The sequence below is a fragment of the Pedobacter panaciterrae genome (assembly GCF_013204795.1).
GTDB classification, from domain to species: domain Bacteria; phylum Bacteroidota; class Bacteroidia; order Sphingobacteriales; family Sphingobacteriaceae; genus Pedobacter; species Pedobacter panaciterrae.
In genome coordinates this window covers 346,029-461,371 of sequence record NZ_JABMKW010000008.1, presented here as the reverse complement: position 1 = coordinate 461,371, position 115,343 = coordinate 346,029, and the positions used below count along the sequence as shown (strand labels likewise).

Annotated in this window: 110 protein-coding genes, 1 tRNA gene and 1 other RNA gene (2 of these 112 cut by a window edge); 51 read left to right on the top strand and 61 right to left on the bottom strand. The window is 38.2% G+C overall.

The genetic code is table 11. The annotated features are described in order from the left end of the window. Nucleotides 1-2,344 carry the 5' portion of a SusC/RagA family TonB-linked outer membrane protein gene (locus tag HQN86_RS04155; protein WP_172659760.1) on the bottom strand. 707 nt of this gene lie to the left of the window's left edge, so 2,344 of the gene's 3,051 nt are visible here — the first part of the coding sequence; its start codon is at nt 2,342-2,344; its stop codon lies beyond the left edge, outside the window. A 171-nt stretch (nt 2,345-2,515) separates the two neighbouring features. Between HQN86_RS04155 and HQN86_RS04150 the strand changes: the two genes are divergently transcribed. Further along, nucleotides 2,516-3,829, top strand: a complete 1,314-nt coding sequence (locus HQN86_RS04150) for a hypothetical protein (RefSeq protein ID WP_172659759.1) — start codon at nt 2,516-2,518, stop codon at nt 3,827-3,829. A 2-nt stretch (nt 3,830-3,831) separates the two neighbouring features. Here HQN86_RS04150 and HQN86_RS04145 read toward each other — a convergent pair whose 3' ends face one another. Next, the gene (locus HQN86_RS04145) at nt 3,832-5,493 is read right to left on the bottom strand and encodes a glycoside hydrolase family protein (RefSeq protein ID WP_172659758.1); all 1,662 of its coding nucleotides are present in this window, start codon (nt 5,491-5,493) and stop codon (nt 3,832-3,834) included. Between the two features lie 218 nt (nt 5,494-5,711). On the opposite strand from HQN86_RS04145, the gene HQN86_RS04140 reads away from it, so the two are divergent. Continuing rightward, complete coding sequence (locus HQN86_RS04140; protein ID WP_172659757.1) at nt 5,712-8,234, top strand: beta-L-arabinofuranosidase domain-containing protein; 2,523 nt, start codon at nt 5,712-5,714, stop codon at nt 8,232-8,234. A 54-nt stretch (nt 8,235-8,288) separates the two neighbouring features. Here the strand turns inward: HQN86_RS04140 and HQN86_RS04135 are convergent, their stop codons facing one another. The 4 genes from HQN86_RS04135 to HQN86_RS04120 form a co-directional block, all read right to left on the bottom strand. Then, a complete protein-coding gene (locus HQN86_RS04135) occupies nt 8,289-8,513 on the bottom strand; it encodes a CDGSH iron-sulfur domain-containing protein (protein ID WP_172659756.1) in 225 nt (74 codons plus the stop codon). Between the two features lie 133 nt (nt 8,514-8,646). Then, nucleotides 8,647-9,615, bottom strand: a complete 969-nt coding sequence (locus HQN86_RS04130; RefSeq protein ID WP_172659755.1) for a glycosyltransferase family A protein — start codon at nt 9,613-9,615, stop codon at nt 8,647-8,649. 182 nt (nt 9,616-9,797) lie between these two features. Further along, nucleotides 9,798-10,574: a type 1 glutamine amidotransferase domain-containing protein gene (locus tag HQN86_RS04125; protein ID WP_246269421.1), complete on the bottom strand. Its 777-nt coding sequence runs from the start codon at nt 10,572-10,574 to the stop codon at nt 9,798-9,800. 94 nt (nt 10,575-10,668) lie between these two features. Beyond that, nucleotides 10,669-11,235: a Crp/Fnr family transcriptional regulator gene (locus HQN86_RS04120; RefSeq protein WP_172659754.1), complete on the bottom strand. Its 567-nt coding sequence runs from the start codon at nt 11,233-11,235 to the stop codon at nt 10,669-10,671. 102 nt (nt 11,236-11,337) lie between these two features. Here HQN86_RS04120 and HQN86_RS04115 point away from each other — a divergent pair, with 102 nt between their 5' ends. The 4 genes from HQN86_RS04115 to HQN86_RS04100 all read left to right on the top strand — a co-directional run bounded on the left by HQN86_RS04115 (nt 11,338) and on the right by HQN86_RS04100 (nt 14,405). Beyond that, nucleotides 11,338-11,889 carry a hypothetical protein gene (locus tag HQN86_RS04115; RefSeq protein ID WP_172659753.1) on the top strand — a complete coding sequence of 184 codons (552 nt, stop codon included), beginning with the start codon at nt 11,338-11,340 and terminating at the stop codon, nt 11,887-11,889. A gap of 84 nt (nt 11,890-11,973) precedes the next feature. Beyond that, the gene (locus tag HQN86_RS04110; protein ID WP_172659752.1) at nt 11,974-12,867 is read left to right on the top strand and encodes an NAD(P)H-binding protein; all 894 of its coding nucleotides are present in this window, start codon (nt 11,974-11,976) and stop codon (nt 12,865-12,867) included. 17 nt (nt 12,868-12,884) lie between these two features. Continuing rightward, the gene (locus HQN86_RS04105; RefSeq protein WP_172659751.1) at nt 12,885-13,805 is read left to right on the top strand and encodes a helix-turn-helix domain-containing protein; all 921 of its coding nucleotides are present in this window, start codon (nt 12,885-12,887) and stop codon (nt 13,803-13,805) included. Nucleotides 13,806-13,946: 141 nt separating this feature from the next. Beyond that, nucleotides 13,947-14,405 (top strand): MaoC family dehydratase, encoded by a 459-nt coding sequence (locus HQN86_RS04100; protein WP_172659750.1) that lies wholly within the window; start codon nt 13,947-13,949, stop codon nt 14,403-14,405. 5 nt (nt 14,406-14,410) lie between these two features. Here HQN86_RS04100 and HQN86_RS04095 read toward each other — a convergent pair whose 3' ends face one another. The 4 genes from HQN86_RS04095 to HQN86_RS04080 form a co-directional block, all read right to left on the bottom strand. Next, nucleotides 14,411-15,406, bottom strand: coding sequence for an ABC transporter permease (locus tag HQN86_RS04095; RefSeq protein ID WP_172659749.1), 996 nt, complete (start codon nt 15,404-15,406; stop codon nt 14,411-14,413). A gap of 5 nt (nt 15,407-15,411) precedes the next feature. Continuing rightward, a complete protein-coding gene (locus HQN86_RS04090; RefSeq protein ID WP_172659748.1) occupies nt 15,412-16,359 on the bottom strand; it encodes an ABC transporter ATP-binding protein in 948 nt (315 codons plus the stop codon). A 5-nt stretch (nt 16,360-16,364) separates the two neighbouring features. Beyond that, nucleotides 16,365-17,222: a COG1470 family protein gene (locus HQN86_RS04085; RefSeq protein ID WP_172659747.1), complete on the bottom strand. Its 858-nt coding sequence runs from the start codon at nt 17,220-17,222 to the stop codon at nt 16,365-16,367. A gap of 287 nt (nt 17,223-17,509) precedes the next feature. Next, a tRNA-Ile gene (locus tag HQN86_RS04080) sits at nt 17,510-17,583 on the bottom strand. 53 nt (nt 17,584-17,636) lie between these two features. Between HQN86_RS04080 and HQN86_RS04075 the strand changes: the two genes are divergently transcribed. Both HQN86_RS04075 and HQN86_RS04070 read left to right on the top strand, forming a co-directional pair. Further along, the gene (locus HQN86_RS04075) at nt 17,637-18,290 is read left to right on the top strand and encodes an HAD family hydrolase (RefSeq protein WP_172659746.1); all 654 of its coding nucleotides are present in this window, start codon (nt 17,637-17,639) and stop codon (nt 18,288-18,290) included. Nucleotides 18,291-18,303: 13 nt separating this feature from the next. Beyond that, complete coding sequence (locus tag HQN86_RS04070; RefSeq protein WP_172659745.1) at nt 18,304-18,624, top strand: DUF962 domain-containing protein; 321 nt, start codon at nt 18,304-18,306, stop codon at nt 18,622-18,624. Between the two features lie 87 nt (nt 18,625-18,711). Here HQN86_RS04070 and HQN86_RS04065 read toward each other — a convergent pair whose 3' ends face one another. Next, the gene (locus HQN86_RS04065; RefSeq protein ID WP_172659744.1) at nt 18,712-19,896 is read right to left on the bottom strand and encodes a proline dehydrogenase family protein; all 1,185 of its coding nucleotides are present in this window, start codon (nt 19,894-19,896) and stop codon (nt 18,712-18,714) included. Between the two features lie 122 nt (nt 19,897-20,018). Here HQN86_RS04065 and HQN86_RS04060 point away from each other — a divergent pair, with 122 nt between their 5' ends. From HQN86_RS04060 to aroC, 6 genes are all read left to right on the top strand, one after another. Continuing rightward, nucleotides 20,019-20,225 carry an RNA-binding S4 domain-containing protein gene (locus tag HQN86_RS04060; RefSeq protein ID WP_048906717.1) on the top strand — a complete coding sequence of 69 codons (207 nt, stop codon included), beginning with the start codon at nt 20,019-20,021 and terminating at the stop codon, nt 20,223-20,225. Beyond that, complete coding sequence (aroB, locus tag HQN86_RS04055; protein ID WP_172659743.1) at nt 20,225-21,304, top strand: 3-dehydroquinate synthase; 1,080 nt, start codon at nt 20,225-20,227, stop codon at nt 21,302-21,304. The genes HQN86_RS04060 and aroB overlap by 1 nt, the downstream gene beginning before the upstream one ends. 297 nt (nt 21,305-21,601) lie before the next feature. Continuing rightward, a complete protein-coding gene (locus HQN86_RS04050) occupies nt 21,602-22,435 on the top strand; it encodes a prephenate dehydratase (protein ID WP_172659742.1) in 834 nt (277 codons plus the stop codon). A 54-nt stretch (nt 22,436-22,489) separates the two neighbouring features. Beyond that, nucleotides 22,490-23,629, top strand: coding sequence for a chorismate mutase (locus tag HQN86_RS04045; protein WP_172659741.1), 1,140 nt, complete (start codon nt 22,490-22,492; stop codon nt 23,627-23,629). A gap of 2 nt (nt 23,630-23,631) precedes the next feature. Beyond that, nucleotides 23,632-24,885 carry a 3-phosphoshikimate 1-carboxyvinyltransferase gene (gene aroA, locus HQN86_RS04040; RefSeq protein WP_172659740.1) on the top strand — a complete coding sequence of 418 codons (1,254 nt, stop codon included), beginning with the start codon at nt 23,632-23,634 and terminating at the stop codon, nt 24,883-24,885. 24 nt (nt 24,886-24,909) lie between these two features. Continuing rightward, nucleotides 24,910-26,001, top strand: a complete 1,092-nt coding sequence (aroC, locus tag HQN86_RS04035) for a chorismate synthase (protein ID WP_172659739.1) — start codon at nt 24,910-24,912, stop codon at nt 25,999-26,001. 98 nt (nt 26,002-26,099) lie between these two features. Here aroC and HQN86_RS04030 read toward each other — a convergent pair whose 3' ends face one another. Next, the gene (locus tag HQN86_RS04030) at nt 26,100-28,523 is read right to left on the bottom strand and encodes an alpha-ketoacid dehydrogenase subunit alpha/beta (RefSeq protein WP_172659738.1); all 2,424 of its coding nucleotides are present in this window, start codon (nt 28,521-28,523) and stop codon (nt 26,100-26,102) included. A 131-nt stretch (nt 28,524-28,654) separates the two neighbouring features. Here HQN86_RS04030 and HQN86_RS04025 point away from each other — a divergent pair, with 131 nt between their 5' ends. From HQN86_RS04025 to HQN86_RS04005, 5 genes are all read left to right on the top strand, one after another. Continuing rightward, nucleotides 28,655-29,044, top strand: a complete 390-nt coding sequence (locus tag HQN86_RS04025) for a DUF1573 domain-containing protein (RefSeq protein ID WP_068891054.1) — start codon at nt 28,655-28,657, stop codon at nt 29,042-29,044. A gap of 64 nt (nt 29,045-29,108) precedes the next feature. Then, nucleotides 29,109-30,311 carry a pyridoxal phosphate-dependent aminotransferase gene (locus tag HQN86_RS04020; RefSeq protein ID WP_172659737.1) on the top strand — a complete coding sequence of 401 codons (1,203 nt, stop codon included), beginning with the start codon at nt 29,109-29,111 and terminating at the stop codon, nt 30,309-30,311. A gap of 71 nt (nt 30,312-30,382) precedes the next feature. Continuing rightward, nucleotides 30,383-30,749, top strand: a transfer-messenger RNA (tmRNA) gene (gene ssrA / locus HQN86_RS04015). Between the two features lie 299 nt (nt 30,750-31,048). Beyond that, nucleotides 31,049-31,960 carry an AraC family transcriptional regulator gene (locus HQN86_RS04010; RefSeq protein WP_172659736.1) on the top strand — a complete coding sequence of 304 codons (912 nt, stop codon included), beginning with the start codon at nt 31,049-31,051 and terminating at the stop codon, nt 31,958-31,960. A 116-nt stretch (nt 31,961-32,076) separates the two neighbouring features. Further along, nucleotides 32,077-32,808, top strand: a complete 732-nt coding sequence (locus HQN86_RS04005) for an SDR family oxidoreductase (protein WP_172659735.1) — start codon at nt 32,077-32,079, stop codon at nt 32,806-32,808. Between the two features lie 182 nt (nt 32,809-32,990). Here HQN86_RS04005 and HQN86_RS04000 read toward each other — a convergent pair whose 3' ends face one another. Further along, nucleotides 32,991-33,335 carry a winged helix-turn-helix transcriptional regulator gene (locus HQN86_RS04000; RefSeq protein ID WP_172659734.1) on the bottom strand — a complete coding sequence of 115 codons (345 nt, stop codon included), beginning with the start codon at nt 33,333-33,335 and terminating at the stop codon, nt 32,991-32,993. A gap of 128 nt (nt 33,336-33,463) precedes the next feature. Here HQN86_RS04000 and HQN86_RS03995 point away from each other — a divergent pair, with 128 nt between their 5' ends. Then, nucleotides 33,464-34,255 (top strand): SDR family oxidoreductase, encoded by a 792-nt coding sequence (locus tag HQN86_RS03995; protein ID WP_172659733.1) that lies wholly within the window; start codon nt 33,464-33,466, stop codon nt 34,253-34,255. Between the two features lie 23 nt (nt 34,256-34,278). Beyond that, nucleotides 34,279-34,602, top strand: a complete 324-nt coding sequence (locus tag HQN86_RS03990; protein ID WP_172659732.1) for a nuclear transport factor 2 family protein — start codon at nt 34,279-34,281, stop codon at nt 34,600-34,602. 106 nt (nt 34,603-34,708) lie between these two features. Here the strand turns inward: HQN86_RS03990 and HQN86_RS03985 are convergent, their stop codons facing one another. From HQN86_RS03985 to HQN86_RS03975, 3 genes are read right to left on the bottom strand one after another with little or no spacing between them, the layout of a single operon-like run. Then, nucleotides 34,709-38,497 carry a glycosyltransferase family 2 protein gene (locus tag HQN86_RS03985; RefSeq protein ID WP_172659731.1) on the bottom strand — a complete coding sequence of 1,263 codons (3,789 nt, stop codon included), beginning with the start codon at nt 38,495-38,497 and terminating at the stop codon, nt 34,709-34,711. Then, nucleotides 38,472-39,803: a glycoside hydrolase family 2 TIM barrel-domain containing protein gene (locus HQN86_RS03980; protein ID WP_172659730.1), complete on the bottom strand. Its 1,332-nt coding sequence runs from the start codon at nt 39,801-39,803 to the stop codon at nt 38,472-38,474. The genes HQN86_RS03985 and HQN86_RS03980 overlap by 26 nt, the downstream gene beginning before the upstream one ends. A 55-nt stretch (nt 39,804-39,858) precedes the next feature. Beyond that, nucleotides 39,859-41,568 carry a glycoside hydrolase family 26 protein gene (locus tag HQN86_RS03975; protein ID WP_172659729.1) on the bottom strand — a complete coding sequence of 570 codons (1,710 nt, stop codon included), beginning with the start codon at nt 41,566-41,568 and terminating at the stop codon, nt 39,859-39,861. A 135-nt stretch (nt 41,569-41,703) separates the two neighbouring features. On the opposite strand from HQN86_RS03975, the gene HQN86_RS03970 reads away from it, so the two are divergent. After that, nucleotides 41,704-42,105 (top strand): c-type cytochrome, encoded by a 402-nt coding sequence (locus HQN86_RS03970; protein WP_048906729.1) that lies wholly within the window; start codon nt 41,704-41,706, stop codon nt 42,103-42,105. Between the two features lie 29 nt (nt 42,106-42,134). Here HQN86_RS03970 and HQN86_RS03965 read toward each other — a convergent pair whose 3' ends face one another. From HQN86_RS03965 to HQN86_RS03930, 8 genes are read right to left on the bottom strand one after another with little or no spacing between them, the layout of a single operon-like run. Beyond that, entirely contained in the window at nt 42,135-42,908 is a 774-nt protein-coding gene (locus HQN86_RS03965) for a tetratricopeptide repeat protein (RefSeq protein WP_172659728.1), read from the bottom strand. Next, nucleotides 42,901-44,727 carry a BatD family protein gene (locus HQN86_RS03960; protein ID WP_246269419.1) on the bottom strand — a complete coding sequence of 609 codons (1,827 nt, stop codon included), beginning with the start codon at nt 44,725-44,727 and terminating at the stop codon, nt 42,901-42,903. Before HQN86_RS03960 ends, HQN86_RS03965 begins: the two co-directional genes overlap by 8 nt. A gap of 27 nt (nt 44,728-44,754) precedes the next feature. Further along, the gene (locus tag HQN86_RS03955; RefSeq protein ID WP_172659726.1) at nt 44,755-45,495 is read right to left on the bottom strand and encodes a tetratricopeptide repeat protein; all 741 of its coding nucleotides are present in this window, start codon (nt 45,493-45,495) and stop codon (nt 44,755-44,757) included. Further along, nucleotides 45,495-46,532, bottom strand: a complete 1,038-nt coding sequence (locus tag HQN86_RS03950; protein WP_172659725.1) for a vWA domain-containing protein — start codon at nt 46,530-46,532, stop codon at nt 45,495-45,497. The genes HQN86_RS03955 and HQN86_RS03950 overlap by 1 nt, the downstream gene beginning before the upstream one ends. 3 nt (nt 46,533-46,535) lie before the next feature. Beyond that, complete coding sequence (locus tag HQN86_RS03945; protein ID WP_200869908.1) at nt 46,536-47,540, bottom strand: vWA domain-containing protein; 1,005 nt, start codon at nt 47,538-47,540, stop codon at nt 46,536-46,538. Continuing rightward, nucleotides 47,527-48,498: a hypothetical protein gene (locus HQN86_RS03940; RefSeq protein WP_172659724.1), complete on the bottom strand. Its 972-nt coding sequence runs from the start codon at nt 48,496-48,498 to the stop codon at nt 47,527-47,529. The genes HQN86_RS03945 and HQN86_RS03940 overlap by 14 nt, the downstream gene beginning before the upstream one ends. A 5-nt stretch (nt 48,499-48,503) precedes the next feature. Further along, nucleotides 48,504-49,379 (bottom strand): DUF58 domain-containing protein, encoded by an 876-nt coding sequence (locus HQN86_RS03935; protein WP_172659723.1) that lies wholly within the window; start codon nt 49,377-49,379, stop codon nt 48,504-48,506. Nucleotides 49,380-49,382: 3 nt separating this feature from the next. After that, entirely contained in the window at nt 49,383-50,411 is a 1,029-nt protein-coding gene (locus HQN86_RS03930) for an AAA family ATPase (protein ID WP_172659722.1), read from the bottom strand. Between the two features lie 240 nt (nt 50,412-50,651). On the opposite strand from HQN86_RS03930, the gene HQN86_RS03925 reads away from it, so the two are divergent. After that, entirely contained in the window at nt 50,652-50,948 is a 297-nt protein-coding gene (locus HQN86_RS03925; RefSeq protein WP_172659721.1) for a Dabb family protein, read from the top strand. 128 nt (nt 50,949-51,076) lie between these two features. Here HQN86_RS03925 and HQN86_RS03920 read toward each other — a convergent pair whose 3' ends face one another. From HQN86_RS03920 to HQN86_RS03905, 4 genes are all read right to left on the bottom strand, one after another. After that, nucleotides 51,077-52,783, bottom strand: coding sequence for an ArnT family glycosyltransferase (locus tag HQN86_RS03920; protein ID WP_172659720.1), 1,707 nt, complete (start codon nt 52,781-52,783; stop codon nt 51,077-51,079). 12 nt (nt 52,784-52,795) lie between these two features. Further along, entirely contained in the window at nt 52,796-53,206 is a 411-nt protein-coding gene (locus HQN86_RS03915; protein ID WP_172659719.1) for a GtrA family protein, read from the bottom strand. Between the two features lie 61 nt (nt 53,207-53,267). Further along, entirely contained in the window at nt 53,268-53,927 is a 660-nt protein-coding gene (locus tag HQN86_RS03910; RefSeq protein ID WP_246269417.1) for an MCP four helix bundle domain-containing protein, read from the bottom strand. Between the two features lie 52 nt (nt 53,928-53,979). After that, a complete protein-coding gene (locus HQN86_RS03905) occupies nt 53,980-55,416 on the bottom strand; it encodes an ATP-dependent DNA helicase (RefSeq protein ID WP_172659717.1) in 1,437 nt (478 codons plus the stop codon). A gap of 52 nt (nt 55,417-55,468) precedes the next feature. Between HQN86_RS03905 and HQN86_RS03900 the strand changes: the two genes are divergently transcribed. From HQN86_RS03900 to coaD, 3 genes are read left to right on the top strand one after another with little or no spacing between them, the layout of a single operon-like run. Continuing rightward, on the top strand, nt 55,469-56,299 hold the full coding sequence (locus tag HQN86_RS03900; protein ID WP_172659716.1) for a DUF3822 family protein: 831 nt from the start codon (nt 55,469-55,471) through the stop codon (nt 56,297-56,299). Next, the gene (locus HQN86_RS03895) at nt 56,290-56,832 is read left to right on the top strand and encodes an RsmD family RNA methyltransferase (RefSeq protein ID WP_172659715.1); all 543 of its coding nucleotides are present in this window, start codon (nt 56,290-56,292) and stop codon (nt 56,830-56,832) included. The genes HQN86_RS03900 and HQN86_RS03895 overlap by 10 nt, the downstream gene beginning before the upstream one ends. 11 nt (nt 56,833-56,843) lie before the next feature. Next, nucleotides 56,844-57,305, top strand: a complete 462-nt coding sequence (gene coaD, locus HQN86_RS03890) for a pantetheine-phosphate adenylyltransferase (protein ID WP_172659714.1) — start codon at nt 56,844-56,846, stop codon at nt 57,303-57,305. Here the strand turns inward: coaD and HQN86_RS03885 are convergent. Continuing rightward, entirely contained in the window at nt 57,289-57,945 is a 657-nt protein-coding gene (locus tag HQN86_RS03885; RefSeq protein WP_172659713.1) for an NUDIX hydrolase, read from the bottom strand. The two genes, coaD and HQN86_RS03885, sit on opposite strands and share 17 nt — an antisense overlap. A 336-nt stretch (nt 57,946-58,281) precedes the next feature. Here HQN86_RS03885 and pyrE point away from each other — a divergent pair, with 336 nt between their 5' ends. The 4 genes from pyrE (at nt 58,282) to HQN86_RS03865 (ending at nt 60,810) form a co-directional block, all read left to right on the top strand. Then, nucleotides 58,282-58,941: an orotate phosphoribosyltransferase gene (gene pyrE, locus HQN86_RS03880; RefSeq protein ID WP_048906744.1), complete on the top strand. Its 660-nt coding sequence runs from the start codon at nt 58,282-58,284 to the stop codon at nt 58,939-58,941. A gap of 7 nt (nt 58,942-58,948) precedes the next feature. After that, the gene (locus HQN86_RS03875) at nt 58,949-59,347 is read left to right on the top strand and encodes an SRPBCC family protein (RefSeq protein WP_172659712.1); all 399 of its coding nucleotides are present in this window, start codon (nt 58,949-58,951) and stop codon (nt 59,345-59,347) included. Nucleotides 59,348-59,527: 180 nt separating this feature from the next. After that, nucleotides 59,528-59,965 carry a MarR family winged helix-turn-helix transcriptional regulator gene (locus HQN86_RS03870; protein WP_172659711.1) on the top strand — a complete coding sequence of 146 codons (438 nt, stop codon included), beginning with the start codon at nt 59,528-59,530 and terminating at the stop codon, nt 59,963-59,965. A gap of 11 nt (nt 59,966-59,976) precedes the next feature. Further along, entirely contained in the window at nt 59,977-60,810 is an 834-nt protein-coding gene (locus HQN86_RS03865; protein ID WP_172659710.1) for a universal stress protein, read from the top strand. A gap of 171 nt (nt 60,811-60,981) precedes the next feature. Here the strand turns inward: HQN86_RS03865 and HQN86_RS03860 are convergent, their stop codons facing one another. The 4 genes from HQN86_RS03860 to HQN86_RS03845 are packed head-to-tail and all read right to left on the bottom strand — an operon-like array spanning nt 60,982 to nt 64,022. Beyond that, entirely contained in the window at nt 60,982-62,082 is a 1,101-nt protein-coding gene (locus tag HQN86_RS03860; RefSeq protein ID WP_172659709.1) for an NADH:flavin oxidoreductase, read from the bottom strand. 21 nt (nt 62,083-62,103) lie between these two features. Further along, the gene (locus HQN86_RS03855) at nt 62,104-62,406 is read right to left on the bottom strand and encodes an ArsR/SmtB family transcription factor (protein ID WP_048906747.1); all 303 of its coding nucleotides are present in this window, start codon (nt 62,404-62,406) and stop codon (nt 62,104-62,106) included. A 56-nt stretch (nt 62,407-62,462) separates the two neighbouring features. Beyond that, nucleotides 62,463-63,677, bottom strand: coding sequence for an MFS transporter (locus HQN86_RS03850; RefSeq protein WP_172659708.1), 1,215 nt, complete (start codon nt 63,675-63,677; stop codon nt 62,463-62,465). Next, nucleotides 63,678-64,022, bottom strand: a complete 345-nt coding sequence (locus HQN86_RS03845; RefSeq protein ID WP_172659707.1) for a DUF1801 domain-containing protein — start codon at nt 64,020-64,022, stop codon at nt 63,678-63,680. Between the two features lie 182 nt (nt 64,023-64,204). Between HQN86_RS03845 and clpB the strand changes: the two genes are divergently transcribed. The 3 genes from clpB (at nt 64,205) to HQN86_RS03830 (ending at nt 70,338) form a co-directional block, all read left to right on the top strand. Next, on the top strand, nt 64,205-66,799 hold the full coding sequence (gene clpB / locus HQN86_RS03840; RefSeq protein WP_172659706.1) for an ATP-dependent chaperone ClpB: 2,595 nt from the start codon (nt 64,205-64,207) through the stop codon (nt 66,797-66,799). Nucleotides 66,800-67,050: 251 nt separating this feature from the next. Continuing rightward, nucleotides 67,051-69,333 (top strand): glycosyltransferase family 4 protein, encoded by a 2,283-nt coding sequence (locus HQN86_RS03835; RefSeq protein ID WP_172659705.1) that lies wholly within the window; start codon nt 67,051-67,053, stop codon nt 69,331-69,333. Nucleotides 69,334-69,336: 3 nt separating this feature from the next. After that, a complete protein-coding gene (locus HQN86_RS03830; protein WP_172659704.1) occupies nt 69,337-70,338 on the top strand; it encodes a glycosyltransferase family 4 protein in 1,002 nt (333 codons plus the stop codon). A 10-nt stretch (nt 70,339-70,348) separates the two neighbouring features. Here HQN86_RS03830 and HQN86_RS03825 read toward each other — a convergent pair whose 3' ends face one another. Next, nucleotides 70,349-71,812, bottom strand: coding sequence for a glycoside hydrolase family 130 protein (locus HQN86_RS03825; RefSeq protein WP_172659703.1), 1,464 nt, complete (start codon nt 71,810-71,812; stop codon nt 70,349-70,351). A gap of 385 nt (nt 71,813-72,197) precedes the next feature. Here HQN86_RS03825 and HQN86_RS03820 point away from each other — a divergent pair, with 385 nt between their 5' ends. From HQN86_RS03820 to HQN86_RS03810, 3 genes are all read left to right on the top strand, one after another. Further along, nucleotides 72,198-72,806 (top strand): outer membrane beta-barrel protein, encoded by a 609-nt coding sequence (locus tag HQN86_RS03820; RefSeq protein ID WP_172659702.1) that lies wholly within the window; start codon nt 72,198-72,200, stop codon nt 72,804-72,806. 118 nt (nt 72,807-72,924) lie between these two features. Beyond that, on the top strand, nt 72,925-74,031 hold the full coding sequence (locus tag HQN86_RS03815) for a C1 family peptidase (protein WP_172659701.1): 1,107 nt from the start codon (nt 72,925-72,927) through the stop codon (nt 74,029-74,031). Nucleotides 74,032-74,437: 406 nt separating this feature from the next. Beyond that, a complete protein-coding gene (locus HQN86_RS03810) occupies nt 74,438-75,424 on the top strand; it encodes an IS4 family transposase (RefSeq protein WP_246269462.1) in 987 nt (328 codons plus the stop codon). Nucleotides 75,425-75,477: 53 nt separating this feature from the next. Here HQN86_RS03810 and HQN86_RS03805 read toward each other — a convergent pair whose 3' ends face one another. Then, nucleotides 75,478-77,982: a S9 family peptidase gene (locus HQN86_RS03805; protein ID WP_172659700.1), complete on the bottom strand. Its 2,505-nt coding sequence runs from the start codon at nt 77,980-77,982 to the stop codon at nt 75,478-75,480. A 132-nt stretch (nt 77,983-78,114) separates the two neighbouring features. On the opposite strand from HQN86_RS03805, the gene HQN86_RS03800 reads away from it, so the two are divergent. Further along, a complete protein-coding gene (locus HQN86_RS03800; protein ID WP_172659699.1) occupies nt 78,115-78,999 on the top strand; it encodes a polysaccharide deacetylase family protein in 885 nt (294 codons plus the stop codon). Then, nucleotides 78,999-79,844, top strand: a complete 846-nt coding sequence (locus tag HQN86_RS03795) for a polysaccharide deacetylase family protein (RefSeq protein WP_172659698.1) — start codon at nt 78,999-79,001, stop codon at nt 79,842-79,844. Before HQN86_RS03800 ends, HQN86_RS03795 begins: the two co-directional genes overlap by 1 nt. Before the next feature lies 1 nt (nt 79,845). On the opposite strand, the gene HQN86_RS03790 is transcribed toward HQN86_RS03795, so the two are convergent. The 3 genes from HQN86_RS03790 to HQN86_RS03780 all read right to left on the bottom strand — a co-directional run bounded on the left by HQN86_RS03790 (nt 79,846) and on the right by HQN86_RS03780 (nt 81,559). Then, nucleotides 79,846-80,298, bottom strand: coding sequence for a 3-oxoacyl-ACP synthase (locus HQN86_RS03790; protein WP_048906833.1), 453 nt, complete (start codon nt 80,296-80,298; stop codon nt 79,846-79,848). A gap of 3 nt (nt 80,299-80,301) precedes the next feature. Further along, entirely contained in the window at nt 80,302-80,880 is a 579-nt protein-coding gene (locus tag HQN86_RS03785) for a nitroreductase family protein (protein ID WP_172659697.1), read from the bottom strand. A gap of 109 nt (nt 80,881-80,989) precedes the next feature. Then, complete coding sequence (locus HQN86_RS03780; RefSeq protein ID WP_172659696.1) at nt 80,990-81,559, bottom strand: hypothetical protein; 570 nt, start codon at nt 81,557-81,559, stop codon at nt 80,990-80,992. Nucleotides 81,560-81,707: 148 nt separating this feature from the next. Between HQN86_RS03780 and HQN86_RS03775 the strand changes: the two genes are divergently transcribed. The 4 genes from HQN86_RS03775 (at nt 81,708) to HQN86_RS03760 (ending at nt 84,934) form a co-directional block, all read left to right on the top strand. Beyond that, entirely contained in the window at nt 81,708-83,336 is a 1,629-nt protein-coding gene (locus HQN86_RS03775; RefSeq protein WP_172659695.1) for an ABC-F family ATP-binding cassette domain-containing protein, read from the top strand. A 99-nt stretch (nt 83,337-83,435) separates the two neighbouring features. After that, entirely contained in the window at nt 83,436-84,017 is a 582-nt protein-coding gene (locus tag HQN86_RS03770; protein WP_172659694.1) for a PhnA domain-containing protein, read from the top strand. A 39-nt stretch (nt 84,018-84,056) separates the two neighbouring features. After that, nucleotides 84,057-84,377 (top strand): hypothetical protein, encoded by a 321-nt coding sequence (locus tag HQN86_RS03765; protein ID WP_216854314.1) that lies wholly within the window; start codon nt 84,057-84,059, stop codon nt 84,375-84,377. A 53-nt stretch (nt 84,378-84,430) separates the two neighbouring features. After that, the gene (locus HQN86_RS03760) at nt 84,431-84,934 is read left to right on the top strand and encodes a DUF6265 family protein (protein ID WP_172659693.1); all 504 of its coding nucleotides are present in this window, start codon (nt 84,431-84,433) and stop codon (nt 84,932-84,934) included. Here the strand turns inward: HQN86_RS03760 and abc-f are convergent. The 6 genes from abc-f to HQN86_RS03730 form a co-directional block, all read right to left on the bottom strand. Continuing rightward, nucleotides 84,931-86,520, bottom strand: a complete 1,590-nt coding sequence (gene abc-f / locus HQN86_RS03755) for a ribosomal protection-like ABC-F family protein (RefSeq protein WP_172659692.1) — start codon at nt 86,518-86,520, stop codon at nt 84,931-84,933. The two genes, HQN86_RS03760 and abc-f, sit on opposite strands and share 4 nt — an antisense overlap. 270 nt (nt 86,521-86,790) lie before the next feature. Then, nucleotides 86,791-86,988 (bottom strand): hypothetical protein, encoded by a 198-nt coding sequence (locus HQN86_RS03750; protein ID WP_172659691.1) that lies wholly within the window; start codon nt 86,986-86,988, stop codon nt 86,791-86,793. Between the two features lie 57 nt (nt 86,989-87,045). Next, nucleotides 87,046-87,678 (bottom strand): alpha/beta hydrolase, encoded by a 633-nt coding sequence (locus tag HQN86_RS03745; protein ID WP_172659690.1) that lies wholly within the window; start codon nt 87,676-87,678, stop codon nt 87,046-87,048. A 19-nt stretch (nt 87,679-87,697) separates the two neighbouring features. Beyond that, nucleotides 87,698-88,171, bottom strand: coding sequence for a hypothetical protein (locus tag HQN86_RS26805; protein ID WP_246269415.1), 474 nt, complete (start codon nt 88,169-88,171; stop codon nt 87,698-87,700). A 264-nt stretch (nt 88,172-88,435) separates the two neighbouring features. Next, nucleotides 88,436-88,693, bottom strand: coding sequence for a 4a-hydroxytetrahydrobiopterin dehydratase (locus HQN86_RS03735; protein ID WP_172659689.1), 258 nt, complete (start codon nt 88,691-88,693; stop codon nt 88,436-88,438). Nucleotides 88,694-88,764: 71 nt separating this feature from the next. Next, nucleotides 88,765-89,667: a hypothetical protein gene (locus HQN86_RS03730; protein WP_172659688.1), complete on the bottom strand. Its 903-nt coding sequence runs from the start codon at nt 89,665-89,667 to the stop codon at nt 88,765-88,767. Between the two features lie 145 nt (nt 89,668-89,812). On the opposite strand from HQN86_RS03730, the gene HQN86_RS03725 reads away from it, so the two are divergent. From HQN86_RS03725 to HQN86_RS03715, 3 genes are all read left to right on the top strand, one after another. Next, on the top strand, nt 89,813-91,723 hold the full coding sequence (locus HQN86_RS03725) for an SPFH domain-containing protein (protein WP_172659687.1): 1,911 nt from the start codon (nt 89,813-89,815) through the stop codon (nt 91,721-91,723). A 22-nt stretch (nt 91,724-91,745) separates the two neighbouring features. Further along, nucleotides 91,746-92,375, top strand: a complete 630-nt coding sequence (locus tag HQN86_RS03720) for a carbonic anhydrase (RefSeq protein WP_172659686.1) — start codon at nt 91,746-91,748, stop codon at nt 92,373-92,375. Nucleotides 92,376-92,442: 67 nt separating this feature from the next. Next, nucleotides 92,443-93,087 (top strand): TetR/AcrR family transcriptional regulator, encoded by a 645-nt coding sequence (locus HQN86_RS03715; protein WP_172659685.1) that lies wholly within the window; start codon nt 92,443-92,445, stop codon nt 93,085-93,087. A gap of 18 nt (nt 93,088-93,105) precedes the next feature. Here the strand turns inward: HQN86_RS03715 and HQN86_RS03710 are convergent, their stop codons facing one another. The 3 genes from HQN86_RS03710 to HQN86_RS03700 all read right to left on the bottom strand — a co-directional run bounded on the left by HQN86_RS03710 (nt 93,106) and on the right by HQN86_RS03700 (nt 95,048). Next, a complete protein-coding gene (locus tag HQN86_RS03710) occupies nt 93,106-93,801 on the bottom strand; it encodes an outer membrane beta-barrel protein (protein ID WP_172659684.1) in 696 nt (231 codons plus the stop codon). Nucleotides 93,802-93,899: 98 nt separating this feature from the next. After that, nucleotides 93,900-94,640: a transient-receptor-potential channel family protein gene (locus tag HQN86_RS03705; protein ID WP_172659683.1), complete on the bottom strand. Its 741-nt coding sequence runs from the start codon at nt 94,638-94,640 to the stop codon at nt 93,900-93,902. A gap of 24 nt (nt 94,641-94,664) precedes the next feature. Next, nucleotides 94,665-95,048, bottom strand: a complete 384-nt coding sequence (locus HQN86_RS03700; protein WP_172659682.1) for an RNA recognition motif domain-containing protein — start codon at nt 95,046-95,048, stop codon at nt 94,665-94,667. A gap of 125 nt (nt 95,049-95,173) precedes the next feature. Between HQN86_RS03700 and HQN86_RS03695 the strand changes: the two genes are divergently transcribed. Together HQN86_RS03695 and HQN86_RS03690 are read left to right on the top strand one after the other, a co-directional pair. After that, on the top strand, nt 95,174-97,162 hold the full coding sequence (locus tag HQN86_RS03695) for a sensor histidine kinase (RefSeq protein ID WP_172659681.1): 1,989 nt from the start codon (nt 95,174-95,176) through the stop codon (nt 97,160-97,162). Further along, nucleotides 97,149-97,784, top strand: a complete 636-nt coding sequence (locus HQN86_RS03690; protein ID WP_172659680.1) for a response regulator — start codon at nt 97,149-97,151, stop codon at nt 97,782-97,784. The genes HQN86_RS03695 and HQN86_RS03690 overlap by 14 nt, the downstream gene beginning before the upstream one ends. 3 nt (nt 97,785-97,787) lie before the next feature. On the opposite strand, the gene HQN86_RS03685 is transcribed toward HQN86_RS03690, so the two are convergent. Then, nucleotides 97,788-98,852, bottom strand: a complete 1,065-nt coding sequence (locus HQN86_RS03685; protein WP_172659679.1) for an SDR family oxidoreductase — start codon at nt 98,850-98,852, stop codon at nt 97,788-97,790. Between the two features lie 104 nt (nt 98,853-98,956). On the opposite strand from HQN86_RS03685, the gene HQN86_RS03680 reads away from it, so the two are divergent. Then, nucleotides 98,957-99,745 (top strand): AraC family transcriptional regulator, encoded by a 789-nt coding sequence (locus HQN86_RS03680; protein WP_172659678.1) that lies wholly within the window; start codon nt 98,957-98,959, stop codon nt 99,743-99,745. A 27-nt stretch (nt 99,746-99,772) separates the two neighbouring features. Here the strand turns inward: HQN86_RS03680 and HQN86_RS03675 are convergent, their stop codons facing one another. The 6 genes from HQN86_RS03675 to HQN86_RS03650 all read right to left on the bottom strand — a co-directional run bounded on the left by HQN86_RS03675 (nt 99,773) and on the right by HQN86_RS03650 (nt 106,321). Next, the gene (locus HQN86_RS03675; RefSeq protein WP_172659677.1) at nt 99,773-100,726 is read right to left on the bottom strand and encodes a bifunctional helix-turn-helix transcriptional regulator/GNAT family N-acetyltransferase; all 954 of its coding nucleotides are present in this window, start codon (nt 100,724-100,726) and stop codon (nt 99,773-99,775) included. Between the two features lie 82 nt (nt 100,727-100,808). After that, nucleotides 100,809-101,177: a VOC family protein gene (locus tag HQN86_RS03670; protein WP_172659676.1), complete on the bottom strand. Its 369-nt coding sequence runs from the start codon at nt 101,175-101,177 to the stop codon at nt 100,809-100,811. A gap of 58 nt (nt 101,178-101,235) precedes the next feature. Continuing rightward, nucleotides 101,236-102,579: a hypothetical protein gene (locus HQN86_RS03665; protein WP_172659675.1), complete on the bottom strand. Its 1,344-nt coding sequence runs from the start codon at nt 102,577-102,579 to the stop codon at nt 101,236-101,238. Then, nucleotides 102,560-104,389, bottom strand: a complete 1,830-nt coding sequence (locus tag HQN86_RS03660; RefSeq protein WP_172659674.1) for a hypothetical protein — start codon at nt 104,387-104,389, stop codon at nt 102,560-102,562. The genes HQN86_RS03665 and HQN86_RS03660 overlap by 20 nt, the downstream gene beginning before the upstream one ends. 11 nt (nt 104,390-104,400) lie before the next feature. Next, a complete protein-coding gene (locus HQN86_RS03655; protein ID WP_246269413.1) occupies nt 104,401-104,976 on the bottom strand; it encodes a hypothetical protein in 576 nt (191 codons plus the stop codon). Between the two features lie 169 nt (nt 104,977-105,145). Beyond that, on the bottom strand, nt 105,146-106,321 hold the full coding sequence (locus HQN86_RS03650) for an MFS transporter (RefSeq protein ID WP_172659672.1): 1,176 nt from the start codon (nt 106,319-106,321) through the stop codon (nt 105,146-105,148). A gap of 91 nt (nt 106,322-106,412) precedes the next feature. Between HQN86_RS03650 and HQN86_RS03645 the strand changes: the two genes are divergently transcribed. Continuing rightward, nucleotides 106,413-106,778: a winged helix-turn-helix transcriptional regulator gene (locus tag HQN86_RS03645; protein WP_172659671.1), complete on the top strand. Its 366-nt coding sequence runs from the start codon at nt 106,413-106,415 to the stop codon at nt 106,776-106,778. On the opposite strand, the gene msrA is transcribed toward HQN86_RS03645, so the two are convergent. Both msrA and HQN86_RS03635 read right to left on the bottom strand, forming a co-directional pair. Next, nucleotides 106,770-107,261, bottom strand: coding sequence for a peptide-methionine (S)-S-oxide reductase MsrA (gene msrA, locus HQN86_RS03640; RefSeq protein WP_172659670.1), 492 nt, complete (start codon nt 107,259-107,261; stop codon nt 106,770-106,772). The genes HQN86_RS03645 and msrA overlap by 9 nt on opposite strands. Before the next feature lie 35 nt (nt 107,262-107,296). Further along, the gene (locus HQN86_RS03635; protein ID WP_172659669.1) at nt 107,297-107,557 is read right to left on the bottom strand and encodes a hypothetical protein; all 261 of its coding nucleotides are present in this window, start codon (nt 107,555-107,557) and stop codon (nt 107,297-107,299) included. A gap of 74 nt (nt 107,558-107,631) precedes the next feature. Between HQN86_RS03635 and HQN86_RS03630 the strand changes: the two genes are divergently transcribed. Beyond that, nucleotides 107,632-108,183 carry a TetR/AcrR family transcriptional regulator gene (locus HQN86_RS03630; protein ID WP_172659668.1) on the top strand — a complete coding sequence of 184 codons (552 nt, stop codon included), beginning with the start codon at nt 107,632-107,634 and terminating at the stop codon, nt 108,181-108,183. A 4-nt stretch (nt 108,184-108,187) separates the two neighbouring features. Beyond that, nucleotides 108,188-108,784, top strand: a complete 597-nt coding sequence (locus tag HQN86_RS03625; RefSeq protein WP_172659667.1) for a pentapeptide repeat-containing protein — start codon at nt 108,188-108,190, stop codon at nt 108,782-108,784. Between the two features lie 11 nt (nt 108,785-108,795). Here the strand turns inward: HQN86_RS03625 and HQN86_RS03620 are convergent, their stop codons facing one another. The 5 genes in view from HQN86_RS03620 to HQN86_RS03600 are tightly spaced (at most 38 nt apart) and all read right to left on the bottom strand, a layout consistent with a single transcriptional unit that may run on beyond the window. Next, nucleotides 108,796-110,343: a DUF4832 domain-containing protein gene (locus tag HQN86_RS03620; RefSeq protein WP_172659666.1), complete on the bottom strand. Its 1,548-nt coding sequence runs from the start codon at nt 110,341-110,343 to the stop codon at nt 108,796-108,798. Nucleotides 110,344-110,369: 26 nt separating this feature from the next. Continuing rightward, nucleotides 110,370-111,491 (bottom strand): acyltransferase family protein, encoded by a 1,122-nt coding sequence (locus tag HQN86_RS03615; RefSeq protein WP_172659665.1) that lies wholly within the window; start codon nt 111,489-111,491, stop codon nt 110,370-110,372. A gap of 18 nt (nt 111,492-111,509) precedes the next feature. Beyond that, nucleotides 111,510-112,373 carry a PKD domain-containing protein gene (locus HQN86_RS03610; RefSeq protein ID WP_172659664.1) on the bottom strand — a complete coding sequence of 288 codons (864 nt, stop codon included), beginning with the start codon at nt 112,371-112,373 and terminating at the stop codon, nt 111,510-111,512. Between the two features lie 38 nt (nt 112,374-112,411). Beyond that, nucleotides 112,412-113,929 carry a RagB/SusD family nutrient uptake outer membrane protein gene (locus HQN86_RS03605; protein WP_172659663.1) on the bottom strand — a complete coding sequence of 506 codons (1,518 nt, stop codon included), beginning with the start codon at nt 113,927-113,929 and terminating at the stop codon, nt 112,412-112,414. Nucleotides 113,930-113,933: 4 nt separating this feature from the next. After that, a protein-coding gene (locus HQN86_RS03600; protein WP_172659662.1) for a SusC/RagA family TonB-linked outer membrane protein crosses the window boundary here: on the bottom strand, nt 113,934-115,343 show its end. The gene runs 1,836 nt beyond the window's last position; 1,410 of the gene's 3,246 nt are visible here — the last part of the coding sequence; the start codon falls outside the window, past its right edge — the gene reads right to left on this strand; the stop codon is at nt 113,934-113,936.

Sequence of the window (115,343 nt, the reverse complement as noted above, 5' to 3'; positions counted from 1 at the left end):
GATCTCCGATTTTTGATTTGGCGTCTGAAACGTTCGCTGCAACAGCGTAATTCACGTTCCCGATCTTATCTTTCCAGCCCATTTCCAGTTCCCATCCCTTCACATTTAATACCCCCGCATTTTGGTTAGGCTTGTCATATCCTAAGTAAAGCGGAATATCAAGCGGCAAAAGGATATCGTAAGTTTTCTTTTTATAGTAATCAGCAGAAACGGTTAACCTGTTATCAAGAAAAGCTGCATCTAATCCCACATCGGTGGTCTGACTGGTTTCCCAGCTGATATTCTCTACTGCATATACCTGTTGTCCGCCTCCTGTTAACGGGGTAACAACTCCATTCTGATAGAACAGTGCATTTGTAAAATCTATGGTTGCCTGGTAAGGATAGTAAGCGGGGTTATTGTTCCTGTCTAACAATCGTTCATTACCAGCACGGCCCCATGATCCTCTTAATTTAAGGAAAGAAAGCCAGTTCATACTTTTCATAAAGCTTTCTTCGGTAACTGTCCAGCCTGCCGAAACCGATGGGTATACCGCATTTCTGAATTTATCAGCAAATCGGGAAGATCTGTCTGAACGGATATTTCCCTGGATGTAATACTTGTTTTTATAATTGTACTGCAAGCGACTGAACAGGGAATGTAATCCTGATTCGTTTGCACTGCCCGAGTTGTCTCTCAGTTCTGTACTTCCGGCATTTAAGTAAGGAAAATCAACAAGGGCAAAACCGGTTCTGGAAGCACCCAAAGATTCAAGTGACCTGTAATTTTCTTCATAACCCACAAGCACATCAATGGTATGGTCTTTTGCAATCTCTCTGGTATAGTTAGCAAGCAACTGCCCGTTAATGCTAAAAGCCTCATTTCTGCCTTCGCTCAGGATAGTTTTAGGCTGGTTCACAATGGTACTTACACTGCCATCGGCATTGGTAAACTTTATTTGTTTAGAGAAATACTTGTCCTTATCCAGATCAAAAGTTGGTGCTACCTGCATGATCAGCGTAAGTCCCTGAATGGGTTTGTAATTAAACATAATGCGACCGCTGATTTGATTTGCAAGGGTTTTACTAAATCCTCCCTCATTGATCTGGGCAATTGGGTTTCTGCCATCCTTTCCAAAAGCCAAAAGCCCGTTGGAATAGAAATCATCATAAATTGGAGGCATAATACGCGCCTCATAAATGGGATTGTAGTTGTTACTTAATTCATTTGCATTGCCTTTGTTGGTTGTTCTTTTATAGGCAACATCTAAGTTGATATTCATTTTGCTGTTCAGCTGCAGGTCGTTGTTGATACGAAACAGGTACCTGTTGTAAGATCTGTTGTCGTAAAATGCTCCGGCATCTGAATAGCCCAGCGAAGCCTTGGTTTTTATTTTATCAGTTCCCATGGTAAACACCAGATCATGGCGTTGGCGTGGGGCCGATTTATTGGTCATAACGGTTTCCTGCCAATTGGTATTTGGATACTTATCCGGATCTGCCAGGTTGTTTTCCAGGTACTTGTCGATACTTGATTGTGGAAAAGGGCCGGTAGAAGCACCATCATTAGTAGCCTGCTCATTAAAGTAGCGCATATAATCCTGTACGCCTGCATATTCAGGTAATGCGGTTGCTCTTTGCACGCCATACTCGTAGTTATATTCCAGACTGCTCTGCCCCTGTTTAGCTCTTTTAGTAGTTACTAAAATTACGCCTGCCGCCCCTCTTGATCCGTAAATTGCAGCCGAGGCAGCGTCTTTTAGTACCGTAATGTTTTCAACATCATTTGGGTTTACATTATCAATATTGCTTACAGGCACCCCGTCCAGAATAATTAGCGGGCTGTTTGTTCCAATGGTAGTAATCCCCCTGATAGAGATGTTGGATCCGGAGCCGGGAGCACTGCTGGTACGGGTTACAGAAACACCGCCAACACTGCCTTGCAGGGCTTCAGAAACCTGAAGTGTTTGCCGCCCTCCTACATCCTTTGATCCTATTGAAGTTACTGCGCCGGTAAGGTCCTTTTTTCTTTGCGTACCATAACCAACTACTACAACCTCGTTGAGGTCCTTATTATCGACCAGCAGACCAATTTGAAGTGGTTTACCCGTAAGTTCAACAACTTGGTCCTGGTAGCCAACAAATGTTAACAGAATGGTTTTTGCTTCGGAAGGGGCATTTAAGGTAAACGCGCCTTCCACATTTGTACTTGTTCCCTGCCTGGTGTCTGTAACAGTAATACTAACACCCGCCAGAGGTTGTTTTGTGGTGGCATCGATAACTTTACCCGATACTTTTTTGGTTTGCGCGACGGCTGCATATTGCAGGCCTAAAAACATCGCCAGAAGTAATAATTTTCTTTTCATTTATATTTGGTTAAGTTTTAAAAAAGATTGTTATTTGTCAATCTGATTTAGTTTTGATTGGTTTAGTAAATTTATATCCCGTTTTACAGAATGAACCGCCAACACCATATCCAAAATATTGGTCAATATTTTAGACAACCTAACAAACTATAAAACAACCACTTACACCAGATGAATAGGTATTCTGAACAAGCTGAAAATTCAATATTTTTTCAACAGCTGGACATATGCTGTCAGAAGGTAGCTGAGCAGATCGGTGAAAAACCAATTTCTGATTGGACGAACAGCGACTATGTAAGGTTAAGTGGTTTATTGTCACGTAAAACATCCATTCATTTAAGCGAAAGCACCCTTAAAAGAATCTTTGGAAAATCTAAAACATCTACCCGGTATTATCCACAAAAGGCAACACGCGATGCCCTTGCGAAATTTATAGGCTACAGAGACTGGTACGAATTTGAGTTTAAGAATCCCATTATAGATGTAAAAACCGGATTAGTACAGAAGGCACCTGCAAAAACCCCTGAAACGCATAAGCAGGAAAGCAATAAGAAAATGTTATACTTTATTGCTTTTATAGTACTGGTTACGTTTATTGCGATAGTACTATTAAGAAAACCAGATACAGGCACGGATCTTTTTGCCCAGAACGTAAAGCTGAAGTGCATAAACCCCGAAGGACTTACTCCACATTCGGCTATATTTAAACTGGACGCAGCAGGACCATTGCCTGATTCATCTTCTAATTTCTCTGTTGATTTTGGTGATGGTAAGATAAAGAAGGTTAACCTCTCAGACAGCCTTTTTAATCATTATTACGAAATCCCGGGAAGGTACTACCCTATGCTGTTGTATAAGAAAAGACCCATCGATACCGGATATGTTTATCTGCAAAGTAAAACCTGGAGTGCCATTACTTCTGTGATGCAGGATACCACAAGAGTATACCCGGTTTTAGTAAAAGATTTAGGCCTTAGAACGCCAATTACGGTATCAGCAAGAGAAGTTTACAGTGCCGGTGTGGATACCAACCGCACGTTCTTTGTTCATTTTTCACACGTAAGACCTACCAATATCAACGGAGATAATTTTGAACTGACGGTGCACGTTGCCTCTTCCGAAAACAGGGCCGGTGTAAGATGCTCACAAGCAGATCTGTTTATTTACGGAGAAAAGGATAAGCATGTGTTTGGCATCATTAAACCCGAATGTGTGGCCTGGGCACATTATCAGTTTTCTGAAGATGTTAAAGATGGCGCAAAATATGACCTTAGGGCGCTTGGACATGACCTGAGTACCGGCGCTGATTTAAAGCTTCGAATTGAAAACAAACAGGTTAAACTATACATCAACTCTAAAGAAGCTTTTAAAACACAGTACAACAAATCAATTGGTAAGATAATGGGAGTTAAACTGACAATAGCAGGAATAGGCTATTTCGAAAACTTACATATCTCAGACCTGAAGACAAAAGAAACATTCTGATCTTATTTAACAGGAACCGCTTTAAACTCGAATAAGGAAACTTTTGTGTTATTGGTACTCACCGTTACAGAAAACGCATACTCCTTCCCTTTTTCAAATACCTGATCTGTAAGCAAACTAACTTCTGTTTTACCGTATGGCTGTAGTACCGGAACCGCTGCTATGCCTAAAGTTTTCTTCTCGTTACCAACAAGACAGGTAACCTCTAAAACGCTTTTTTTAGACACTACCTGGCCAAAATTTTCTACCTCTATTTTTAGTTTGGTTTTATTATTCTCTGAGCTAAATACCGGTTTACGGGCTGAAAGAATGGCCTCATTATAGTTTAACCATGGCACACGGGTGTATCCGTAAAGCAGCTTACCTGCGGTAGATTTCCCGATCAGCTTTGGTGCAAATTCCTCTTTTGTGATGCCACTGCCTTTGGCATCAAAATTTACAATCAGATCTTTGTTTGATTTTACCACACTTAACACCTTGCTGCCCCTGCCAAAGTTAACTTCTGTTGACGCCCCAAAACGAAGGGATTTAACATCTACATCTATTTGCGGGTTAAAGCCTTTTTCGGCTGCAATTTTAACGCTGATCACTTTGGTTTTAGCTGTCGGCATTTCCTTGTTCAGCATGGTCAGCAAAACCCCCGGGTTCAACGGTACGCTGATGTTTTTGGAACTATGGCGGTCGCTGGCTTTATCATCTGCCTTAGAAGTATCTATTACTGCAAAGTTCGCCTGAATAGCTCTTCCATAATTATCCTGAAGCACTTTAATACGTTCAAATTTATACCAGTCTTCCACCTGTCCGTCTTCATGTTTAGCTACTCCAATGGTATATGCCTCTCCGGGATCTGTAACCCAGTTAACCCCATCTTTTGAGCGTTGGTAAAAGGCGATTCTGCCTAACCAGTCGTTCACAATTAAATGGTATTGAACATTGTCGCGCCACACCACCGGATCCTCAAACTCGCCCTTTACATTGGGGTATACCCTTCTGTCGGTAATTTGATTGTAAGCAGAAATTCCTGTTTTACTGATCCATACACCACCACCTCTGCACACCATAAGGTAAGAGCCGTCTTCTCTTTGCGCAAAGGTTAAATTAGACAGGCCCTCGATAATCGGGCGATCTCTTTTCTCAAAATCAAAATGCTTTAATTCCCATGGCCCGTTTAAACTATTTGAAATGTAATATCCGTCAATAATATAAATCACATATCTGCCGTCTTTGATCCGGAAAACTTCAGGATTATGCCCTTTGCCTATAGTGTCTTTTACCACAAAAGGGCCAATTGAGTTATCGCTTACCGTATGGTAAACAATTGAATTTGGCCACTCGGCATGACCTTTCGCCGAACTTTCGAGCCAGCCGGCTACATAAAGGTGATAGAGTTTATCCGATCCTAAAATTATTTTCCCTCCCCAATAAGATCTGATGCGGTCTTCAATACCATTATCTACGTACCTTGGCAATACACCTTTGGCACCCCAGGTATCACTGCTGAGCTTGCCTTTTGGCATAGGTAACAAACGATCTTTAAACCGCCCGCCTTCTACCAGCTGATCCCATTCAACAGGTCTTGGCCTTTCCGTGATTTGGGCAATAAGCATGCAGGGTGTTAAAAATAAAACACAAAGGATGAGGGGAATAAACAGGTACTTTTTCATTTCATGAGATCAACTAAATTCGGTAACAAATAAAGCACATTCTGAAACCCGTAATTTTGATTTCTTATCCATTCATTAAGTAATATTAACATTCAGTGATAATACTCGCCCATACGTTTCAAAAATTCTTCAGATTGTATCAATTTACAGATAAGAGCTGAAACACTAAATATTTTATAATAAACTTGTTCTTTAAACACACAAAGCCATTTATAAACATGAACGTTAAGAAATCACTCATCTTGGCATTTGCTTCGATCCCGTCATTGCTCTTTGCGCAAAACAGCCCTGGAAAGCAATATGTATACAACCGTGCGCCGTTAACCGCCGACACGTACATACAGCTTCCCCTTGGCAGTATAAAAGCCAAAGGCTGGTTATTGAAACAATTGGAATTTCAAAAAGATGGCGCAACCGGACATGCCGAAGAACTTTATCCGGAGGCATCTAACCTTGGCCCTGAATCTGATTGGCTGGGTGGCAATGGCGAAGGTTGGGAACGTGTTCCTTATTACGTAAAAGGACTTATAGCACTGGCTTATACATTGGATAATCCTGAATTAAAAGCAAAATCGCAGAAATGGATAAACTGGACATTAGACCACCAGCAGGCGAACGGAGCTTTTGGCCCAGCAAAAATGAACGACTGGTGGCCAAGAATGCCAATGATGTATGCCATACAAAGTTATTATGAGGCTACCGGCGATGAACGGGTGATTGGTTTTTTTACCAAATATTTTAAGTATCAGCTGGAGAACCTGGATAAAAAACCACTAACGGAATGGAGCAAATCTAGAACCGGCGACAACATAGAATTGGTATTGTGGTTATACAACAGAACTGGCGAAAGGTCGCTGCTAACCTTAGCAGAAAAACTAAAATCACAGGCCTATCCTTGGGCAGATATCTATACAAATAACCAGTTCTACCATTATGGCGATGATTTCCATACCAAACACAGCGTTAGTGTTGGTCAGGCGCTTAAACTTCCGGCAATTTACTCACAGTTGAACAACACTCCATTTTACAGAGATGCAACTGAAAAAGGAATCTATAATTTAATAAGAGATCACGGACAGGCATCGGGCATTGCATCGGGAACAGAATTCCTGGCTGGCAGAAGTTCCTTTCAGGGAACGGAGACTTGTACCGTGGTAGAATGGATGCAAAGTCTGGAAACCACAGCCCGAATAGTTCATGATGCACAGATTGGCGACAGACTGGAGAAAATTGCTTTTAACACCTTGCCATCGCAGTTTAGCAGAGACATTAAATCTCATTTATATTATACACAGCCCAACCAGGTGGTATGTAAGCACGGTAACTCTGGTTTTGATGAGGACTACGATGGAGGAATCCTTTTAAGTCCGTACTCCGGCATGGGATGCTGCAGGTACAACATGCACATGGGATGGCCTTATTTTGTAAAAAACAGCTGGGCAGCAACTCCTGATAAGGGTTTGGCCGTAATTGCCTATGCACCGGTTGAGCTGAATGCTTTTGTAGCTGATGCCGTTCCCGTTAAATTGAATGTGGTGACCAACTATCCTTTTGAAGAGCAGATCAGAATTAAAATAGACTTAGCAAAGGCTGCCACTTTCCCATTGAAATTAAGAATACCCGAATGGTGTAAAAATCCGCAAATAGCGGTGAATGGCAAAGCATTATCGAATGTTAAAACCGGTCAGGTTTATACCGTAAACCGATCATGGAGCAGCAATGACGAGGTAGTACTTAATTTCCCAATGGAAGTAAAAGTATCAGATCAGGTAAACCAATCGGTTACTGTAGAACGTGGCCCCTTGGTGTATGGATTACAGATGAATGCTAAATACAGTATTCGTAAAAAACATCCTGTAGAAGGCTTTTTTGACTATGAGGTGTCCTCTGCTTCGCCCTGGAACTATGGATTGGTGATAGATCGTAAGAATCTGGCTGCTTCGGTAAAAGTTCAAAACACAGCTATGCCCGAGAATCCGTTTATCCAAGCCACTACGCCTGTTAAACTGAAAGTCTCTGCAAAGAAAATACCTTCATGGACCATGGCTTATAATAAAATGCATGCCTTTGAAGTACCAAGAAGTCCGGTTGCTTCATCGGAACAGACAGAAGAAATAACCCTTACTCCTTTTGGAAGTGAAAACATCAGAATCAGTAATTTTCCTGTAATTGGCACGCCTGAAAGTCCGCGTAAGTTGTTTAAAGAAAACTTTGACAATGCTACAGTTAAAGACTGGTTGTTATATGGCGGCAGCTGGTTTATTAAAGATGGAGCAATCCACGCCGCATCTAACAAAGGTTCCTGGGGATATGGGATCCATGGTTCAAAAGCGATTGCGAGCAGTACCATGTTTAAGGACCTGAGCTACGAGGCCACCGTACAGCTAAACTCAAAAGGAAATGCCGGTCTGGTTTTTAGAGTGACGGATGCGGTACTTGGTGCAGATATGTATAAGGGCTATTACCTGGGAATTGATGCAGAAACAGGCACGATCCAATTGGGCAAATCATCTGACCAGAAATGGGTTGCACTTGCATCAGAACAGCAAAAATTAGAAATAGGAAAGTCGTACAAGGTTAAAATAGAAGCCAAAGGCAGTGACATTAAGGTATACTTTAACGGATCAGAAAAGCCATTGATATCTGTAAAAGATTCAGAATTTAAAAGCGGTATGATTGGCGTTAGGGCCTATGATTCACTGGCAAGCATTGATAATTTACTTGTTAAAGAAGTGAAGTAAAAAAAGGGGTATCAAATTGAAACCCCTTTTTATAATTTATACCCTTCCGGCAAATTAAACCTTTTTAGGAGGCAGATCAAACGCCACAGCCTCATGCTCAAAATGACCATTATGAGATCCATCGCAAAATGGTTTATTTTTTGAAAGTCCGCAGCGACAAATTGATAGCGCAGTTCTGCCCTGCAATCCGTACACTTCACCATTCTTGTCAACGATTTCAAAATCGCCTTCTATCTTTACCGATCCGTTATTGTTAATTGTAAGCTTCGTTTTTGACATCTATTTTTAATTTTGGCCAAAGCTAAAACAAAGTAAACAGACCAGGCAAGATCATTTCAATTTAGAAACGTTCTCTGTTTAATCCATATTGCGGACACCCTTCGCCACCAATTCCAATTTTGAACTATCGGTTTCAGGAAACGGTATCTCTTAATAATTTAGCCTTGGCTGGGGCGTAATAATATTTAAACCATAGCTTGTCTGCTAAATAAAGTGTAAAGCCAAGTGGGAACGAGAGTAAAACAAGCGCCTTACCCCATCCGGTTCCTATGCTGTTATACTGGCGCAAAAAAGATTCAGAATGCATTCCGTAACGGGAGAGCTGAGCGGCTCTTTTGAAAAAGAATACGGGCGAGCTGAAAAACCAATGTGGCAGGTCTTCATTCACTACATCAACATCACACATAGTTAAACCTTTGGCATTTCGGATTCTGTTTGCTTTGCCACTCAGATTGCCAAAACCAGAGCCTGTTGGGATAAAATAAGTTCGCACTACTGTATTGATGCAGATGTACTGGTATTGTCGCCCCAACCTATTCCAAATATAACTTTCGGGTACAAATTTATAGCCCTCTGCTTCTGGATATGGATTCTTCTTTAACAATGCGGTACGCATTAAGCCAAATTTTTCACCTATTATTTTATACTTAAACTGAAATTCACCTCCTGTAATGGTGATGTGATCTGCAGGAAATAAGTCGCCGACAACCTGTTTTGTAATCGAATCCTCCACCAAAGCACATACACACCAATACTTATCCCTTACATCCGGTGAGAGGCTTTCCCATTCATCAACTAAGGTTTTAAGCCCATCGTGGCAAAGGGCATCATCGGAATCAAGTATTGCACACATTTCACCGCTTGCAAGCTTTACGCCCTGATTTACGGCAGAGGGCTTGCCCCCGTTGGGTTTCTGATAATAATTAATATTTAAAGGCGACTCACGCTGCCACGCCGACACGGTTTCTGATGTATCATCTGTAGAGCCATCATCAACAATAATCCACTCAAAATTTTTAAAAGACTGTTTGCTCAACGACTCATAACAACGATGAAGCGTATCAGCACGATTATAGGTAGGAGTGATAATCGATATAAACATAGCTATGCTAATAAATTAAAATATGGTGGTCCGTCTGGTCCTGACAAATGCCTGTTACGAGGTTACCGTAGCCAGCTAATCCCTATATTATCAGTAAGTTGAAATTACTAAAAAACTAATTGATATACAAGTAATATTAATGCAGCTATGCTCCTGCCGTCATAGCTGCATTAATATTGTATTTATTTTGAAAGTAATGCCAAAACCGCTTTACCAACTGCATGTGCAGACTGGGGATTTTGTCCGGTAACCAATCGCTGATCAGTTACTACATGCTCTTGCCAGGGGGCCGATTTTTCATAAATGCCACCTCGCTCAATCAGCTTATCTTCCAATAAAAAAGGAACAACTTTATCCAATTTAACGGCTACCTCTTCCTCATTGGTAAAGCCGTTCACTTTCTTACCAGCTATCAGGTACTTGCCATCGCGCAATTTAATGTTCACAATCCCTGCAGGACCATGACAAACCGCACTGACAATACCGTTATTTTCGTATATTTTAGTGGCTATTGCCGAGATTTCTTCGTTATCAGGAAAATCCCAAACCGCTCCATGCCCCCCTGCATAATAAATAGCTGAATATTCTTCGGGCTTTATCTCAGCAGGTTTTAAACTATGATTGATTTTATTGTGATAATATTGGTCGTCCCAGAATTCCTTATTTACTGCATCTCTTAAATCCAGGCCATCAACCGGAGGCTGACCTCCCTTCGGGCTAACAAAATCTATTTCATAACCCGCATCTTTTAGTACTTTCCAGGCATGGGTTACTTCACCCAGGTAATAACCTGTGGGATCACCGGTGCTTCCTTTTTTATCGTGGCTGGTAACCACAAACAGAATTTTCTTTTTCATAGTATTTGCTTTATTTTTTGATTGTGCCGCCGCAGACAAGGTTAGGGAGATGAAAATGGCACACGCAGCAAGAGCCATCATTCCTTTTTTGATCAAATTCATTCTATATAAGATAAAATATAATGATGCAAAGTTGGAACAATAATACGACAGCAAAAAGGATGCTAATCACAAAATAATTGTGATTACACGCACACTATGGATGGCTTAACCGGCTTAGGGTTTCTCTTGACACCCCTAAATAAGATGCCAGTAAAGTTTTAGGAAGACGCTGGAGCAATTTTGGATTCAGTTTAAACAGACGGTTATATCTTTCCTGAGGATTTTTATTGAGCAACAGCAGGATACGCTGTTGCAGTGCAACATACCCAACATTGGATTTTTTTCGAAAGAAATTGGCAATGCTATGTAATTCATTGCACAGCTTTTCCTTATTATCTCTCGATAAAACAAGCAATTCACAGTCTTCTATACAATCTATAGCAATTGTTGCCGGGGTGCAATTCATGTAGGCCTGAAAATCGGTGATCCACCAGTCTTCCATGGCAAACTGCAGAATGTGTATCTTCCCGTCTTCGTCTGTATGGTAGGCTTTAAGCAATCCTTTTACTACCCAATACTCGTTGTGGACCTCACTATCTTCCTGTACCAGGAATTGATGTTTCTTAAGCTTTTTACTGCTGAACATTGAAGAAACATATTCGAATTCGGCATCCGTTAATGGAGTAATTTTTTCTATATGTTGCTTTAACGCACTATTCATTACAAAAACAGGTTTTTGAAGGAAAACAAATCTATTTACTTTTTTTGAATTTCTGCTCTGGCATGAAAGTAGTACTATCAATTTGTACTAAAACAAAAAGGAATGAATTTACCATCGTTTAAGCGGATCAATTTTAAAAAGGTAAGAACGGACATCCAGGGAAGCTTTACGCAACTGGCAGCAGGTGGCTTTAAGCAGATCTTTAATCAGATTGACCAGCTGAACATCAAAAAAGGTGTGGATGCTATGGGGATCGATAAATTTACCAATCAATGTGCTTTATTGGCAGCAGGCTCAGGATTAATTACCGGAGTGGGTGGCGTTGGCACCATGCTTATTGGTACACCGCTGGATGTGATTAACATTATCACTCAGCAATTTAGGGTTACCCTGGCTATTTCTTACCACAATACCGGCAAGTATAAAATCAGTTTTGACGACTTTTTTAAGATTGTAGCCTCATCTGTTAAGGCCGATGCCAAATTGGCCATCAGCAAAAACATTATGGAAGAGGTTGCAGAGAAAATACTGATGAATTTAGGATCTAAATTAAGCAGACGCTTAGTACCGGTGGCAGGCGGCGTGATTGGCGGGACTATTAATTACTTATTTATTAAAGGTTTAGCAAATGAATTGAGAAAGAAGGGTACTTAAATCTGACTACAACAACAGTAGATTCGGCTACATACCCCTGCTTTATCCTGCAGACCTTTGGAGTATCAATAAAATTATACTCCGATGAAAATAACAATCACAGGTTCATTAGGTCACATTAGCAGACCATTAACCAAAACATTAGTACAACAAGGTCACCAGGTTACCGTAATAAGCAGTAACCCGGACAAAAAAACTGAGATAGCAGATTTAGGTGCCATACCTGCTATAGGTTCTTTAGAAGATGTAAACTTTTTGACAGAAACCTTTACCGGCGCAGATGCAGCATATACCATGGTGCCACCCAACAATTACTTTGACCATAGCCTTGATCTTCTTGCTTACTATCGCCAGCTTGGTCAAAACTACGCCGATGCCATTGAAAAATCCGGGGTAACACGCGTAGTTAACCTGAGTACCATTGGTGCCCATTTAGAACAGGGTTCGGGTATTCTGCTTGGTGCACACAATGTTGAAGGTATTTTAAATGGGTTATCGCCAGAAGTAGCCATTACCCACATCCGCCCTACATCCTTCTTTTATAATCTATATGGCTATACAGATATGATCAAAAACGGTGGCGTTATAGCCGCAAACTATGGTGCGGAAAGTATTATCCCATGGGTTTCGCCAATAGACATTGCTGCCGCGGTTGCCGAAGAATTAGTAATACCATTTACCGGCAGAAAAGTACGCTATGTAGCCAGCGAAGAACTTACTGGCGACCAAACTGCACGTATTTTAGGAACTGCCATAGGCAAGCCTGAGTTGAAATGGGTGATCATTTCTGATGAAGAAACGCAAAACGGTTTAGAATCAATTGGAATGAACCCCCGCATTGCAGCTGGCCTGACTGAAATGTATGCAAGTCTTCATAACGGTTTGTTGGCAGAAGATTATAACCGCAATAAACCGGCAGTTATGGGAAAAGTAAAATTGAGTGATTTTGCAAAAGAATTTGCCGCGGTCTTTAACTAAAATGATTAATTTGTGATATGGCCAGTACAGCACCCCATAGATTTAAAACGATCAGCGAATTTCATAAGTTCAGGGAACTACCTAAACCCGAACATCCGCTGATTAGCGTGATTAACGTAGAAGCGATATCGCGTTTGCAAGACAGTGAACCGGTTAGTCTGGTGTTGGATTTTTACTGCATTGCGCTAAAAAGAAACTTTAATGGCAAAATGAAATACGGCCAGCAGGCTTATGATTTTGATGAAGGCATTATGACTTTTATGTCGCCCGGACAGGTTTTTAGCATTGAGGTGAACAATAACGAGAAATTGAAACATTCAGGATGGATACTCTATATCCATCCCGATTTTCTTTGGAATACCCCGCTGGCCAGAAAAATAAAGGAATACGAATACTTCGATTATTCTGTGCATGAGGCCCTGTTTCTATCTGAAAAAGAAGAGGAAATGATTTCCGCCATTATGCTAAACATTGAGCAGGAGTACCAGGCTAATATAGACAAGTTCAGTCAGGACCTTATTATAGCTCAACTAGAATTATTGCTAACTTATGCAGGAAGGTTTTACAACCGGCAGTTTCTTACTAGAAAAATAAGCAGCCATAAAACCTTAAACAAGCTGGAAGACCTACTTACCGAATATTTTAACAGTGACGATTTAATGAAAAGGGGCCTCCCTACCGTAACATACATTGCGGAAGCACTAAACGTATCACCCAGTTATTTAAGTGGCTTACTTAAAACATTAACTGGCCAAAGTACCCAGCAACATATACATGAAAAGCTGATTGAAAAAGCAAAAGAAAGATTATCTACCACAACTTTATCTGTAAGTGAAATAGCCTATACCTTAGGTTTTGAACATTCACAGTCGTTTAGCAAGTTATTTAAAAAGAAAACCAATCTTTCGCCTTTAGAATTCAGAAATGCATTTATTTAGCTAAATTATCCTAAAGAAAGCCAAACAGTAAAATATTCTTGGAAAGAAGTTTTGTTCAAATCAACTTATTGTTAACTTGGCACAGTTGATGCTTTTGTCTAAGGTATAGAAATGGCTCTTAATTGATAAATAAATACATATATGTTAATAATCAATAGTTTTGAAGAATATAAATCGCATTTAGGCAAAGAGTTAGGTATTTCTAATTGGCATAAAATAGATCAGGAACAGATTAATAAATTCGCTGATGCAACATTGGATCACCAATGGATTCATGTTGATAAAGAAAAAGCGGAAAGCGAAGGTCCATTTAAGGCTACAATAGCACATGGATATTTAACCTTATCGTTAATTCCATACTTATGGAAACAGATTGCCGATGTTCGCAACATTAAAATGGAAATAAACTACGGTATAGAGTCTTTTAGGTTTGGCCAGGCCGTTTTAGTTGACAGTGAGGTGCAACTAAAGGCTAAGCTTAATTCGATAGCAAACTTGAGAGGTGTTACCAAAGTTGTTATTGAAGCTACGCTTATCATTAAAGATCAACCGAAACCAGCTTATACCGGGAATGTAGTATTCCTGTATCATTTTATATAACATATTTAAGATCGAATTTCACGACGCATAAACAGATAATAGGAAAGCGCAAAACAAGCTGCGGTTGCTCCTATAAGACCACTTACCTGAGGCCACACGATCATTAAGCTCTCTCTAAATGGCAAAGGCGCAGGTATTGCACCGGCCATTTGCTCCATCGTCATCGGGCCAAGACTTCGAACGGATGGCATCAGCATGGTTGTGCTTGCATCTGTATAAAGCTGGTTGGGTGCGATTCGCAACAGATCGAGGATAAACTCGTTGTAACGCAGGATTTGGTCCTGACTCAAAAAACTGGGATCAGGCAGAATGGACCTGATTGCAAGGTTGACAATAATCTGGTAAAATACTGTAAAAAATAGCCATATACCTATAGCGGTAAGCGCTGAAGTAGCCGCTTGCCTGAACTTAATAGATAGTACGATAGACAAACTCAGCCAAAAGCCTACATAGATAACGCTGATCACCACGAAGCCTAATATCCTTAACAGTTCCTGTGGCTCCATCCTTACCCCTGTCAGGATCAGACCTCCTCCTGTCATCAACAAAGTTAATACGAAGAATAAGGTGCCGACCATGATCATGGCACTTACAAACTTGGCCAGCAACAGGTTGTCCCTATAAAGGGGCTGTGCCATAATTCTTGTAAGCGTTCCGTTGTTCTGCTCTATATTGATCGCATCGAACCCCAGACTGATACCTAATAAGGGCCCAAGAAAGCTCAGAAACACATGGAAGGGCGGCGTGGAATTATCAGTGGTAGTTAATAACTTAAGGTATAGAAAAGTGTGATCCGGATCATTGGTATTGCTTATGGCTGAGCGGATATTACCTAAGGACACGTACATTGACCCAATGAAGGTTAGTATGATCAACCCGATAAGCACAATAAAGCGCCAGCTTCGGATATGATCTGCCATTTCCTTGTGAAGAACTACACCAAAGGGACTGGATTTCCGGATGCCTTTTGCGGTCTTATATATATTAATTTGACTGTTCATGGTTTTCAATTAATGTCTTCAAAATATTGTTGATAGATGTCATCCAGTCCATAGTCTTTTTGACGTACCCCAAGGATGTCGTATCCGTTTTCAACAAAAAAGCGGACCAGTGCCGGTGTAATGTTCTCTTTACATTCAAACACTATCGTTTCTTTATCCATTGTAATCTGTTTAATGGCTTCCCATTGCTCCAGTTCCTGTTGCAACGACCAGGGCTGAGGAATAGCATGTGCTGACTTTATAGATACAACATGTCCCATATGACCAAACAAATCGGCTGATAAGGTTTCTATATTGCCCTGGGCCAATAATTTGCCTTTTACAAAAACCCCTACCCGATCGCATACTTGCTGAACGTGATGTAAATGATGTGAAGAAAGCAGAACGGTCAATTCCTGCTCTTTGCTTAAACGCTTTATAAGTGTCAGAAACTCTTGTACGCCGCCCGGATCAATTCCCAGGGTTGGTTCATCAAGAATGATCACATCTGGTTGCTTAATTAATACTTCGGCCAGGCCAAGGCGTTGTTTCATACCTCGGGAGAAAGTTGATGTTTTCTTGGTCATCACCGAAGAAAGCCCAACAATCTCCATCAGTTCTGACGTTCGTATTCTGATTTCATTTTCGGAGAGGCCATTTAATCTTGCGATGTACTTTAGGTTTTCAAGCGCTGTCATGTTATCATAAAAGCCTAAACTATCGGGCATGTAACCTACTTTTCTTTTTACAGCAATAGGGTTACTTGTTGCATTATAGCCACAAACAAATGCAGTACCATCTGTTGGATCAGTAAGCCCCAGCATCATGAGTATAGTTGTGGTTTTACCTGCTCCGTTAGGCCCCAGCAGTCCAAAGATCTCGCCTTTACTGATATTGAGGCTCAGATCATCTACGGCTCTTTGAGGGCCATAACATTTGGTTAGGCCCTTCAGTTGTATTATAGGATCCTTCATTTCTTCTATCTTCTACCATACTTGCGGATCAGATAATATATCAGTGAAATGGCTAAGAGGATAACCAAAATACCGATCCACCCAGAGAGTAATGAGGTTGTAACAACCATCCTGAAGGCTGCCTGGGCGTTGCCATTACTATTTGTTGCGGTAAAGGTAGCAGCGTAGTCTCCTGCGATGGTTTTATCCGGAACTTTAAGCTTTGCAGTTACATTTACGCTTTTCCCTGGCTCCACTTGTTTAAGTTTGGCAGGTTCAAAGGAAGCTTCCCAATTAGTAGGCAATTGCGATGTGAGTTCAACATCATTCAATGGCAGCGTACCCGAGTTCTTTACCTCTAGAAGGATTTCCTTATGGTTACCGGAGGTAAGCTCTTCGCTCAGCTTCCCGGTTGGTGTAGTTAAGGTTATTCCATAGGACCCTTTTACAACTGCCTCCAGATTTAGGGACAGGGTATCCTTATTTGCAACTGCCTTTACAGGTATTTTGTACTTGCCGGGTGTGGTGCTTGCTGTGGCATTGATCTCTATAGATACATCTCGGGATGTACCCGGGTCAATATTTAAAGAGGCCACCTGATTACCATCTACCTTGTAACTGATTATCCAGCCGATCGGCAAACTCGTTTTGAACTCGTACAGGGCCTGCTTTGCAGATCCATTACGTAAGGTCGTATTGTAACGAAATGTCTCGTTCGTTGCGGCTTCGATATTGATCAGCCTTGCCGTAAAAGCTGATTTGCCGTCGATAGTTGCAGCCTGACCTTGGGCATGCAATCCCGGGTGTAATCCAAAAAGGAATAGAAAAAACAATAAAGATTTGCACCTTCCATGAAGGTGGGTAAGTGAGAAATTTACTAACATGATCTAAACACTAGAATTTATAATAATAGCCTAAAAAAATGTCGGTTCAATAGTTTGTCTGTGGGAGCAAATCAAAAAAACAAAATAAAATTTTCAAACTGATTTAACATTTTTTAACATTTATAGGTTCTCAGCCAATTAATACGATTTCAACAAACAATCATGTACATCCATTGAAAACTACGGATCAATCCCAAAACTACCAGAGTGAGTGCTGTAGGTTTAAAAGTCGACGTTTAGAAACGGAAAAAGCCGTTCTTCTTATCGAAAAACGGCTTTTTTGTTAGTGGGCCATGATGGGCTCGAACCATCGACCAAAAGATTATGAGTCTTCTACTCTAACCAACTGAGCTAATGGCCCCGTAAAATCTTATTAGATTTTGCGAGTGCAATGTTACATATTTGTATCCAATTATGGAAACAGTTTTAGCACAAAAAATAAAAAATATTATTTTCGATTATGGCAACGTTATATTCGAAATAGACTTTGTAAGGACTCAAAATGCTCTTTTACAATTAGGTATAACCGATGTTCAGCAGTTCTTTGCCCATAAAAATCATAATGAAATTTTTAATGATTTTGAAACAGGATCTATCTCTCCGGCCCAGTTTCGCATTAAAATACGCGAAGCAGCCAACAATCCAGGGCTGACAGACGAACAAATTGACAGCGCATGGAACAGTTTATTGATTGGTGTTCCCTCTGCTGCGGTACACGACACGCTGCTTACAGTAAAAGAAAAATACCGCACTTTTCTACTTAGTAACAATAACGAAATTCATTACAACTGGATTGTAGATTACCTGAAACGGGAATATAATGTCGATGATAATAACCACCTGTTTGAAAAAACATATTACTCTCAGCAAATGTTCCTTCGTAAACCAAATGTTGAGATATTTGAACAGGTCATCAAAGAAAACAACCTTATACCAGAGGAAACATTGTTTATTGATGACAGCCCACAGCATCTTGTTGGAGCTAAACTGGCAGGACTTAATACACTTCTAATGGATAAGCACCCTAAAGATCTGGAGCAATTTTTAACTGATCATCATATCTTATAGTTAAATTTGCCGCATGACCGAAAAAAGATATAAATCTCTTAAGGAATTTTATCCTTTCTACCTGAGCGAACATAGTAATCTTACTAGTCGGATATTACATTTTATCGGAAGCCTGTTAGCCGTATTACTATTGTTTACCGCTGTATTGTTTCACGACTTACGCTTTATGATTGGCATTCCAATAGTTGGATATGGCTTTGCCTGGGTAGGACATTTCTTTTTCGAAAAAAACAAACCTGCTACGTTTCAGTATCCGGCCTATAGTTTAGCCTGCGATTTCATTTTATTCTGGGACTTACTAACGGGGAGCCAGCCTTTTAAAGTAAAGAAGTAAATTTAACTTCACTCCGTCATCTCGACGATAGGAGAGATCTTTTGCTTATGAGATTCAAGAGATCTCTCCTATCGTCGAGATGACGTATTACAATCTTCTTCTTTTCTTTTCTTTTATAATCAACCCAAGCTCGCGGCTCGTTTGTCCGGCAATGGAAGTATTTTCCTGAGCTCTTCTGAAAAGATACGGCATTACCGCTTTAACTGGCCCGTAAGGCACGTATTTCGCTACGTTATAACCGGCGTCCGATAAGTTAAAGCTTAAATTATCACTCATTCCCAATAACTGGGCAAAATAAACATGAGGATGATTGTGCGCAATCTTATTCTGATCAAGCAAATCTGCCAATAACCTGCTGCTTTCTTCATTGTGAGTTCCGCAGACAAAAGCAACTTCATCAATATGAGCCATGCAATACCTTAACGACTCGTTATAATCAATATCAGATGCTTCTTTAGTAGGTTGTATTGGTGATGGATAACCCATTTCTTCAGCTCTTTTACGCTCCTTTTCCATGTAAGCACCTCTCACCATTTTAACCCCTAAAATATAGCCGGCAGCCTTCGCAATAAGGTGGTCTGCTTTTAAATCAGCAAGTTTATCATGACGGTACATCTGATAAGTGTTGTAAACAATAATGGTTTCTTTATTAAACAAGCGCATCATCTCTACGGCAAGCTCATCAATTGTTTTCTGGATCCAGGTTTCTTCGGCATCAATCATTACAGGTACCTTTTTATCAAAGGCAGTTCTGCAGATCTTTTCGCAACGTTGCTTTACTTTTTCATATTCAGCTTCTTCATCTGATGTTAGTGCCTGTTTTGCATCCAACTTCTCAAGCAAAGCAAAACGGCCAATACCTGTAACTTTAAATACGGTAATTGGAATACGTTTGTCTTTAGCGGCCTGATCTATCGTTCTGATAATCTCTTCGCAGGTAAAATCAAAAACAGCTTCTTCATCTTCACCCTCTACAGAATAATCCAGAATGGTGCCTACTTTACCTGAATGAAGCTGCGTAATTGTTTCTGCACATTCGGCAATCGTTTCACCTCCGCAAAAGTGTTTAAAAATGGTGGCTTTAATAATACCCTTAATTGGTAAGCCAATGTTCAAAAAGAAATTGGTAACCGGAGGGCCAACTTTAGTTAAAAAATTACTGCTTATTATTTTAAAAAGCCAATAGGCGGCGTTTAATTCAGAGTTAGATTTGTTGCGGAAAGCAACTTCAGTATCATCAAAATTCAATGATTTTTTGGGGAATGTCTCCATTAGTGAATGTCAGTTAGTCAAATCGTTTGCAAAAGTATAAATTCCATAGCTACCACTGGTAGAACACACTATAAATAATTGTAATTTTGGCAGTAAAAAATTTTATCTAAGTTTGTCTTATAATGATACAATTTAAATTAGAAGGCGAATTCATTCCCCTTATTCAGTTGTTAAAAGCAACTGCACTTGTTCAAAGCGGTGGCGAAGCCCAAACTGTTGTTGAAGACGGTCTTGTAAAATATAACGGCAAGGTTGATTACCGCAAGCGATTGAAGGTGCGGGTTGGAGATGTAATTGATTTTATGGGTCAGAAAATAACAATCATTTAATGAACAAATTAAACAGTGCCGGACATACCATCCATTTTGAAGCGAATCTTGCCCCTCTGGTAGAAATTATAGAAAGCAGCAAATACAGCAAGATCTTTGTATTTGTGGATCGGAATACCGCAGAATTATGCTTACCTCAGTTCCAGGAAATGCTGGGAGATTTTACAGGATTTGATCTGATTGAAACAGATCCTGGCGAAGAGAACAAAAATATAGATTTTTGTATTGGCATCTGGAAAACACTATTGGATTTTGAGGCAGACCGCAAATGCTTGATGATAAATTTAGGCGGGGGCGTGATTACCGATATGGGTGGCTTTGTGGCTTCAACATATAAACGCGGGATAGATTTTATTAATATCCCTACTACCCTGCTTTCGCAGGTTGATGCATCGGTGGGTGGTAAAACCGGTATCGATGTAGATAATGTAAAAAATATGGTTGGAACGTTTACCCTTCCTCAAGCTGTATTTATTGAAACTTCCTTCCTTAAAACGCTGCCTAAAAGAGAACTGCTTTCTGGTTTTGCTGAAATGATTAAACATGGTTTAATTGTAGACAAAGACTATTATGCAGAATTGCAAAACAGCGATTACGAACAAATTGAGGCCAACGCTATTTACCGTTCGGTAGAGATAAAAAACGAGGTTGTAACAGAAGACCCTCATGAAAAAGGATTAAGAAAAATATTAAACTATGGGCATACTATAGGCCATGCGGTTGAAACCTATTCTTTAATAAACGATAAAAACCCTTTAACACATGGCGAGGCAATAGCCATAGGTATGATATGCGAAGGCTTCTTGTCGGCCAAAAACAATACGCTTAGCGAGGATGAGCTTAACAACATCGGTACCTATATTTTAAAATTATATCCTAAATATCACATTAAGGAAGAAAGTTTTGACCAATTATTGGAATTTATGCAAAGCGATAAAAAGAATGAAAACGGACAGATCATGTTCTCATTATTGAGCCGCATTGGAGCGTGTGATTTTAACTGTAGGGTATCAAAAAACGACATTTTGGATAGTTTTGCTTACCTAAACACCTTAACTTCCAAGTCAGAAAATGCCTAATATTTTGAACCACAACAAGAACCTTATAACAAACAATAAATAATTTTTTTAAATTAACTATTGACAAATTAAATTTTGTTAGTACATTTGGCGAAACGAAAAGAAAATTTTGAAAAATATCACTACATATTGGTTTGGTTACTTCTACTACTTTAGTAAGAGCCGGGACTAATATGCACTAGAATCTAATAAGATAAATGTATACGAAAAGTCCCGGTCTAAAGCCGGGACTTTTTTCGTTTAGAGAAAATAACAGTTATGATAATTTCATAACCATTAAAAAGGGAAAATATTCTAATGAAAAAAGGAACAAGAGTAGCAATTCAAGGCATTAAAGCTTCATTTCACGAAGAGGCCGCATTCAAGTTTTTCGGAAAAGACATTCAGACCATTGAATGTACTTCCTTTAAACACACATGCGAGGTTTTAGAAAACGATGGCGCAGACTTCGTGGTAATGGCAATTGAAAATTCAATAGCCGGAAGTCTTCTACCGAATTACACCTTAATACGTGAATACAATTTCGCTGTAGTTGGCGAAGTTTACCTGGCTATTCAACTTCACCTGATGGCACTGCCCGGTGTAAAGTTTGAGGATATCAAATATGCTACTTCCCACCCTATTGCTATTCGCCAATGCGTTGATTTCTTTGAAGATTACCCACAGATCCAGATCATAGAGAGCAATGATACTGCTGCCTGTGCAAAGCGCATTAAGGAAGAACAGCTTACAGATACAGTTGCTATAGCAAATACGCTTGCAGCGGAATTGTATGGGCTAAATATCATTGAAAGAAGAATTGAATCGAACAAGAAAAACTTTACCCGCTTTCTGATCCTTAAAAAAGGAACAGCTGAAGAAGGGGCTCCAATCAATAAAGCATCTATTTGCTTCCAGGTAAGTAACCATGTTGGTGCACTGGTTAAGGTGTTAAACATCTTTGCTGACCAGCAGGTTAACTTAAGCAAAATACAGAGCATGCCTGTGCTTGGCAAAAGAAATGAATATTACTTCTATGTAGATATGGAATGGAAAAACATGGAGGCTTATGATAAGGCTGTCCGCCAGGCCCTTAAATACACCGTGAACTTTAATATCATGGGTGAGTACCAGAAAAACGACAAAGTATAATTAGCATAAATAATCCAATTAAAATAAAATATTAACACATATAACCCCAAAACAATGAAATTACAATTAAACATTCAACCGCTTAACACCTGGCTTAACATCAACAATGAGCCTTTGATCATCTCAGGACCTTGTAGTGCAGAAACTGAAGAGCAATTATTAACTACAGCTCATTTATTGGCTGCAACAGGAAAAGTATCTGTTTTAAGAGCAGGTATCTGGAAACCACGTACTCGTCCTGGAGAATTCGAAGGAATTGGAAGTATAGGTTTAGAATGGTTAAAAAGAGCTAAGTTAGAAACTGGTTTACCAACAGCTGTAGAGGTTGCAAATGCTAAACACGTTGAAGAAGCTTTAGCTGCTGGTGTAGATATCCTTTGGATTGGTGCACGTTCAACAGTAAACCCATTCACAGTTCAGGAAATTGCCGACGCTTTAAAAGGTGTAGACATTCCTGTATTAGTTAAAAACCCTGTAAACCCTGATTTACAATTATGGGTTGGTGCTTTAGAGCGTATCAATGGCGCTGGTATCACTAAATTAGGTGCAATTCACCGTGGCTTCTCTTCATTCGAGAAAAGCTCGTTCCGTAACGAACCAATGTGGGAACTTGCTATCCAATTGAAAACATTATGCCCTGAGTTACCTATCATCAACGATCCAAGTCACATCTGTGGTAACAGAGAGTTAATTCCTTACATCTCTCAAAAAGCATTAGACTTAGATATGCAAGGTTTAATGATCGAGTCGCATGTTGATCCTTCTGTTGCGTGGACTGATGCTAAACAACAAGTAACTCCAGCTGCTTTAGCTGAGTTAGTTGATCGCTTAACAGTTCGTGAACCAGAAACTAAAAATGAAGCGATCTCTGATCAATTAGCTGAATTCCGTAAGCAAATCGATAAAATTGACGACATCTTATTACAAAAATTAGGTGAGCGTATGTCTATCGTTGCTAAAATCGGTGAGTACAAACGCGATAACCAGGTTACAATTTTACAGGTTAACCGTTGGGATGCTATCATTCAAAAAGGTATCTCATTTGCAAAAGCACTAAAATTAGATTTAAACTTTACTGAGAAATTTTTGGAACTTGTTCATGGTGAGTCTATCCGTAAACAAACTGAGATCATGAACGCAGGCAAAGCCGAAAAAGGAATTGCAGCAGAAGCACACACAGAAGTTAAGTCTTAATAATGAGTAAACATGCGCTTGTTTCTTTTAAAGGAAGCAAACAAATAGATACAGAAATTACACTTACAGGCTCTAAGAGTGAGTGTAACAGAGCATTAATTATCAGCTCTTTGAGTAAGGGGACTGTAAAGGTTGATAATATGTCTAATGCTGCTGATACTGTTACTTTAAACAGTATATTAAATAATATCTCGCAAAGCAACCCACATCAACAAACCGTTGATGTGGGCCCTGCGGGTACTGCAATGCGTTTTTTAACAGCCATGCTCTCTACCCTACCTGGTAACTTTTTATTAACAGGAACAGAAAGAATGAAACAACGCCCCATTGGTATTCTTGCTGAAGCATTAAAAAACATCGGTGCTGATATTACTTACCTTGAACAAGATGGATTCCCTCCGTTAAACATCAATGGTCCGTTAAAACAAAGCACTGATACCGTTAAAATTAAAGGTGATATAAGTAGTCAGTATATTTCAGCTTTATTAATGATTGCGCCTATTTTACCGCTAGGTTTAACGCTACAGATTGAAGGTGAGTTAACCTCTCTTCCTTATGTTAAAATGACGTTAGACATGCTTCAGGAAGCTGGTATTGTGCATGAATGGTCTGGAAACAACATTACCATTAAACCACAGACTTTTGAAGCGGCTACACTTGCAGTAGAACCCGACTGGAGTGCAGCTTCTTATTGGTATAGCATAGCAGCGCTTGCTGAAAATGCACAGATCGGTTTGCCTTATCTAAAAGATAAAAGCTTGCAAGGCGATAGTCGTATCAGAGAAATTATGACTGCCTTTGGGGTACAAACAGCAAAAACCAGCAAAGGAATTAACCTTAAAACCACTGAAACAAACTTTAATGATGATATTCTTGATCTAAAAGATTGTCCGGATTTAGCACAAACCATTATTGTATGTGCCGCTGCTTTAAGAAAAAACCTTAAATTCACGGGTCTGGAAACCTTAAAGATCAAAGAAACTGATCGTGTTTTGGCTTTACAAAATGAGCTTTCAAAGATTGGTGTAACCTTAAATGAAGACAACTTTATTTATACACTGAACTGCGATCAGCTAAACTTCCCTGAAAGGGTATCTTTTGCTACTTACGAAGACCATAGAATGGCGATGGCTTTTGCTCCGCTTAGTCTGGTCATAAACGAAGTTGTTCTGGAAGAAATGGATGTTGTAGAAAAATCTTATCCTGATTTCTGGAAAGATTTAGTAAAAGCAGGGTTTACAGTTACAGAGATTTAATTAAAAACATAAAATAATTCTAAAATGGCAGGCAACACATTCGGGCAATTATTTCGCATCACTACCTTTGGGGAATCACATGGTGTGGCCATTGGTGTTATTCTGGATGGATGTCCGGCGCAATTGCCCATCGATCTTGATTTTATTCAATCAGAGTTAGATAAACGCAAACCGGGGCAATCTAAGATTACTACTCAGCGAAAGGAGAGCGATACCGTGCAGATTCTTTCAGGAACATTTGAAGGAAAAAGTACAGGTACGCCAATTGCAATGCTTATTCCAAACGAGGATCAGCGCAGTAAAGATTATAGCCACAATACTGATGTTTATCGCCCCTCTCATGCCGATTATACTTATGATGCTAAATATGGCATTCGTGATCACCGTGGCGGCGGACGCTCCTCAGCTCGTGAAACGGCTGCCCGCGTTGCAGCAGGAGCTATTGCCAAGTTGTTGTTAAAACATCATGGTATTGAAGTTTTTGCACACGTATCTTCAGTAGGCAAAATCGAAGCACCTAATCTTGAAAGTAAAAACATCGCTGATTTGCTAGCTATCCGCGAAGAAAACATCGTTCGCTGTGCAGATCCGGCTATCGCAAATCAAATGATCGAATTTATTGATGGCGTTCGCAAGGATGGCGATACAGTAGGCGGAAAGATCAATTGTATTGTTAAAAACTGCCCTGTTGGCTTAGGTGAACCTGTATTTGATAAACTTCATGCAGATCTGGGTAAAGCTATGCTAAGCATTAATGCTGTTCACGGTTTTGAATATGGGTCTGGATTTAGCGGAAGCGAAATGAGGGGATCAGAGCATAACGATATCTTTTTAGCAAATGAAGGTCGGCCTAAAACGCTTACCAACTTCTCTGGTGGAATCCAGGGAGGTATTTCTAACGGAATGGAAATCAATTTCACAGTAGCCTTTAAACCGGTTGCAACAATTATGCACAATCAGCAAACCATAAATGCTGCAGGCGAAGCTGCAGAAATTAAAGGTAAAGGCCGACACGATCCATGTGTTGTACCTCGTGCAGTTGTAATTGTTGAGGCAATGGCAGCATTAGTGCTAGCCGATCATTTGCTTCGAAACAGATCAAGCAAATTAGCATAACAGAAAATCAACAAAGTTAATTTAGACTCTCCTTAGATCATGGTCTAAGGAGAGTCTGAGATAACTCTGAAGAGTTATCTTCTCTGGCAAGTCTGTTTTTAGAATATAGAAGGGTATTTTGATGCGTTATTGTCGTGCATAATTTGATACACAGTTTCAATAATATCATCAACAGATGGCTTACTAAAATAATCTCCATCTGATCCATAAGGCGGACGGTGAGCTTTAGCAGTAAGCGTTCTTGGCTGTCCGTCTAAATGGTAATAACCATTTTGCGCTTCAAGTACCTGTTGTAAAATAAATGCAGCGCCTCCACCCGGAACATCTTCATCAACTACCAATAACTTATTTGTTTTCTTTAAAGATTCTGCACAAATCTGTTTTGTATCAAAAGGAAGTAGTGTTTGAGGATCGATTATTTCAACTGAAATCCCTAACTGGACTAATTCTTCTGCCGCTTCTTCAACAACTCTTAAAGTAGCTCCATAAGATACAATGGTAACATCAGTTCCTGTTCTTACGATCTCTGCCTCTCCAAGAGGAACAGTGTATTCGCCAACATTTTCCGGTAGTTTTTCTTTTAACCTGTATCCATTCAGACATTCAATAACCAGAGCAGGTTCATCAGATCTGAATAAGGTATTGTAAATACCTGCAGCCTGTGTCATATTACGCGGAACGCATATATGCAAACCTCTTAATGAGCCCAAAATCATAGACATTGGAGATCCTGAATGCCACACGCCTTCTAACCTATGTCCACGGGTTCTGATGATAACAGGCGCTTTTTGACCGGCTTTAGTCCTATAAGATAAGCTTGCCAGGTCATCACTTAAAATATTAAGTGCATATAGTAAATAATCGAGGTACTGAATCTCTGCAATAGGTTTTAAACCGCGCAAAGCCAGACCAATACCCTGACCAATAATTGTCATTTCTCTAATACCGGTATCAGTGATCCTTAAATCACCATACTTGGCTTGCAGGCCTGCAAAACCCTGGTTTACGTCGCCTATTGCGCCTAAATCTTCACCAAAGGCTACTAAACGCTCATCGCGTGCAAAATTAGCGTCAAAGCAAGCGTTCAGTAATTCACGGCCGTCTACCATTTTACTTTCCTCAGTGTATTCGGGAGCCACCTGTTTAACCAATAACGGACTTTCTATACCATCGGTAAATAGCTTAGAATTGTACCTGTCTTCGTTTAAAGAGGCCTGGCTATTATACCAGTTTATCAGTTTGTCTCTCTCTGGAGAAGGGTTATTAATGCTAAGACGTAATGTTTTTCTTGCTGAAGAAACAACCTCCTTACGCAATGCATCGGGCGTACTGGCAAGTAGTGAAGCAATTTTACTGATAGCAGGATTGCCGTTGGCAATTCTGTTGATCATATCGATTACCTCTTCCTTCTCTACTTTAATGGTAGCTAAGAATTCATTCCATGCCTCTCGTTGGGTTTCACGTACAAGTTTCTTTGCAGTTGCTTCCAGCTCAGTAATTTCTTCTTCTGTAATAATAGCTGATTCAAGCATCCACTTACGCATCTGCAGGTTGCAGTCATACTCACGCTCCCACTCCAAGCGATCTTTATCTTTATAACGCTCATGAGAACCGGAAGTAGAGTGTCCTTGTGGTTGAGTGACCTCTGTAACATGTATCAAAACGGGAACATGTTCAGTTCTGCATACATCTATAGCACGCTGATAGGTTTCGCACAGTGCCGGATAATCCCAGCCTCTTACTTTAAATATTTCGTAGCCGGCTGCATCTTCATCTCTTTGAAATCCTTTTAGAATTTCTGAAATATCCTCTTTAGTAGTTTGATACTTGGCAGGAACTGAGATTCCATAAGCATCATCCCAGATAGACATAGCCATTGGAATTTGGAGAACACCTGCAGCATTAATGGCTTCAAAAAACACCCCCTCGGAAGTAGAGGCGTTACCAATGGTACCAAACGCAACTTCATTGCCGTTTACCGAGAAATTTTTAAGATAACTTAAGTCGGGATTTTGCCTGTATAATTTGGAAGCATAGGCCAAACCTACTAAACGGGCCATTTGACCACCGGTTGGCGCAATATCAGACGAAGAGTTTTTCATCTCCGTCAGGTCTTTCCAGCTACCGTCTTCATTAAGTGAACGGGTAGCAAAGTGACAATTCATTTGTCGCCCGGCAGATGCAGGATCAGCCTCAACACTTGGGTTTGCGTATAACTGAGCAAAAAACTCTTTTAGTGTACAAATTCCGGTTGCAAAGGCAAAAGTCTGATCTCTATAGTAGCCAGATCGCCAATCGCCATTTTTAAAAGCTTTGGCCATTGCTATCTGAGGAATCTCCTTACCATCACCAAATATTCCAAACTTCGCCTTACCCGTCAACACTTCTTTACGTCCTAATAAACTAGCTTGTCTACTCTCGTAAGCTATTTTATAGTCGTTAATAACAATCGTTTTGAAATCATCAAAACTTAACTCTGAAGCATCAATTGGGTTCGTTGTAAGTTTACTATTTGGCGTCATAAGCAAATCAGTTATGGGGCAAAGATACATAAATTCTAAAGTATGACTTAACGGTGTGAGTTAATTTATATATTGGAATACTTTTTGAATTATCGTTTAAAACATTAAATTTGTTTTAAAACCCACATAAGATGAAAAAGTTATTATTACTATTTACATTAATTTTAGGAATAAGTGTTGCATCAAATGCTCAATCTAAACCAGCGGAGTTTAAATTTGACAAAGAGACTTATGACTTTGGAAAAATCCCTTTGAACAAACCTGCTTCTGTAGATTTTAAATTCACTAATATAGGAGATCAACCATTGATCCTTAGCAAAGTTGAAACAACTTGTGGCTGTACAGTACCTGAATACACCAAAACTCCAATCAAAAAAGGAGAAACAGGAACAATTAAAGTTACTTATAACCCTACTGCAGCACTTCCATTTAGCAAAAGCATTACTATAACTTCTAATGCTAAAACAACTACTAAAGTTCTTTACATCAAAGGCGAAACTGTAGCTGGAAGTACTAAATAGAATCCAATAAAGATATTTCTAAGAAAAGACCTCGTTAATCAACGAGGTTTTTTACTTTTGTACCATGCCAAGGATTTCAGAGAAAGGGGTACAAATGCCCGCTTCGCCAATTAGAAAATTAACCCCGTTTGCTGATCAGGCAAAGAGGGACGGAAAAAAGGTGTACCATTTAAATATTGGACAACCTGACATAGCGACGCCGGAAGTGATGTTAAATGCCATCAAAAATATTACATTCAATGTTTGGGCCTATACTCCTTCTGAAGGCACACTGACCTATAGAACTAAACTTGCCGAATACTATAATAAACTTGGGTACAACATTACCCCTGAAGATATTTTGGTAACTGTAGGCGGATCTGAAGCTATCACCATAGCCATGCAGACCTGTATTAACGAAGGCGATGAAATTATTGTTCCTGAGCCTTTTTATGCCAACTATAATGGGTTTGCTTGCATGAGTAATGTGGTTGTAAAACCAATATTATCGCATATAGAAAATGGTTTTGCACTCCCTCCAATAGCTGATTTTGAAAAGTTAATTACCGATAAAACCAGGGGTATTATTATTTGCAATCCAAATAATCCTACAGGTTATTTATACTCAGGAGAAGAGCTGGAAGCCCTTAAAGCACTTTGCTTAAAATATGACCTTTTCTTGTTTTCTGACGAGGCTTACAGAGAGTTTTGCTATGATGGCAGAGAATTTATCTCTCCTTTATACCTCGATGGAATAGATGAAAATGTAGTGGTAATAGATACCGTTTCTAAACGCTACAGTGCTTGTGGTGCAAGATTAGGTTGTATTATCACTAAGAACAAAGAAGTAATCCAATCGGCATTAAAATTTGCCCAGGCCAGATTAAGTCCGGGTATGGTTGAACAAATTGCCGGAACAGCAGCAGTGGATACCCCTGATAGCTATTTTGAGGAGGTAAACAAAGAATATACCTTAAGAAGAGATACATTGGTAAAAAGGTTAAATGCTATCGAAGGAGTGTTTTGCCCTAATCCGGGCGGTGCTTTTTATGTTGTAGCTAGATTACCAATAGATGATGCTGATCAATTTTGTCAGTGGATACTGGAAAGCTTTACTCATGATGGCGCAACCGTTATGATGGCTCCTGCTACCGGGTTTTATTCGACTGAAGGTTATGGAAAAAACGAGGTTAGAATGGCTTATGTCTTAAATACCGCCGACCTTAATAGTGCTATGGATTGTCTGGATATTGCATTAAAACAATATCCTGGTAGAACTATGGCATAATTTTAGTACTTTTGTATCTAAGCTGATGGTTTGAAAGGAGTAGTTAACCACACACCATCAGCACATATAATGGGCTCGTTCTGGATTTGACAGGGTGGCGCTGAGTATGTAAGCATGCAGTGCGTTGTACGGAGAGCACTTAAAAGATAACGTTCAAACTATAATTGGCGAAAATAACTACGCCTTAGCTGCCTAATTTAGAATTAGATAAGCTTTTGTTCCTCTAGCTGCTGCATCGTTAGGCTAGAATCCGGAGCATCGAAATAACGAAGCTGGCATTTGTAAGGTACGCTACATTTGTGAGATAAAGTACCTAAGGTGAAAGGTTAGGTCGGTTTCCAGCCCGCCAGATCCCTACAATTAATTGGAAAATAAGCATGAAGAAAGCATAATTTATCACACAACTGGACAAGGGTTCGACTCCCTTCGGGTCCACGGAATAACCTCTAATTTATTGATTAACAAATAGTTAAAGATAAATTAGAGGTTTTTTCTTTTTCAAAAAAAATAATAGATCATTTGATATCAAGCAGTTAAAGTGTTCGATTATCTAAACTACTTCCTTCCATAAAACCGTAATTAGCTAATTATTAGCAGTAAACTACTTTGAAAAGTCCTTTCCTTCTTTACCACTACATCGACCAAAAATCAAAGGGATGTTTATTCAAATAACTGGCTGAAACGATGTATTTAAATTAGGCGCTAATCTTTGAACTGAATTTTACTTATTTTTGCTTATGAAAATATCTGATGCTACATCTTCTATTGACCCGGCAAATAGTACTGCTTTATCAGACACAATCCAAAATAGTCCAAATACTTTTCATATACTGGACCTGAGCATAACCGGGAATCCGATTTTTTCATTGGAATATAGCAGGAAGAAATTTTACACCGCCACTTTATTACAAGGGAACTATCGGCTTGAATTTGAAGATAAGAACATTGATGTTTCGGGCAACTCTTTACTATTCACCACCACAAAAATTCCTTTTGGGATACATTCGGCCGGTTTAGGGTACTCCGGCATCAGTTGCGTGTTTAAAGAGGAGTTTATTACTAAAGTTAACAGTGGTTATCGTCTACTTGAATTTCCGATCTATAAACCAGGCAGGCAGAACATCTATTCCCTTACAGAGGAACAGACGAAACACTTTATTGAGGTCTACAATAAAATGTTTGATGAATCACAAACCGATAGCCCTTTTAAAGAGAATCTGCTACGCACCTATTTACTTGAAATTATTTTTAATGCACAAAAACTCGCTCCGTTTAGCTCCTTCGTAAAAACAAATAATACCACCGAGGTTATCGCCTGTTCCTTTATAAGATTGTTAGAATCGCAGTTTCCCATAGAATCCCCTCAGGATACGATCAAATTTAAAACTGCAAAGGATTTCGCAGACAGTCTATCACTCCATCCCAATTATTTGAACCGCCAGGTAAAATTGTCCAAAGGAAGAACCGTAAGTGAGATCATCGCAGCAAGACTTGTTCAAGAGGCTAAGATCTTATTAAAATTAACCAACTGGAACATTGCGGAGATTTCTTCTGCACTCGGTTTCGAAGAGCCGTCACATTTCAATTTATTCTTTAAAAAGCATGCCCGCAGTTCTCCCACAGGATACAGAAAATTACATAAGGAATAGCTGCTCCTCGAAGTTTGTGCAAGAAAGTTTGATTTTAGTAAGGATCGGTTTTATTTACGCTAACATTGGCCATGTCATCCTCTCTACATTTGCATTGAAATTAAACAACTTGCAAAATGAAAAAGTTAGCATTAGTAACCGGAGCCAATAAAGGAATAGGTTTTGAAACAGCGAAACAACTAGCAGCTCATAATATTAAAGTTTTATTAGGGGCAAGAAATGAAATCGAAGGCAAAAAAGCGGAAGCGGCCTTAAGGGAAGCATCATTAGATGTTATCTTTGTTAAACTTGACATCAGTAATCCGGCTGATATTGATAACGTTAGAAAATATATTGAAAGCGAATATGGTGTCTTGGACATTCTAATCAACAATGCAGCCGTATTTTTAGACGGCGTGTGGTTCGGAAATAACACGGAAACTGTACCCGTACAAACCCTGCGGGATACTTTTGATATTAATTATTTCGGTACCGTAGAGCTGACTCAGGCATTATTGCCCGCAATAAGAAAAAGCAAAGCGGGGCGTATTGTAAACATCAGCAGCTTGTCCGGTTCCTTTGGTGTTCATTTGGATAAAGAACATTGGTTATACGCTTTAAAACCTTATGCTTATAGTGCTTCAAAAACGGCATTGAACCAGTTCACAGTTTTTCTGGCTAATGCCCTTGACGCTTCCAAGATTAAAGTAAATGCAGTTAGTCCAGGTTGGGTGCAAACATCCATCGGTTCAGATCAGGCACCCTTAACTCCGGAAGAAGGTGCTAAGTCTGGCGTTGCCATGGCATTAATTGATGAGAATGGTCCAACAGGAACTTTTTCACAATCAGACGAATTTTTACCCTGGTAAATAGGAGGTAAGGTAAAACAGAATTGCATAATCACCTGGGACCAAGACCAAGGGGAACTATAAAAGCTAGGATACTTTACCATCCAGATTTTCCTGTATAGCATCCATGCGAATTATGAGGTGAGGTGTTTAAAGTTGATTCTTCAAAGAAGCGTTACTTGTAGAGGTGAAATTAAGCAATATTAAACTTGTCTTAAAATCACATCACGCAAACGCACTTCGTTTTCATCACCCCACTGCCCTAATGCTGCAATCACTGGGATTAATGTCCTACCAAATTCGGTAAGGCTGTATTCTACCTTTGGCGATACAACAGGAAAAATTTTTCTAGTCACCAGTTCGTGCTCTTTCAACTGAATATTCAAGACCCTACGCGAAGCATCTGGGATTTTGCGTTGCAATTCGCTTGGGCGTTTATGCCCCTCATTGATAAACCATAGCAAACGGATTTTCCATTTTCCGAAAAGTACTTCACCGATAAGATCAAATCCACAATTCAAATTCGGTATTATCTTTCTTTCGTACATTTTATAAAGTTACACCTATGTTCCATTTTGTGCAATAGGGGAAAAATTTATTCCTATCCGAATCGTAATTCCGTAATTGTGTAAACTGTTTTTACTCCCCAATTTTGTCCCGTAAACAATTCTTAAATATGGAACAATTTAATTTCAACAATGAGTTATTGGGCAAGATTTCCCTGGTAACGGGAGGGACAAAAGGAGCCGGAAGGGCAATTGCAGAAAGGCTCTTGCAAGCCGGCGCAACGGTTATCATTACCGCAAGGAACGCACCCGAAAAAGAGAACAGCAACCTACATTTCATTCCTTCCGATTTAAGTAAGGCAGAAGGAGTCCGAAAAGTAACCAGCGAAGTGCTGTCGACTTATGGAAGACTAGATATTTTGGTGAACAACCTTGGTTCTTCGCAAACACCGGCCGGGGGCTTTGCCTCCTTAACCGATGAAGATTGGGAATCCACCCTACAGGCAAACTTGCTTGCGCCTGTTCGACTAGACAGGGGATTTTTACCGCAGATGATTGCACAAAAAAGTGGTGTTATTATCCACATTGCTTCAATCCAGGGCAAATTGCCTTTATATGACTCCACTTTACCTTATGCCGCTGCAAAAGCGGGACTGATCAACTATAGTAAAAGCCTATCAAATGAAGTAACGCCAAAAGGTGTACGCGTACTGACTGTTTCTCCAGGATGGATAAAAACCACTGCAGTAAAAGGTTTTTTGGAAAGGATCGCCCAAGGATCAAATATTTCCATTGAGGAGGCCCAGAAAAGCGTAATGGATGCCTTGGGTGGCATACCCTTTGGCAGACCTGCAGAGCCGGAGGAAGTAGCTGAACTGGTCGGTTTTATAGTTTCGCCAAGAGCTAGTTATCTGACAGGAACTGAATTTGTTATCGACGGAGGCACCTTACCAACAATTTAATCATCTTTAAAAATTAAAAAAAAATGAACTTACCGAAAGTAATAACTAATCTAGTACAAGCGCAGAACAGTTTTGATAGTGTTGCTTATGCGAAATGTTTTTCAGAAACAGCACTAGTTTTTGATGAGGGCAGAACGCACAGTGGAAGAAAAGAAATAGAGCATTGGATAGCGGACGCCAACGAGCGTTACGAAGCCACCATGAAGGCCGTTAGTTTCGAAGAGAAAGAAACTGAAAGTATTTTAAAAGCAGAAGTTTCAGGAAATTTTCCAGGTAGCCCTATTTTAATGAGCTATCACCTGAAAATAGTCGATGAACTTATACAGTCATTGAAGATTATAGGATAAGTGGGAATGCCTAATTTTAGCCAAAAAAGTTCGATTGTCTCCCCCCTCAAGTCCACCGATTAAAACATAAAAGGCTACTGTAATGGTAGCCTTTTATGTTTTATCTCTAATTCAATGGAATATTAAGTTTCGTGCTTACGATCTTGACCTCACTATCATTCATTGCATAGAGATATAGTTTATAACTTGACGGATTCTCGGGAATGGTTAAGGTCATACTACTTCCCTCTCCCAGTTCTATCACATTAACAGGATTACCATAGGAATCAGTTTTCACAAGATTCCATTTAAACCTTAAGTTTGCCTCAGGCTTGGGTAAACTCCACTCGTTTGAATTTAAGACCAAAGCCCGGTATGTTACAGGCATATTCGCAAATATGGTTACCGAAGGCAACAATACCTTTATCATTGGCATCTTTGAAGGTAATTTTGAACCGGTCCATTGATTTGACAGCTCATAAAATTCAAACTTATTCTTTCCGGAGTAATCTTTAAGACCATCAAATGTGACAAACTGATTAGTCATTTCATCTTGCCAGTTGGCTATAAACACACCTGCTTTAGCACTCTTGTTCTTTAAATAATCTGAAGTATTTACCCTGCTAAAGAAATATGGCTCTTTGAAATTCTTTATTTCTGACAATGAAACAGAATCAGAATTCTTATCCGCAACCAAACCAAAATAGTCGATATCAGGAATCCTGCTATGAAGCATGGCGATATTCTTACCCAGATTATTGTTTGCATACAGATCTACGGTAACTGGTCTGCTCGGATCTATTTTCTTAATCTCCTTTACTAACTTATGCAACCATGAAATATATGCTTCCCGCGGGAAAAACAGATCTGGCATATAGTAATCATGCTCCAGTTTACGCAGAGGCGTATTTGCAATATTCCATAAAATGATGTCTTTTCTACCCTTTAATTCTGCTACAGTATTTAACACTTTATCCGCATAACTATCTAAAGCTTTTCTGTCGGCAATAAAGTCACTATTATCCGGCAGCCAATAACTGTAGGCTACTTTAAGTCCATTATCTTCAGCAACATTTAATACATTTCGGTCATATACACTTGGCCCAAAATACTTGATCGTATTGAAGCCTACTTTTTTCATTTCCAAAATATCAGCTACAATTTCTTTCTTCTTTAAAGCATGGTAATTGGTAGACCATATCTGACCTTTTGCATAATTAACCCCTCTTATCTCTGATAAAACCTGAGTGTTTATATTTTTTGTAGAACTTTCTGTGTTGTTTACAGCAGTTTCAATACCATTTGGATAATTTATCCAGCTTCGCTTTTTGTTGTATTTTTTTAATGCCAAACCTACTTTGGTAAAATCTTCAATTTTCCAATTCAGAGGCTTGCCAATAGCTGTGTCTATCGTGTTTCTATCTAAGCTACTGTTGAAGAATACAGCTGCTTTAATTTCCGGGAATTTACGTCTAATGCTTTTAAACGCATTTTGAAACCACTGATCTTGCTTACCCTCAGCTGGCAACGATCCCATTTCCGCAAGCATAACAGGTAAATCAGTTTTGAATAAAGGATTTTTGTGGAATGGCTGATAAAGCTGCTCCATACTGTACCAACTATTGCTACCATTTCTAGTACCGTAATTTAAATTAGTAACACCTATCCAATCCACATATGGCCTTCCAGGAAAATATCCCGACACCGCATCAGACTTCCAGGGATTCCAAACCCATATCGCGTTATAGGCACCATTTTTATTAAAATAGTCGTGAACGTATTTCCAGCCATCTTTAAACTCTTCTGCACTATTCCCTCCTTTAGCAGACCACGGATATTGTGGATTGTCTGCCTCGTGGGCAAACCGAATAAAAACAGGGCGTTTAAGCGATTTTATTTGCTTAGAAAAAGCATTTAAATAATCATCATAATCACCCTTTAGGATACGTGAGAACACCTTTTCTTCTTTCTGCCCTTCCTCAAAACTTTTTACTTTATCAAATAAACTTTGCCATGGTTCCCAACTAATCATTGGTATAGCGTTTGATTTGTAAATTGAATCTATCAGTGAGTTGGGCAGCATAGATTCAGCATGATCTCCCCATGGAATGTAAAGAGAAACTATACCAAAATGTAATTTACTCTGAATTTCGTATTGCTTAACAAGCTTTAAAGAAGTTAACCCGTTGCTTTTTTCGGGGGCAAATATCCCTGAAATAAATATGTCTTTATTATAATTATAAGGCAGTGGTTTTACCTCGTTGCCAGAGCGCGTATTTACAAAATAGATCGCCCCACAAACAATAAGTGTGGTAATCATTAATGCAGTACTCCTAACTCCACTATATATTTTTCTCCTGAGTTTCCAGAAGCGCGCTTTAAATTCCGAAACATAACTCATTGTTGAGTTTAGTACTGGTACTTTCCTCTTTAACTTCCTGAATTGACTTTGTCTGCTTGCAACAATTGTAAACGACAATATAATGCAATTAAGTCCTGCAAACCCCGCCATAATCAAATTGTAAGGGTTCCAGTCTTTATATAATCCAAATATAATTGAAAAGAGAGAGATTGCTATTACTGCTATATTGGGAATATTTAAACTCCAGTTATTTTCATCCCTACCATCTTTCGGCGTTGGGTTATAAGGAACTTTTTTGCGTAAAATCGTGTAGAATAATCCAATAATAAATATCCACCATGTCCCTATCATTAACAACCCCCCAACTACATGGAATCCGCGCTCTTCTTCTTCCATTACCCATCGCTGTACAAAATGCCTTATCAGGATTATTGACATCACCAGCGGGAAGCTAATTGTTATGAAATTAAAGAAAACGATATTTATAGGACTGGTATTAAAAACCAAAGAAAATATTGGTATCAAAAAATTAATAAGAAAAATGACACCCGATAGGTAATGCATTGGTATAATACCATAATGCAGCTTTTGCTGCCAGGTAAAATTCTTGAATAACTGGGGATAGGAAGTAACCAATAGTTCAAAAACACCTCTCGACCACTTTAATTGCTGACTATAATATGCAGATAAAGTACTTGGCACCAAGCCCCTTGCCAATACCGCAGGAACGTAAACTGATTTCCAACCCTTTGCATGTAACTGCATCGCAGTGTGCATGTCTTCTGCCAATCCGGCTGCGTGCCCACCGATAGAATCCAATGCAGAACGTCGAAAAGTGCAGTTTGCTCCAATAGCAAGCACAGTTCCATATTTATTCATGGTCATCATTATCGGGCCATAGAATTGAAATGTCTGCTGTGCCGCTCCCTTGGCTATTAAACTCTGGTCATAATTTTTATAGGATTGTACAATTTGCACAAATCCAACCTCAGGATTATTAAAATGGCTTACTATTGGGTCCAGAAAATCCGGAAAAGGAACATGATCGGGATCCAATACCACGCAAAGTTCTGCTGATGACTGCTTTAATGCATTATTGATGTTCCCGGCCTTTGCATTGATTTTCTTTATTCTGGTAACATGAACTACACCGAGTTCCTCACATATTTTTCTTAGATAAGGATCATCGGCCTCATCGCATAAAAAGGTGTTATGGGGATATTTAATTGCTTTAATAGCGATTAATGTTTCATTAATCATTTCATAAGGCTCTCCGGCACAGAAAGTCGTAAATATATCAACGGTATATATCTTTTCCGCTTTAGGTGTATCCGGTACAGTTATATAAAAGTAATGTATCCATTCGTGCACTATTTTAAGGCACATGAAAATTAGTGTGGCCATCAACATCCAGTATAATGGAATACTTTCGGCATCAGTTAAAAACAGCTCCCTAAGAAACAAAGCCATGCAAAGCATGCCAATGACAATCATTAAGCGTAAAGTGAAAGTCTGTTTTCTCGTTGGATTAATTACTGGCTCTACTATCTTCATCTGTTTTTAATACGTAGAATGGTGTATTACATGTTGCCACATAACCTTTATCGTCATAAACTGTTGCAAATATTCTATACGGTCCCTCTTTAATTGGAGTATTAAAGATAACCTTCAAATCCTGAGTGTGCTCAATAAGCCCCTTAATAAGTAAAGGTTTTTTAGTGTTGTTTACATTGTTGATTTTATACCAATCTTCAGGATAAATTTCCCAAACAATTCTTTTAACATTGACATCACCGTTTAACATCAATACTTCTGCGGTATTTTTCTCATTTGGCTTTAGAAATATATCATCTTTTGCCCCTTTACTGTTCAGGAGCATATAGTTTAATTTTGGTGCTGTGGTGGTCAATGGCTTGCCTTTCCAGATAGCTTCGGCAGCATCTACTACTTCCGTTTTGTTTCCTGCATCATCAAAAATACTAAACCAGGTATGTGTGGTTTCTTGTTTCTGTCCCCAGTAAAAAATAAATGAGCCCAGCAATCTTCCGTCATTTACAGGCATTTTCTCTTTATATCTGGAATAATATTGCTCAGCTTTTTTTGTACTTGTTTGCTCTATCTTAGCACCCCAGGCTGTTTCCGCAGTCCCGTCCCATGGGCCATCAATGCCCCATTCAGTTAACAGATAAGGTCCCTTCCAAAACCAGGAAAAGTCTTTTAACTCTTGACTTAAAGATTCTATTCTGCCAAAAATATTGAATGATATAATATCTACATTGGTTCGCATCTTAAGATTAAAGATCGTTTTACGCTGAAAGTTTATCATAGTAGTTGTAACCGGATGATCTGGATCATCACTATGGATCATATCAACGATATCATTAAATGCCCCGTAAAATTTATTATAAGAGGGCTTATGTGGAAAAACAAGCTCATTACCCACACACCACATTAGTACAGAAGGATTGTCTTTCACCCTGTTAACTAACTTTTTTATCGCTTTAAATTGGCTGGCGACCTTTGCATCGTCATTATAAAAGTACATGTGTTTGCTTTCAGGTATTGGTAAGCCAATGATGACAGCAATGTTTGCCTCGTTTGCCTTTTTCAGTATAGAGTCGATGTGGGTGGTATCCCATGTCTTGATGGTATTTCCCCCAAGTTCAGACAATAGGTCTAAATGTTCAGAACCGGCGGCGCCTTTAATAGCAAAGGGTTTCCCGTTTCTAAATAATTTAAAATCACCGTCCTTCTGCTCAATAAAAACTTTACCAGATCGTTTTGACCGGCTGTCTGAGCAAGCATACAGCGTACTTAAAAAGAGAAAAAAAAATAAATATTTTCTTAAAGTTAAGAGCATCCCAAGTTTATAATACGCTAAATATAACAAATCCCTGCAAACACTTAAAACTTAATTATTTTAAAGTAAAACTTTGTTTCAGTTCTGAACTGAATTTCTTTAATGAGTTTTTACTTATGCTCCAATCAGGAGCTTTTATATGGCCCCAGGCTTTCGGATTGTCGTATAAATTAAAGTAACATGCACCAAAAATCTGCTTGTCGTTTTGAATGGTTTTCGCAGCGTCTATTAACCATCTATCCTGATATTTCTCCGACCCCTTTACACCGAACTCAGTTATAAATATTGGTTTATTGAAGAACCTCATTCTATAGCTTTTACGTTGAAATATGTTGCTAAAAGCCTCCTGCATATTTTCATCAGTAATGTTTTTATCCGGTAAACCATATATAGCAATACTGATATAATCAACCACATCGTTGCCAGGGTACCAATCTGCCGAGCCTCTGTCTCCAGCTGGTCCCCAAACTCTTTGAATATTTTTAGGTTTCTCTTTTAAGAAATTCATAAAATACCTGAATGAATTTATGTATACCACGGGATCCTGGCTCTGCCAGGTATAACGATGAATAGGAATTTCCATTTCATGTGCCCAGCGCAGGTATACGGTTTGTTTAACATTGGCAATTACGCTGTAAAGTTTAGAAATCTCTTTATCATATTTTCCGTTTAACGTACTTTGCAGTACATTTGGATCAGGAAGATTACTGGTACTTTTCCAAGGTTCCATCGTTAAAATAACATCATGCTTTCTCGTAATAATCTCATTAAATTTCTTTAGAAATTCCCCTCGTTGTATTTCACCCCAATCAACAAATATATGCTCTACACCTATTTCCGGCTCATCTATTAGTTTCTTCATAGGGTCAAATACACCCAAGACTAAATTCTTTCTGATTTGATTGTTAACAAATGGCTCCTTAAAGTTTTCACTCGAATAAATGGTGTTTTTATATAAGTTTCTTTCTACTTCAATCTTTTTAAGAATGGAATCTGTTTTTTGAACATTCCCCATCCCATCTGCAGACAATATAAATACGGGTTTATCCATAAATCGGAGTCTATGAAGCTTAAATCTTAATTTATCTAAATCAGTTAAATTCGAAGGATATATGTTTGATAATTTTTCTCCACCACTGCCTAGTACAATGCTAATTAAATCAACATTATTCTTTCCTGGCCAGAATTCTGAATCACCTGGATATCCTGTAGGAGCCCAAACAATTTTAACCTTAGGGGCAAGTTTTTTTAAATGAACCGAAAAGTAGTTAAATGCATCTATATAAGTTGATGGGGATTGATACTGCCAGGGATATTGTTTTACAGGCACTTCCATTTCCGGGTTCCACCGTACAAAAACAGATCCTTTACTCAGGTTCGCTACATTCGCTAATGCTTTGATCTCTTTATCATAGCTGCCTTTCAGAACCTCATCAAGAACAGAAATACTTTCAGCATTAAAACTTGGCCAGGTCTCAATAGTAATCAGAACGTTCTTATTTTCTACTATTGCATTTTGCAAAGCTTTCCTATTAGAACTTAATGCAAAAGATTTCCATTTAATCGATACGTGTTTAATATTGTTTATCACATCAGACGGAACATCTTTCTTTTCATCATATACACCAACTAATTTCTCATACGACCTATCTCTAAATTCATTAACAACCATTGTTTTGAGCACCGGTTTGAAATACAGAAAACTACCAAAAAGCACAAGTAAAATTAATATAACAAAATAGTAGAGGCGTTTTTTATGTTTCATTTTATTTAACTGTAATAGTCCCGTTGTAGTCAGAAGGTGTAAATATAATTCTTTGTAACGATTATACTTCTCAACTCTTCTACCTGAATATATTTTAATTGATATTTAGTATATTAGTTTATCAAACTTCTCAAAATGACCTACAAAAAAACCATCACATTATCTGTATTGTTAAGTACAGTCGTTATGCTAAGCGCATTTATGCCGCAGGCCGACGAAAAGCCTACAAACCTGAAGGTTCTTCCTAAAGACATCAGTCATGATCAGCTTAAAGAAGTTATGGATGGCTTTAAAACAGCCTTAGGAGTAAAATGTAACTTCTGCCATGCAGCAAGAAAAGACGATCCTAAAAAACTAGATTTTGCCAGCGATGAAAAACCGGAAAAAGAAACTGCCAGAGATATGATGCGTATGACAATGAAGATTAATAAAAAATATTTTCACCCGATTGGCAGTAAAGACAAAGATGGAAAAGCTCTTTTAGCAATTTCCTGCATTACCTGCCACAATGGGAAGGAACATCCGGAAACAAAATAGAATGAATTAATTGTTGATTTTAGAAAGGTTTAAATTTCCTTTACGGCAATAACCTCAACCCAACCAATGTTTCCATTAGGCAACTCTACTTTAATCCAGTTGTTGTCGTTTTGCTTAATGGTAACTTTGGTTCCTTCATGAATCACAAAAAGTGTCTTTGACTTGTCATCAGGGCCACTCTTTACATTCACGGTGCCATTAAATACAATAGCCTGACTGCTACTATTAAGGTAACTGTTTTGTGTGCTTACTATAAAAATGGATAACAGTCCCAGAGCAAGTAGAATTATACCAGCGTAGAAAGCTGGTTTCTTAATTGAGATCGAAATGGCAAAAAGGTAAACAATCAATAAAGCAAAACCCAGCAGTAAAAACGCAACTGCGAACCCGGATAATGCTTGTGCAGAAAAAAACAGAAAGAAAGATTTCCACCACTTCGTCAGAAAAAATTCTGGTACTGATTCTATTTTATCGGCAATCTTTAAGTTAGCAAGCTGAAGATTTAAGCTAATTTCCTGATCTCCTGGCGTAACTTTGTATGCCTTTTCGTAATAAAGAATAGCAGGTGCCATCTCTCCCATTTTATAGTAGGCGTTACCCAGGTTAAAATATACCTCAGCTGATTTATACCCATCATTTAACACTTCCTGATAAGATTGTGCAGCCTCTTTATATTGTGCTTTCGCATACTGACTGTTACCCTTCGCAAACAGCGCCTCCGGATTCCCTTTGGCACACAAAAACAAAGGCGATATCACCAGCAGTATAAAACTGTAAAAAAAGTGGTTCAAGCGATTATGCATTGTCTTCTATATCGTTAATAATAGTTTTCGCCTTATCAAATACTTCTTGCTCAGATATACCAGAAATAGGTGCATATCTCGCCATTTCACAAAGGTCTAGCGTATCTGTTAATTGATCGATTATGGATTCATTAACAGTCCTTAACTTAAGCTGTTCCCCAATATTCTCTTTATTTAAATCCGCGGCAGAGATATTTAATTTATCGCTTAAATAACCATACAATCCTCTGTATACGTTCTCATAAAAAGCTTTTTTATCTCCGCTGATCAATTGCTTCTGGGCACTGGCCAGATGTTTAGCTGCAATTTTGTTGGCATTTCTACCCTTTACCTTTATAACATCTCTGTTGTTTTCTCTATACCATTTTCTATATCCAAATGCCGCTAAAAATAGAACAGGACCTGTACAAAGGAGCATATAATATAAAGCTGAACCATAAAAGCCTTCGCCATCTTTTGTTAAACCAGGGTTTCCTGTTTTAATATAAGCAATATCCTTTGCCAGCGTTTTAACATCCTGCTGTCCACCTGTTGCATAAGCGGTAACATTTGAACCTGGGTCGCCTTTTGCCACCTTTACGGGAAATGATCCGGATGTGAGGCTCACATATCTTCCCGTTGCTGGATTAAAATAAGAGAACTTTAACGGTTCAATTGTATAATTGCCTTCATGCCTTGGGATAAGTAAATAGCTATACTCCCTACTGCCGGAAACACCGGTCATGGTCTCTTTAATATCATCGTTTACCTTTGGATCATACTTTTCTATATCCGCCGGAAGGGTTAATTCCGGAGCCTTTAACAACTTTAAATTACCTGATCCGGTAATTTTAAGGGTATAGTTTAATGCTTCATTGGCTTTAACTGATGATTTATCTAAGTTAGCCCCAATAGAAAAGTTTCCAACGGCCCCATTAAAACCCTCTGGTTTGCCTGCTTCCGGCAAAGGTTTCACATTAATGGTAATTGGTGTACTTTTAATCTTGTATTTTGTATCCTTATAAGAACCTCCAAAAAACTGTTCAATAGGATCATTTGAAGGTGCAGCTTGCCTTACCACAAAAGTCATCGCCAAAGGATCGAGCGTGAGCTTGCCAAAACGCTCCGGAAAAAGAATAATCTGTTTCAGGGTTGCAACATGGTATTTTTCACCATTATAAGTTTCGATCTCCCACTGTACATTTTGGCTGTTATTTTTGATCTCCTGACTCCAGAAACCATTAAAATCCGGCAATTTATCAAGCGCATTGTCTACCAGATCAATATTGGTATATAATTTATAGGAAACTGAAAACTGCTCCCCGATATAAACATTGGTTTTATTTGCAACCGCTCTAAGGAATAACCGCTTTGAAATGTCTATACTATTTCCTTCCGCAACCTTATCTCCCTGAGGTACCGCATTTCGCTGATTCCCTTGAGGTACAGCCTTACCCTTTACTACTTTTATTTTAACAGAGTTTGACTTAACCTGTTTTCCATTCACAACAACAAGTGCCGGTCCTATAATATATTCACCTTCTTTAACCCCAACAAGATCATAACTAATAGACATGCTGGCTGTTGTGTTTCCATTAATAGATGAATAACTTGAGGATTGATTTGGCCCCCCAACGACCTGAAAGCCATTAAGGGCTGGTGGATTAAACGATTCTATATTGCCATTTACAGAAAAACTAATTTCAAATGCCTCTCCTGTACCCACCACACTTTTACTTACCGATGCAGTAACTTTTACATCCTGGGCACCAGATTTTATTCCATTGGCAAACAAGGCGCTTGTCCACAGCAGTAATACCGACAATATATAGTGTTTCATTTTCATTTTAGCGCAAAAATACTCAGTCTACCAGTCTTTAACAATACGGCCTTTTACACCTTTTGCTTTTTTATTTTTAAGCTTATCCTGAGTGTTCTTTTCCTCATTCTTTAAGGCTTCAAGCATTCTTTCAGCATCTTCTTTCGATAATTTATCAGGTTGCGGCTGTTGTCCGTCTTTCTGATCTTTTTTATCCTGATCCTGCTTGTCTTTATCCTTGTTCTGCTGATCCTTATTTTGCTGATCCTTATTATCCTTATTTTGATCTTTGTTCTGGTCTTTCTTATCCTGATCCTTTTTATTTTTATCCTTGTTTTTATCCTTATTCTGTTGTTGCTGCTGTTGTTTCAGCTTTTCCTGCGCATAAGCCAGGTTATACCTAGTCTCATCATCTTTAGGATTATTGATCAATGATTTTTTATAGGCTTCGATGCTTTCTTCCAGCTTTTTCGACTCTAGTAATGAATTGCCCAGATTGTGATATGCTTTGGCCTTAACCGCTTTATTCTCAGATGATGATGCAATATCTGTAAACTTCTGAGCAGCATTATCAAATTTCTTCTGCTTATACAAAGCATCCCCAAGATTAAAGTTTCCCTCCACAGAAGCCTTCGATTTATCTACCGATTCCCTGTAACTCGCCTCGGCCTCAGCATATTTCTTTTCCTGATACAGCTGATTCCCTTTATGGATATACTTCTTCTCTTTCTGAGCAAAAAGCAAAGTGCCTTGTAATAATATAAATATGATGATGATAAACTGCTTCATTATTTTCTTACTTCAAACAAATTCAACTCACTTAATTTCAGGTTCTTTTTACTTGAGATAAAGAATTCTATAACCAATAGTATTAAAGCAAACCCAAGAAAAAACTGGAACCTGTCTTCATAATTCTTAAATACTTTACTGTCAAATGTCTTTTGCTCCATTTTGCTGATCTGATTCATCACAATTCCCAATCCACTATTGGCATTCGAGGCCCTAACATAAACTCCGTTACCAGCTTCAGAGATCTCCTTACACATTTGCTCATTTAGCTTGGTGATAACCGTTTGCCCCTTTTCATCTTTTCTAAAGCCTGTTGGATTGCCATTCTGATAAATTGGAACCGGAGCTCCTTCTGCAGAACCGAGGCCAATAACATGTATTGCAACATTTTTTTCGGTTGCTCTTTTTGCAGAGGCAATAGCATCATCCTCAAAATTCTCTCCATCAGTCATCAGTACCATTGCTTTACTTGTTCCATTTACAAAATCAAAAGATTTCATACCCATATCAATTGCAGCACCAATTGCAGTTCCTTGTGTCGGAACGATATCTGTACTAATGTTATTCAGGAACAATTTAGCAGCAGAATAATCAGTTGTTATGGGCAACTGAACATAAGCCTCTCCTGCAAAAATGATAATCCCTATCCTATCGTTATGAAGGTTATCAATCAATTGTGATATTGCCCTTTTTGCATTTTCAAGTCTGTTCGGAGAAAGATCTCCTGCAAGCATACTATTGGAAACATCAAGCAGGATCATTAAATCAGCGCCGCTCTTTTTACCCTCTTCCACCTTAGTTCCAATTTGAGGATTGGCAGCACCAATAACTAATGATGCAAAAGCAACGGTAAAAAAGATAAACTTTAATCCCGGTCTGGTAAAAGAAACCTCTGGGATCATTTTCCTTACTGTAGCTTTATCGCCAAGACTGGCCAGCGCCTTTCTTTTCCACCGGCGCACCAGAAAAAAAATCAGGATAAACAATGGAATGGCAGCTAGCCCCCATAAAAGCGCTATGTGTTCAAAACGTAACATATATTAAGTTAAAGCTCCTTTAAACAATGTATTTCTTAATCCAAATTCAACCAGCAAAAGAGCCAGCGCAATCAATGCAAAAGGCAAAAAACGCTCTGTTTTCTTATGATACTGTGTAACAGCGATCTTTGCTTTTTCTAATTGATCAATTTGCTGATAAATCTCTTTTAGCTTATCGTTATTTGTAGCACGGAAGTACTTACCTCCGGTAATTTTTGCGATACTGGAAAGCGTTCCTTCATCAATGGTAACAGGAACTTGCTGATACTGTATACCAAAAGGTGTTTTTACAGGATAAGGTGCATATCCTTTAGTACCCACCCCAACTGTATAAACACGCACGTTCATTTGCTTGGCAATTTCGGCAGCAGTTACCGGAGGTATTGAACCACCCGTATTAGAGCCATCCGTAAGCAAAATAACCACCTTACTTTTTGCCTCGCTATCTTTTAAGCGATTAACAGCTGTTGCAAGGCCCATTCCTATCGCCGTACCATCTTCAATCATTCCATTATTAATTCCTTTAAATAAGTTAATTAATACATCATGATCAATGGTAAGCGGGCACTGCGTAAAACTTTCGCCGCTAAATACCACAAGACCTATCCGGTCATCGGGCCTGTCTTTTATAAAGTCTATAGCAATATTTTTTCCTGCCTCCAGCCTGTTTGGCTTTAAATCTTCAGAAAGCATACTTCCGGAAATATCAGTAGCAATAACAATATCTATTCCTTCTGTTGTTGTATTTTGCCAACTTAATGCACTCTGGGGTCTGGCCAGGCCTATAATTATTGCAATAAGGGCTAATGATTTCAATGCAATGCTATAATGCCGTAAAACACCATAGCCGCTTTTCTTTACACCCATAAAGGCCTTAACAGACGATATGCGCATTGTACCCTGAAGCTTCTTATTGCGCCAGATGTACCAGGCAATCATTAAAGGTACCAGCAGTAGTAACCAGAAAAACCCTGGATTAGCAAATTCGATTCCACTAAACAGTTTCATTTTGCGCTTTATTATCGGGTAATTGATTAATCTCTTTAGTGTTGGTCACAAAACTGATTGCATTCTCGATACTTTGCTCGTTTTCTGCGTTTAAAGGCATCCCTTTAGCAAACTTCACAAGATCGGCCAGCATTAATATCTGACGTAATTTACTCCTGTTTTGATCCGTAATTTCCATATGTCTTAAACCTGCAAAAATCTCTTCAGAGGTTTGCTCAAGTGCCTTAACATGATAGCGTTTTTCAAGATACTCTCTCAATATATCAGTAAGTTCAATATGGTATTGTTTAACCTCATCCTGCTGCCATAATTTTTTATCTCTTAAAACGGCTAGCTTATTTAATGCGGTTACATCTGCAGGTACCAATGGCTTAACCTCCACCTTAACCGGTTTGTTCTTCCTTTTCTGCCATAGGTAATAGATCACCCCTGCAATCAGTAAAATTATCACGAACGACAATAATACCCACTGCCAATGGTCCCTTAGCCAATCTAAAAAGGAATATTTTACTGCAAGGGGCTGCTTTATGTCATAAATGGCCTTTGTAGTATCAACAGCAACAGCAGTAACCTGTAAGGGCAAAGGATCGGTTTTAAAACTTTGCGTGTTTACCTGGAACAAGAAAGCCGGAACGGCCTGCAATCCAGCATCAAAAGAAGTGATTGTATATTGGCGACTAATTGTAGCCACTTTAGGATTATTCTTATCTGCTATAGTATCGGTTTTGCCAACCTCTACAATCTGTATTTTAGAAGAAATGGTATCTGCCAATGCAGGAAAACTGATTTTCTCATTTACCGGCAATCGGGCACTTAAGCGCAAAATTGTCTGGTCTCCCAAAACAATGGTCGACTTATCTAGTTTAGCCTCTACCTTTATATCCTGAGCATTACTTTTATAAGTAAAGCAAGCCAGGCATAGCATTAAACACCAGCTAAAATTAAAATATTGCTTCATATCCCCTACCTTCTGGCTTCGCGTTTTTTAAATAATGTCATTAATGGTTTAATATATGACTGATGGGTTCCAATTTTTGTAAAATCTACTCCTGATCTCTTAAAAAGATCTTCTAGTTTCCCATTTCTCTCCATTGCTGCAACTTTATAAGCCTGTCTAACACGTTTATCCCCAGTATTTACCCACTCGTACTCACCGGTTTCTTCATCCCTAACAGGGATAAGTCCCAGATTAGGAAATTCTTCCTCATGCAAGTCATATAACCTAAGTGCGATAAGATCGTGTTTTCTGTTGGCTATTTTAAGTTCATTCTCAAAAGAATTACTCATAAAATCAGAGATCAGAAAGGAAGTGCATCTTTTGTTAATAGCGCTGGTAAAGTATCTTAAAGCTTCAGCTACATTTGTACCCCTGTTCTGAGGTTTAAAATCTATCAGTTCCCTGATGATCATCAAAATATGACTTCTTCCCTTTTTAGGAGGGATGAACTTTTCTACCTTATCGCTAAAAAACAATACACCTACCTTATCATTGTTCTGTATAGCAGAAAATGCCAGCACAGCACATACCTCGGTAGCAAGTTCTTGTTTTTGCTGGGTCTGCGTTCCGAAATTCTTAGACCCGCTAACATCAACAAGTAACATCACTGTCATCTCCCTTTCTTCGTCAAACACCTTTACATAAGGGTGATTAAAACGGGCAGTAACATTCCAGTCGATGGTACGAATCTCGTCACCCATCTGGTATTCCCTGACTTCACTAAAGGCCATACCCCGGCCTTTAAATGCCGATTGATATTCTCCCGAGAAGATCTGATTACTTAACCCACGGGTTTTAATTTCAATCTTTCTTACTTTTTTTAAGAGATCTTTGGTATCCATAAGCTATGGTACTTCTACTGCATTCAATATTCCTGTAATGATGGTTTCTGTATTAATATCTTCCGCCTCAGCCTCATAGGTCAAACCTATTCTATGTCTTAAAACATCATGGCAAACAGCTCTTACATCTTCTGGAATCACATATCCTCTTCTTTTTATAAAAGCATAGGCTTTTGAAGCCAAGGCAAGATTTATGCTTGCGCGTGGTGAGGCTCCAAAACTGATCAGGTTTTTATAATCTGCCAGTTTATATTGATCCGGGTAACGGGTAGCAAAAACGATATCGATAATATATTGCTCAATTTTTTCATCCATATATACTTCCCTTACAACCTTCCTTGCTCTGATGATATCATCAGGATGTAGGATAGCTTTTGGTTTTGGCATTCCCTGAGGGGCAATATTTGCTCTCATGATCAGCTTTTCATCTTCCTTTTTAGGATAGCCGATCACTACTTTAAGCATAAACCTATCAACCTGTGCCTCTGGCAATGGATAAGTTCCTTCTTGTTCTATTGGGTTCTGGGTTGCTAAAACCAGGAAAGGTTTAGGTAATTCAAAAGTAGTGTCTCCAATAGTCACCTGGCGCTCTTGCATAGCCTCTAATAAAGCACTCTGCACTTTTGCCGGTGCCCTGTTGATCTCATCTGCAAGGATGAAATTAGAGAACAAAGGACCTTTTCTAACAATAAATTCTTCTTTTTTCTGATTATAGATCATAGTACCTACCAAATCGGCCGGTAAAAGATCTGGTGTAAACTGGATTCTGCTGAAGCCTGCATCAATAGTTTTAGATAAGGTATTGATTGCAAGTGTTTTTGCAAGTCCGGGTACGCCCTCTAACAAAATATGTCCGTCTGCAAGCAGACCGATCATTAAGCGCTCTACCATATATCTTTGGCCAACAATCACTTTATCCATCTCCATAAAAAGCAGATCGATAAATGCGCTTTCCTTTTGTATCATTTCGTTCAGCGCACGGATATCAGTGCCATACGCCAAGCTGTCAGTGGTATTATTTACTTCTTCCATTTAGACCATTTATTTTCGCTGCGAAAATTAGACAAACCTTAACCCTTTCGCAAGCCCTTAAAACCTGTTTATTGTTAAAATATGTTAAAACTCACATTTAACGTTGTTAATTTTAGTTCATAGGCACTGTAGCGTTTCAGTATCTTATCCCGTTTCTATTGTGCACGCTAGTTAGATTTCGGGGATAGATCTTAGGACCTATCTCCGATTCTTTTTTATATTTACCGAAAAATATATCATATGCTAGCTCATCACGTATTATTCTGGCTTAAAGCCGACACTACCGAAGAACAAAAAGTTGCCTTCAGAAAAAGCCTGGAAACCCTTAAGGGTGTAGAATCTGTAAAAACATTACATATCGGTACACCTGCACCTATTGAACGCGCAGTTGTTGATACTACTTATACCTTTTCACTTAGCATCTTCTTTGAGGATCTTGCCGGACACGATGTTTATCAGGTACACCACTTACATACCGCTTTTTTAGATGAATTCCGTAGTCTTTTTGAAAAAGTAATCATATACGACGCACAATAATTCAAAGCGCATTTGTTATGCTGAATTATTAATCGTTCGTCATTCTGAATTTATTTCAGAATCCAACTCATGGTATTAACAGACCTGCTTAAACGAGATTCTGAAATAAATTCAGAATGACGAGTGTATTATCTCACTTCAACACCAATCATGTTGCTGTTTCTTCCCCCTAAAAAAGGCTCTGTCCTTAAAGAAAAGATCATTTTATATTTCCCTGCCTGAACCGGCGCTTTTATCACTCCCTCTATTTCTACAGGCGCTCCTGCCCCAATCTGAATATGCTCCAAATTCATTACAACAGGTTTAAACTCACTTAGCGTATCATCCTTTTTAAACCCGTATTCCAGGTAACATTTCCAGGTTTCCCCCTTATTGCCCAATGAAATGGGCTCATTGTAAGGATTAGTTATCTTCAATTTCAAAGTCTTAGCCTCTCCGCTCTTCCAATCTCCCGGAGCTACAACCGGATTCACAGATACCTTCTGATACATTCTTACCTTATCTATCCATGCTCCATAAAACACGCCTTTACTTGTGTTAATAGTATCTTGTTTGGCCTGATCACCATGACTATCAGGTATTACAAAATAAACCTTCTTGTTCCTAAGGCTATCTTCTAAAGGCCATATATCGTACTGGTTTTTCCTGTAATATCTTGAATCATAGCTAAAACCCTTTGTGCTGCGGTTATAATAATTATATCTCGATGGAGTTTGAAACGAGTTGTAAAATATTACCGGATAATCACCGGCCTTTTCATGGATTTGTTTAGCCCACTTCTCCGTTCCAAAATAATACGCAACAACATTTACCTTCATTAAAGCATCTATCGGGATGATCAATATCAGCCGCACCAAAACAATTAATGCAATATTAACGATAGCGAGTTTCTCAAACCATTTAGGCACAGGCTTTCTGGCCATAGCAATATAAGCCAGAATAAACAGGCATAACATGGCAGGTAATGTCCAGTGGGCCTCTACTCTTCCCTTTAGGGTGCTAAACAAAAAGAATATAAATATTCCGTAAAAATTAAATTTAACTGCCCTAAGAAAGGTATCTGAGGATTTCAAACCCACTACCGATTTATATAAAAACCAACCAACAAGCGGGCCGGCAAGTGCAAGCTGTGCAAGGAAGTATTCTGAAGTAAAATTAAACTTATAAATAGCCGCAGATCGATCTATCACATGGTAATAAAATGACGGGTAATTATTATGAACCTGCCACAGTATATGCGGCAGATAAGCAACTATAGATATGACTACAATAAGCCAGAAAGATGGCCTTTTTAATAATTTAAGATTAGACAATATGGTAAAAAACAAAACCAATATGCCATGGTACTTACTGAAAAGTAAGCAGGCAATAACCAGGGCCAATAGCAAAGCCCATTTAATCTTATTCTCAGCTTCGTAACGTTGATACACATAAAAGAACAATACCGTAAAAAAGAAGAGAGGAGAATCTGGTGTGGTGATAAACCCATATACATGGAACAGTACTATTGCTGAAAACAGCAGAATAAAGAGCTTTATATTTTGGACATAACGACCTACAATTTGCCACAGCAAATAAACAGAGAGCGTGCTTGTTATAACCGTTAATATCCTCAATCCAAGGGTAGAAGGCAATAATGAATCGCCTATTTTAATAAACAGGGCAACCATTGGCGGATGATCAAAATACCCCCAGTCTAAAAATCTCGAATAAACCCAGTAATAAGCCTCATCAGCATGAACCTCTACAAAACCAGCCTGAATGATATTAAATACAGTCCATATTCCCAGAAATATAAACAATATCTGTTCAGAACTTTTTTTTGTTTGCAGCATTAGCAGTAGGGTTTATCCAGTAAATGTGTAAAGATAGTTTGCAAAAAAGTTCCACAATGAAACCAATACTATTGCACAGGCTTTGGCAACATAAAAATTCCATTTCAACTTATCATTCAGCAAATAAATAATCATATTACTAATCGCCAATCCTACCAACGAAATCACAAAGAACTTACCAAACTGAATAATGCTGGCGGGATTATGATTATCAAAAGTCCAGTATCTGTTAAGTGTGTAGTTAGACCCTGTTGCTACTATAAAACCCAATGAATTGGATATATACTTATGAATCTTTAATTTTTCTTTACAGAGATAAGTAATACCAAAATCAACAATAAGACCTGAGAAACCTACCAACCCGAATTTTAAAAACTTGAAAAAGAAAGCACTATTAAATTCAATGGCCGCTATTGGTGTCATGTTGTTACTTTTTGCAGAAACAAACATAATAATCTGTAATGGAAAAGCCTGTAATAAATGGTTAATTAAGGTTAAATTTATCATTATTGATCTTTACAACGTTCGATGTAAAGACAATTCCTACTATTAAAATACCAATAAGAATAGCTAATGCAACTTGTAAAGTCGAGTACAGTTTGCTACCTGAAACCATAAACGCTGAATCTTTAATTAGTTCCTCACCAACCTGGGTTTGTATCCTCATTAATTCAGATAATTTTTGAATCGTGCCTTTTGACGAAGCTCTTCCCTCTTGTGCATAAAGTTTCCTGGCACTGGAAATATCTCTTTTATCAGCAAATGCCATGATTTGATCTTCAATCTTCCCTGTACTTTCAAGACCATCTTTTAAAACAATCAGCTTTTCCTTTTCCTGTTTAACCAGAAAAGTTTTCTCATACTTTTTAATTAAAGAATCTATTGCCCTGTTGTACGATGCAAGCTGGGCTTTAAAAACAGCGGGATTAAAAGATTGCTCATAAGCTGTATTCAAAAAATCCTCGATCATCGATTTCTTTGCATAAGCATTCTCAGCAACGTAAAATAAGTCTGTAGCTGGAATAAGGCGATCGTTATACATCGAAACAAATGACTCATTCATGCTTTTAACACTCTTATCTTCCAGAAACCTGATCAGTATTGTGCACGCCATTATACAAAATAACAGCACTGCAATTTTCATTTTTTGTTTAATAGAGTAAGCAAATCTCATATCAGTAAGTTCAGGTTAGCATCTAAAATTGTTCTTCAGCAGGAGAAGAGAATAGGTTTTGTGCAAAATTTACTAAAAATAATTCTTTTTTCGCTCTTGTTACCCCAGTATAAAGCCATCTTAGGAAATCCATATCGATCATCTCTTCCGTTAAATAACCTTGATCCACAAATACAGCATCCCATTGCCCGCCCTGGGCCTTATGGCAGGTTACCGCGTAAGCGAATTTAATTTGTAGTGCATTATAATATGGATCTTCTTTAATTTTATTTAAACGATCTCTTTTGTTGCTTATATGATCATAATCCAGATTAAGCCCTTCAAAAAGCTTATTGCTTTGCTCATAAGAAAGGTTTGGTGTTTCTGCAGTCAGCGTATCCAATATAACTTTGCAGGTAACCTCCCCTGCTTCCGGGAAATCAAGAAATTCTAGCTGAACTTCGCAAAACCGAAAACCATAGCGCTCTTCAATACCCCTTACCCTGCGTATCCTGGCCATGTCTCCATTTGCGATAAAAGCAGCCGACTCATTCTCCGGCAGCCAGAAATAGTTATTCCGAACTACCATGATCTGATCGCCCCCTGTCAGCTCTTCTTCACGGTACAATAGTCTGGCTCTGATCTGCTGATTATAAACATTCGCAGACTTATTAGATCTGCAAACTACAAGTGAATTCTCTATACCGAACTTGTTATAGGCGTATTCCAATCCTTCAACTAGTTTTACGCCCGTCATTCTAAAAATATCTTTATAGTTTTTAGTGATGAACTTTGGCAGCTCAACCTTTTCTGTCTCACTGTCATCATTAATCAGTTTTCTAAGCATAGTAGCATTGGCCAATATCCCCGATTTCTTTTCCTGACGCACCACCTCTTTTAGCTCCACAGCCGTTACCCTCATCCCAAAATTTGAAGCAATGTATTCTTTATTTAATGCCGGACTATCCAGACTTCCAACCGGTGGCAACTGGGCAGTATCGCCCACAAAAACAACTGCACAATTTTTTCCGTTATACACAAACTCCATCAGGTCTTTTAAAAACGACGAACCCGTTTGCGTATTCCACTCGTCGGCAATCATAGATGCCTCATCAATGATAAATAAAGTATGCTCTGCCAGGTTTGGGGCCAACTGGAATGACATATCAGTAGCTACTGCAGTTTTTTTTCTATAGATCTTTTTATGAATGGTTAATGCTTTTCTGCCGGTATAGTTGCTCATTACTTTTGCAGCCCTTCCCGTAGGAGCCAACAAAACAGCGCGTAAAGTAAACTTAGGTAAAGCCTTTACCAGCGCGGCTACCGAGGTAGTTTTACCTGTACCTGCATACCCCCTTAGTATGAAACACTGACCATCTAATTGATGTGACAAAAAAGAAGCCATTTCACTGCAAAAAGTAAACTGTTCTGCAGTAGGAGTAAATTGATAAGACTGGGCTATTAGGGTCGCTTTATCCATTTAACAAATATGCAATGGTGATGTTATAGAAAAAAGGATTAATTTTGTTCATATGAACAGCAAAAATAGCATATTATTAGTTGATCCGGAGTTTGACCCGAATACAGCGGCAGACTGCAACCTGTTAATAAAAATTACTGCCGATAGTTTTTCGTATGCCATTATAGACAAGAGCAACAATCAGTTAAAGGCAGTTTACGACCAGCAGGAATGTCAGAATGTAAGCAAAGCGCTTTCCGAAAAACTAAGGACAGACAGCTATTTAAGTTTGCCATTTAAAGAAATTAAGGCTTCGGTACATACCGAGAATTCAATAGCCATACCCAATGACTTGTTCAATGAGCAGAATTTAAACGACTTCGCAAAATTCTTTGCAGAAGAACAATCTAATAACCTTTACACCCAGCCTTTTGCCAATTTTGGTTTCACATCCATCTTTACACTAAATAAGTTCATAGAAGAAACCTTAAATGTTTCGCTGTCAAACTGCAAACTATTTGATCATGCAGCACCTGTTTTATCGCTTTCCAAAGACAATGAAAAGCTTAGCCTGGTACTTGATTTTACTGTGGGCTCATTTAATGTAATATATACCGATGGCGGTAAACTGATATTCCAAAATTATTTTCAAATCGAGAACGCTGAGGAATTTAACTACTACCTGCTTTTCATTATCAATCAGCTTAATATAGACACCTCAAAAACTGACATCTACCTTAGTGGAATCATCAACGACGGAGATAGTCAATACAAATGCATTGAAAAGTACTTCAAAACCATCAATTTCATCCCGACAACCGGTAATGAAGTTGACAAAAAAATTTTAGATGACATGCCTGCTCATTATTACAGTAGTCTATTAGCCCTTGATCAATGCGGATAATTGGTGGAAAATTAAAGGGTATTCGCTTTAATGCACCCGAAAGCTTGCCGGTAAGGCCAACAACAGATATGGCCAAAGAGGCTCTTTTCAATATCCTTTACAACACTTATGACTTTGATAGCTGTACCGTTCTTGATCTATTTTGTGGAACAGGAAACATCAGCTTTGAATTTGCATCAAGAGGCATTAAACAGGTAACAGCGGTTGATAAACACTCTGGCTGTATTTATTGGGTAAAATCTGTTATCGAAAAACATCAGTTAAATGAAATTGATGTGCAAAAAGCCGATGTATTTAAGTTTCTGCAAAGTCACACCAAATCCTATCAGATCATTTTTGCTGATCCACCTTATGATTTGTCAACCATTCCATTAATTCCGGAGCTGGTAATGAAAAATAACCTGTTAACAGATAATGGTTTGCTTATAGTAGAACACCCATCACTATTAAAATTAAACAATCAGCCCGGTTATACCGAAACCAGAAGATATGGCAACTCTTCATTTAGTTTTTTTGAAAAGCCCTCCAATTAGTATATTTAACCATGAAGATTGCACTATTTCCTGGCTCATTTGACCCGATTACCATAGCTCACGTAGATATTTTAAAGCGCGCGTTACCTTTATTTGATAAAATTGTAGTGGGTATTGGCTTAAACAGTTCCAAACAAGGATTCCTGTCGGCCGATAAACGCGAAGAAATTGTAAGAAAGGTTTTTGAACAGGAGCCAAAAGTGGAAGTTGAACTATACGAAGGGCTTACAGTTGATTTCTGCAGACTGATCAATGCCCAATACATGGTTAGAGGGGTGCGTTCGGTTTCTGATTTTGAATACGAGAAAGCAATTGCGCAGATCAATCAGACGATGATGCCTGAAGTAGAAACCATAATTATTCTGAGCAAACCAGAATATTCGGCTATAAGTTCAACCATTGTGCGCGATATTCTGCGCAACAACGGTGATGTAAGTAAGTTTTTACCGCCACAAGCTATACCTTTTTTATAGCATGTAAAACTGGTTTTACTACAATATTATCTTCTAAAAGGCCCCCAACTTCCATTACCTGAACAATTGAAGGATAGGTATTCTTTAATACCTGATTAAGTTCCAGTTTGCTTAGCCAGCTTGCTTTGGTTATTCCTTCTTCTTTTTGAGGAATCAGTTTAGGCTCTCCCTTTACTGTCATGCTGTACCAGTTGGTTTTCTTAAGCACCAATTTACTCCCAAGCGTATAAACATGATAAGTTTTACATAGCTTTTCATCGTTGGTAAAAATCTTTACTCCACACTCCTCTTCAACCTCACGAAGGGCGGCTTCCTTCATTTTCTCATCTTTTTCTACCTTACCTTTGGGCAAATCCCACTTCTTATTTCTAAAAATAAAGAGGTAATTGCCTTTCACATTTTTCACTAAACCACCAGCAGCTTTTATAAGTTCACAGCTTTTTTTAATCTTTTTAAATAATTGTTTAGGATCCGGATCAAGTAGTATATAGTCTTTTCCAGATACCTTTTCTAAATTCTTATAGAAGAGTTCAAAATCAAAATCCTGCTTATCAAGCTGTTGAACTTTCTTTATTTGTTTAGGCATCAAGTCCGCAATAAACAAAGTATTATCGTTAATATAAATTCTGTAATTCTTCATCAGAAGGTAGTCGTTTTCGTTATCATTTAGTTCTCCGCAGCAATACTATTAAAGCATTCTTTTTAATCCGGTTGTTACCGGAATAAAATCGAGGTTTAAAAATACAGAATTATAACATACTGCTCTTACATTTATAGAAAAAACAAAAAATAAATCTCAGATACTACTGATTCACAGCCGATCACAGAAAAGACTTTCAGCATTGATTTTTATTACGGATATTTGCCAGTTCTAGATTGAATTAAACAAGAGTTTTCAGCATTTTTCTAATAAGCGATAAATAAAAAGTTTATTACGCTTACAAGCAAAACGCCAGAAATTCCGTAATTTTGAGACATGTATAATAAAAGTGATATTGAATTAAAAGTAGCTGAATTTTTATTACAAATAAAAGCAATAAAATTACAACCTAACAACCCGTTTACCTGGGCTTCAGGTTGGAAATCTCCTATTTACTGTGACAATAGGATCACACTTTCCCATCCTTCTGTTAGAACTTATATCAGACAAAAGCTTACGCAATTAATACAGGAAGAATATGGTTCTGTAGATTTAATAGCTGGTGTTGCCACTGCTGGTATACCTCAAGGTGCATTGGTTGCTCAAGAGCTCGGTTTGCCTTTCGCTTATGTTAGATCGAAAGCAAAAGAGCATGGAACCGGAAGTTTAATTGAAGGAGAAATAGTTGAAGGACAACGTGTTGTTGTTATAGAAGATTTAATTTCAACAGGAAAAAGCAGTCTTCAGGCTGTTGATGCTTTAAGAAATGCAGGCCTTTCTGTAGCAGGATTAGTTGCAATCTTTACCTATGGTTTTGATCAGGCCGAAGAAAACTTCAAAGAAGCAAAATGTCGTTTCTCGACCCTTTCTAACTACAATACACTAATAGAATATGCTGCTGAGCACAGCTTCATTGCACAAAATGATGTTGATTTGCTTACTAAATGGCGTAGAAACCCAGCCGACTGGGGAAAAGAATTAGAACAATTAACTTAAAATTATAATGACAGTTATTGAAAGCTCCGTAGAGTTAAACCTACCGGTTGAAAAGGTATATTCATTTTTGGCTGATATGAACAACCATCAGCAATTAATGCCAGAAAACATTTACAACTGGTCTTCTACAACAGATGAAGCTAGCTTCACCATCCAGAACATGGCTAAACTAGCAATCAAGATATCTGATCGCGTAGAAAACAAGGAACTAACTGCTATACCAACAGAAAAACCTCCTTTTGATGTTGAATTAAAATGGACAGTGGCTGACAACGGTAACGGCGGAACTATTGCAAAACATATTATCTCTGCAGATCTTAATATGATGATGAAAATGCTGGCTGTGAAGCCTTTGCAAAATCTTGCTGATCATCAAACTCAAAGATTAACAGAAATATTAAAATAATACATACTTGCACTTGTTGTGAGTAGTATACCCTTAATAATCGTCCGAAAGCTGGCCATATGGCCAGCTTTTTTTGCTTCTACCCATCCGTGTCGCCCGATATAATTTCAAAATTATGACACACAATAGTTAAATACTATACTATCTATTCCTTAACTTTATTCTAACAAAATAAAACTTATGAATAGCAAAGCCTCACTAGCCCTTGAGCTTGGTCGTGCAGTAATTGAAATGCGAAGCCGTTCGCGCCAGTTTATTCAGGCCAGAATTAAAGAAAACCAGCTAAATATTACTTACGAAATGCTCGAAGTACTAATGTGTTTATGGGAAAAGGATGGCATAAATCAACAGGAAATAGCTGATCGCATTATCAAAGAAAAAGCCAGCATGACTTATTTATTGGACAACCTGGTTAAGCGCGATCTGGTTAATAGAATGCCCGATGGAAACGATAGGCGAAACAACCTCATCCACTTAACAAAACAAGGAAAAGATCTTCAAGAAAAACTACTTCCATGGGCAATGGAGATGTATACAGCTGCATCAATAGACCTTACAGAGGAAGATATTATTGCATCTACCCTATTAATTAAGCAACTAACTAAAAACATTCAATAAATTTATTCATCATGAAAACGATACTGATACCCGTTGATTTTTCAGAACCTTCTAACAATGCAGTCAATTATGCCGTAGGCCTTAGTAACAATCAGAATCTTAGCCAGATTATCCTTTTTGCAAATTTTTACATCACGTTATTCGAGCAGATCTATCCATCTGCAGATTTTGTGCAGCTTAATGAGGATGATATCCTTAAACAAAAGGATTTACTACAAGGAAAGCTTGAAAAATTAAAGTCTCAGATACAAAAAAAACTAAACCAAGATATTTCCATTAAAGTTGCTTTAACGGAAGCACCTTTATTACGTGGTATACTTGAAATAATAGAACAGGAAAATCCTGACGCATTGTTTTTAGGTAGCAATAATCATGATGGCGAAATAAGCAATATTGGAAATAGCATGATTGAAATAGCTAAAGTAAGCCCTATACCAGTATTCATCGTTCCACCAAAGGCAACATATGAACCTGTAAAAAATGCGCTTGTTGCCTGCGATTTCAAAACACTAAATCATGTAAGTTTATTACAGCGACTACATAGTATTAAACATTGGCCTCATCCAAAACTCACCTTACTGAATGTTGATCCCGCTAATAAACATTTACTTCCTGAACATCCTGAGTTGGAAATAAAAGGGATGCTAAGCGAAATTCTACAAGGTTATGATTACGAGTTACAATATTCAACTGATAAAGACATATTAAATGGAGTGCTTACTTTTGCCGATCAGCATAAGCAACAAATGATCATTGCATTGCCAGGAGTCCATAGTTTCCTATACAGTTTAACCACAATAGCATTACAGAGGGCTTATCTACTGATGCAAATAAGCCCGTATTGATTTTAAAATAGTGAAGTTCTTCACAGGATTGGTGGTTCTTCACATATTATTCACACCTCCTTCACACAAAACCCACAAACAGGTACCTTTTTGTGTAGAATGTATGCAGAATGTGTGAACTATGTGAGGATTTGGCATAAGCACAGGTATACTCAATTAAGCAGAATAGCCTTACAATAACTGCATTAATGCCTCTCTAGAAAACCCTTTTAACTCAGCAGTACGCTCATCACGGATTTTCTGAACCCATTTAGCATCAGCAAGTAATGGCCTGCCCACAGCAACTAAATCAAAATCTCCCCTATCCATTCTTCTTAGCAATTCTTCTAATGAACTTGGCTCAGAGCTTTCGCCTTTAAATGCCGCAAGGAATTCGCCTGATAAACCAACAGACCCCACGGTAATGGTTGCTTTTCCGGTAATTTTTTTAGCCCAGCCTGCAAAGTTAAGATCAGAATCTTCAAATTCAGGCTCCCAGAAACGGCGCTGTGAACAGTGAAAAATATCTACTCCGGCATCAACTAAAGGTTGCAGCCATTGTTCCATCTCCTGTGGTGTTTTAGCCATTTGTAAAGTATAATCAGATGGTTTCCATTGTGATAACCTCAGGATTATCGTAAAATCTTCACCTACTTGTCTTCTCACTTCTTTTACTACTTCTACAGCAAATTTAGTACGTTCGTTCAGTGTTTTACCGCCATAACTATCGGTACGGTTATTAGTACCTTCCCAGAAAAACTGATCAATTAAATAACCATGAGCACCATGAAGCTCGACACAATCAAAACCTAATCTTTTAGCATCTGCCGCAGCACTGCCATAGGCTTTAATGGCCGCTTCAATATCATCCTGAGTCATGGCTACACCGTTCGAAAATCCAGGTCTGTTTAGATCAGATGGCCCTTCAAAAGGTGCCGAAGGAACCCATCCTGAATGATGGTTATCCATTATGCCCATATGCCATATTTGCGGTCCCATGCTTCCACCAGAATGGTGAACACTATTGATAACTTCTTTCCATCCTGCTAAAGCTGCATCGCCATAAAAATGTGGAATATTGGCATCATTTGATGATGAAACGCGATCAATAACCGTTCCTTCTGAAAGGATTAGGCCTACTTCTCCGGCTGCCCTTCTTGAATAGTATGCGGCAACATCGGCCGTTGGTACTCCTGCTGGCGAAAATGAACGTGTCATCGGTGCCATCACGATTCTGTTTTTTATATTTAATGATTTCAAACTAAATGGTCTGAACAAAGTTTCTGTACTCATATAATTGTATTTTAATAAATGCTATATTTCTGATTTAATGATATTGCTTAGTGCGGCAAAGGCTTCCTCATTACGCTTGTAATAAGTCCATTGCCCAAGCCTGGTTGATTCCAGCAGTCCTGATTTTTGGAGTATAGATAGGTATTCTGAAACGGTAGACTGGGTTAAACCTGCCTTTTGTTGTATTTGCCCCACACAAACCCCTACCTCATCAAACGCGGCATGCTCTTGCGGCGGAAAGTGTTTTTCCGGCTCTTTAAGCCACTGCAAAATCTGCAGTCGTGTTTTATTTGATAGTGCTTTAAAAATCTCTAACTGATCCATAGCACAAAGATATATCGACTTTTCCCGATATTCCTATTAACTAAAAAAGAATGACATTATGCTGATAACTTCATTTGTTTCATTACAAAGAAGAAACCTATCGAAGCAAGGGTTAATGCAGCTACCGTACCCCACCATAAAGTTTCGAATCCAAATTGGGCAGCAACTCTTGTACCTACCAGAGGAGAAAATATATGAGCTACAGAAAAGGATAGAGCATTAATACCCATGTATGCACCTCTCTTTTTTAATGACGATCTTTGAAGCGTAACCGTTGCCATAAAGGGCATAGCCAGGATCTCTGCCAGGCATATTATAAACATAGAAAGGTAAAGTACCGGAATACCCTTAGCAAGATTCAAAACCAGGAATGATAAGGCACACAATACAGTACCCGCTACAATTACAGTTCGGGCAGTAAATCTCTTTTCGGCAATATGAACTACCAGCATCTCTAGTGAAAACACAACTAGTCCGCTAAAGGCAAGTATTATTCCTATCTCTGCCTCTGTCATTTTGTAAACATTTCTGTAATACAAAGGGAGTGTACTTAACAACTGTAAAAAGCAAATGGCAAAAATGCAGGAAAGTACACTGAAAAGCATAAACGGTACATCCTTATAGGGCGACAAATTGGCTTGGTTTCCCTCTTCTTCTACCACTTCGTCTTTCTTCTTCTCGTTGCCTTTACGATTGCGGAAATAGATGAAAAAAAGTGTGGCCGACAAAAGGGCTGCTATTGCATTGCCATAAAATAAAAACGCGTAAGATATGGCAGCTAAAAAACCGCCTAAGGCAGGGCCAATTGAAAACCCAAGGTTCATAGCCATCCTGTTTAGTGAAAATGACCTGATGATATTATCTGGTTTTGAATAGTAAGCAATAGACACAGAGTTGGCAGGTCTGAATGTTTCAGAAACAAGGCTTAAAGTGAAAACACCTGCAGCAAGCTTAACCACAGTATCTAACTGTGGTAGCAGGAAAAACATAGGCACAGTTAAAATTAAGCTAACCAGCTGAACTTTAAAATGTCCGGCTTTATCGGTAAGCCAGCCACCTAAAAAGTTTCCGGAAACAGCTCCCAGCCCAAAGCAACTTAACACCATACCGGTATCTTCTAAAGAGAAATGAAGGTGATTGATCATGTAAACTCCTAAAAAAGGAATAACCATTGCCCCACTCCTGTTTATAAGCATAACAAGGGCAAGCATCCATGCCGGGGTAGATAACCCGCGGTAAGCATCTAAGTATAATCGTATAAATTCCTTCATTTAATAGCGGGCAAGCGCTTGTTTTAATATATCGTTCATCGTTTCAATCGGTAAATCCTCATTAGGATCTATCAACATTATTTTCATTCTGGCCCTCTTTTCAATAATCAGATCAGGATGATCTATATGCTTGCTTTCTACAATACCTATATAAGGTTTAAGGTATTTTTTATGAATCCATAAATAACAAAACATTTTTCCTTTATAGTAAAAAAATGGCAGTTTATATTTCCATTCAGGGGTAATATTTTCATCAAAGGCCAATAGATAATCTTTTAACGCAAGTAAACAACCCCTTACAGGCTCTTCTTTTTGCAAATAAAAATTGTCAAGTGGAGTAAGCATTTTAGAAAAAGGTAGATATTACAAAGGACGTAAAATTAAATCAGAAATCTTATGTTCAGACATTTTTTCATCATAAACCACTATTTATCAGACAATTATGCAGTTTTAAATAAAAAGAACCGACAAAATTTCCGATTAATAACTAAAAACCAAGATGGCATTTGCTTTGTTTAATTGCTGACATGAACTTCAACAACTTTACTATAAAAGCCCAGGAAGCAATTCAACAGGCTTCTGAAATAGCCCAGGGCAATCAGCAACAGGCTATTGAAACAGCACACCTATTAAAGGGTTTGCTCACTGTTGATGAAAACGTAGTTTCGTACGTTTTAAAAAAATTAAATGTAAATCTTAATGTTCTTGGTCAGCAGCTAGATGCTCAGATCGAGAAATTTCCTAAAGTTAGTGGTAGTAATCCGTATTTAACATCAGGAACCAACTCTGCTTTGCAAAAAGCACAATCATACCTTAAAGAATTTAAAGACGAATTTGTTTCTGTAGAACATCTTTTGTTAGGCATTCTATCTGTTAACGACAATACTTCAAAACTTTTAAAAGATCAGGGTGTAAATGAAAAAGACCTTAAAAAAGCAATCATTTCTTTAAGGGGCGACAATCATGTTACCGATCAGAATGCCGAAGCAACATATAATGCACTTAATAAATATGCACGTAACCTTAATGAATATGCTGAATCAGGCAAGCTGGATCCGGTTATTGGTAGAGATGAAGAGATCCGGAGGGTAATCCAGATCCTTTCCAGACGTACCAAGAACAATCCGATATTGATTGGTGAGCCAGGTGTAGGTAAAACCGCTATTGCTGAGGGTATCGCTTTCAGGATTATTAAAGGCGATGTGCCAACAAACCTGAAAACAAAAACCGTTTACTCGCTTGATATGGGTGCATTAATTGCCGGAGCGAAGTATAAAGGTGAATTCGAGGAACGCTTAAAAGCAGTAGTTAAAGAGGTAACACACAGTGATGGCGATATCATTCTATTCATAGATGAGATCCATACCCTGGTTGGTGCAGGTGGTGGCGAAGGTGCTATGGATGCAGCAAACATCCTTAAGCCTGCGCTTGCCCGTGGGGAGTTACGTGCAATTGGTGCAACTACGTTAGATGAATATCAAAAATATCTAGAAAAGGATAAGGCACTTGAGCGCCGTTTCCAAAAGGTAATGGTTGATGAGCCCGATACCCAGGATGCAATTTCTATTCTTCGTGGATTAAAGGAAAGGTATGAAACCCACCACAAGGTAAGGATTAAAGATGAGGCCATTATTGCGGCAGTAGAATTATCACAACGTTATATTTCTGATCGGTTTTTACCAGATAAAGCCATCGACTTAATGGACGAAGCTGCCTCCAAATTACGTTTGGAAATGGATAGTGTACCAGAGGAGGTTGATGAGTTGAACAGAAAGATCATGCAGCTAGAAATAGAGCGTGAGGCGATTAAAAGAGAGAATGACAGTAAAAAAGTTAAAACTCTAGGTGAAGAAATTGCCAACATGTCGGCCGAACGTGACGAGATAAAAGCAAAATGGCAAGGCGAGAAAGATCTGGTCGACAATATTAACAATGAACTGGAACAGATAGAGAATTATAAACTGGAAGCAGATCAGGCAGAGCGTGCAGGCGATTATGGCAAAGTAGCTGAAATCCGTTACGGTAAAATAAAAGAATCGCAGGATAACGTCGAAAAGTTAAAATCTCAATTGGAAAGTATGCAAAGCGAAAGCAGAATGCTCAAAGAAGAGGTAACTGCCGATGATATTGCAGGCGTTGTGGGTAGGTGGACTGGCATTCCGGTTACTAAATTAATTTCAAGTGAGCGAGATAAGTTACTGAATCTTGAAAACGAGCTGCATAAACGTGTTGCAGGACAAGACGAGGCTATTGAGGCTATATCTGATGCGATTCGTCGTTCAAGAGCCGGTTTACAAGATAAACGCAAACCAATTGGATCGTTCATATTCCTTGGAACAACCGGTGTTGGTAAAACGGAACTAGCCAAAGCGTTGGCAGAGTTTCTGTTTAACGATGAAAATGCCATGACCAGGATAGATATGAGTGAATATCAGGAGCGCCATGCAGTTTCACGCTTAATTGGAGCGCCGCCGGGATATGTAGGATATGATGAAGGCGGTCAGCTAACTGAAGCTGTACGTAGAAAACCATATTCGGTAGTGTTGTTGGATGAGATTGAAAAAGCGCATCCTGACGTGTTTAATATACTACTACAAGTATTGGATGATGGAAGGCTAACTGATAATAAAGGCCGTGTAGTGAACTTTAAAAACACCATTATTATTATGACTTCCAACATTGGATCTCATTTAATACAGGATAACTTTAAAAATCTTAATGATGAGAACCGTGATGAGGTGATTGCTAAAACTAAAAGCGAGTTGTTTGAGTTACTAAAACAAACAATAAGGCCAGAGTTTTTGAACCGTATAGATGAGCTGATCATGTTCACACCGCTCAACCGGAATGAACTTAGAGACATTGTTACCTTACAGTTTAAACATGTACAAGATACGCTTGCTGAAATGGGAATCGAGATAGAGGCAACGCCTGAGGCATTGGATTGGCTTTCGGAATTAGGATATGATCCTCAGTTTGGTGCACGTCCGTTAAAACGAGTAATTCAGAAACGTATATTAAATGAATTGTCAAAAGAGATTCTTGCTGGAAAGATTGATAAAGACAGTAAAATTAAACTGGATATGTTTGACCACAAGTTTGTTTTTTTAAACAACAAATAAAAGTTTAGCAAGAAAACGAATTGTTATTAAGGCGATCGTTTTTAAAAAAAGAGAGTGAGATTAAAATAATAATCTCATTCTTTTTCTTTTATAACCGCTCAACTTTATTATTTTTCTTAAAAAAGTTAAACAATTCATTTATCCCTCATGAATTTTGTCTAACATTTATGTTATTTTCCTAAATAAAATAAAAAAACAACAGAACATTCCTCTCTAACTATTGTTATACAAGCAACAACTCTTGTGTAATTATGAAAATTGCTTATATATCTTCCTATCCACCCCGTGAATGTGGTATCGCCACTTTCAACAACAATCTACTTAAAGCGATCGGCTCCAATAAAAAAACAGTATCGGAAGACAGTTTCGTGGTAGCGATGAATGATTCAGATTCTTTAGATGAATATGAATACCCTAAAGAGGTTAAATATGTAATAAGACAAGAAAACCAGAAAGATTATATCCGTGCCGCTGATTACATAAACACCAGTATTGCTGACGTTTGTATTTTAGAGCATGAATATGGCATTTATGGCGGAGAAAGTGGAGTTTATATTCTGCCACTCATCGCAAGGCTTCAAAAACCACTTATCACTATTTTCCACACCATATTAAAAGACCCTAATTATATGCAGCTTACTGTTTTGCGCGAGATCGCAAAACACTCTTCCAGAATTATAGTAATGAGCCATAGAGCTGTAGGCTTTTTAACCAGCATTTACGGAATTCCTTTTGATAAAATTCAATTAATTGAGCATGGTGTTCCTGATTTGGAACCTAAAGATGTTAATCCTGTAAAAAATACCCTGGCATTTAAAAACAAAAAGGTCCTATTCACTTTCGGCTTGATCAGCAGAAATAAAGGTTTGGAAACGGTTATTGAAGCACTACCAAAAATAGTAGCTAAAAATCCGGATGTGATGTATGTTATTTTAGGGACAACCCATCCTGGCGTGATACGTAACTCTGGAGAAGAATATCGTGATGGGCTAAAAAAACTGGCGAGAAAGCTTAATGTTGAAGACAACCTTACCTTCATTAACAAATTTGTATCAGAAGAAGAGCTGTTCGACTATCTGACGGCCTGTGACATGTATATCACACCCTATTTAAATGAAGCACAAATTACCAGCGGAACACTTTCATATGCTGTTGGAGCAGGTACAGCTGTACTATCAACTCCTTACTGGCATGCACAGGAATTACTTGCTGATCATCGTGGCAGATTATTCGACTTTAAAGATACCGATGGCCTTGCAGAAATTGTAAATGAATTATTTGAAAGTGATGAAAAACTCAATCAGTTAAGGGCTAATGCATATGAATACGGCTTACATCTACGCTGGCCTACGACGGGAGAAGTTTTTGTTGATGTGCTGACAGAAGCCATTTCTAAATTCCTTTCAGAGAAAGAAACTGGTAACAAACCTATTATAGACCCAGACATGATGCCTGCTTTTAGCCTGGCACATATACAACGTTTAACGGATGATACCGGAATTGTGCAGCATGCCAAATATGGAATACCAAATCTTAAGGAAGGGTATTGTTTAGACGATAACTCAAGGGCTTTAATATTAACTATCCTGGCCTATCAGCAAAACAAGAGTAAGGCTGCTTTAGATTTATTGCCTATTTATTTGAGCTACATTCAATACATGCAATGTGATGATGGAAACTTCAGAAATTTTTTAAGTTTCAAAAGAGAATATCTGGATGAGGTTGGTACGGAAGATTCGTTTGGGCGAACAATTTGGTCCTTAGGATATTTAATTAACAATGCACCTAACAATTCCTACCGTGAATTTGCGAAAGAATTATTCCTGAAATCTATTCCTCATTTTAAGAATCTGACGCATTTAAGAGGAATTGCCAACACGATGATTGGCTTAACTCATTTTATAAATGCCCATCCTTATGATGAGCACATTAAAAGTCAGTTAGATCAGCTTGCGGAACCTTTGAAAGCTGCCTACCGTGCCAATAAGGAAGGTCACTGGAATTGGTTTGAGAACAAATTAACCTACGATAATGCCATACTTCCACTTGCCTTGATGTATCATTACGAGATCAGCAAAGATCCTGAATCAAGGGAAATTGCTTTTGAAAGCTTGGAATATCTGACTCAAAAAACGCTGATAAAAGGTTATTTAAATCCGGTTGGGAACGATGGCTGGCTTTATAAGGATGGCGGAGAAATGGCCATATATGATCAGCAGGCCATCGAAACTATGGGAATGGTAATGGTATATTTTAAAGCGTACGAGATTACCCGAGACTTAACCTATATTAAACAGATGTACTTAAGTTACCAGTGGTTTTTAGGAGAAAACTCCTTACATATTCCATTGTATGATTATGAAACCAAGGGTTGTGCAGATGGGTTACAAACTTATGGGGTAAACAGGAATCAAGGTGCAGAAAGTACGTTAGCGTATTGGATTTCGCATCTTATTGTTCTTAAGGCTTTGGAATCGGAATACGAATTTATTCAAAGTAGCGACCTTACTGCAGCTCAAAAACAAACTTTTTAAGTTATGAGGATAGCGGTTCTGGCACCCGTAGCCTGGAGGACTCCGCCCAGGCACTACGGGCCATGGGAACAAATGGCATCTAATTTAACTGAAGGATTGGTAAAATCCGGCATAGAAGTAACCTTGTTTGCTACTGCCGACTCAATTACTGCCGCTAAGTTAGATGCTGTAATTAACGAAGGATATGAGGAAGATAAAACCTTAGATGCTAAGGTTACCGAGTGCCTGCATATCAGTAACCTTATGGAAAAGGCCGATCAGTTTGATCTTATTCATAATCATTTTGATTTTTTGCCCCTTACCTATTCAGGGCTCATAAAAATACCTTTAATTACGACTATTCATGGCTTCTCTTCGGAGAAGATCTTGTCTGTATATCAAAAGTACAATGCTTCTGGTCACTATGTTTCTATAAGCAACGCCAACAGGCATGCTTCTTTAAAATACCTGGCTACCGTATACAATGGCATTCAAACTGATAATTTTGATTTCAATGCCAATCCAGATGATTACTTATTGTTTTTCGGACGAATCCATTCTGACAAAGGACTCTTTGAAGCTATACAAATTGCAATAAAAACAAAGCGCAGGTTAATTATTGCAGGCATTATACAAGACCAGAATTATTACAAGGAAAAGGTTGAACCTTTTTTAAGCGATGAGATTAAATTTATTGGCTCGGCCGATCCGGAAAAAAGAAATAATTTGTTGCGGAAAGCATATGCACTTCTGCATCCAATTAGCTTTGAAGAACCTTTTGGTTTAAGTGTTGCAGAGGCAATGCTTTGTGGAACGCCAGTTATTGCTTTTCATAGAGGGGCAATGCCTGAATTGATAAAAGATCGGGAAACAGGGTTTTTGGTGAAAAATGTTGATGAAGCAATTGAAGCTGTTTCAGAATTATCCATCATTGATCGCTCAAAATGCCATAAATGGGCGTTCGAAAACTTTTCTCAGGAAAAGATGGTGGCCGATTACATCAGCCTTTACCATCAGATTTTATAGCTCTTTACTATTATTTAGAGCCCTTAAGTTTTTCGAGTAATATATCTATTTTGACGCCTGCAAATGAAGAACAATAGTCGGACAAACCATAAGGAATGATCAGCTCTCCATTATGGATGATAGAACCGCACGAATAAAGTACATTGGGCACATAGCCCTCGCGCTCATCATTATTAGGAATTACCAACGGTTCTTTCAGTCTTCCAATTTCTATAGATGGATCGTCTAAATCGAAAAGACTTGCCCCTAAGCAATACCTCCGCATCGGACCAACACCATGTGTAATGACTAACCACCCTGCCTCAGTCTCAATTGGGGAGCCGCAATTCCCTATCTGTATAAATTCCCAGGAGAATTTAGGTTCCTGAAGCTTAACCGGGTTATCCCAAACGGTGAGTCTGTCAGAATACATTAAATAGTTATTGCAACCATCAATACGCGACATCATGGCATATTTACCATTGATCTTTCTTGGAAACAAGGCAAGGTTTTTATTCTGTGCACCTATTCCGTGCAACGGGCTGATTTTAAAATCGTAAAAATCTGTAGTTTGCAGCAGCTTAGGCATAATCATAGCCCCATCAAATGCAGTATAGGTTGCGTAATATATTACTGTGCCATCGTCCTTAACAAAGCGAACAAACCTTGCATCTTCTATGCCTTTACGTTCAAATTCAGAAATCGGGAAAATTACACGATCAGAAATATCAGTATCTCTTGAAAAACTAATCTCATGATAGGTATCAGACAGCCAAAGCACCTTATCATATTCCAGTTTTTTTAAGTCGGTTTCCTGCAGGCTTTTAGAATCCAGAATAATCCTGCGCAGTGTAGCATAATCAAACTTATCCTCTAGTTTTAAACCTACCTCATCCAACACTTCAAGATCTATTTTGGAATCGGCTGCTTTTTTAAGAAAAAGCTTTTTATTATAGATGGCATTTTTTACCACTTCTGCCTCATCAATATAGTTTCCTGCCGGAATCACAGTAATGTCGTGATTGCGATCAATGAGTGCTCGTCTAAATACCACAGAGGAAATATGTCCCTCCCCTACAGCCCTAAAACTAATAATCACTCTTTTTTCACCTTCTACCAAATCAGACTGATCAGGATCTTCAATTACTGATGGATTAAAAAAAGCTGCAGACTCTATAGAATATTCATGAGTAAAATAGGAACCAATGAGTAGCTTGTGGTATTTATCAAGTTCCTCGTAATCGAAGCCAGCGCTCTCGATACAGTCTTTTACCTTTTTACAATGCCTGTTTAGAATTTTGGTAATACTTCTATGTCTCTTAGAATACTCCTGAAGCAAGGGTGATATAATATCAAAAACTTCAGTTTCAGTAAGCTCCATTACCTTTTTGATAACTTCTATTGCTCGTTCATCACCATTAAAAAAGAATCGTGCAATTACACGTTTTGGATCCGGGTATACTTTTATAGGCTTTCGTTCTATTAATAATCTCATAGTGTTATAACACTTTAGTAGGTACAATGATTTTATGAATATAATTTTTTTTAACGAAAGCGCCATTATGGTTTGGCACATTTAAAAAAAACTGATGCAAATTCTGCCAGAATGCCCTTATAATTACTGACAATTATACAATAATAGTCAAATTGACTATATATTTACATGTTAATTAAATGACAATTAATAGTTAATTGTCACCCTAAAATAATATTGAAATCCATCATTAATTTTATTTCACTATCAATTAGCGAGTTACAAAAAAATACGATTCCAGCAAAATAAGGCATATTATGTTTGGCACAGCTGTTGACTATATAACGTAAATGGTCAGAATATAAAAACTAGCGAATGACCAGATTATAAATTAAAAAATAAGAAAATGAAAAAATTATTATTATCATTAGTTGCAGTTTCTGCATTAGCATTTACTACTCAAGCACAAACTGAAAAAGGAAAAATTATTGTTGGTGGTAACGTAGCATTTGACACAAAGAAATCTGATGCAGATGGTGCTAAATCAAATACAAGTTTTGCGATTGTGCCAAGCGTAGGTTACTTTGTAAGCGATAACATTGCAATTGGTACTGGCGTTGGTTATAGCTACGACAAACAAGTTAGTGAGTTCGAAAAACAAGCTTTTGTAGTTAGTCCTTTTGGTCGTTACTATGCCAACTTATCTGAGTCATTCAAATTCTTCGGTCAGTTATCTGTACCAATGGAATTCGGAACTGCTAAAGCTGTAGATGCAGCTGGTAAAGTAGGTGAGAAAGTTGGTTCTACTACAGAAATTGGTGTTGCATTATCGCCAGGTTTTGCTTTCTTTCCAACTAAAAAAATCGGTATCGAGTTTGCAGTTAACGGATTAAGCTACAACAACTATCGTGTTGAAAACGGTGACGGCGATAAAGTAAAAGGAGCTGGTTCTGATTCATTCAGCTTTGGAGCTAACTTTTTCCAACCTAAATTAGGTATCCAATTCCACTTTTAATAGACTTTACATTTGGTTAGATAAAGAGCCCTTCGCATTAGCGAGGGCTTTTTTTATGACCAGTTTTTTTATTAAAACTCGTAATGGTTTACTATTTTTGGAAAACTAGCTTAACAAAATGAAAAAAACTATATTATTTGCAATCGGGTTCGGATTTATTTTATCCGCACACGCACAGAATAGTGCGTTAAAACCCGTAAAAGAAAATGCGGCAACTTCGGTTAAAAACCAAGGTCAGTCTGGCACCTGCTGGAATTACTCTACAACTTCCCTGATTGAATCTGAAGGGTTACGCAAAGGTTTAGGGGAACTGGATCTATCAGAAATGTTTACTGCACGTAATGTGTACATAGAAAAAGCTAAGAATTACATTCTCCGCCAGGGAAAAGCGCAGTTTGGAGAGGGTGGTCTTGGGCATGATTTAGTACGCTCCATATCTCTTTATGGTGCAATGCCTCAGGAAGCTTTCCAGGGTGTTAGCGGCGAAATACCTGATCACACCGGCTTGGAAACTGCACTAAAAACATATCTTGACGGCGTACTTAAAAAACGTCCGCTAGATAATGACTGGCTAAAGGGTTATGAGCAAATTCTGGATCAGAAAATTGGGGTTCCACCAGCTAATTTTGACTACAAAGGCAAAAGCTACACTGCACAAACCTTTGCTAAAGAGGTGCTAAAATTTGACGCTAACGATTATATAAACATCACTTCTTTTACTCACCATCCTTACTATACCCAATTTATTCTGGAAGCACCAGACAATTTTGCAAACGGGTCATTTTACAACCTTCCACTGGCAGAAATGGTAACCATGACAACTACTGCAGTAAAAAATGGATATACCATTATGTGGGATGCCGATGTGAGCAGCAGAAACTTTCAACAGAAAAAAGGATATGCTATGTTATTCGCTGATACAGTGGATGCGAAACAAGCTGATTTAAACCCTGATATGAAAGAAATAGCATATACACCGGAACTGCGTCAGCAATTATACGAGAACTTAACCACTCAGGATGATCACCTGATGCATTTAATTGGTCTTGAGCAATCAGCAAACGGGAAACTGTTCTTTAAGGTAAAAAACTCATGGGGAGATATTGGGCCTTTTAAAGGTTACATAGAAGTATCTGAACCTTATTTTGCGATTAATACAGTAAGTCTTGTAGTACCTAAAGCGGCGCTTTCAAAGGAATTAAAGAACAAACTAGGTATAAAATAAATTCAATTCATTAAATAAAAAGGGGGCTGATGCCCAGTCATGGTCGGAAGATTTTTCTTCCGACTTTTTTGCGTAAAAGAGTTTGTTTTATTTTCGTAAACACTTGATAATCAGTTGCTTATTCTTGTTTTTGTGGATTTAAATTAGTATCTTAATTGCTGATAATCAATAAGATATGGCAAAATTTAAAGATCATGCTATCAGTGCAAAACATCTATTAGGGTACATTCCTGAGGCGCTGATATCAAATTTATCCCTCACTACCAAGATCGATCATTACGCGAAGGTTCTTCATGGTAATAAGCTATTCTATCTTCTGTTGTATGGTATCTTGGATAATGAAAAACTAAGTTAACGAACTTTAGACGATACCTTCACTGATTCTGTATTCAAAGTACTTTTTAATCTGGATGAGGATGAACGGGTACGCAGAAGCTCCATTTCAGAGCGACTTTCTAAAATAGATCCAGATTATTTTAAGCAGATCTATGAATGCATTTACGATCAGTTCTCCAGTTTGTACTCCCTAACCGAAAGAGAGAAATATAACCTTATCCGTGTTGATAGCTCAATGGTTAGTGAAACGGTTGGTAAGTTAACCGAAGGGCTTGATAACAAAAGTGGTAAGAAAGCAGTGAAATATAGTATTGCCTTTGATGGAGTATTACCATGTCAATCCAATGTATTTACCTCCAAAGGCTATGCCAGTGAAGATCTTGCATTGCCTGAAGCAGTAATGGCTCATGTGAAGAAAGAAACAGATCATCAAAACATTTATGTGATGGATAGAGGTTTGCAATCAATCAGAAACATGAAAACATTTAGTTCCAATGCAATAACATTCATTTGCAGGACCAAAGAAAATAAGAAATTCGTTGAACTCGAGTCGCTTATACAGGAGAATAAAGACTTGGATCTAGGCGAATCCAATCTATTAAAGGACTCTAAAGTTCAATTGTATACTGGTGTAGCGGTAAATAACAAAAAGGGGAATAAACATTTCAGAGAAGAACTAGTAGATAGTCCCTTTCGTCTTATTATTGTGGAAAGCAAGTTGGATGGCAAGAAATATTGGTTTTTGAGCAATGATTTTGATCTGTCTGCAAAGGAAATGGCTCAAGCATATAGGAGACGCTGGGATATAGAGGTATTTTTTAGGTTTCTAAAACAGGAACTCAATATGAGCCACCTTGTGTCTTTGAATAAGAACGGAATACAGGTAATGTTGTACATGACATTAATGGCAGCCATGTTGGTGCTGATATATAAAAAAGCAAATAAATTGACTTACAAAACAGCAAAAAGACGGTTCTCCATGGAAGTAAGGGACTTAGCTATTGCCCTAATCGTTGTGCAATGCGGAGGAGACCCAGGCCTGTTTTTTAAAACATAAAAAATGGCCGGAATTTCTTCCGACCATGACTGGGCTAGCAGCTACTTTTTATTTTATTTCTTCTGTTCCACTTCCCTATCCATCTCCAGTACATTAACCTGGTCAGATTGAGAAAAGTCGCCAATCAAATATTTATTAAAGTGATCGGCCAGCTTCCAGAAAGCATATTCTGTTAAATCACCAAATGCATGGCGTTGTCCCGGTACAATAACAAATTCAAATCTTTTACCTGCTTTCATTAAAGCATTAGCTACTCTAATGGTATTTGCCGGATGTACGTTATTATCAACGTCGCCCGTCATCAACATTAAATGACCTTTCAGGTTTTTAGCAAGATCAGGATTTTTATCAATGCTATATTTAAATGTAGTATCGCCTTTTGCTGAAACAATTTCTTTTACACCATGATGCTTTTCACTCCACCATCTGTTATAAATACTGTTATCATGGTTTCCTGCATTTGATACTGCAGCTTTAAAGAAATCAGGATAAACAAGCATTGCGGCTGTAGACATAAAACCGCCACCCGAGTGGCCGGTAATACCAACTTTAGTGGCATCGATAAATGAGTACCTATCTGCCAGTTGTTCTACAGCAGCCTTCTTGTCAGCCAAGCCATAGTCGCGTAAGTTTCCATAACCATAGGTATGATACCATTTAGATCTTGCAGGGTTTCCTCCTCTATTCCCTACTGTAATTACCACATATCCAAACTGAGCCAAGCGATCAGTTCTATCCATGCTTTTACTAAAGGACTTGTTTACAGCCTCGGTTTGAGGACCGGGATATACATATTCTATGATCGGATACTTTTTGGTCGGGTCAAAATCAAAAGGTTTATACATTACCCCGTAAATATCCGTAACGCCATCATCAGCTTTTACTTTAAAAGGTTCCGGAAATTTATAACCGGTAGCCATTAATAAAGAAAGATCAGCAGTTTCAAGATCCATTACTTTTTTACCGGTGTTATCCATCAATACAGATCTAGGAACCGTATTAACTTTAGAGAAGTTATTTACAAAAAACTTATTCTCATCGTTCATATTTACTGCATGATCAAAATCTCCCGGATTTAGAAGCTTCATTCCAGACCCATCAAAATTAATGCGGTATAAATGCAGGTAGTAAGGATCTTCCTTAGCCTCTCGCCCATTTGCAGTAAAATACAACACCCTATTTTTTTCGTCGATGTTCACTATGCTTTCACAATGGAAGGCACCTTTTGTAATTTGGTTCTTTAACTTACCATTACTATCAAACAGATAAAAATGAGCCCATCCGTCTCTTTCAGACCAATGGATAATTTCTTTTCCATCGTTTACCAAACCCGGACGGTTGATTTCTACATAAGTGTTAAAACGTTCATCAATTACCGGAGTTACTACATCCGTATTGATATCAACGGTACACACATCAACTCGTTTTAAATCCCTGCTGGTACGCGAAAGATAGATCTTGCTGTTATTACCCAGCCATATAGAAGGTCTGAACTCATTATCACGATCTTTGTTTAAAGGAGGCGCTCCCCAGACAGACACACTCTGATCTTTGAAAGCAGCGATATTTAGCTTCTTAAAGGTTTTGCTGGCAAAATTGAATAAAAGGAGTTCATCAATTGGTGCATCAGGCTCACCTGGCATTTGGTATTTGTATGTTTCTAAGGTAGGCCTGCCGGCAGTAATATTGTTTACTACCCAAAGGTCTTTTACCTTACGGGAATCTGTTCTATCGAGCACAAAATATTTTGCATTTGGCGACCATAACACGTAAGCTCTGCGTCTTTTCTTATTGTTTTTCTCTTGTTCTTCATTATTTTCGCCATCACCATCGCTGCCATATGAATAAAACTTAACTCCATCCTTTGTTAGCTGGTGCTCTACAATGGTGCTGTCCTCTTCATTTTTCACAGCCTTTTTATAGTTTTCCTTATCCATCCAGTACAAGTTGTAATTTCTACTAAAGATAATTGCCGAGGAATCAGGTGCAACCGAACCCCAAGACGGCTTTGCTTTAGGCTTGGTATAATTTGGGACTTCGGTAAGTTTTGCACTTGCAATATCATAATTAAAATAAAAAATCTTTTTCTGCATTGAATCTGCATCTTTCTTATCCTTACGATCCTTTTTCAATTCATCAATAGTACTTTTTATTTCAAAACTGATTTGTTTCTCATCACTCGAAAACTTAAGATTCTCTAAAGACAAGTGCTGGGCATCAAAAGGATCACGAATAATTGTAGTGATTTCTGCAGCAAGTTGTGCATTGTCAAAAATCTTCTTTTTGCTTTTAGCAACCGGATCAACAAGGTACCAAAGCTTACCGTTTGGTGTTTCATACTCATACCAAAAACGATTACTTAATTTCAACCAGTGCGGATCAACAGCCGTTGAGTAAATGATCTTTTTAAGTTTGTTGGGCGAAAACCTTGAGGCAAGCTGATAATTTGCCTTCGGTGCCTGGGTTGTGGTTTCTGTTATTGTAAAAGTTTTGGTTTGCGAAACCGCATTAAAACCTGCACTAATAAGCAATAAAAATAGAATGTAAAGTTTCTTCATTTGAACTGTTAATTAAAACGGCTAAATTATTGATTAATACTAAAGAAGGATGAATCTTTATTTGTAATAAATGTGATAGTTAATGCAATAAAATAGCGGTTGATTTCATAGTTTTGCCACAAATAATCATAAATGAAACAGCATCTTCTACCTTTATTAACTGCAGCGGCAATTTTTACGGCCAGTTGCCAATCTAAATCACAAACTAACACCGATAACCCGGATGTTAAGGATACTTTAACACAAACCTCATCAAAGGAAGAAGTACAAGCCGCTAAAATTGATGTAAGCAAAATTAAAGTTGCTGATGCTAAAACCATACTTGCCCGCAAACAGGTACCTATTTTATGCTATCACCAGGTTCGTAACTGGAAACCAACAGATGGCAAAGTAGGGAAAGACTACATTGTTGAAATACAAAACTTTAAAGATCAGGTTAAAATGCTTGCCGACAGTGGTTATCACTCTATATTACCTGATCAGTTATATGCCTATTTAAATACGGGCGCTCCATTACCGAGCAAACCGATCATGTTTACTTTTGATGATACAGACATGGATCAGTTTACAATTGCTGCTCCAACACTAAAAAAATACGGTTTTAAAGCAGTCTACTTTATCATGACAGTATCCATTGGCCGTAAGGGTAAGTTTGTTGACTATATGACCAAAGAGCAGATAAAACAACTTTCTGATGATGGCAATATAATTGGCAGTCACACTTATGACCATAAGAATTTCAAGAAATACCAGGGAAAAGACTGGGAAGAACAGCTAGATAAGCCTACCAAAAAACTGGAAGAGATTACCGGCAAAAAAATGACTGAATTTGCTTATCCTTTTGGCTTATGGAATGCTGAAGGTTTCCCTGAACTAAAAAAACGTGGATTTAGGATGGCATTTTCTCTTGCTGATAAACGCGATCAGAATTATCCGTTGTACACGATAAGAAGAATTATTGCGAGTGGTTACTGGAGTCCTAAAACGCTACATAACAGCATAGTAAAAAGTTTCTAATGAAAATACTTTTAAGTCTGGGTGCTGGCTTAATGATATTAGCTTCAGCATGCACATATACCAGTCAAAGTCAAACTAGTTCCGCTTCGGGTAATCCTGATAAAGACACAGCCCAAACTAGTAAGGCACCTAAAAAGGAAGCTACCGCGGCCGAGATTTTAAGCAAAAAGGAAGTCCCTGTTCTTTGTTATCATCAAATTAGAGATTGGAAAGCAAGCGATTCGAAACGGGCGCATGATGACATTATCCCTCCTGCCAATTTCAAACAGCATATTAAAATGCTTGCAGATAGTGGCTACCATACCATTTTACCAGACCAGCTTTATGATTATTTGAATTATGGGGGCAAACTTCCAGAAAAACCGATCATCATTAGCTTTGATGATACGGATCTGGATCAGTTTACTGTTGCAGCACCCGAGTTAAAAAAATATGGTTTTAAGGGCGTATTTTTTATCATGACGGTATCTATAGGAAGACCGAGATACATGAGCAAAACCCAAATAAAAGCCCTCGCAGATGACGGTCATGTTATCGCAAGCCATACCTGGAATCACAAAAATTTCAGTGAGTTTACGAATGATGATTGGGAAGTACAAATAGATAAACCGACCAAAACATTAGAAACAATTACAGGTAAAAAGGTTGAATATTTTGCCTATCCATATGGGGTTTGGAAACCAGAAGCCTTACATAAATTAAAAGAGCACGGGTTTAAAGCGGCATTCATCTTATCAACAAAGAGAGATGAGACTAATCCGCTTTTTACCATCCGACGTATTATTGATCCAGGAACTTATACAGCGAAGAACCTTTACCATAGTATAAATAAGAGTTTTAAATAGTTTAGGCAACTGCCTCAACAACAAATTTCTTATCATTAAAACTAAACGCATCCCCTTTCTTCTTATCCAAAAGCAATTTGCCTATGGGAGATGAAGGGGAAATAGCAAAAATAGCCTTACCATCAAGCGTTAGCTGACCCGCGCTAACACTAATGTAAAAACTCCCGTTGTTGGTATACACCAAACTGCCATGTCTTACAATTTCAGACTCAGGATTTATCTCAATACTTTTTAACAATCTTAGATTATCCTGAGCATCGATTAAAAGACGCTTGTTTCGATCAATATCCTGCTGCATCATTTCTCTGCTGGTTTCATACTTATCTCCGGCGCTGCTTTTAGTATCATCATTACTAGCTTCGCGCGCCTGTTGCAATGCAACTTCAGCAGTCTGAATTCTTTGCTCTATAAAATTTAAACAAAGTCGATATAGTGTTTCTTTAATATCCTGCATAAATTACGATTCTATCCATTTAATCTTTTCTTCAATAGGAGTACGAATTGCATCTCTGGGTTCCTCGTTATGGTATCCCATATAAAAAAGCCCAAAACATTTCTCCTGTTCCCCTAAGTTAAGATAATCCTTCAGATCTGCAATCATTCCCGGTGAACTCCAGTATGCGCCAACATTTAAGGCCTCGGCAGTAAGCGCCATGTTCTGAACTGCACAGGCTAGAGCTGCAAGCTCCTCCCATTCGGGTACCTTGTCTGAATGCAATTCGACATTTAATGTAATTATGCAGCTGGCTTGTTCTGCCTTTTCAAGAATGCTATCATATTTCTTTTGCAAAAACTGATGAACTGGTGTAGTTTTTTTATACAAGCGGGCTAGCTCTTTACCAAACTTAGTTTTCCCCTCATTTCTGAAAACAATGAAACGCCAGGGTTGTGTTAATTTATGTGTAGGTGCATAGTTAGCACTTTCCAAAATTTGCTGTATAACCTTAACCGGCACCTCCTGATTAGTATAACTCACCGGAAAAATGCTCCGCCTACGTTTAATAATCCTGCTTAAAATTTCTATTTCTTGTTCCATTCCAATATCTCTTCCAAATGTTATGCTAATTTTTTAACTATAGCACATAAATGGCAAAAATAGAATTTAAGCCCAATGGAAATGTTTGCGCCGTGTAATAGTTTTAGTATTAAACTTTCTGCCGAATCTTCTTTAATTGCTTTCTAATTTGCTTGGCTCTGCCAAAAAACGCAACACTTTCGATATCAACCAGATAATCTATTGTCTCTAGCAGCTCGTCTTTAATCCAATCGTAACGAGGTGCCAGATTTGCCAGGGTTTGCATACAGTGCACTTTGGTAGCTACAAGCACCTCTGTATCTACAAGCCAGGTAAACAAAATATCAATAACAGGTTCAAAATCTGTTGTTACAGCCTTATCTTTATATACATGATGAGCCTTTCTGTCTGTCAGTAAAGCAATAATCTTAGCGTAATGCCTCATCGCCGAAGGGTTCTTCTGTTTCGCCAATAATGATATAAGCTCTGGGATATAACCCACAAACAGATCAGGCTTGTGTGTCATCAAATATTCTAACATCCAGGCGGCCCTAAAAGCAACTTCTTTTTTCCTATGAAAACTAATATCCAGTAAGTCGGTTATTTTTAGATCATTACTTTCAATAATACTAGTTAAATTAGTCACCATCTGAAACTCCATTGACGTACTAAGCCTTGCTATTAACTCTTCCTTATTCACATTAATTATTTTAAATCAGTATCTGATTTTCTAATTTAGAAATTTTGAACCTTAAACTTATATAAAACCACCAGACATCCGGCAGATCGCTAAAAGTCTTAATGATTTTATAAATAATGCCTACCTTTGCAGCTTATTTTTCAGCAATATGATTTCAGTTTCAAATTTATCACTCCGTTACGGAAAACGCACTTTATTCGAAGATGTTAACCTAAAATTTAATCATGGCAACTGCTATGGTGTAATTGGCGCCAACGGGGCTGGTAAATCAACATTTCTTAAAATTCTTTCTGGCGAAGTAAACCAAACTACCGGTAGTGTAGCTTTTACTCCTGGAGAACGAATGGCCGTTTTAAAACAAAACCACTATGAGTTTGATGAATTTAGTGTAATTGAAACTGTAATGATGGGCCACAAGGAATTGTACGAAATCATGAAGGAAAAAGATGCGATCTATTTAAAAGAGGACTTCTCTGATAAAGATGGTGAGCGTGCAGGCGAACTGGAAAATAGATTTGCCGAAATGGATGGATGGAACATGGAAAGCAATGCCGCCACCATGCTTAGTAACTTAGGTATTAAAGAAGAACACCATTACAAACAGTTAAAAGAACTTGATGGTAACCAAAAAGTGCGTGTCTTATTGGCTCAGGCTTTATTTGGAAATCCGGACATCTTATTACTGGATGAGCCTACCAACGATTTGGATATCGACACGATTGCATGGCTCGAAAACTTCCTTGCTGATTATCAAAATATTGTATTGGTTGTATCTCACGACAGGCACTTTTTAGACGCAGTTTGTACGCACATAGTTGATATCGATTTCAGCAAAATGAGTATTTACTCGGGTAACTACACTTTCTGGTACGAATCTAGTCAACTTGCTTTAAAACAACGTAGTGATCAGAATAAAAAACTGGAGGAGAAAGTTAAAGAACTTCAGGAATTTATTCAGCGCTTTAGTGCCAATGCATCTAAGTCAAAACAAGCAACTTCACGTAAAAAAGCTTTAGATAAAATAGATATCTCTGAGATTAAAGCTTCAAGCAGAAAATATCCTGCCATTCTGTTTAATAATCTTGGCAGAGAAGCCGGAGATCAGATTTTACAGGTAGAAAATCTTTCTTGCACTTTAAATGGCGATGTGATGTTTAGAAACATCAACTTCATGGTAAATAAAGGTGATAAGATCGCTGTTCTTTCTCAAAACAGTCTTGCTACCACTGCATTCTACAATGTATTAACCGGACGTGAGAAAAACTATACAGGTGAGTTTAAATTTGGAGTAACCATTAACGTTGCCGACATTCCAAATGACAACACTCCATATTTTGCAGGTAAGGATGAGAATTTGGTTGACTGGCTTCGTGAATATTCAGGGACAGATCAGGATGAACAGTTTGTAAGAAGTTTCCTTGGCAGAATGCTTTTCTCCGGAGAAGAGGTACTTAAAAATGTAAAGGTACTATCAGGTGGTGAAAAAATGCGTTGTATGTTCTCGCAAATGATGTTAAGACACGCGAATCTATTGTTATTTGATGAGCCGACCAATCACCTTGACCTTGAATCTATTACTGCATTAAACAATGGTTTAAAAGATTTTAAAGGAACAGCATTGTTTACCTCACGAGATCACGCATTAACTGAATCTGTAGCGACCCGAATCATTGAATTAACTCCTAACGGAACAATTGATAAGATGATGACCTACGATGAATATATTTCAAGTGAAGATGTAGCAGCTTTGCGTGCTTCATTATATAAAACAAAATAAAGAAAACCTATTTCATTTCGAACAAGAAAGGCCATTTTGTAATACAAAATGGCCTTTCTTGTTCGAAATGAGTATCTTCGCGTTTTGCGAATTATGAATATGAAACTGGAAGAACAGCTACTTGAAAGAAGTGAGAATAAGTGTGAATTATGTGGATCTGAGGCCAATCTTAGCATCTATGAGGTTCCCCCTCAAACTCAAAATACAGCAGAAGAATGTGTTGTAACATGCGGAAAGTGTTTAGCACAGATTGAAAAAAAAGAGGTATTAGACAGCAAACACTGGCAGTGCCTTAGTGGAAGTATGTGGAGTGAGGTTCCAGGAGTACAGGTAGTGAGCTGGCGCATGTTAAACAGATTAAGGCAGGAAAGCTGGGCAATTGATAATCTGGATATGATGTATCTTGATGATGAAACTTTGGCTTGGGCCAAAGCAACCGGTGATCACGAAAATGATTCTGAAGTGGAATTCCATAAGGATTCTAATAATAATGTGCTGGAAAACGGAGATACAGTAGTGATTATAAAAACACTTGATGTTAAAGGATCCAGTCTAAGCGCAAAACTTGGAACAGTGGTGAAAAACATTAAATTAGTTGATGATAATAAGGAGCAAATAGAAGGCCGTGTTGAAGGTCAGCTGATTGTTATTCTAACCAAATATGTACGGAAGCAAAGCTAATTGCAGCTATAAAATAAAGACAGTAAAATTGATCTAATTATGAAATCAATTGAGATTAAGTATTTTAAAGATTTTTTAAGTAGCGGAGAGATACCTTCAGGTTTGCCTGCACATTTGCAGGCGCTTTGGCATGAGGGAAAAGGTGACTGGAAAACAGCACACGATCTGATAGATCACCTAAGCGATAAACAGTCTGCTCACGTACATGCCTATCTACACAGAAAAGAGGGAGATGTGTGGAATGCTGATTACTGGTATAACCGGGCAGGGCAATCAAGACCCAACGTTACTCTGGAAAAAGAATGGGAAGATCTGGTTTCATTGTATTTGTCATTATTACCAAATTCTACTGGTAATTAAAATGAATATGTATATTTAAATTCCTTAAATTATTTCATTATTAATTAATTACTATGAGACACACTTACGCTTTTCTGTTGCTATTTATTGGCTTTTTGCCTAAAACCTTCGGCCAAACTCAACCAAATGGCGGCTCTGTTGCAGATGTAGCCTTTATTCAAGGCCATTGGAAAGCTACTACTCCTGAAGGCCAATCTATTGAAGGAGTTTGGTTACAACCAGAAGACGAAAACATACTAGGCTTCATGCGCATGATGAAAGCCGGTAAAGCTGATCTTTATGAAATATTAGCCTATGAGCAAACCGAACAAGGACTGGTCTCTATGGTAAAACATTTTAAACCAGGTCTTCTGGGTTTAGAGGAGAAAGACAAACACGATCGTTACAACTTTGTAGAAGCAAGTAAAGACCGTGCTATCTTTCAAAAAGAGGGCGAAAGCTTACGTATTCTATACGAAAAACGCTCCTCCAATCAATTTGTAATTGCCAGAGGCAACCTGCAAGACGGTAAATGGGCATTTAAAGACCTGTTTGTATTTAACCGTACTAAACCCTAAAGCGCGATCCTTTCATTTACTCCTATTTCATTGATGAAATACTCGTCATGGGAGATCACCAGCAAAGTTCCTTTGTAATGTTTTATTGCTGAGGTTATAACCTCCAGGCTCTGAACATCCAGATTATTGGTAGGCTCATCTAAAATAATGAGCTCAGGAGAACTATTGCTTACCACTAGGCAGCAAAATATCAATTTCATCTTCTCCCCTCCACTAAGTTGTTTGCATGTCTTATTCCACATATCAATTTTGAAGAGAAATTGGTGTAGCAATGTTTTAAGTCGGTGTTCTGGCAAGTGCTGTGAATTAAATTCCTGTACCTGTTCAAACACAGTTAGTTCATTATCTAATACTGAATACTCCTGATCAATGTAAAGATGCTTGAAATCAGCTATTATTAAAGCACCCTCTGATGGTTTTACTTTACCCAATATCAATTTCAAAAGTGTAGTTTTCCCAGAGCCATTTTTACCAGAAATGGCAATCCTTTCGCCACTTCTAATCTGGAAATTCAATGGGTTCTCCCATAAATATCCGGAACTGTAACCAAAATTCACATCCTCCGCCTTTATCAATATTTTGCCTGCGTGCAGATTTGAATTTTCAAAAGTCACTTTAAATTCCTTTACCTCAGGCAATTGCCGTTTAAGCTGCTGAAGGTTTTGCAAAATACCGTTAACCTTATCAGAATGTACTTCCTGTAATTTGGATGTACTTTGTTCAGATCTGTTTTTAATCGTATTCATAAAAATTCTGGGAACGCCTTTCTTTATTTGTTTTTGATTCCCCCTTGAATTCTCTTTTTGTTTGCGTTCGGCTGCTTCTCTGGCAATTTGCTTAGCTTGTCGTAAAGCTTTTTCTTTATGATCTGCCTGAGCCTCTAAAGCCATCAACCTCTCCTCCTTTTGCATTTTAAAGAAGTCATAATTACCTCCATAAACCTCTACCCCACTTTGATTCAATTCAAAAGTAACATCAAGAAGATTAAGTAAAGTTCTATCATGGCTTACAACTATAGTCGTTGCTTTACTTGTCTGTATCAGATTATATAATTGTTCCCGGCTCTCTACATCAAGATGATTTGATGGTTCATCAAAAAGTATAACCGATGGTAAATGAATTGTAATGCCTGATAAAAATACCTTGGTTTTCTCTCCTCCACTAATTGTTTTCATCGGCTGAGCTAATTCAATGTGTTGTATATTCCACAAACTAAGCGCTGCCAGAGCCCTCTCTTCAACATTCCAGTCGTCATCTAATTGGGCGAAATTGGTTAAAGAAGCATCGCCATTAAGTATTGCATGTAATGCTTCCATTTTACCGTCAATACCCAGGGCCTGGGCAACAGTTAAATCGTCGTACTGACCGAAATGCTGGGGGACATAAAAAGGTTTATTTATTGATGCAACATCCCCTGAGGCAGGCTCAACCCGACCTGCAAGGATCTCAAGCAAAGTAGATTTTCCAGAACCATTAGCACCTATTAAGGCTATCTTTTGCCCTTTAGAAACAGAAAAATTTATATCGCGGAACAGGCATTCCTTATTGGAATGCACATATGAAATTTGTTTAACTACAATACCCATAAAGCATCATTGATAAAAAGTAAAAAAATAAGATTTAAATTGTGCATAAGCACGAGGCGGCTAGACAAGTACAGTGGTACTGTTTAGCATTTGAGCAAAAAAGGAAAAGCTACTGCTCTGTTTATAGGATCTTACATTTCTTAATGAATTACACCAATATAGATAAAATGACATTTGCCATCATCGTACATGGATGTTCTCAATGGGGTAATTAGTCGTTTATACGACAAAGGTAAATATTTTTTTAAGAAACGAGTATCGTCTGAACTATCAAATAACTAAATTTTTATGAACCTGATGAAGAATCTGCTCATAATAATCTGCCAGTTTTGAAAAATCTTTTAGTGGATCAGGGGGATACATCAAAGCATTAAAGAACGTTTCGATATCCCTTTCTGTAGTCAGAATCACTTCGTCTTTTATCATTTCAACATGCTCATTCAGAGCGTCTATACCCTGCTTTTTCATAAAAAACTTTTGATATACTAATATACTAAATAATCAGATTATTTGCTAAAATTTTAGCTACTTATAATTACGGTTCGCCCATTTAATACATGGTTCTATCCATTGCGGCAAAGGCTTAAATAAAAAACCATGCTTCAATCCCGTGTTTAGCTCTATTTCTTTAAAGTGCAAAACCTTTAAATTAGATGTTTCTTTCCTTTTTATTGCCGACACTCCGTATTCGTCAGATCGCTCATAGATAGTTAAAATATTTCCACAGAAATTAATTCCGGGAAAAGATGTTAAATCCTTATCTCTGTAACAACCAATAAACACAAAATTAAGATTAGGGTTCCTTAAGGAGCTGGAAACGTATTGCGCAATATATCCTCCTTTTGAAGTGCCTATAACTGTAATATGGCTTGGTTTAACACCTAATTTCAATAAACTGTCTACTTGCCGAACCACCTTTTTTGTATAGGCTCCTACATCTGTATTAGCGGACCTTTTCTCACTGATCACCTGAAATCCAGCCTGTTTAAACTTGTTTAAAACTTCCAAATATTCCGTTTTTCCATATTCAGGATGGACTTCAGTCAGCGAATGGTCTTCTGCAAACTTGTTGTGAAGAAAGAATATATAATCTTGTGCAGCACAAAATAAAGAATTGGCTACTAAGAGCAACAAAAGCACAGTTTTTTTGGAATTCATAAAAGGTGCATTATAATTATTAATTAGCGTCAAAAACTCTTACTTTGTTCATTAGCAATTGTCTGATACTTACCAGGTGGCTAAAAAACATCGCAGGCACAATAAAAGCAGGAAGTAAGCTAAAAGGGAAATACAAAACTGCAATATTAGGCTGGTCAAACCCAAACTTCTGAATGGGTGAGGGTACTGAGAGAAATGCATTCGCCACAATATTGATCAATAAACAAAGACAAATAACATTCCAGGCCAATAGAGATCCCTTGGCCATTTTCTTTTTTGAGATTCCAAAATAAGCTACTAAAGGCGCAGAGATTCCTGCCAAAATATCAAAGTTCCTCCCCTCAAATGTCATCAGTTCTGGAACAGTCCCATTGATAAACAATAGGTACAAAATAATTTCCACCGGAATTCTCCCTACATGCAGATAAGTGAGATTTAATATAGGGAGTCCATCAATAAACTTTCTACCTCCCCGGGTTAAAAATACGAGCATAATTGAGAGAATAGCTGGGAATACCCCATAATGGCAATCTTAGGCGGAAAAACAGTAGTATCGGAACTGAAAACAAAATTTAAACCCAATATCGCCTGAACAATAATCCACAAACTTAAAACAATTAGAAGGAGATTGGCTTTACTGCTAACATTAAACTGTAAGGATCTTTTAATTACGCGATAAAACAAAAACAGCGTAAATAGGATCGTCAACACAAAAAGCACAACAACAAACAACGGTAAGCCTATAATCATTCTTAAATTATACTTTTAACAATTCATCAATCTGCTTAGCAAGGGCTCTATCTTTTTCAGTAATAATATCACCTGCATCGTGAGTACTTAGCCAAAATTCCAATTTATTCCATTCATTACACCACTTAGGATGATGATTATTTTTCTCTGCTACAAATGCCACCTTAACCATAAAGGCGAAAGCTTCCCGAAAATCTTTGAATATTAGTATTTTGTGCAGTTTATTTTCAACAATATCCCACTCCTTTTGAACTACATTTTCCATAAATTCTATTATAAAGTTGCGGCGCCATTGCTGCCAATATTAGAACAAGCAACATCGACTTATGTTTAAATCTACTTATAATTAATTCGATTCCCCTCAGTGTCCTTTAAATAAGCAACAACTCCTGCCGGAAGCTCTTCACTTTCTATTGGGAAACTTATAGAATCCGCAACGTAGTTTTTTGTATTAGATGCTTTTTGAAAAATTTCAAATAAGGCAATTGGCTCCTGATTGAAACTAATGCAGGTACTAATAAAATGCATTTCCTCTATCCTATAGTTAGGCTGCTTTAATTTCTCATTTATATCTTTTAAGCGTGAGATAAAGTGCCGCTGTCTGATAAAAGTATTACTGTTCATGATAATGAAAATGTAATCTGCATAAGAAGTTACTTTTCCATAGTACTTATGATTATCTCCCCCACTTCTCTCTATCAGATATTCGCCCGAAGATTCAGATTTATAAATTTCAACTGACGAACGCCAGATTCTTTCTTCATTAATTTCTTCCGGGTTATCAGGTAAGTTACGGTTAAAAGAATACCATAATCCTACCAATTCGTCCAATAACTTGTAGTTAACCGTAACCTTAGGGATATCAATTTTTAAATCGTTAAAACTAAATGCCTCGTTGTGCGAATTAATAAAATCGATGTAGTTATCATAGCCTAACACCTGCACTATCCGACTTAGTTTACTAAGGTTCGGTTTGCTGGACCCAGTGAGGTCTTTTCGATTTTCATATGCTTTTAGTTTATTGATAATAAGATGTTCATACAAATAATTTGCTCCAAATAGATCAGTTTCTTTTTTTACTTTCTGTTTTCTGTTACGGTTCTGTAACAACCCATTCAATTCTTCTACAATGTACGCCCACTCAGACTTAGAGACATCTTTCCATGTCTTTTTCTTTAGAAAATTACTAGCTAAAAAATTCATTAGCTTCTCGAGATGTAGCAGGTCTTCCTTATTCATAATATGAATATAAGATAAAAATAATACCAAATAATACATATATAAGACTTTTATATTTTCATGTATAGAGAAGTTTGTTCTAAACGAAGTCAATGAATTATATCATAAATATCAAATTATATCTCACACCTAAAACTAATTGATCATGGACTATTCTCAAATCTTTTTCATCTACTGGTGGGTCTTCGCTATCCTGTTCACCCTCCTATTTTACAAATTCATACTAAGGGTTTTCCTGGGTATGGTCATCGTACCCGAAAACAAGGTAGGACTGGTTACCAAGAAATTTGTGCTTTTTGGCAGCAACAAAGAATTACCAGACGGACGTATTATTGCAACTAAAGGAGAAGCTGGTTTTCAGGCAAAAGCACTGGCTCCCGGACTTTACTGGGGCATGTGGCCCTGGCAATACAATGTGAACATGCACGGGTTTACCATTATACCCGAAGGTAAAATAGGATTGATCCTGTCCAACGATGGTGCTGAAATACCGACAGGTGCAATCCTTGCCCGAAGAGTAGAATCGGATAATTTTCAGGATGCAGAAAAATTCCTAAACAACAATGGGCAAAAAGGTCGACAAACCTCTTATATCACTGCAGGTACTTATCGTATCAACTTATTTGCCTTCACCGTTACAATTGCCGACATGGTCATCATACATGAAAATATGGTAGGCATTGTAACCACGCTTGACGGCCATCCAATTGAAAGCGGGCAAATTGCAGGAAAGCAAATTACCGGTCACAATAATTTTCAGGACATTGATGTTTTTCTAAAAAATGATGGTAACCGTGGTTTGCAGCCATCAATCATTTTAGCAGGTAGTTACAATATTAATCCATGGGCAATTCAGATTGAAGAAATACCAATGACCGACGTACCTATTGGTTTCGTTGGCGTTGTGATCAGCTACATCGGTGAAGACGGTAAAGATTTAACCGGGGAGAGTTTCAAACATGGCAATATTGTAAGCAAAGGCCAGCGTGGGGTATGGATGGAAGCCTATGGCCCTGGCAAATACCCATTCAACAAATACATTATGAAGGTTGAACTGGTGCCTACAACTAATCTGGTATTGAATTGGGCCAACGCCAGGAACGAATCTCATGAGTTAGATAAGAACCTGAGTACTATCACCGTCCGCTCCCGAGACGGCTTCCCTTTCAATTTAGATGTATCTCAGATCATTCATATTCCCGCAACCGAGGCACCCAAAGTAATAGCCCGTTTCGGTAGCATGAGTAATTTAGTAAGTCAGGTATTAGAGCCTACTATTGGCAATTATTTTCGAAATTCTGCACAAGACAGCGATGTGATAAGTTTTCTGATTACCCGTAAAGAAAGACAACAATCGGCAAAGGAACACATTAAAGCAGTCCTGGATGATTACAATGTAAATGCTGTAGATACTTTAATAGGTGATATTCTTCCACCAGAGGCATTGATGAAAACCCTTACCGACCGTAAGATTGCAGAAGAGGAACAAAAAACTTATCAGACACAGAAAATGGCACAGGAACAGCGCCAGGGCATGGAGAAAGAAACTGCAATTGCAGATATGCAAAAGGAAATTGTAAAAGCACAGCAAAGTGTTGAAATTGCTCAGCGCACTGCTGATGCAACGGTAAAAAAGGCAGAAGGTGACGCCAATAGTTTAAAACTACAGGTTGATGCTGAAGCCACGGCAACTAAAATGCGTGCAAACGCAGAAGCTGAAGCAACTAAAGCCCGTGCTGGTGCACAAGCCGAAGCTACCAAACTTAATGCGACTGCCGATGCAGAGAAAATAGCCAAAACAGGATTGGCCGAAGCAGAAAAAATTATGGCCATAGGTAAATCTACAGCTGATGCTTACGACTTACAAGTAAAAGCCATGGGAGGCGACAACTTTACCAAGTTTAAAATAACCGAAGAAATTGGAAAAGGAAAAATTAAGATCATCCCAGATCTAATTGTAAGTGGTGGCAACGGCAGTGATGGTAGCCTAAGTGGTTTAATGGGTCTGCAATTGATGCAAATGATACAGCAAGAAAAAGGGAAAGCCAGCGAATAATAAACCCTAATCACTTAAAATTATGGATCTCAATATAAATTACCACACTGAAATGACTCCTGATATTGCCTTACAAATATTAAGAGATGGTCATGAAAGATTTCTTAGTGGACGCAGCAAACATCGCGGCTTGCTACAAAAAGTACAGGAAACAAAAGACAATCCGAGGCCATTTGCATCAATATTGAGCTGCATGGATTCAAGGGTTCCAACTGAACTGATTCTTGACCAGAGTATTGGTGATATTTTTAACATTCGCATTGCAGGCAATGTTATATCTCCACATGTGTTAGGATCGTTGGAGTATACAATAGCCACGGCAGGTTCAAAACTGATTGTAGTAATGGGTCACACCAATTGTGGGGCAGTAAGGAGTGCTTGTGACGATGTGATGATGGAAAATCTTTCGGGCTTGCTAAGGGAAGTAAAAGTGTGTATCTCACAAGAATTTACGGAAATAAGCAACAGAACAGGCCATAACGAATCTTTTGTTAATAAGGTTTCTTTACTTAATGTTTACCGTTCCGTGCAGCAGATACTTGAGCAAAGCAGTATTATACGGCAACGCGTAGATAGCAGAGAAATAAAGATCATACCTGCTATGTACGACATCTCTGTAGGTAATTTGACTTTTTACAATAAACATTGCTAACATGTTGAAATAGTAGGAATAGAAACTCAGACTTTCTCCATAATTTAGCTACTACAATCAGTTTGTTATGGAAAAGAAAAGATACCAAGGGGCATTAAACGATAAGGATAGATCAAAACAGAAATTGATCCAGGCTGTTGGAATTGTAATCCAAGACAAAGGATATACCGGATTGACCGTTACAAACATTTCAAAAGCTGCAGGATTGGACCGTAAACTAATTAAACTTTATTTTGGTTCAGTTGATAATCTGATAGAAATTTATGTAAAAAGCAAAGACTACTGGGTGGCTGCAACAGGTGATGCAGGTATCATGATCGAAAATAACCAAGGGAAAGACACGAAGCAAATATTGAAAAATCTGTTGCTTAATCAATTGGATTATTTCTATGAGAATGAAGAAATGCAGAAGATTGTACTTTGGCAAATTAGCCAGAGAAGCCAGATTATGTATCAGGTATGCGAAGAACGAGAACAACTTAGTTCCACATTCTTTGCATTGACAGATAAGGAGTTGAAAGGAAATGATGTCGATCTTAGGGCAATTGCCGGTTTATTGGTTGCAGGTATTTATTATATGGTACTTCATGCCAAAACTACCGACAGCCTTTTTTGTGAAATTGACATCAATAATCCAGAAGGAATGAAAAGAATCAAAGAAGCAATAAGCCTGGTTTTAGAATACGCTTACAGTAATAAGACTCAGTCATAGATAATAGAAAACCTTTTATCAGAACTTATAACCGAGTGAAATACTAAAGCTGGTATTTTTCATTTTCCCTTTCCGTTTTATCCCGCTATAAGTTGTTTGCAAATTTGCCAGTCCTATTTCACTATTGAATTGGATAGAATATTTGTTAAAAAGCTCATAACCAGCTAAAAAACTAACCCCGTAATCCAAGGGCTTTCCATACAAATAAGATCCAAATTCACCCTTCTCTGCATCGTTTTTGAAGATCACCTCTCCATTATCTCCAATTTGGATATCCCCAATTAAAACACCAGATGCGGACTTCCACTTCCCTCCTGTTCCATATCCCAAATAACCTCCTGCGCCAAGTATTAAATTCCCCGTTCCCAACTTGGGGTTATAAAGTAAATTAACCGGTACTTCTATATAAGAAACCGTAACTTTAAAATCATCACTATAGCCAAAGCCCTCTCCTTTTTGTCTAAATCCTTTGGAGGAATATAAGGCAGCGGGTTGAATGTAAAAATCACCGGCTATAGGAACGTCAACTGTAAGTCCTAAGTGGAAACCTGGAATTGATTCAGTTTCACCCTTATTTCCCTGTTCATCTTTCATATTTGCGTTTGAGAAATTTACACCGGTTCTTATCCCTATTTTCGTTTGTGCATTGGCAATGTTAAAGGCGGTAATCAGGAAAAATAGAAATAGCGGAGCGTATAATTTATTCTTTCTCATAAGTTTGGTTATTTTTTTGTTTTAGAATGGCTATTATTCGAAAAGTCTGGTAACCAAATGTATTAATTATCCCAATAACGGGAAAATTTAATTTTTTATTATTTCAGATAAGCACATGGCACGTTTACCGGCACATAATCAATCCCATGAGCAGCCTTCAGTAACTTGGATACAACAACTGCGATGGTTCTCTCATCCCTATGCATTTGCGGCAAAAGCCCCATCATAGCATAGCTGATTGGGTTTACTGCAGGAACAAGTGTTTCCCAAGGATAACCTTTACCCCAGATCAACCCTTTTACTGTGTAGTTAAGATCTGCTGATTCCGATAGCAGATAGTCCAATAACGAAGCGGAATGGTTAGAGTTCTGATTTACAGTATGAAAAATAGGGCTTTGTCCTCCAAACCCATGTTCATCAGTTCCTGCTTTCGCATTCACGTCTGCTCCATTCCTCACCAGAACTTCTGCACATGACAGATGATTAAATTCCGCACAGACATGAAGTAGGCTGACATCATGTAAAGGCGTATAAGCACACCGTAAATTAACAGGCCGGTTAAGTGCACCTGGGTCTGTAGTCAAATGTTTCGCTAAAATCTGGGCATCATCTGAGAGGACGGCTAAAAGCGACGGATCATTAAACTCCAGCCCATGATCGATAAATACCTTGACACATGCTTTAAAGCGGTCTGTTCTGGCGTATTCGCTGATGAGTTCATAAATTAAGGGGTGCCCTTTGAAGATATCGTTGGGATGGACCCCATGCTGAAAACATGATCTGATCCCATCCACATCATGGCATTCAATATCACCGATTATTTTCTGCAGGTAGTCCATACCTACTAATTTAAGAAATATCGTTTACTTCTCGGCCCTGAATGTATTCGACACTAATTTTCTAGGACGCTTATTTTTAAACTGCTCTCCACTACCTGCATTACTTTGCCCTTCTTCAGTATGGAATCGGTTAGGTTTAAAAGTTGTTCTTGGTTTCTCTGCCCTATTCTCATCCGCCAGTTTAACACTTATCTTTCTACCTTTCAAAACCATACCGTTTATAGCTGCAATTGCCCTATCGGCTCCAGCCTGATCCACCATTTCTATAAAACCATAGCCTTTATGTTTGTGGGTCACTTTGTCGGTCAATAAATGCACGCTGTGCAACATTCCATGGATGCTGAATATCTCAATCAGTTCAGCTTCCTGTATATCAAGTGGATAACCCACCACAAATAATTTAATCATGAATCTATTTAAAGCTGCAAATTTAAGCTTTAATATTTTACTTATAGCTGTTTTCAGCTATTTTTGATATTATCTTAATAACAGGCAGGCATTCTAGCTACATTAGCTTAATTATCTACGCTACAATGAAAAAATACGGTTACACCTTGTTTTTGATATTTTCCTTTTTCAATGCGCTTTCGCAGATGCCATTAAACGGAACGCATTATGCCGATAGCCTTACCCAGCAGTTAAAAAAAGAGCTACCGAATGCCACAAAGGCAAAAAGTAGTTTTCTACTCTCAGAATTTTACTTAAGAACAGATACAGCAAAAGCTGAGCAGTATTTACAACAAGGATTAGCACACAGCGAAGGAAACAGCTTTATGCAAGCAGTATCTTTATATTATAAAGCTTTGCAAATGATGGCTAAAAATCCAGAACTTGCTAAAAAAATGCTTTTGCAATCAGATGCTTCACTAAAAAAATTCAAAACAAAGGAAGCTCTTCTGGTTAGATCAATGTGCTGGCACAGCTATGCATTTCGCCATCATCTTAGAAACGAAATCAAAGAATCTATAGAAATTATACTGCATAAGGCAATTCCGTTGGCTATACAATCAGGTGATTTGGGTTTCTTAGGAAAAAACTATTTTCTCCTTTCTGCGGGATTCAAAAATCTGGGTCAGCACGCGAAGGAAAAAATCTATTTAACAAAAGCAGTTTCAATACTTAAAAAAGCCAATGCACCACAATATCTGGCTATGATTTATCAATCTATTGGGGAAAATTATATTTCATTAGGTAAGTTAAAAGAGGCCAAATCGAATTTAGACAGCATGATGATCTTGCTTAAGCCGTATCCACAGTCCGAGATGTGGTTAGAATATTATGCCGGTGAAGCTTTACGCCTTAATACTGCTTTGCAATTCGACAGCGCACTCACTGTAGTAGAAAAAGGAATGCTTCTGGCAAAAAGATTCAAAGGCACTTATGCCGAAAAACGCATACTACTACAAAAATTTTATGCTCTTCATAGTAAAGAAGATTTCCCTGAGGCAAAGAATGTAGGACTGGCTTTGGTTAAGGACAAACAATTTATGGCATGGGAAACAAACAAGTTGCAGATTTACTATGGACTGGCGACTAGCTATGAGGGCATGAAAAATAAGCAAAGTGCTTACAAATGGTTAAAACTTTATAGCGGGTTGAGCGACAGTTTGAGTAACAGCAAACTAAAAGAAACTGCAAACCTCCTCGAAGTAAAATATAGAACGGCAGAAAACCAAAAGAAAATTGTGGCGCTTAACGCCGAGAATGAAAAGGCAAAACTTGCCACAAAAAATAGTCGGCTGGTGAATTGGCTACTGGGCCTAGCCAGTATATTTTTACTTATTGTTGCTTTTTTTGGCTGGTTGTTTTACCGCAACAGTAAAAAATTAGCTTTACAAAAAGATCTGAATCACCAACAAGAACTTAAAGATATTGACAGGCAACAGCAAATAAAACTAGTGCAGGTAATGTTGAATGCCAAAGAAGATGAACAAAACAGACTTGCCCGCGATCTACATGATGGGCTGGGCTGTATGCTCGCAATAGCAAAACTAAATCTGACAGATTATATACACGAACAAGGCAACAATAACACCCTAGAGCTGCAAAATATCGTTACGCAATTGGATACTTCCATAGGTGAACTTAGACGTATATCCCACAACATGATGCCTGAAATGCTATTAAAACTGGGTCTTAAGGCACTGCTAAAAGACTTATGTGAATCAGCAGCTTCTGCCGCGCTAAAAGTGGACTTTCAATATCTTGGCATCAAAAACAATCTGCTTGCACAAGAGCAAATAAACATTTATCGTATTATACAAGAAGCCATTACTAACGCAACCAAACATGCCCAGGCGCAAAACCTTTTGCTGCAATGTTCGCAAAATGAGGATGTGTTTTTTATAACGGTTGAAGATGACGGAAAGGGCTTTGATGCAACACATTTGGATAAGGTTGAGGGCATAGGTCTTAACAACATCAAAAGCCGGGTTGAATACCTTAAAGGCAAAATTGAGATCCTATCAGAAAGAAATAAAAGAGGCACCTCCATCAATATAGAACTTTATGTCACAGCATAAAAATACCATTGTCGTTGTTGATGATCATCCGATAGTCATAGAGGGGTTGATTAGGCTTTTAAGTAAAAAACCGGAATATGAAATTATTGGTGGCTTTACCCGAGGGGAGGAATTTATTTCCTTTTTAAAAATAGCAACAGTAAAAATTGTTTTGCTGGATATCATGCTTCCTGATATAAATGGAATGGATTTGTGCAAAACAATAAAAACCATATCTCCGGATACGGTTGTATTGGCATTTAGCAATTACCAGGAGCGCAGCGTAATTTTGCAAATGTTGGCCAATGGCGCCAGTGGATATTTACTTAAAGAGTCGTCTATTGAAGAAATTGTTATCTGTATCAATGAAGCCTTAAATGGTCAGATTACTTTTAGTAACATCGTTAAAGAAATTATCTCCCGGCCACAGTTAAAAGAATCTCAAGATTTTGCCAAACTTACGGTACGCGAAAAGGAAATTTTAAAACTAATTGCTGATGGCAAAACCACTAATGACATTGCTGAAATGTTATTTTTAAGCAAGTTTACGGTAGAAAACCACAGAAAGAACTTACTACAAAAGCTCAAAGCAAAAAATGTTGCCGATTTAATAAGACATGCTACACTACAAAATCTGATTTAGCTATTATATTGTTTTTGGTATTATCTTTTTCCTGCGCATTTCATCGAACAAATCATAAAACATTTTTTCTGTATCAATAAACTCATGAAAGCCCATTCTTCTTGCCTTTGTGCCATCTGCAAAAAAGTCATAGTCCCAGGAGAACACAAAGTCGCCAAATGCCCATGAGGATAAGTCTTTATAGTTATAATTTAGTCCGTGTTCTTCCTGTAAAGATTTCCAGAGTTCTTCTTTGTCCGCCATAACTGTTTGGAGGGGCACTTGCAAGGGTGCCGCAACTTCCATATTAAAATAAACAGCAATTTTAGGCCAAAGCTCATTCCACCTAAACAAGTCGCCGTTATTGATATTGAATGCCTGATTTGCACATTGTGGGTTTGTAGCTGCCCATACAGTCGCTTTAGCCAGTAGTCCTGCATCTGTCATTTCCATCAATTTATCATAGGCGCCCAATTTTCCGGGAAAACGTAAGGGAATCCCAAGTTTCTTAGAAATAGTAGCAAACACCGCAATTACCATTGCAAGATTCATAGGATTACCTGTTGAGGTTCCACCAACTACTGATGGCCTAATGGCAGACCAAGTCCAACGTTTGTTCACCTGTTGTTTTTCGAGGAAGTTCTGTTGATCTACATTAAATTCGGGAGGCATATGGCCTGCATCACTTTCTTTTGCGGGAGTTTTAAAGGGGCCTAGATGGGCACCATAAACTTTGTACCCTTGCATCAGACTTACATGTTCCAAATTGGCTGCCACCGGTTCAATTGCCGTCAATACGTTTACCAACATAGCCAGGTTGGGTTCAACCAGTTCTGCCCAACTCGCCCTATCCTGATAGGCTGCATAAAATATGTGAGTAACATCAGATAATGAACTAAGTTGTGCAATACACGATGCAGGATCTAGCAAATCAACAGCTATATATCGGATTTTTTTGGTGCTTGTCCCTCCCCTTCTGGACAAACCAATAATGTCCCAGGTTCCTAATTCCTCCAGGTAATTTATTAGATTGGTTCCAATTATTCCATTGGCTCCAACTACTAGTGCTGTTTTTTTATCCGCTTTCATGTTAAGTTATATTTTATTTAAGTTTAATCAACTGCTAGTCAAAATTCGGTTTATTAGGCTGGAGAAAATGGTATAATTCTGGCATAATATTGTATATTTCCGACATGAAACGTTACAGGCAATTTGAACCTTTACTGATTTCTGATTTTGAAGTTTCCAGTTGGCGACATCCAGAGCATAATCATAATCATTACGAAATAATCTATATTAAAAAGGGATCAGGAACGCATGTGATTAATCAGGTAACTATCCCCTACAAGGATGGCGATATCTTTTTACTTGGTCCAGAAGAATCCCATTATTTTGAAATCGACATACTCAGTCATTTCGTCTATTTAAAGTTTACAGATTTATATCTCCACCAGGATGTAAGTAATACTAATAATTACGTACAGAACCTGGAATACCTAATAAAAAGCAGAGAAACACATCTGGCAGGCTTTAAATTGTCGGACAATGACCGACATACAGTAGCTCGTCTATTTGATATGCTGATCACATTAAAAAGCGAACCACTTCATAACGAAGAGTTAATCTGGATGCAGATTCTCGCATTATCACATATTTTAAAAAGGAATATGCCAGAATTAAAACCCTTTGAAAATCGTAGTAAAGATATGCAAGCTATTTTTTGTTATATACATAAATACATCTATTCGCCCGATCAGCTTAGGGCTCCCATTATGGCTGGACACTTTAATATAACAGCAGACTATATGGGACCATATTTCAAAAGGAATACCGGTACCACCTTACGGGAGTATGTTCAGAATTACCGAAAAACACTGATCAAGCAAAGAATGGCAAGTGGAAAGTACAGCTTAAAGCAAATTGCAGCCGAATTCGGATTAACAGATGAAAGCCATGTTAGTAAAATTATAAATGTTTTGTAAGTTCCATATTTAGTTAATCCTGATATATTATTTCAGTTGCACTTCCATTTGAATATTGCATCGCTCATAAGGTGTTACTCGACCTACTACTTTCTTAAAACCTAGCTTATGATACAGATTGATAGCAGGTTTCAATACAGTGTTACTTTCCAGATAAACCTTAGATGCACCCAATTCCTTTGCAGCGTCAATAACTGTTTGACCAAGCAACCAGCCAATACTTTTTCCCTGGATCTTAGGTGAAACAGCCATTTTTGCCAGTTCAAAATCATAATCCGGATCGTTCATTTTGATCAGTGCACAAACACCCACAGGTTCATTTTCGTATAGAGCCACAAATATCTTTCCGCCCTTTTCCAAAATGTATTCTTTAGGATTATCTAAAGCCTTATAATCTGCCTCTTCCATTTGGAAATATGTGGAGATCCATTCCATATTAAGTGATCTAAACGCAGCTTGATACTTATCTTCATAAGCCACAATCTGGACATCTTTGCTTTCGCGAAGTTTCTTTTGCTCCTGCACTCTTCTCAGCAGTGACTTTTGCTCTAACAAGAATTCCCACTCTTCTATCGCTTCCCACAAGTTGTACCTTGCTTCTAGAATAACGCTTTCAACTGCAGCATCTACATCTACACATTGCACTTTTATCTTAGCTGCAAGCACTATCCCTTTGGTGGTTAATGCGACAACATTTCTGCGTTTATCAGACGATTCCCGATTTTCCTGAATCAGTCCGGCAACAGTCATTTCCTGTATGATCTTACTAACTGAAGGTTGGGAATGTCCTATCTCAGTAGCAATTTCGGTTATGGTTTTTTCTCCCTCTTCTGAAAGAACAAAAAACACGGGGAACCACTTTGGAGAAAACTCTATATTATATAATTCATAAATCTGCGCTGCGTCTTCAGTTACTTTTGAAGTCAGTAATCTTAGCCGACTGCCCAGAGCCATTTTTCCGGTTTTCTCAAATAGTTTCATACATATAATCAATTACATAATCAGTTATGCAAATGTAAGTAATATAAACTATGTCACAAATATTTTTTAAATGGGCGTGTGATTAACTGTTAAAAAATTCACCAAAGTGCCAGAGAATTCCAGAGGGATCATGCAGAAAACATTCTTTGCCCCAGTGATCAACCCGTATCGGAACGAGTTTTGCATCCTTATATTTAGTAGTAAGGTCAAGAGCCAAAAGCTCCTGCCAATATTTGTCAACATCTTCAACCTCTAAAAAAATCATAGTATTATCTACCCAATCCTTTACATAGGCGTTTTGAAGGTAAAACGCTATATGCTCTGTTTTAAAAACAGACATATCAGGTGTAAGAACTGTTTCATCAAAACCAAGGTCTCTGTAGAAACTCCTTGAAAGTTCAAAATCTTTGGCCCCGATAAATGGCCTGATGGATATTGCTTTATGTTTCATTGATTTAGCTGTTGATTTGGATAGTAAACTTAATAAATAATTTTAGAACCTATACAATCTAAAACAATTGCGCTAAGGCGTTAATGTTTTTCATTTTGAAATTTAGATCCATCTCAAAATATTTCTTTTCTTTACCTACATTAGTCGCTTTTATACGAATGATATCCAATCGTTTTGTATATTTTTCCAGTAATGGAAATTGTCGCAATCCATTGAGCTGATTAAAATCCATTTCGAGGTAGAAAAAGTATGGAGATTTTTCACTTACCGTAGTCACCCTAATATTCTTATCTGTACTAAGCGTAAAAAATCCAGTATCGCTTTTACCATACAAAGTATACAAGGGGAACACCTGTTTACTGATTACACCAACAGTATCAAGCAATCCTTCCCTAATCAGATAATTTAATAAAGATTTAGATTGAGCTCTGGAAGTGCCTATTATCCTTGGTACCTTCAAAATACGGGTACTTCGAACCTCTTCCTTCTCAAAATCATCATTATACTCATAAGTTATCACAGTATCAATCTGATTAACTATCCCTGCAAATTCAACGTCAAGATAGCCCTGATAATATTTCAATAAGCTATCGGGATAAATTCTGTGGCCTTTAAGTTGAATTTCTGAGTAAGATTTACCATTCAAAAGGTGGGCATTAAGCCACATTTTTATTGAGGCATGCTTATCAAATACCCTATGAGTAAATACCTTCCCTTGAACATCAAGATCATTAAAATTAAAATAGCCATTCAAATAAATTACCCCATCCTTAAATTCTCCTGTTCCCATATACTCTTTAAAAGCATAAGCCAAATGTGTATTTGCATGTTTTAAGCTCGCAATTTTCTGATCTTTATCAGATAATAGGTTTTTCTTATCTAGCAGATCGGTAAGGATATCTATTACATTTTCATTTTTGAGTGTATACGCAACAGCAACTGTTTTTAAATTAAAAGCTACAGTAAGTTTTCCATCTTTTGAAGTTGCCAATGTAATGCCATGACCTGCGTTTTTAAACGTATTTACACCGAGCCTTTGCTTAATAAACTGTTTCAGTACGGCTAAATCTGCTATAGGCAAAGAACAGAAATAGGTTTGGCAAGATTTGGAACCAACAGTATAAATAAAAACATTCCCTGGAATGGCTAAACCAGTTTTAAGTTCATCATCAGTTTTTCCCCTATAATAAGATGGGTTATAAAGATAATCCAAAACCATTGTTTTATAGATCTTATCTACATCTATCTTAACAATAAAAGAGGCCTCAGCATGAATAACCTCCTGGTAGGATTTATATTCCCGGAATTTGAAATACCCATAAGCAGACGCCAGTATTAAAACAACTCCCGTTAGTATCAGTGTTACACCACCTCTAAGTAATTTATTTTTGCGCGTCTTCAACAAGTGAGAATAAGTACTTTAAAGCATTTTGTTGATTGGAAGGAATATCTATGTTAATTTCACCAGAATATACATTACCCTTAACCGGATTCGATTTCAAATAAATGTCGCCCATTGAATTCAATACATTATTAAGTTTTTCAAGTTTTTTTGTGCTGGCAAACTCTTCAACAGGAATCTTTCCGAATAGCTTTTTAGCGCTGAAATAGCCTGCATAATTGGTATTCATTAATGCTTTCCTGTGCTTGCGCGAGACATTGGCAACATATCTGTTTCCAGCAATATCCTCCATATCTTTTTTATTGGTACCAAAGAAAATGATTCCTTCTTTAATCATAAAATAAAGCGCCAGTGGGCTTTTAGGAACCGACAGTTCGTAATATCCTGAGCTGTTTTTAACCAGCTCTTTTTTTACACCATAAGCAATAAGTTTGTCAATCAAACGAGTGTCCTCACTGGACATCATAAATAAAAAGTCAGGCAATGTCTCTTTCTTCGTCTTTGTTACTTCTTTGCTTTCAAAGTTTTCTTCATTATAATCCATTGATTTATAACTGACTTCCTTTTGCGACAAGCCATTAAAAAGGAACAGTCCATCTCCCTTTACTACTTTACTTATCGCCTCTTCATCAAGCAAAAGAGAAAACAGATCAGCTGCCATTCCTATTTCATCAGCGTATACTGAACCATAAATTTTTGACATCAGTTTAGGATATTGCTCAAGATAGGCCTTAGTATCCATAGCATAGGCCAGATAACCAATCGCTTTATCTTCATTTATGTATTTTAAGAACCGTTTGTTCAGTTTCCTTTTAAGTACTTTCTTAAAAACCCCCGCAATTTCATCACTAAAGGCCATGCTTGTACTAATTCTAATCGATTTATCTTCAAGAAAAAGCTTAGCATTAGCACTTCCATAGCCATTTAAGAAGCTCATACCTTTTAAATAGGTTGATGGCATATAGGTATTAAAAAGCTTATCAGCTCCAGCAATCCAAATTGTTGCCTCAGCTTGTTCATCTATACTTTTTACGAAATCTTTATTATTTAATATCGATGTTGTATTTGGGTCGGTAAAGAAATCATCAACCATAAGTTGTACCCAACCGGCAACAACAGTTTTCTTTTTCTGTTCATCCTTAAAAAAAGTATTACCATAATCATATCCAATGGTATCTGCCATAACTTCTTCTAATGAATCTACAGCCATCGTGCTATCAACAGCAATCTCATCCTGTACCGGCACCGCTATCGACAATGAGTCTGCAGCTTGTCCACCAGAAGTAGCTTGAGATAACTTGAAGCGTTCAACAACCTCTGGTCTTGCAAAATAACTACTTTTACCCGAGCCTATAACAAACAGCAGGAACTTGTCGTTCCAATGAGCCACTTCTGTAGAGTCGGAATTATAATAGGATTTAATCCCGTTTTTAACTGTAAACTTTTGATTTGCCTGAACATATAGAGCTTCCAATTGTTCGGCATTTTTAACAGGTGCCAGGAAACAGTTATAGGATACACTGTCGTTGCTCAGATTATAGTAATATAATGATGAAGATAAATCAAACCCCAGGTTTTCAACACTATTAACCACTTTATCCGTTCCTTTTGAGAGCTTTGATAAAATTTCTTTTCCGATAAAAGTGTTATTAAATTCTTTTAAAGACATCAGATCGGTAAAATTCTTTCCTTTAATTGTGGCCACAGCAAGGGCATCAGAAGGTATTTTATTTACCAGGTCTTGAGCAGAGGATGACAAGGTTATACTTGCAAAAACTAATGCAACCAGGCATTTGTAAAGAGAGTTCATAGATAGAGTGATTATTTAGATAGTGTAATTCTATTCGATATATCAGTTTTACCGTTGATTAAACCTAATATACCTGTATTGATCATTATAGCTTTTTTTGATTTAGAGATCTTTGCCAGTGGATTGTTACTGCTGGTTATTAATTGTTCAAATCTGTATATACTAGTATATGAGGCATCTTTAAATACATTTTTCACTTCAGGTTTAAGCTTATTGTATTCTAATACGGCAGCCTTTGTATACTGATAACTGCGCTGAAAAGTCTGGGTTTTCGATTCATAAGCATAAGAAGCATTACTAAGCCCCTTTATCTTTAACTTCTTTAACACATTTTGATTTACAGTATTGATATTGGCAACATCCTTAAATGCAAAAGAGATACTCACTATGAAATTATCGAAATCAATCTTCTTTTGGACATTTGTAATGCCATCTGATTTTTTCAGGTAACTAACAATTTCATCGATTTCTTTTTGAATAGTTTGTTTGGAAGGCACTTTATATCCCTGGATACTATCCATAAGCATAAGAGATGCCACCTTGGCTTTACTCGCACTCAGATTGAGGGTTAAATTTACTGTCCCCAACCCTGTTTTATTGACATTAATTTCCTCAATAACCTGGAAGCAAGACGAAAAAAAAAGTACGAATACTATTAAAAAAAGATATCTATACGTTGTAACGAGCATTATTTAGGATGTTTTGCAAAGATAGACTGTAAAGATATCATTTTTAGAAACAGAATGAACTAATGATCTATGCTGTACATTGATTAGATTTACTAATAAACTCACTTTTACGCTCCAGCAAAGTCCTCCATATAATCATTAAAAAAGCCAGAATTCCAAAGGCCATACCCACCCAAGGGCTTTGAGAAACCCCGACAGAGGCGATGAACCAACCGCTTACAACAGTACCCGCCGTTACGCCAAGATTTCCAAATGAGATAGCCAAGCTATTAGCAAACTCAGGAGCATGAGGGGCAGCAGAAGTCATGTAGGCAAACCCACTCAGAAAACAAGGAGCATATAGAAAACCCCATAACGCGATCACCGACACAGTAGACCAGGTATTGGCACCCGAATAAAACAACATCACAGGAATCAATACCGTTCCACTTAGAAACAAAGCAATAGTAGCCGGAATATTTTTACTCATCATTTTCCCCGCCAGCCAATTAGATACTATCCCTGTAATACCAAAGAGGAACATCATATAACTAATAGTTTGAGTATCCATCTCTTTAACCTTACCCAAATAATCAGCAAAATAACTGTAAGTAGAAAACCATGCAGCAATCATAAAAAAGTTCATTGCAGCGCTGATCAAAAAACGACTATTGGTTAGCACCTTTAATTGTGTTCCGTACGATTTCTTTTCCTGCGGATGCATAGGAGGCAAAACTTTGTAAATACCTACTAAAGCAATTGCAGTTACTACCGCTTGTACCCCAAAAGATGCCTGCCAATTGAAAACACTTGCCATATAAGTAGCAAACGGAACGGTAGTCACCATTGCTATTGCAATACCACCTACAACAATCCCCGCTAACCGGTATTCTTGCGATTTACCCACATTTGCCACAGCTGCTGCAATAGCATTCGAAATAAATACAGGCTGCAAAAATGCAGGCAACATCCTCACAATAATCAGCAACCAAAAAGGTGGAGCAAAAGAAGATACTATCCCGGTAAGCAAAAACATCGCAATACTGATCATCATGATTTTTTTCCGGTCGAAGCCAGAAGTAAACAAGGTCATAAAAGGACCTGTTAATGCAATTACAAGGGCAAATGCACTAAGTAACAACCCTGCTTTATCGATGGAAATATGGTAGTGGTCTGCAATCTGAGGCAAAATACCAATAACCCCAAATTCGGTTGTAATAATTCCAATTAACCCCAAACATCCTACAAATGCAATTTTCTTCATTATTGATTTTATTTTCGGTCAAAAATAAATCTTAACTAATAGATTTGCCTTCTTTACAACCCAATGTAGGGAACTAACAAAAATGTAAGCCATGGCATTAAGGAAAGAAAATTCAACCAATAGCATTAATTACAAAATCATCAGCGATTGTTCCGATCTTGTATATGCTATAGCAATATTTGGAGGTCGATGGAAAGTACTTATCCTGCGAGAACTTGAGGGAGGAAAGATGCGATTTACTGAACTTAAAAATGCAATGCCAAAAATTACCGAACGGATTTTAAGTTTACAACTAAAAGAATTGGAATATCATGGACTCATATCCAGGACACTCCATTCCTCCGTTCCACCCAGAGTAGAATACGAATTAACCGAAATAGGCATTGAACTTATTCCAATATGGGAAACTTTGAGCAGTTGGGGCTCAAAACACAGAAAGTTAAATCAACTAACCTAGTTTCCATTCAGGTCTTTCAAAGTGGCAGGTGTATCCGTATGGCTGCTTTTGCAAGTAATTTTGGTGTTCTTCTTCAGCATTCCAAAAATCGGCGACAGGAACTACTTCCGTTATAATTGGCCCGGGCCATTTACCAGAAGCTTCCATATCTGCGATTAAAGCCTTTGCGGTTTCCCTTTGTGTTTCATCCATAAAAAAAATGGCTGACCGATAAGAGGTTCCTATGTCGTTTCCCTGTCTGTTCCGTGTTGTTGGATCATGGATCTGGAAGAAGTATTCAAGGAGCGAACGATAGGATAAAAGTGCTGGATCAAATATGATTTCAATGGCTTCAGCATGTGTTCCATGATTCCGGTAAGTTGCGTTGGGAACATCCCCTCCAGTGTATCCAACCACCGTTGAAATAACACCTGGCTGGTGCCTTATAAGTTCTTCTACCCCCCAAAAACAACCGCCCGCCAGAATGGCTTTTTCTGTATTCATATAGCTTTTCTTTTTAATTGAATAAAGGTACGATGCTAATGCACTATTTGTATAATAGAAATCCCATTTTCATCAAAAACCTCCAGTACCGACGAACTGATTCCTACTAGCGCCATACTCTTTACCAATTCCTGACCAATATCCTCGCTGCAAACAACTCGGAGAATCTTATCACAATCGTCGAGATCAACAGACCATTCTAAGATATTAGAAAAAGTATAAATAACCTCGAAAACATGCCGTAAATCAATTGGCGTATCAATTACAGGGGATAGAATAATAACGTATCTGGACATTGGAACTAACTGATTGAGATGACAAATATATAAAATAATTTGCAAACAAACCAATCGTTCGGTATCTTTGAGGAATGGAAAATCCATATAAAAGAAAGAAAGATCCGGAAGCCAGTAAACAATTGATTCTTCATATAGCAGCCGAAATAGGTGCCACAGCCGGCTGGCATCAGGTCACTTTCCAAGCGATTTCCGATCAAACCGGATTGAGTAAGGGTGGCATTATCCATCATTTTCGTAATAAAGAAGAGCTACTGGAAGAATTGGTACACCAAAGCCTTGTTGAACTGACCGAGTGGACCATTGAAGAAAAAAGAGCCTCAGGAAATGACATCGCCCCCCTTGCCTTTCTTCGCTTCGTTATCAAAAAAAGCAGTGATCTACATTATAGGAGAACTATGAAAGTCATTTTGCAAGCGGCACTTATTAATGAGCACTATAAAAAAATGTGGGAAGAATGGTTTACCAATCATATTGGGGGTGGATCAGTAGCAGATCTGGATATCAACAGCCTGATCATTATCCTTGTTGCAGATGGACTTTGGTACGCTGATAACCTTGGACTTTATGGCATCAACAACGAAAAGAAAAAGCAGATCGTTAACAAATTACTCAACTTAAACTAATTTCATGAACAGTTCTAACGAGACTACAGTCCACGAAGACAAAACATTTAATAGCATCAATTATGCAGAAAAGAGACTGGAGAACCGAGAATTTATCAAATGTGAATTTGTAAACTGTGATTTCTCCAAGAGTGATTTAAGCCATAATGATTTTATGGATTGTCATTTTAAACAATGCAATTTCTCACTTACTGTGGTTACAGGTACCGGATTTAAGGATGTTACTTTTACCGGCTGTAAAATACTGGGAATTGATTTTTCTAAATGCAATAAGTTTCTATTTTCTTTTAATTTTGAGCGGAGCCATCTGGATTATTCAACTTTTTATGGCACAAAACTTAAGAAAACAAACTTCACGGAATGTTCACTTAAAGAAACTGATTTTGAAGAATGCGATTTAACCTCAAGCGTATTCCATAACTGTGATCTTTCAGGCGCAACATTTGTCAAATCCGTTCTAGAGAAAACAGACTTCCGTACGGCAAAGAACTTTAGCCTTGATCCGGCTGTCAATAAAGTAAAACAGGCGAAATTTTCCGCATTGAATCTTTCTGGCCTGCTTTACCAATACAACCTAGATATTGATTATCATGGTGAATAATATGCGTCAAATTATTTAATGGCAACAGTATGGTTAAGCTTGTTGTAACCTGTTAAAGCTTCCCATACATCTTTATTCGCCAAGCGGATGCTGTACTCGGGCCTATCAGCAATACTTGCATACTCATCTGGCAGGTGAAGCAACATTTCATATTCACCTGTTGCAAATTCGGAAGGTATTTTTATACTTTCCTCTACCTTAAAACTTCCCGAATACCATCTCCTTACATCGGTAGCAAGAGCAAAGGAGTTCAAGTCGCCATTTGCCTTATTCCGTAGCACCAGTTTTATTGTTCTTTTATTGTAAGGCGATGCATACCCAACGTTTTTAACATTGAGTACTACATTTAAGCTTGTGCCTTTCACAGCATTATCAGGTAAAACTGCAGATTGCAAGACAAAGCGATAGCCCAGGTTTTTTTTAATATTATCCATACAACCTCCAGTTTGCCAGTCATTATTTACTGCAGTATTATAATGAGCATTCAGATAGCTAAAGTGCATGGCTGCAAGTTCTTCCTGGGTTTTACCGGCTGGCTCACAATCGTTAAGACTATAGTCATCCGAACAGGTTTCTCCACCAACAACAACATATCGGCTGTCGGCCTTCGTATAATCCCTTAAAGTATTTAAAACCATACCGTCTGATGCTCTTGGTGTACTGCTATTTCCATAATCCTCATAGGTCCCAAAGTCATTAGCACTGGCAAGGAAACAATCATTATGAAAACCGATACGAGATTCGTCTGACATCGTGAATGCCATAAGCTCAGCAAGTGGTGCTGAAGAAAGTGCTGAGTTTACGCCGAACAAAAAGCGTTGCTTAAATTGTGGGTAGCGAACCTGAACCATTCTATCGGCTGGCACCGCAGCAAGTAAGGCCTTCAATACCTCTACCCTGTCTCGCCAGTTCTGATCTGTTAGTTTACTCTCCTGTCCACCATTCATAGAGGCATCACCAAAGAAATCAGTATAATAATTCTCTCCCCAGGTACCAATAAATCCAAGCTGTATACAAGCTATCACATCTGCATTCTCTGTAAGTACAGGTTTAAGCTGTGCAATATGGCTCAAAACAACAGACTTAGCGGCATCTCCATAAGTTGGGCAAATAAATCCTTCCGGACAGTTACCCGGACGCGCAGTAGCAGTATACACAAAACGCGGAATCAGTTTCACTCCTGCCGCTCTTGCAGCAGCCATATCTTTTTTAATATTATTCAGAAACGATTCTGAGATGCTAGTGGTGGTTACATTGTCTAGAATATAATACCTGAAAACGAGCGTGCTATATATTTTGTAATTTGCTGTAGAAACATCCTGTAAGGAGCGATAAGTTATAAGTGTTTCTACATCAAGTACGGTATAGCTACTTGCAGCGGTTTCTGAGTAACGGTAAAATCCCCGTTCAGGATTAGGAAAATCTTCGGTACTTTCTGAGTAAGTTACATTCACCTTCTCTACCTTAACCAAACTTTCGTTTTCCTCTTTACAGGAACTAAAAAACAGAAGGATAACAGTAGAAAAAATTAAAACGCTAAGGGTCAATTTTATATTCATGATGATTTTCTTCTAAATGAATTTGTTTAAAGCTTGAAAAAGATATTACGCTTGTACAGCCAGTAACAAAGTGCCCATTCAACCAGAAGCGTACTTAAAGCGGTCACTACAGCACTAACATCGGTTGGTAATCCAAACAACATTGCTAAAATATCTCCTGTAAAAATTCCGACTACACCATTCAGCCATTGCACACCAATAGTTTCGAAAAATATATAGATAAATATGGCATTCATTCCCATTACAGCGCATATCCACACGTATTTTGTACATTGCTTTACGTCAACTAACCAGTACACCGCAGCCAGCATAATTAACACCCAACCACCTGATGCAAACACAAAAGAGCTAGTGCTTATTCTTTTTATAATTGGGGTAATCTGTAAAGCATCTAGCCCGAATCCAATCAGTAGAGCAAGCAAGCCAAACCCGATCAGCACCTTTATTTTATAAGATGCTGATCGCGCTGAAATTAAAAGTTTTCCTGCAAGCACACCCCAAATTGTATGCGCTGTAGTCGGTATTGCATTTATGGCCACCCAACCATCTGGATTGATCTTACCCATGAGTAGTGTATCTGCATACGATCCAAAATTATGACCTTCTACAAATGGCTGATCAAAACCTGGCATCAGTATCAAACGGTACATTGTTTCCGTAAGCAGCAGTAATGCCACGGAACTGATGATTTGCCAGTTGTACGATCTGCCAATCATCAGGTAGGCAAGCAAAGTGGTAAAAGCCAATTGAGTAAGCACATTCCAAAGTTCCCAGACTGGCTTCCCTGCATACACACAGTGAAGTCCAACACCAAAAAGGAAAAGCTTAAAACTCCTGATTACGATATGACTCCAGTTCTTTTCCCAGGTACTCCCCTTCTCCAATTTGCGGCTATGGGAGATATACATGGCCGCTCCTGCCATAAACATAAATGCCGGTTGTACCAAATCCCAAAATCGCAATCCATGCCATGGATGATGAAAAAACTGCTCAATAAGAATTGCCGCGGGCTGTACCGGATTAAGACCTTTGAGGGCTCCATATAGATGGCAACTCTCTGCACAAAGCAAAAACATGATTAATCCTCTCATCACATCAAGAGATACCACACGTCCGGCAACAAATTGAGTTGCTGTATTTTTAGCCATAAGAAATTATTTTAAAAACTACTCACTCATATCAAGCAGGAATGCCGAAGCTCCTGCATCAGGAATACTGCCAAGGGTTACCGACCAATCACTTTTTGTGGCCATAATTCCAATTCGCATTCCAGTGCCTGTTAGCCCCTTCAGCTTTCCACGGGCAATACGCATTTCAAACCTCAAAACACCAGCGGTTTCTGTAACAGTACCTACGTTATAAGCCTCTGAAATGGACTGTTGAGCAAAGCTAAAGCTATTTTGTGCACCATTATGGTAAAAGATGTCTACACCTGAGCTCAACAGTTGTCCCTCCAGCAGAATATCAAACCCACCATCCGCATAGGCACTTAATAAACCCGTGCCAGCACTATTGTCTGAGTCAATATAGAAATCGAAGATATCGCCATTGGCTCTTTTAGAATTCATCTCTACATATACGTAAATAAAATTGCCATCGTAATCAAATTTAGCTGATCGGAAAATACCTCCTTCCGGACCGGCAGTAAGGATATTGGTAGTCACTTTATCCCAGTCACTCAAGGTATTGTCATCAAGCTTAACAGGTGAAGTTTTAGCAATTCTGATAACGGTAGAGGCCTCCGTTACACTTCCATTTATTGTTGCATAAAGTGTTGTTACGTATTTACCTTTACCTGCATACTCGTGTACAGGATTGGCATCAGTAGAAGAACCTCCATCGCCAAAGTCCCACCTGTATGATGAAATACCTGTTGTTACTGTTTTAAAGGCAACCTGATTACCATCCACTGTAAGGTCATAAAGCAAATCCGTCAGTTTTGGGGTATTATCCTTTTTACAGGAGTATAATATGGTAACCGCTGTGATCATGATCAGCAATCGGAATATGTTATTTTTTAAATTCTTCATATCAATAAAATATTTATAATCGACATTTTAATATTGGATTATTGATTTTGAGTAGCAAGCGTATTACTCAGCACTTCATCTATAGGCACAAAATAAATGATCCTGGGATTAGTGTAGTTCACAGACAGGTCAGCATAACCAGTTGGTGTCTTACTCAAATCAATATCTGTTTCTTTTAATCCGGCCAGGTGATAACCCCAATAAGCTTTACTCATAGCTCTCTTATTGCGATAAATATCGTAGGTTCTATGCCCTTCAAAAGCCATTTCTATACGTTTCTCTTCCAGAACAACGTCTAATGCCGAATACCCTGATGGCAATGTTTTATTGTATAAAGAATTCTCCAGTCCGCGATTTTTACGGATAAGATCTACGTCGTCAAGAGCGGCGCCAGTATTGCTTAACTTAGCTTCTGCCTCTGCTCTATTCAAATACATTTCTGATAAACGGAACATGATTGGGGAGCTTAGATTTGGAAGGCCACCCTGGAAAGAAAACTTGCTTATATAATATACTTCGATGCCATTTTTCTTCTGAATAATTCCATTGCCATCTTTCAGCGGGACGATGTAAGACCAACGAACATCTTCAGGATGTTTTGACATCACATTCCTCAAAGAAGAAGAAGCATACTCCTCGCCCCATCCCGAATTCCCGTCGGAATAGATCATCGATGCGATAGATCCAAATTTACCATAATCGTCAACTGGGGTAAAGGCAATACAAAAAATCGTTTCGGTACTTGTTTGCGCATTGGCAAATAAGGAAGGATAGGCCGCAGCAGTCGCAAGACTGAACCGTTTAGAATTGATCACCATATTGGCATATTCAATGGCTTTCTGATTATCTTCTTTGTACAAGTTCACTCGTGATAACAATGCCCAGGCGGCTTCTTTTGATGCATATTGCACTGTTCTCGGCTGGGTCATTAAAGAAGCAGCCTTCTCCGCATCGGCAATAACAGCAGCATATACTTCTGCAACCGTAGACCTCTTCTTTTTAGATGGATCAGTAAGGTTTGTACGCAGGATAACCCCATCAGCATTAGGATCAACGCTATAAGGTTTACCAAACAACCTGACCAGGTTAAAATGACAAAACGCTCTTAGAAAATAACATTCGCCAAGCAGTTGCAGCTTTGCCGGATCCTGTGTTCCCGACTTTTCTACAGCTTCAATTACCGTATTGACACCAGTAATTATTTTGTAAGACACATACCAAAAATACCTGGTGTTGCCTTGCGAGGGTGAATGACCAAGACTAAAGCTATAAAACAGAGGGTCGGTAGTGACTTGTCCGCATACAATATCATCACTGGCAAAGTCAGACAAATGATAAAACTGACGCAAATACATATTGTTTTGATCTATTGTACCGTTAAATGTAATATGATCTTTAAACAAAGCATAAGCACCATTTAAAGCATTGGTTAAGCCGTCAGTAGTAGTAATCAGTGTTTCCGTACTAATGGCATCACTTGGTACAACATCAAGATTTTTGCAGCTGTTCCCAAAGATAAGTAGGAGAACAATTATGGAGAATAAATACTTTTTCATATGCTTAAAAGTTGAAGTTAGCGGTAAATAAATATTGCCTGTTATTTGGATATTTGAAGTCTGATACCCCTGGCGTTATAAAACTTCCTGAACTAATCGTTGTTTGTGGATCCTGACCTAAGAAATTCGAAAATGTAGCCACATTATCAGCCGTAACTCCTAAGGTGATTGCTTTAAAGTGCAGTTTCTTTACCAACGACGCAGGCAAGGCATAGCTAAATGAAATATTTCTGATTGTAAAATAACTGCCGTTTTTAAGATAACGGGTAGATGTTTCTGTAGAATTTGCTGAATTCTGAGGGCTTGGCTCAGTAGCATCAGTATCACCAGGACCAGACCAGATCTTAGCGCCATCCGGTAGTCTGATCTGGTTATAATAAGGTTCGTGTCCATCGTTCATCATAAAACGAAGGTTGTTGCTAAACACTTTATTGCCATAGTTAAAGTAAGTACTTACACGTAAATTGAAACCTTTATAACTCAAACTATTATTGAAACCACCCTGATACTTGGGCAACGCCGATCCTGATTCCTGAGTGGTAGCTTCCGCATAATTTAGTGTTTTCTCACTCGCAACCGCTTTGCCTTCTTCATTATAAATCAGCTTTTCCCAGACAGGTGCTCCGGTCTGACTATCTATTCCAAGCCATTTAGGCATATAAAATTCGTAAAGATTACCTCCATTGCGATAAATCTGGGAAATGCTCCACGATCCTGTCTTCACAATGTCTGCCGGTAAACCATATAATTTATTGCTGTTAAAGTTTATTGTAAAATCTGTAGTCCATTCGAAATCCGTTGTTTTTATGTTTGTAGTATTAATTCCTAATTCGATCCCTTTGTTAATTACATTTCCGGCATTTTCCCATTTCGTTTCAAAGCCAACAGACAAAGGCTGCGAAACTTGCAGAAGCAGATCTTTAGTATTGTTACGATACACATCAACGGTAACGTTAACTCTTTTAAATAAGCCGATATCAATACCAGCATTAATTTGATGCTTACTTTCCCAGGTTAGATTAGGACTCGCGAGCTGATAAGGCACAGCTCCGGTTAATGAATTGTATTGAGTGGTTAAAGAATACAGACCAAGATACCTCGATGAACCAATATCCTGCGTTCCCGTAATACCATAACTTAACCTTAGCTTTAAATTATCAATGAGGGTACTGTTTTTCAAGAAATCTTCATTACTTGCCAACCAGGCCCCTGACACTGAAGGAAAGGAAGCGTACCTATTTCCTTCCGGAAAAGCAGAGGAGCCATCAATACGAAACGAGCCTGATAAAAAGTAGCGGCTTTTATAATTATAGTTAACCTGCGATAATCCAGACTGCAGGTAACTTTTATCGGTAAATCCATTTACAAGTTGGTTGTTAGATACAACATTAAGTACCTTCAGTCCTTCTGGCAA

Bases quoted from the DNA above. Each gene is read 5' to 3' on its own strand.
- HQN86_RS04150 (WP_172659759.1), top strand. From the start codon at position 2,516: ATGAATAGGTATTCTGAACAAGCTGAAAATTCAATATTTTTTCAACAG.
- HQN86_RS04145 (WP_172659758.1), bottom strand. From the start codon at position 5,493: ATGAAAAAGTACCTGTTTATTCCCCTCATCCTTTGTGTTTTATTTTTA.
- HQN86_RS04140 (WP_172659757.1), top strand. From the start codon at position 5,712: ATGAACGTTAAGAAATCACTCATCTTGGCATTTGCTTCGATCCCGTCA.
- HQN86_RS04135 (WP_172659756.1), bottom strand. From the start codon at position 8,513: ATGTCAAAAACGAAGCTTACAATTAACAATAACGGATCGGTAAAGATA.
- HQN86_RS04130 (WP_172659755.1), bottom strand. From the start codon at position 9,615: ATGTTTATATCGATTATCACTCCTACCTATAATCGTGCTGATACGCTT.
- HQN86_RS04125 (WP_246269421.1), bottom strand. From the start codon at position 10,574: ATGAATTTGATCAAAAAAGGAATGATGGCTCTTGCTGCGTGTGCCATT.
- HQN86_RS04120 (WP_172659754.1), bottom strand. From the start codon at position 11,235: ATGAATAGTGCGTTAAAGCAACATATAGAAAAAATTACTCCATTAACG.
- HQN86_RS04115 (WP_172659753.1), top strand. From the start codon at position 11,338: ATGAATTTACCATCGTTTAAGCGGATCAATTTTAAAAAGGTAAGAACG.
- HQN86_RS04110 (WP_172659752.1), top strand. From the start codon at position 11,974: ATGAAAATAACAATCACAGGTTCATTAGGTCACATTAGCAGACCATTA.
- HQN86_RS04105 (WP_172659751.1), top strand. From the start codon at position 12,885: ATGGCCAGTACAGCACCCCATAGATTTAAAACGATCAGCGAATTTCAT.
- HQN86_RS04100 (WP_172659750.1), top strand. From the start codon at position 13,947: ATGTTAATAATCAATAGTTTTGAAGAATATAAATCGCATTTAGGCAAA.
- HQN86_RS04095 (WP_172659749.1), bottom strand. From the start codon at position 15,406: ATGAACAGTCAAATTAATATATATAAGACCGCAAAAGGCATCCGGAAA.
- HQN86_RS04090 (WP_172659748.1), bottom strand. From the start codon at position 16,359: ATGAAGGATCCTATAATACAACTGAAGGGCCTAACCAAATGTTATGGC.
- HQN86_RS04085 (WP_172659747.1), bottom strand. From the start codon at position 17,222: ATGTTAGTAAATTTCTCACTTACCCACCTTCATGGAAGGTGCAAATCT.
- HQN86_RS04075 (WP_172659746.1), top strand. From the start codon at position 17,637: ATGGAAACAGTTTTAGCACAAAAAATAAAAAATATTATTTTCGATTAT.
- HQN86_RS04070 (WP_172659745.1), top strand. From the start codon at position 18,304: ATGACCGAAAAAAGATATAAATCTCTTAAGGAATTTTATCCTTTCTAC.
- HQN86_RS04065 (WP_172659744.1), bottom strand. From the start codon at position 19,896: ATGGAGACATTCCCCAAAAAATCATTGAATTTTGATGATACTGAAGTT.
- HQN86_RS04060 (WP_048906717.1), top strand. From the start codon at position 20,019: ATGATACAATTTAAATTAGAAGGCGAATTCATTCCCCTTATTCAGTTG.
- aroB (WP_172659743.1), top strand. From the start codon at position 20,225: ATGAACAAATTAAACAGTGCCGGACATACCATCCATTTTGAAGCGAAT.
- HQN86_RS04050 (WP_172659742.1), top strand. From the start codon at position 21,602: ATGAAAAAAGGAACAAGAGTAGCAATTCAAGGCATTAAAGCTTCATTT.
- HQN86_RS04045 (WP_172659741.1), top strand. From the start codon at position 22,490: ATGAAATTACAATTAAACATTCAACCGCTTAACACCTGGCTTAACATC.
- aroA (WP_172659740.1), top strand. From the start codon at position 23,632: ATGAGTAAACATGCGCTTGTTTCTTTTAAAGGAAGCAAACAAATAGAT.
- aroC (WP_172659739.1), top strand. From the start codon at position 24,910: ATGGCAGGCAACACATTCGGGCAATTATTTCGCATCACTACCTTTGGG.
- HQN86_RS04030 (WP_172659738.1), bottom strand. From the start codon at position 28,523: ATGACGCCAAATAGTAAACTTACAACGAACCCAATTGATGCTTCAGAG.
- HQN86_RS04025 (WP_068891054.1), top strand. From the start codon at position 28,655: ATGAAAAAGTTATTATTACTATTTACATTAATTTTAGGAATAAGTGTT.
- HQN86_RS04020 (WP_172659737.1), top strand. From the start codon at position 29,109: ATGCCAAGGATTTCAGAGAAAGGGGTACAAATGCCCGCTTCGCCAATT.
- HQN86_RS04010 (WP_172659736.1), top strand. From the start codon at position 31,049: ATGAAAATATCTGATGCTACATCTTCTATTGACCCGGCAAATAGTACT.
- HQN86_RS04005 (WP_172659735.1), top strand. From the start codon at position 32,077: ATGAAAAAGTTAGCATTAGTAACCGGAGCCAATAAAGGAATAGGTTTT.
- HQN86_RS04000 (WP_172659734.1), bottom strand. From the start codon at position 33,335: ATGTACGAAAGAAAGATAATACCGAATTTGAATTGTGGATTTGATCTT.
- HQN86_RS03995 (WP_172659733.1), top strand. From the start codon at position 33,464: ATGGAACAATTTAATTTCAACAATGAGTTATTGGGCAAGATTTCCCTG.
- HQN86_RS03990 (WP_172659732.1), top strand. From the start codon at position 34,279: ATGAACTTACCGAAAGTAATAACTAATCTAGTACAAGCGCAGAACAGT.
- HQN86_RS03985 (WP_172659731.1), bottom strand. From the start codon at position 38,497: ATGAAGATAGTAGAGCCAGTAATTAATCCAACGAGAAAACAGACTTTC.
- HQN86_RS03980 (WP_172659730.1), bottom strand. From the start codon at position 39,803: ATGCTCTTAACTTTAAGAAAATATTTATTTTTTTTTCTCTTTTTAAGT.
- HQN86_RS03975 (WP_172659729.1), bottom strand. From the start codon at position 41,568: ATGAAACATAAAAAACGCCTCTACTATTTTGTTATATTAATTTTACTT.
- HQN86_RS03970 (WP_048906729.1), top strand. From the start codon at position 41,704: ATGACCTACAAAAAAACCATCACATTATCTGTATTGTTAAGTACAGTC.
- HQN86_RS03965 (WP_172659728.1), bottom strand. From the start codon at position 42,908: ATGCATAATCGCTTGAACCACTTTTTTTACAGTTTTATACTGCTGGTG.
- HQN86_RS03960 (WP_246269419.1), bottom strand. From the start codon at position 44,727: ATGAAACACTATATATTGTCGGTATTACTGCTGTGGACAAGCGCCTTG.
- HQN86_RS03955 (WP_172659726.1), bottom strand. From the start codon at position 45,495: ATGAAGCAGTTTATCATCATCATATTTATATTATTACAAGGCACTTTG.
- HQN86_RS03950 (WP_172659725.1), bottom strand. From the start codon at position 46,532: ATGTTACGTTTTGAACACATAGCGCTTTTATGGGGGCTAGCTGCCATT.
- HQN86_RS03945 (WP_200869908.1), bottom strand. From the start codon at position 47,540: ATGAAACTGTTTAGTGGAATCGAATTTGCTAATCCAGGGTTTTTCTGG.
- HQN86_RS03940 (WP_172659724.1), bottom strand. From the start codon at position 48,498: ATGAAGCAATATTTTAATTTTAGCTGGTGTTTAATGCTATGCCTGGCT.
- HQN86_RS03935 (WP_172659723.1), bottom strand. From the start codon at position 49,379: ATGGATACCAAAGATCTCTTAAAAAAAGTAAGAAAGATTGAAATTAAA.
- HQN86_RS03930 (WP_172659722.1), bottom strand. From the start codon at position 50,411: ATGGAAGAAGTAAATAATACCACTGACAGCTTGGCGTATGGCACTGAT.
- HQN86_RS03925 (WP_172659721.1), top strand. From the start codon at position 50,652: ATGCTAGCTCATCACGTATTATTCTGGCTTAAAGCCGACACTACCGAA.
- HQN86_RS03920 (WP_172659720.1), bottom strand. From the start codon at position 52,783: ATGCTGCAAACAAAAAAAAGTTCTGAACAGATATTGTTTATATTTCTG.
- HQN86_RS03915 (WP_172659719.1), bottom strand. From the start codon at position 53,206: ATGACACCAATAGCGGCCATTGAATTTAATAGTGCTTTCTTTTTCAAG.
- HQN86_RS03910 (WP_246269417.1), bottom strand. From the start codon at position 53,927: ATGAAAATTGCAGTGCTGTTATTTTGTATAATGGCGTGCACAATACTG.
- HQN86_RS03905 (WP_172659717.1), bottom strand. From the start codon at position 55,416: ATGGATAAAGCGACCCTAATAGCCCAGTCTTATCAATTTACTCCTACT.
- HQN86_RS03900 (WP_172659716.1), top strand. From the start codon at position 55,469: ATGAACAGCAAAAATAGCATATTATTAGTTGATCCGGAGTTTGACCCG.
- HQN86_RS03895 (WP_172659715.1), top strand. From the start codon at position 56,290: ATGCGGATAATTGGTGGAAAATTAAAGGGTATTCGCTTTAATGCACCC.
- coaD (WP_172659714.1), top strand. From the start codon at position 56,844: ATGAAGATTGCACTATTTCCTGGCTCATTTGACCCGATTACCATAGCT.
- HQN86_RS03885 (WP_172659713.1), bottom strand. From the start codon at position 57,945: ATGAAGAATTACAGAATTTATATTAACGATAATACTTTGTTTATTGCG.
- pyrE (WP_048906744.1), top strand. From the start codon at position 58,282: ATGTATAATAAAAGTGATATTGAATTAAAAGTAGCTGAATTTTTATTA.
- HQN86_RS03875 (WP_172659712.1), top strand. From the start codon at position 58,949: ATGACAGTTATTGAAAGCTCCGTAGAGTTAAACCTACCGGTTGAAAAG.
- HQN86_RS03870 (WP_172659711.1), top strand. From the start codon at position 59,528: ATGAATAGCAAAGCCTCACTAGCCCTTGAGCTTGGTCGTGCAGTAATT.
- HQN86_RS03865 (WP_172659710.1), top strand. From the start codon at position 59,977: ATGAAAACGATACTGATACCCGTTGATTTTTCAGAACCTTCTAACAAT.
- HQN86_RS03860 (WP_172659709.1), bottom strand. From the start codon at position 62,082: ATGAGTACAGAAACTTTGTTCAGACCATTTAGTTTGAAATCATTAAAT.
- HQN86_RS03855 (WP_048906747.1), bottom strand. From the start codon at position 62,406: ATGGATCAGTTAGAGATTTTTAAAGCACTATCAAATAAAACACGACTG.
- HQN86_RS03850 (WP_172659708.1), bottom strand. From the start codon at position 63,677: ATGAAGGAATTTATACGATTATACTTAGATGCTTACCGCGGGTTATCT.
- HQN86_RS03845 (WP_172659707.1), bottom strand. From the start codon at position 64,022: ATGCTTACTCCACTTGACAATTTTTATTTGCAAAAAGAAGAGCCTGTA.
- clpB (WP_172659706.1), top strand. From the start codon at position 64,205: ATGAACTTCAACAACTTTACTATAAAAGCCCAGGAAGCAATTCAACAG.
- HQN86_RS03835 (WP_172659705.1), top strand. From the start codon at position 67,051: ATGAAAATTGCTTATATATCTTCCTATCCACCCCGTGAATGTGGTATC.
- HQN86_RS03830 (WP_172659704.1), top strand. From the start codon at position 69,337: ATGAGGATAGCGGTTCTGGCACCCGTAGCCTGGAGGACTCCGCCCAGG.
- HQN86_RS03825 (WP_172659703.1), bottom strand. From the start codon at position 71,812: ATGAGATTATTAATAGAACGAAAGCCTATAAAAGTATACCCGGATCCA.
- HQN86_RS03820 (WP_172659702.1), top strand. From the start codon at position 72,198: ATGAAAAAATTATTATTATCATTAGTTGCAGTTTCTGCATTAGCATTT.
- HQN86_RS03815 (WP_172659701.1), top strand. From the start codon at position 72,925: ATGAAAAAAACTATATTATTTGCAATCGGGTTCGGATTTATTTTATCC.
- HQN86_RS03805 (WP_172659700.1), bottom strand. From the start codon at position 77,982: ATGAAGAAACTTTACATTCTATTTTTATTGCTTATTAGTGCAGGTTTT.
- HQN86_RS03800 (WP_172659699.1), top strand. From the start codon at position 78,115: ATGAAACAGCATCTTCTACCTTTATTAACTGCAGCGGCAATTTTTACG.
- HQN86_RS03795 (WP_172659698.1), top strand. From the start codon at position 78,999: ATGAAAATACTTTTAAGTCTGGGTGCTGGCTTAATGATATTAGCTTCA.
- HQN86_RS03790 (WP_048906833.1), bottom strand. From the start codon at position 80,298: ATGCAGGATATTAAAGAAACACTATATCGACTTTGTTTAAATTTTATA.
- HQN86_RS03785 (WP_172659697.1), bottom strand. From the start codon at position 80,880: ATGGAACAAGAAATAGAAATTTTAAGCAGGATTATTAAACGTAGGCGG.
- HQN86_RS03775 (WP_172659695.1), top strand. From the start codon at position 81,708: ATGATTTCAGTTTCAAATTTATCACTCCGTTACGGAAAACGCACTTTA.
- HQN86_RS03770 (WP_172659694.1), top strand. From the start codon at position 83,436: ATGAAACTGGAAGAACAGCTACTTGAAAGAAGTGAGAATAAGTGTGAA.
- HQN86_RS03765 (WP_216854314.1), top strand. From the start codon at position 84,057: ATGAAATCAATTGAGATTAAGTATTTTAAAGATTTTTTAAGTAGCGGA.
- HQN86_RS03760 (WP_172659693.1), top strand. From the start codon at position 84,431: ATGAGACACACTTACGCTTTTCTGTTGCTATTTATTGGCTTTTTGCCT.
- abc-f (WP_172659692.1), bottom strand. From the start codon at position 86,520: ATGGGTATTGTAGTTAAACAAATTTCATATGTGCATTCCAATAAGGAA.
- HQN86_RS03750 (WP_172659691.1), bottom strand. From the start codon at position 86,988: ATGAAAAAGCAGGGTATAGACGCTCTGAATGAGCATGTTGAAATGATA.
- HQN86_RS03745 (WP_172659690.1), bottom strand. From the start codon at position 87,678: ATGAATTCCAAAAAAACTGTGCTTTTGTTGCTCTTAGTAGCCAATTCT.
- HQN86_RS26805 (WP_246269415.1), bottom strand. From the start codon at position 88,171: ATGCTCGTATTTTTAACCCGGGGAGGTAGAAAGTTTATTGATGGACTC.
- HQN86_RS03735 (WP_172659689.1), bottom strand. From the start codon at position 88,693: ATGGAAAATGTAGTTCAAAAGGAGTGGGATATTGTTGAAAATAAACTG.
- HQN86_RS03730 (WP_172659688.1), bottom strand. From the start codon at position 89,667: ATGAATAAGGAAGACCTGCTACATCTCGAGAAGCTAATGAATTTTTTA.
- HQN86_RS03725 (WP_172659687.1), top strand. From the start codon at position 89,813: ATGGACTATTCTCAAATCTTTTTCATCTACTGGTGGGTCTTCGCTATC.
- HQN86_RS03720 (WP_172659686.1), top strand. From the start codon at position 91,746: ATGGATCTCAATATAAATTACCACACTGAAATGACTCCTGATATTGCC.
- HQN86_RS03715 (WP_172659685.1), top strand. From the start codon at position 92,443: ATGGAAAAGAAAAGATACCAAGGGGCATTAAACGATAAGGATAGATCA.
- HQN86_RS03710 (WP_172659684.1), bottom strand. From the start codon at position 93,801: ATGAGAAAGAATAAATTATACGCTCCGCTATTTCTATTTTTCCTGATT.
- HQN86_RS03705 (WP_172659683.1), bottom strand. From the start codon at position 94,640: ATGGACTACCTGCAGAAAATAATCGGTGATATTGAATGCCATGATGTG.
- HQN86_RS03700 (WP_172659682.1), bottom strand. From the start codon at position 95,048: ATGATTAAATTATTTGTGGTGGGTTATCCACTTGATATACAGGAAGCT.
- HQN86_RS03695 (WP_172659681.1), top strand. From the start codon at position 95,174: ATGAAAAAATACGGTTACACCTTGTTTTTGATATTTTCCTTTTTCAAT.
- HQN86_RS03690 (WP_172659680.1), top strand. From the start codon at position 97,149: ATGTCACAGCATAAAAATACCATTGTCGTTGTTGATGATCATCCGATA.
- HQN86_RS03685 (WP_172659679.1), bottom strand. From the start codon at position 98,852: ATGAAAGCGGATAAAAAAACAGCACTAGTAGTTGGAGCCAATGGAATA.
- HQN86_RS03680 (WP_172659678.1), top strand. From the start codon at position 98,957: ATGAAACGTTACAGGCAATTTGAACCTTTACTGATTTCTGATTTTGAA.
- HQN86_RS03675 (WP_172659677.1), bottom strand. From the start codon at position 100,726: ATGAAACTATTTGAGAAAACCGGAAAAATGGCTCTGGGCAGTCGGCTA.
- HQN86_RS03670 (WP_172659676.1), bottom strand. From the start codon at position 101,177: ATGAAACATAAAGCAATATCCATCAGGCCATTTATCGGGGCCAAAGAT.
- HQN86_RS03660 (WP_172659674.1), bottom strand. From the start codon at position 104,389: ATGAACTCTCTTTACAAATGCCTGGTTGCATTAGTTTTTGCAAGTATA.
- HQN86_RS03650 (WP_172659672.1), bottom strand. From the start codon at position 106,321: ATGAAGAAAATTGCATTTGTAGGATGTTTGGGGTTAATTGGAATTATT.
- HQN86_RS03645 (WP_172659671.1), top strand. From the start codon at position 106,413: ATGGCATTAAGGAAAGAAAATTCAACCAATAGCATTAATTACAAAATC.
- msrA (WP_172659670.1), bottom strand. From the start codon at position 107,261: ATGAATACAGAAAAAGCCATTCTGGCGGGCGGTTGTTTTTGGGGGGTA.
- HQN86_RS03635 (WP_172659669.1), bottom strand. From the start codon at position 107,557: ATGTCCAGATACGTTATTATTCTATCCCCTGTAATTGATACGCCAATT.
- HQN86_RS03630 (WP_172659668.1), top strand. From the start codon at position 107,632: ATGGAAAATCCATATAAAAGAAAGAAAGATCCGGAAGCCAGTAAACAA.
- HQN86_RS03625 (WP_172659667.1), top strand. From the start codon at position 108,188: ATGAACAGTTCTAACGAGACTACAGTCCACGAAGACAAAACATTTAAT.
- HQN86_RS03620 (WP_172659666.1), bottom strand. From the start codon at position 110,343: ATGAATATAAAATTGACCCTTAGCGTTTTAATTTTTTCTACTGTTATC.
- HQN86_RS03615 (WP_172659665.1), bottom strand. From the start codon at position 111,491: ATGGCTAAAAATACAGCAACTCAATTTGTTGCCGGACGTGTGGTATCT.
- HQN86_RS03610 (WP_172659664.1), bottom strand. From the start codon at position 112,373: ATGAAGAATTTAAAAAATAACATATTCCGATTGCTGATCATGATCACA.
- HQN86_RS03605 (WP_172659663.1), bottom strand. From the start codon at position 113,929: ATGAAAAAGTATTTATTCTCCATAATTGTTCTCCTACTTATCTTTGGG.